This is a genomic window from Ensifer sp. CCNWLY38 (assembly GCF_037120565.1).
Lineage (GTDB): Bacteria > Pseudomonadota > Alphaproteobacteria > Rhizobiales > Rhizobiaceae > Ensifer > Ensifer adhaerens_H.
Genome location: NZ_JBBBBO010000005.1, coordinates 1 through 115,343 on the forward strand (window position 1 = coordinate 1; position 115,343 = coordinate 115,343).

At 62.3% G+C, this 115,343-nt stretch carries 99 protein-coding genes (1 of these 99 running past the window's edge); 50 read left to right on the forward strand and 49 right to left on the reverse strand.

The annotated features are described in order from the left end of the window. The 4 genes from V7S54_RS12140 to V7S54_RS12155 form a co-directional block, all read left to right on the forward strand. Positions 1 to 193, forward strand: a 193-nt coding sequence (locus V7S54_RS12140) for a hypothetical protein (RefSeq protein ID WP_336408460.1), incomplete at its 5' end; no start/stop codon positions are given. A 260-nt stretch (positions 194 to 453) separates the two neighbouring features. Then, positions 454 to 2,904, forward strand: a complete 2,451-nt coding sequence (hrpB, locus tag V7S54_RS12145) for an ATP-dependent helicase HrpB (protein WP_065376319.1) — start codon at positions 454 to 456, stop codon at positions 2,902 to 2,904. Between the two features lie 34 nt (positions 2,905 to 2,938). After that, positions 2,939 to 4,246: an ActS/PrrB/RegB family redox-sensitive histidine kinase gene (locus V7S54_RS12150; protein ID WP_065376320.1), complete on the forward strand. Its 1,308-nt coding sequence runs from the start codon at positions 2,939 to 2,941 to the stop codon at positions 4,244 to 4,246. Positions 4,247 to 4,326: 80 nt separating this feature from the next. Next, positions 4,327 to 4,911 carry an ActR/PrrA/RegA family redox response regulator transcription factor gene (locus tag V7S54_RS12155; RefSeq protein WP_057252080.1) on the forward strand — a complete coding sequence of 195 codons (585 nt, stop codon included), beginning with the start codon at positions 4,327 to 4,329 and terminating at the stop codon, positions 4,909 to 4,911. A gap of 74 nt (positions 4,912 to 4,985) precedes the next feature. On the opposite strand, the gene V7S54_RS12160 is transcribed toward V7S54_RS12155, so the two are convergent. Further along, on the reverse strand, positions 4,986 to 5,516 hold the full coding sequence (locus V7S54_RS12160; protein WP_065376321.1) for an MmcB family DNA repair protein: 531 nt from the start codon (positions 5,514 to 5,516) through the stop codon (positions 4,986 to 4,988). Between the two features lie 183 nt (positions 5,517 to 5,699). Here V7S54_RS12160 and V7S54_RS12165 point away from each other — a divergent pair, with 183 nt between their 5' ends. Further along, positions 5,700 to 6,389: a L,D-transpeptidase gene (locus V7S54_RS12165; RefSeq protein ID WP_065376322.1), complete on the forward strand. Its 690-nt coding sequence runs from the start codon at positions 5,700 to 5,702 to the stop codon at positions 6,387 to 6,389. 274 nt (positions 6,390 to 6,663) lie between these two features. Next, positions 6,664 to 8,598, forward strand: coding sequence for a HAMP domain-containing methyl-accepting chemotaxis protein (locus V7S54_RS12170; RefSeq protein ID WP_065376323.1), 1,935 nt, complete (start codon positions 6,664 to 6,666; stop codon positions 8,596 to 8,598). Between the two features lie 112 nt (positions 8,599 to 8,710). Here V7S54_RS12170 and V7S54_RS12175 read toward each other — a convergent pair whose 3' ends face one another. Continuing rightward, the gene (locus V7S54_RS12175; RefSeq protein WP_065376324.1) at positions 8,711 to 10,876 is read right to left on the reverse strand and encodes a malate synthase G; all 2,166 of its coding nucleotides are present in this window, start codon (positions 10,874 to 10,876) and stop codon (positions 8,711 to 8,713) included. Positions 10,877 to 11,081: 205 nt separating this feature from the next. Further along, positions 11,082 to 13,085 (reverse strand): hydantoinase/oxoprolinase N-terminal domain-containing protein, encoded by a 2,004-nt coding sequence (locus tag V7S54_RS12180; RefSeq protein WP_065376325.1) that lies wholly within the window; start codon positions 13,083 to 13,085, stop codon positions 11,082 to 11,084. 151 nt (positions 13,086 to 13,236) lie between these two features. Between V7S54_RS12180 and V7S54_RS12185 the strand changes: the two genes are divergently transcribed. After that, positions 13,237 to 13,866, forward strand: a complete 630-nt coding sequence (locus V7S54_RS12185) for a hypothetical protein (protein WP_065376326.1) — start codon at positions 13,237 to 13,239, stop codon at positions 13,864 to 13,866. Here the strand turns inward: V7S54_RS12185 and V7S54_RS12190 are convergent. The 5 genes from V7S54_RS12190 to hslV all read right to left on the reverse strand — a co-directional run bounded on the left by V7S54_RS12190 (position 13,820) and on the right by hslV (position 18,801). After that, positions 13,820 to 15,214 (reverse strand): cytochrome P450, encoded by a 1,395-nt coding sequence (locus tag V7S54_RS12190; RefSeq protein ID WP_065376327.1) that lies wholly within the window; start codon positions 15,212 to 15,214, stop codon positions 13,820 to 13,822. The two genes, V7S54_RS12185 and V7S54_RS12190, sit on opposite strands and share 47 nt — an antisense overlap. A 74-nt stretch (positions 15,215 to 15,288) precedes the next feature. Continuing rightward, on the reverse strand, positions 15,289 to 16,233 hold the full coding sequence (locus tag V7S54_RS12195; RefSeq protein ID WP_141679525.1) for a DUF1402 family protein: 945 nt from the start codon (positions 16,231 to 16,233) through the stop codon (positions 15,289 to 15,291). Positions 16,234 to 16,428: 195 nt separating this feature from the next. Beyond that, positions 16,429 to 17,733 carry an ATP-dependent protease ATPase subunit HslU gene (hslU, locus tag V7S54_RS12200; RefSeq protein ID WP_065376329.1) on the reverse strand — a complete coding sequence of 435 codons (1,305 nt, stop codon included), beginning with the start codon at positions 17,731 to 17,733 and terminating at the stop codon, positions 16,429 to 16,431. After that, a complete protein-coding gene (locus V7S54_RS12205) occupies positions 17,730 to 18,254 on the reverse strand; it encodes a GNAT family N-acetyltransferase (RefSeq protein WP_058321588.1) in 525 nt (174 codons plus the stop codon). Before V7S54_RS12205 ends, hslU begins: the two co-directional genes overlap by 4 nt. Then, positions 18,244 to 18,801, reverse strand: a complete 558-nt coding sequence (gene hslV / locus V7S54_RS12210; protein ID WP_057252069.1) for an ATP-dependent protease subunit HslV — start codon at positions 18,799 to 18,801, stop codon at positions 18,244 to 18,246. Before hslV ends, V7S54_RS12205 begins: the two co-directional genes overlap by 11 nt. Before the next feature lie 296 nt (positions 18,802 to 19,097). Between hslV and hisB the strand changes: the two genes are divergently transcribed. The 7 genes from hisB (at position 19,098) to coaA (ending at position 23,836) form a co-directional block, all read left to right on the forward strand. Then, positions 19,098 to 19,706, forward strand: coding sequence for an imidazoleglycerol-phosphate dehydratase HisB (gene hisB, locus V7S54_RS12215; RefSeq protein WP_065376330.1), 609 nt, complete (start codon positions 19,098 to 19,100; stop codon positions 19,704 to 19,706). 136 nt (positions 19,707 to 19,842) lie between these two features. Further along, positions 19,843 to 20,313, forward strand: coding sequence for a DUF2628 domain-containing protein (locus V7S54_RS12220; protein WP_065376331.1), 471 nt, complete (start codon positions 19,843 to 19,845; stop codon positions 20,311 to 20,313). Next, positions 20,313 to 20,963: an imidazole glycerol phosphate synthase subunit HisH gene (hisH, locus tag V7S54_RS12225; RefSeq protein ID WP_065376332.1), complete on the forward strand. Its 651-nt coding sequence runs from the start codon at positions 20,313 to 20,315 to the stop codon at positions 20,961 to 20,963. Before V7S54_RS12220 ends, hisH begins: the two co-directional genes overlap by 1 nt. A gap of 28 nt (positions 20,964 to 20,991) precedes the next feature. Next, complete coding sequence (gene hisA, locus V7S54_RS12230; protein ID WP_065376333.1) at positions 20,992 to 21,729, forward strand: 1-(5-phosphoribosyl)-5-[(5-phosphoribosylamino)methylideneamino]imidazole-4-carboxamide isomerase; 738 nt, start codon at positions 20,992 to 20,994, stop codon at positions 21,727 to 21,729. A 2-nt stretch (positions 21,730 to 21,731) separates the two neighbouring features. After that, complete coding sequence (hisF, locus tag V7S54_RS12235; protein WP_065376334.1) at positions 21,732 to 22,508, forward strand: imidazole glycerol phosphate synthase subunit HisF; 777 nt, start codon at positions 21,732 to 21,734, stop codon at positions 22,506 to 22,508. Positions 22,509 to 22,523: 15 nt separating this feature from the next. Beyond that, entirely contained in the window at positions 22,524 to 22,847 is a 324-nt protein-coding gene (locus V7S54_RS12240; RefSeq protein ID WP_057252063.1) for a phosphoribosyl-ATP diphosphatase, read from the forward strand. Further along, the gene (coaA, locus tag V7S54_RS12245; protein WP_065376335.1) at positions 22,844 to 23,836 is read left to right on the forward strand and encodes a type I pantothenate kinase; all 993 of its coding nucleotides are present in this window, start codon (positions 22,844 to 22,846) and stop codon (positions 23,834 to 23,836) included. Before V7S54_RS12240 ends, coaA begins: the two co-directional genes overlap by 4 nt. A 78-nt stretch (positions 23,837 to 23,914) precedes the next feature. Here the strand turns inward: coaA and V7S54_RS12250 are convergent, their stop codons facing one another. From V7S54_RS12250 to V7S54_RS12270, 5 genes are all read right to left on the reverse strand, one after another. After that, positions 23,915 to 24,526, reverse strand: a complete 612-nt coding sequence (locus V7S54_RS12250) for an alpha-ketoglutarate-dependent dioxygenase AlkB (protein ID WP_065376336.1) — start codon at positions 24,524 to 24,526, stop codon at positions 23,915 to 23,917. Between the two features lie 10 nt (positions 24,527 to 24,536). Further along, a complete protein-coding gene (locus V7S54_RS12255; protein ID WP_336408459.1) occupies positions 24,537 to 24,977 on the reverse strand; it encodes a hypothetical protein in 441 nt (146 codons plus the stop codon). After that, positions 24,978 to 25,451, reverse strand: a complete 474-nt coding sequence (gene lysM / locus V7S54_RS12260) for a peptidoglycan-binding protein LysM (protein ID WP_065376338.1) — start codon at positions 25,449 to 25,451, stop codon at positions 24,978 to 24,980. 78 nt (positions 25,452 to 25,529) lie between these two features. Beyond that, positions 25,530 to 25,964 (reverse strand): alternative ribosome rescue aminoacyl-tRNA hydrolase ArfB, encoded by a 435-nt coding sequence (gene arfB, locus V7S54_RS12265; protein ID WP_065376339.1) that lies wholly within the window; start codon positions 25,962 to 25,964, stop codon positions 25,530 to 25,532. 115 nt (positions 25,965 to 26,079) lie between these two features. After that, positions 26,080 to 27,690, reverse strand: coding sequence for a phosphoenolpyruvate carboxykinase (locus V7S54_RS12270; RefSeq protein WP_058321784.1), 1,611 nt, complete (start codon positions 27,688 to 27,690; stop codon positions 26,080 to 26,082). Positions 27,691 to 28,014: 324 nt separating this feature from the next. On the opposite strand from V7S54_RS12270, the gene chvI reads away from it, so the two are divergent. The 12 genes from chvI (at position 28,015) to trxA (ending at position 45,792) form a co-directional block, all read left to right on the forward strand. Further along, a complete protein-coding gene (chvI, locus tag V7S54_RS12275) occupies positions 28,015 to 28,740 on the forward strand; it encodes a two-component system response regulator ChvI (protein WP_057252058.1) in 726 nt (241 codons plus the stop codon). Between the two features lie 265 nt (positions 28,741 to 29,005). Continuing rightward, positions 29,006 to 30,736: a sensor histidine kinase gene (locus tag V7S54_RS12280; RefSeq protein WP_234793171.1), complete on the forward strand. Its 1,731-nt coding sequence runs from the start codon at positions 29,006 to 29,008 to the stop codon at positions 30,734 to 30,736. Beyond that, positions 30,733 to 31,188: an HPr kinase/phosphorylase gene (locus V7S54_RS12285; RefSeq protein ID WP_065376341.1), complete on the forward strand. Its 456-nt coding sequence runs from the start codon at positions 30,733 to 30,735 to the stop codon at positions 31,186 to 31,188. The genes V7S54_RS12280 and V7S54_RS12285 overlap by 4 nt, the downstream gene beginning before the upstream one ends. Positions 31,189 to 31,344: 156 nt before the next feature. Next, the gene (locus V7S54_RS12290; protein WP_065376342.1) at positions 31,345 to 31,746 is read left to right on the forward strand and encodes a PTS sugar transporter subunit IIA; all 402 of its coding nucleotides are present in this window, start codon (positions 31,345 to 31,347) and stop codon (positions 31,744 to 31,746) included. Continuing rightward, on the forward strand, positions 31,746 to 32,036 hold the full coding sequence (locus tag V7S54_RS12295; protein ID WP_057252054.1) for an HPr family phosphocarrier protein: 291 nt from the start codon (positions 31,746 to 31,748) through the stop codon (positions 32,034 to 32,036). Before V7S54_RS12290 ends, V7S54_RS12295 begins: the two co-directional genes overlap by 1 nt. Before the next feature lie 165 nt (positions 32,037 to 32,201). Beyond that, positions 32,202 to 33,602, forward strand: coding sequence for an adenosylhomocysteinase (gene ahcY / locus V7S54_RS12300; RefSeq protein WP_065376396.1), 1,401 nt, complete (start codon positions 32,202 to 32,204; stop codon positions 33,600 to 33,602). Between the two features lie 305 nt (positions 33,603 to 33,907). Further along, the gene (locus V7S54_RS12305; protein ID WP_065376343.1) at positions 33,908 to 36,388 is read left to right on the forward strand and encodes a PAS domain-containing sensor histidine kinase; all 2,481 of its coding nucleotides are present in this window, start codon (positions 33,908 to 33,910) and stop codon (positions 36,386 to 36,388) included. Continuing rightward, positions 36,388 to 37,899: a tRNA (adenosine(37)-N6)-threonylcarbamoyltransferase complex ATPase subunit type 1 TsaE gene (tsaE, locus tag V7S54_RS12310; RefSeq protein ID WP_065376397.1), complete on the forward strand. Its 1,512-nt coding sequence runs from the start codon at positions 36,388 to 36,390 to the stop codon at positions 37,897 to 37,899. Before V7S54_RS12305 ends, tsaE begins: the two co-directional genes overlap by 1 nt. Before the next feature lie 10 nt (positions 37,900 to 37,909). Continuing rightward, entirely contained in the window at positions 37,910 to 38,641 is a 732-nt protein-coding gene (locus tag V7S54_RS12315) for a nucleotidyltransferase family protein (protein ID WP_065376344.1), read from the forward strand. Beyond that, positions 38,638 to 41,826 (forward strand): double-strand break repair protein AddB, encoded by a 3,189-nt coding sequence (gene addB / locus V7S54_RS12320; protein WP_065376345.1) that lies wholly within the window; start codon positions 38,638 to 38,640, stop codon positions 41,824 to 41,826. Before V7S54_RS12315 ends, addB begins: the two co-directional genes overlap by 4 nt. Then, positions 41,816 to 45,382 (forward strand): double-strand break repair helicase AddA, encoded by a 3,567-nt coding sequence (gene addA / locus V7S54_RS12325; RefSeq protein ID WP_065376346.1) that lies wholly within the window; start codon positions 41,816 to 41,818, stop codon positions 45,380 to 45,382. The genes addB and addA overlap by 11 nt, the downstream gene beginning before the upstream one ends. Positions 45,383 to 45,468: 86 nt before the next feature. Further along, entirely contained in the window at positions 45,469 to 45,792 is a 324-nt protein-coding gene (gene trxA, locus V7S54_RS12330; protein ID WP_057252049.1) for a thioredoxin, read from the forward strand. A 99-nt stretch (positions 45,793 to 45,891) separates the two neighbouring features. Here the strand turns inward: trxA and V7S54_RS12335 are convergent, their stop codons facing one another. The 5 genes from V7S54_RS12335 to V7S54_RS12355 form a co-directional block, all read right to left on the reverse strand. Next, a complete protein-coding gene (locus V7S54_RS12335; RefSeq protein ID WP_065376347.1) occupies positions 45,892 to 47,235 on the reverse strand; it encodes a bifunctional folylpolyglutamate synthase/dihydrofolate synthase in 1,344 nt (447 codons plus the stop codon). A gap of 115 nt (positions 47,236 to 47,350) precedes the next feature. Continuing rightward, positions 47,351 to 48,265, reverse strand: a complete 915-nt coding sequence (gene accD, locus V7S54_RS12340) for an acetyl-CoA carboxylase, carboxyltransferase subunit beta (protein WP_065376348.1) — start codon at positions 48,263 to 48,265, stop codon at positions 47,351 to 47,353. Positions 48,266 to 48,315: 50 nt separating this feature from the next. Then, complete coding sequence (gene trpA, locus V7S54_RS12345; protein WP_058327475.1) at positions 48,316 to 49,155, reverse strand: tryptophan synthase subunit alpha; 840 nt, start codon at positions 49,153 to 49,155, stop codon at positions 48,316 to 48,318. Between the two features lie 4 nt (positions 49,156 to 49,159). Beyond that, positions 49,160 to 50,380, reverse strand: a complete 1,221-nt coding sequence (gene trpB, locus V7S54_RS12350) for a tryptophan synthase subunit beta (RefSeq protein ID WP_065376349.1) — start codon at positions 50,378 to 50,380, stop codon at positions 49,160 to 49,162. Beyond that, positions 50,377 to 51,051, reverse strand: coding sequence for a phosphoribosylanthranilate isomerase (locus V7S54_RS12355; protein ID WP_065376350.1), 675 nt, complete (start codon positions 51,049 to 51,051; stop codon positions 50,377 to 50,379). The genes trpB and V7S54_RS12355 overlap by 4 nt, the downstream gene beginning before the upstream one ends. 157 nt (positions 51,052 to 51,208) lie before the next feature. Here V7S54_RS12355 and V7S54_RS12360 point away from each other — a divergent pair, with 157 nt between their 5' ends. After that, complete coding sequence (locus tag V7S54_RS12360) at positions 51,209 to 51,403, forward strand: YqaE/Pmp3 family membrane protein (protein WP_065376351.1); 195 nt, start codon at positions 51,209 to 51,211, stop codon at positions 51,401 to 51,403. Positions 51,404 to 51,431: 28 nt separating this feature from the next. On the opposite strand, the gene V7S54_RS12365 is transcribed toward V7S54_RS12360, so the two are convergent. The 9 genes from V7S54_RS12365 to V7S54_RS12405 form a co-directional block, all read right to left on the reverse strand. After that, the gene (locus V7S54_RS12365; protein WP_065376352.1) at positions 51,432 to 52,184 is read right to left on the reverse strand and encodes a M48 family metallopeptidase; all 753 of its coding nucleotides are present in this window, start codon (positions 52,182 to 52,184) and stop codon (positions 51,432 to 51,434) included. A gap of 103 nt (positions 52,185 to 52,287) precedes the next feature. Further along, on the reverse strand, positions 52,288 to 52,707 hold the full coding sequence (locus V7S54_RS12370) for a DUF2852 domain-containing protein (RefSeq protein ID WP_057252042.1): 420 nt from the start codon (positions 52,705 to 52,707) through the stop codon (positions 52,288 to 52,290). Between the two features lie 146 nt (positions 52,708 to 52,853). Beyond that, the gene (phaZ, locus tag V7S54_RS12375) at positions 52,854 to 54,128 is read right to left on the reverse strand and encodes a polyhydroxyalkanoate depolymerase (RefSeq protein ID WP_065376353.1); all 1,275 of its coding nucleotides are present in this window, start codon (positions 54,126 to 54,128) and stop codon (positions 52,854 to 52,856) included. 333 nt (positions 54,129 to 54,461) lie between these two features. Beyond that, positions 54,462 to 55,484 (reverse strand): zinc-binding alcohol dehydrogenase family protein, encoded by a 1,023-nt coding sequence (locus V7S54_RS12380; protein WP_065376354.1) that lies wholly within the window; start codon positions 55,482 to 55,484, stop codon positions 54,462 to 54,464. A 32-nt stretch (positions 55,485 to 55,516) separates the two neighbouring features. Continuing rightward, complete coding sequence (locus V7S54_RS12385; RefSeq protein ID WP_065376355.1) at positions 55,517 to 56,494, reverse strand: ABC transporter permease; 978 nt, start codon at positions 56,492 to 56,494, stop codon at positions 55,517 to 55,519. Positions 56,495 to 56,534: 40 nt separating this feature from the next. Continuing rightward, positions 56,535 to 58,088, reverse strand: a complete 1,554-nt coding sequence (locus V7S54_RS12390; RefSeq protein WP_065376356.1) for a sugar ABC transporter ATP-binding protein — start codon at positions 58,086 to 58,088, stop codon at positions 56,535 to 56,537. A 94-nt stretch (positions 58,089 to 58,182) separates the two neighbouring features. Then, complete coding sequence (locus V7S54_RS12395) at positions 58,183 to 59,172, reverse strand: ABC transporter substrate-binding protein (protein ID WP_065376357.1); 990 nt, start codon at positions 59,170 to 59,172, stop codon at positions 58,183 to 58,185. Between the two features lie 167 nt (positions 59,173 to 59,339). Continuing rightward, positions 59,340 to 60,359: an aldo/keto reductase gene (locus V7S54_RS12400; protein ID WP_065376358.1), complete on the reverse strand. Its 1,020-nt coding sequence runs from the start codon at positions 60,357 to 60,359 to the stop codon at positions 59,340 to 59,342. Positions 60,360 to 60,399: 40 nt separating this feature from the next. Then, positions 60,400 to 61,905 (reverse strand): UxaA family hydrolase, encoded by a 1,506-nt coding sequence (locus tag V7S54_RS12405; protein WP_065376398.1) that lies wholly within the window; start codon positions 61,903 to 61,905, stop codon positions 60,400 to 60,402. Between the two features lie 224 nt (positions 61,906 to 62,129). Between V7S54_RS12405 and V7S54_RS12410 the strand changes: the two genes are divergently transcribed. Both V7S54_RS12410 and V7S54_RS12415 read left to right on the forward strand, forming a co-directional pair. Continuing rightward, the gene (locus V7S54_RS12410; protein ID WP_057252035.1) at positions 62,130 to 63,008 is read left to right on the forward strand and encodes a GntR family transcriptional regulator; all 879 of its coding nucleotides are present in this window, start codon (positions 62,130 to 62,132) and stop codon (positions 63,006 to 63,008) included. A gap of 19 nt (positions 63,009 to 63,027) precedes the next feature. After that, on the forward strand, positions 63,028 to 64,116 hold the full coding sequence (locus tag V7S54_RS12415) for a D-mannonate oxidoreductase (protein ID WP_065376359.1): 1,089 nt from the start codon (positions 63,028 to 63,030) through the stop codon (positions 64,114 to 64,116). Here V7S54_RS12415 and hpaI read toward each other — a convergent pair. Next, on the reverse strand, positions 64,110 to 64,916 hold the full coding sequence (hpaI, locus tag V7S54_RS12420; protein ID WP_065376360.1) for a 4-hydroxy-2-oxoheptanedioate aldolase: 807 nt from the start codon (positions 64,914 to 64,916) through the stop codon (positions 64,110 to 64,112). The genes V7S54_RS12415 and hpaI overlap by 7 nt on opposite strands. Before the next feature lie 357 nt (positions 64,917 to 65,273). After that, positions 65,274 to 66,728: an NADP-dependent succinate-semialdehyde dehydrogenase gene (gene gabD / locus V7S54_RS12425; RefSeq protein ID WP_065376361.1), complete on the reverse strand. Its 1,455-nt coding sequence runs from the start codon at positions 66,726 to 66,728 to the stop codon at positions 65,274 to 65,276. 256 nt (positions 66,729 to 66,984) lie between these two features. Between gabD and V7S54_RS12430 the strand changes: the two genes are divergently transcribed. After that, entirely contained in the window at positions 66,985 to 67,581 is a 597-nt protein-coding gene (locus V7S54_RS12430; protein WP_065376399.1) for a nitroreductase family protein, read from the forward strand. 59 nt (positions 67,582 to 67,640) lie between these two features. On the opposite strand, the gene gyrB is transcribed toward V7S54_RS12430, so the two are convergent. The 5 genes from gyrB to V7S54_RS12455 form a co-directional block, all read right to left on the reverse strand. Continuing rightward, a complete protein-coding gene (gene gyrB, locus V7S54_RS12435) occupies positions 67,641 to 70,076 on the reverse strand; it encodes a DNA topoisomerase (ATP-hydrolyzing) subunit B (RefSeq protein ID WP_065376362.1) in 2,436 nt (811 codons plus the stop codon). A gap of 135 nt (positions 70,077 to 70,211) precedes the next feature. Further along, positions 70,212 to 70,589, reverse strand: a complete 378-nt coding sequence (locus V7S54_RS12440) for a helix-turn-helix domain-containing protein (RefSeq protein WP_058327486.1) — start codon at positions 70,587 to 70,589, stop codon at positions 70,212 to 70,214. Further along, entirely contained in the window at positions 70,586 to 71,149 is a 564-nt protein-coding gene (locus tag V7S54_RS12445) for a Smr/MutS family protein (protein WP_065376363.1), read from the reverse strand. The genes V7S54_RS12440 and V7S54_RS12445 overlap by 4 nt, the downstream gene beginning before the upstream one ends. Then, entirely contained in the window at positions 71,142 to 72,242 is a 1,101-nt protein-coding gene (gene mltA / locus V7S54_RS12450; RefSeq protein ID WP_065376364.1) for a murein transglycosylase A, read from the reverse strand. Before mltA ends, V7S54_RS12445 begins: the two co-directional genes overlap by 8 nt. A 15-nt stretch (positions 72,243 to 72,257) precedes the next feature. After that, a complete protein-coding gene (locus tag V7S54_RS12455; protein ID WP_057252027.1) occupies positions 72,258 to 72,962 on the reverse strand; it encodes a Tim44/TimA family putative adaptor protein in 705 nt (234 codons plus the stop codon). A 212-nt stretch (positions 72,963 to 73,174) separates the two neighbouring features. Here V7S54_RS12455 and V7S54_RS12460 point away from each other — a divergent pair, with 212 nt between their 5' ends. Then, complete coding sequence (locus V7S54_RS12460; protein ID WP_065376365.1) at positions 73,175 to 73,681, forward strand: FxsA family protein; 507 nt, start codon at positions 73,175 to 73,177, stop codon at positions 73,679 to 73,681. Positions 73,682 to 73,864: 183 nt separating this feature from the next. Beyond that, the gene (gene secB, locus V7S54_RS12465) at positions 73,865 to 74,359 is read left to right on the forward strand and encodes a protein-export chaperone SecB (RefSeq protein ID WP_065376366.1); all 495 of its coding nucleotides are present in this window, start codon (positions 73,865 to 73,867) and stop codon (positions 74,357 to 74,359) included. A 61-nt stretch (positions 74,360 to 74,420) separates the two neighbouring features. On the opposite strand, the gene dnaQ is transcribed toward secB, so the two are convergent. From dnaQ to V7S54_RS12490, 5 genes are read right to left on the reverse strand one after another with little or no spacing between them, the layout of a single operon-like run. After that, positions 74,421 to 75,125 carry a DNA polymerase III subunit epsilon gene (gene dnaQ / locus V7S54_RS12470; protein ID WP_065376367.1) on the reverse strand — a complete coding sequence of 235 codons (705 nt, stop codon included), beginning with the start codon at positions 75,123 to 75,125 and terminating at the stop codon, positions 74,421 to 74,423. Then, the gene (gene coaE / locus V7S54_RS12475) at positions 75,118 to 75,720 is read right to left on the reverse strand and encodes a dephospho-CoA kinase (protein ID WP_065376368.1); all 603 of its coding nucleotides are present in this window, start codon (positions 75,718 to 75,720) and stop codon (positions 75,118 to 75,120) included. Before coaE ends, dnaQ begins: the two co-directional genes overlap by 8 nt. Further along, a complete protein-coding gene (locus V7S54_RS12480) occupies positions 75,720 to 76,577 on the reverse strand; it encodes a shikimate dehydrogenase (protein WP_065376369.1) in 858 nt (285 codons plus the stop codon). The genes coaE and V7S54_RS12480 overlap by 1 nt, the downstream gene beginning before the upstream one ends. Beyond that, on the reverse strand, positions 76,570 to 77,169 hold the full coding sequence (locus V7S54_RS12485; protein ID WP_065376400.1) for a Maf-like protein: 600 nt from the start codon (positions 77,167 to 77,169) through the stop codon (positions 76,570 to 76,572). Before V7S54_RS12485 ends, V7S54_RS12480 begins: the two co-directional genes overlap by 8 nt. 31 nt (positions 77,170 to 77,200) lie before the next feature. After that, positions 77,201 to 78,022, reverse strand: coding sequence for a pyruvate, water dikinase regulatory protein (locus V7S54_RS12490; RefSeq protein WP_058327490.1), 822 nt, complete (start codon positions 78,020 to 78,022; stop codon positions 77,201 to 77,203). A gap of 407 nt (positions 78,023 to 78,429) precedes the next feature. Here V7S54_RS12490 and hemE point away from each other — a divergent pair, with 407 nt between their 5' ends. From hemE to V7S54_RS12530, 8 genes are all read left to right on the forward strand, one after another. Beyond that, positions 78,430 to 79,461, forward strand: a complete 1,032-nt coding sequence (gene hemE / locus V7S54_RS12495; protein ID WP_065376370.1) for a uroporphyrinogen decarboxylase — start codon at positions 78,430 to 78,432, stop codon at positions 79,459 to 79,461. Then, on the forward strand, positions 79,458 to 80,000 hold the full coding sequence (gene hemJ / locus V7S54_RS12500) for a protoporphyrinogen oxidase HemJ (protein WP_065376371.1): 543 nt from the start codon (positions 79,458 to 79,460) through the stop codon (positions 79,998 to 80,000). The genes hemE and hemJ overlap by 4 nt, the downstream gene beginning before the upstream one ends. Positions 80,001 to 80,193: 193 nt before the next feature. Continuing rightward, complete coding sequence (gene rho / locus V7S54_RS12505) at positions 80,194 to 81,459, forward strand: transcription termination factor Rho (protein WP_093233478.1); 1,266 nt, start codon at positions 80,194 to 80,196, stop codon at positions 81,457 to 81,459. A 374-nt stretch (positions 81,460 to 81,833) separates the two neighbouring features. Further along, entirely contained in the window at positions 81,834 to 83,162 is a 1,329-nt protein-coding gene (mnmE, locus tag V7S54_RS12510; RefSeq protein WP_065376372.1) for a tRNA uridine-5-carboxymethylaminomethyl(34) synthesis GTPase MnmE, read from the forward strand. Positions 83,163 to 83,262: 100 nt separating this feature from the next. Further along, positions 83,263 to 85,146 (forward strand): tRNA uridine-5-carboxymethylaminomethyl(34) synthesis enzyme MnmG, encoded by a 1,884-nt coding sequence (gene mnmG / locus V7S54_RS12515; protein WP_065376373.1) that lies wholly within the window; start codon positions 83,263 to 83,265, stop codon positions 85,144 to 85,146. Continuing rightward, entirely contained in the window at positions 85,143 to 85,784 is a 642-nt protein-coding gene (rsmG, locus tag V7S54_RS12520) for a 16S rRNA (guanine(527)-N(7))-methyltransferase RsmG (RefSeq protein WP_065376374.1), read from the forward strand. Before mnmG ends, rsmG begins: the two co-directional genes overlap by 4 nt. A gap of 15 nt (positions 85,785 to 85,799) precedes the next feature. After that, positions 85,800 to 86,594: a ParA family protein gene (locus V7S54_RS12525; RefSeq protein WP_065376375.1), complete on the forward strand. Its 795-nt coding sequence runs from the start codon at positions 85,800 to 85,802 to the stop codon at positions 86,592 to 86,594. A 35-nt stretch (positions 86,595 to 86,629) separates the two neighbouring features. Continuing rightward, positions 86,630 to 87,520, forward strand: coding sequence for a ParB/RepB/Spo0J family partition protein (locus V7S54_RS12530; RefSeq protein ID WP_065376376.1), 891 nt, complete (start codon positions 86,630 to 86,632; stop codon positions 87,518 to 87,520). Between the two features lie 212 nt (positions 87,521 to 87,732). Here the strand turns inward: V7S54_RS12530 and holA are convergent, their stop codons facing one another. The 3 genes from holA to leuS are packed head-to-tail and all read right to left on the reverse strand — an operon-like array spanning position 87,733 to position 91,927. Next, on the reverse strand, positions 87,733 to 88,767 hold the full coding sequence (gene holA / locus V7S54_RS12535; protein WP_065376377.1) for a DNA polymerase III subunit delta: 1,035 nt from the start codon (positions 88,765 to 88,767) through the stop codon (positions 87,733 to 87,735). Between the two features lie 12 nt (positions 88,768 to 88,779). After that, complete coding sequence (lptE, locus tag V7S54_RS12540; protein WP_057252012.1) at positions 88,780 to 89,313, reverse strand: LPS assembly lipoprotein LptE; 534 nt, start codon at positions 89,311 to 89,313, stop codon at positions 88,780 to 88,782. Further along, positions 89,300 to 91,927, reverse strand: a complete 2,628-nt coding sequence (leuS, locus tag V7S54_RS12545) for a leucine--tRNA ligase (protein ID WP_065376378.1) — start codon at positions 91,925 to 91,927, stop codon at positions 89,300 to 89,302. Before leuS ends, lptE begins: the two co-directional genes overlap by 14 nt. A 223-nt stretch (positions 91,928 to 92,150) precedes the next feature. Between leuS and V7S54_RS12550 the strand changes: the two genes are divergently transcribed. Further along, complete coding sequence (locus V7S54_RS12550; protein ID WP_065376379.1) at positions 92,151 to 92,810, forward strand: YggS family pyridoxal phosphate-dependent enzyme; 660 nt, start codon at positions 92,151 to 92,153, stop codon at positions 92,808 to 92,810. Positions 92,811 to 92,921: 111 nt separating this feature from the next. Then, the gene (locus V7S54_RS12555; protein WP_065376380.1) at positions 92,922 to 94,829 is read left to right on the forward strand and encodes an AMP-binding protein; all 1,908 of its coding nucleotides are present in this window, start codon (positions 92,922 to 92,924) and stop codon (positions 94,827 to 94,829) included. Between the two features lie 17 nt (positions 94,830 to 94,846). Here V7S54_RS12555 and V7S54_RS12560 read toward each other — a convergent pair whose 3' ends face one another. After that, entirely contained in the window at positions 94,847 to 95,740 is an 894-nt protein-coding gene (locus V7S54_RS12560) for a LysR substrate-binding domain-containing protein (protein WP_083203785.1), read from the reverse strand. 141 nt (positions 95,741 to 95,881) lie between these two features. On the opposite strand from V7S54_RS12560, the gene V7S54_RS12565 reads away from it, so the two are divergent. After that, positions 95,882 to 96,268 carry an ectoine synthase gene (locus V7S54_RS12565; RefSeq protein WP_065376382.1) on the forward strand — a complete coding sequence of 129 codons (387 nt, stop codon included), beginning with the start codon at positions 95,882 to 95,884 and terminating at the stop codon, positions 96,266 to 96,268. 73 nt (positions 96,269 to 96,341) lie between these two features. Here the strand turns inward: V7S54_RS12565 and V7S54_RS12570 are convergent, their stop codons facing one another. Then, positions 96,342 to 97,043, reverse strand: coding sequence for a DUF1013 domain-containing protein (locus tag V7S54_RS12570; protein ID WP_043624204.1), 702 nt, complete (start codon positions 97,041 to 97,043; stop codon positions 96,342 to 96,344). Between the two features lie 227 nt (positions 97,044 to 97,270). On the opposite strand from V7S54_RS12570, the gene acs reads away from it, so the two are divergent. Next, positions 97,271 to 99,220 carry an acetate--CoA ligase gene (gene acs, locus V7S54_RS12575; RefSeq protein WP_065376383.1) on the forward strand — a complete coding sequence of 650 codons (1,950 nt, stop codon included), beginning with the start codon at positions 97,271 to 97,273 and terminating at the stop codon, positions 99,218 to 99,220. Between the two features lie 165 nt (positions 99,221 to 99,385). On the opposite strand, the gene V7S54_RS12580 is transcribed toward acs, so the two are convergent. Then, positions 99,386 to 99,586, reverse strand: coding sequence for a DUF1674 domain-containing protein (locus tag V7S54_RS12580; RefSeq protein ID WP_065376384.1), 201 nt, complete (start codon positions 99,584 to 99,586; stop codon positions 99,386 to 99,388). Positions 99,587 to 99,710: 124 nt separating this feature from the next. Here V7S54_RS12580 and htpX point away from each other — a divergent pair, with 124 nt between their 5' ends. The 4 genes from htpX to purH all read left to right on the forward strand — a co-directional run bounded on the left by htpX (position 99,711) and on the right by purH (position 105,715). Next, a complete protein-coding gene (htpX, locus tag V7S54_RS12585) occupies positions 99,711 to 100,670 on the forward strand; it encodes a zinc metalloprotease HtpX (RefSeq protein ID WP_336408457.1) in 960 nt (319 codons plus the stop codon). Beyond that, entirely contained in the window at positions 100,670 to 102,082 is a 1,413-nt protein-coding gene (locus V7S54_RS12590) for an RsmB/NOP family class I SAM-dependent RNA methyltransferase (protein ID WP_065376386.1), read from the forward strand. The genes htpX and V7S54_RS12590 overlap by 1 nt, the downstream gene beginning before the upstream one ends. A 212-nt stretch (positions 102,083 to 102,294) precedes the next feature. Next, positions 102,295 to 103,980: a heparinase II/III family protein gene (locus V7S54_RS12595; RefSeq protein ID WP_065376387.1), complete on the forward strand. Its 1,686-nt coding sequence runs from the start codon at positions 102,295 to 102,297 to the stop codon at positions 103,978 to 103,980. Positions 103,981 to 104,104: 124 nt separating this feature from the next. Next, positions 104,105 to 105,715 carry a bifunctional phosphoribosylaminoimidazolecarboxamide formyltransferase/IMP cyclohydrolase gene (purH, locus tag V7S54_RS12600; RefSeq protein WP_065376388.1) on the forward strand — a complete coding sequence of 537 codons (1,611 nt, stop codon included), beginning with the start codon at positions 104,105 to 104,107 and terminating at the stop codon, positions 105,713 to 105,715. Between the two features lie 60 nt (positions 105,716 to 105,775). Here the strand turns inward: purH and V7S54_RS12605 are convergent, their stop codons facing one another. Then, complete coding sequence (locus tag V7S54_RS12605) at positions 105,776 to 107,203, reverse strand: MFS transporter (protein WP_065376389.1); 1,428 nt, start codon at positions 107,201 to 107,203, stop codon at positions 105,776 to 105,778. A gap of 186 nt (positions 107,204 to 107,389) precedes the next feature. Continuing rightward, positions 107,390 to 112,183, reverse strand: coding sequence for an NAD-glutamate dehydrogenase (locus V7S54_RS12610; RefSeq protein ID WP_065376390.1), 4,794 nt, complete (start codon positions 112,181 to 112,183; stop codon positions 107,390 to 107,392). Positions 112,184 to 112,468: 285 nt separating this feature from the next. Here V7S54_RS12610 and pdxY point away from each other — a divergent pair, with 285 nt between their 5' ends. Both pdxY and V7S54_RS12620 read left to right on the forward strand, forming a co-directional pair. Further along, entirely contained in the window at positions 112,469 to 113,350 is an 882-nt protein-coding gene (gene pdxY, locus V7S54_RS12615; protein ID WP_065376391.1) for a pyridoxal kinase PdxY, read from the forward strand. A gap of 130 nt (positions 113,351 to 113,480) precedes the next feature. After that, the gene (locus tag V7S54_RS12620) at positions 113,481 to 114,134 is read left to right on the forward strand and encodes a carbonic anhydrase (RefSeq protein WP_065376392.1); all 654 of its coding nucleotides are present in this window, start codon (positions 113,481 to 113,483) and stop codon (positions 114,132 to 114,134) included. Positions 114,135 to 114,222: 88 nt separating this feature from the next. Here the strand turns inward: V7S54_RS12620 and V7S54_RS12625 are convergent, their stop codons facing one another. Together V7S54_RS12625 and V7S54_RS12630 are read right to left on the reverse strand one after the other, a co-directional pair. Then, the gene (locus V7S54_RS12625; protein ID WP_057252121.1) at positions 114,223 to 115,044 is read right to left on the reverse strand and encodes a lytic murein transglycosylase; all 822 of its coding nucleotides are present in this window, start codon (positions 115,042 to 115,044) and stop codon (positions 114,223 to 114,225) included. A 194-nt stretch (positions 115,045 to 115,238) separates the two neighbouring features. Next, positions 115,239 to 115,343: the 3' portion of an aspartate-semialdehyde dehydrogenase gene (locus V7S54_RS12630; RefSeq protein ID WP_057251996.1), read on the reverse strand. The gene runs 930 nt beyond the window's last position; 105 of the gene's 1,035 nt are visible here — the last part of the coding sequence; its start codon lies beyond the right edge, outside the window — the gene reads right to left on this strand; it ends in the stop codon at positions 115,239 to 115,241.

A 115,343-nucleotide genomic window follows, 5' to 3' on the forward strand; every position in this document is an offset into this window, starting at 1 on the left:
AAACTTCAAAAAAGAACAAGCTATTGATTTCAATCACAATTTTCGACTGTTGATAAACCCTGTCGATTCTGAGGAGCGAAAACGCCCGGAATCGCACCGCGAATCTTTGATCAAACGGTCAAATTCCTTCCGGATCGCTACACGACATCAAACACCGCCGTTTTGTCTCGGAACGATGCGAGCGCTGCCTTAGCCGAAGGACGTCTCGTTCCCCTATATAGGGAGCACTCAACGAGCCCAGTATCCACCCCGGATCTGTGCGAACTTGCTCTCCGCAGAGACCACAAATGTGCGGTGCCTTGCCCTCCCATGGACTCTTACCGTACTTGCGAGATGTTCGCCGTGCCCGACACAACGACCATATGGCCGGCATATCGATCATTCTCGTGCGCTCCGAACGATACGGACGGTAGCGCGTGACACCATCATCGAAACCGGGGCGGAGGCCCAGACGTGACGACACATCTTCCGGTTCGCGAGGTCCTGCCTCAATTGGCGCACGCACTCGCCGCAGGGCCGTCGGCGGTGCTCTCGGCACCGCCCGGCGCCGGCAAGACGACGCTTGTCCCTCTCTTCCTGCTCGACCAGGACTGGGCAAAGGGCGGCAAGATCATTCTCTTGGAACCGCGGCGGCTGGCAGCGCGGGCAGCGGCCGGGCGCATGGCGGAGCTCCTCCATGAGAAGGTCGGCGAAACCGTCGGCTATCGCATGCGTCTCGACAACCGCATCTCTGCCAGGACGCGCATCGAGGTCGTGACCGAAGGCGTGTTCGCCCGCATGATCCTCGACGACCCGGAACTCAAGGGCGTCGCGGCCGTGCTATTCGACGAATTCCACGAACGTTCGCTCGACGCGGACTTCGGCCTCGCGCTGGCACTCGACGTACAGGCGGCGCTGCGCGACGACCTCAAGATCATCGTCATGTCGGCGACACTCGATGTCGGGCGGGTCTCAAGTCTGCTTGGCGGCGCCCCCGTCATTGAAAGCCAGGGCCGCAGCTATCCGATCGACATCCGCTACCAGGATCGCGGCGGCGAGAGCGTCGAAGATGCCATGGTGCGCGCCATTGCTGAAGCGCACCGCACGGAAGAGGGATCCATCCTCGCCTTCCTGCCCGGCCAGGCCGAGATCGCCCGTGTCGCCGCGCGGCTCCAGGATCGCTTCGAGGCAAACACGGCCATTGTGCCGCTCTACGGCAACCTGACCCAGAAGGAGCAGGATGCGGCGATCCGCCCGGCGCCCAAGGGCACGCGTAAGATCGTGCTTGCCACCTCGATCGCCGAGACCTCGATCACCATCGACGGCGTGCGCATCATCGTCGACAGCGGCCTGCAGCGGCTGCCGGTCTTTGAAGCGGCGACCGGGATCACCCGGCTGGAGACGGTGCGGGTCTCGCGCGCCTCTGCAGATCAGCGCGCCGGCCGTGCCGGACGAACCGAGCCCGGCATCGCAATCCGCCTCTGGCACAGCGGCCAGACCGCAGCACTTGCCGCCTTCACGCCACCGCAGATCCTTGCGAGCGACCTTTCCGCCCTGCTGCTCGATTGCGCCCATTGGGGCGTCAGCGATCCGACCACCCTCGCCTTCATCGACTCACCGCCCGAAACGACGCTGACCGAGGCCAGGAAATTGCTGGCATCGCTCGGCGCGCTCGACCAAGCCGGTGCGTTGACGTCGAAAGGTCGCAAGATCCGCGACCTGGCTTTACCGCCGCGTCTCGCAGCAATGGCCGTTGCCGCCGCCGAAGAGGGCCAGGCCGAGGCCGCGTGTCTGCTCGCAGTCATGCTCACCGAACAGGGGCTCGGCGGTACCAGCATCGATCTCGAAGATCGGCTTCGCCGCTTCCGCCAGGAGCGTGGCGACCGCGCCGAGGCCGCGCGCCATCTGGCGCGCCGCATGGCGACGGAGCTGAAAGGCGCGCCGAAATCGAACGAACCGGTCCAGCCGGGCGCGCTGCTGATGCATGCCTTCCCCGATCGCATCGCGCTTCAGCGTGGTGGCCGCGGACGATTCGTGATGGCGAACGGACGCGGCGCGGAGATCCCGGAGACGGAGCGGCTTGCGGCCGCCTCGATGCTTGTCATCGCTGACCTCACGGGACGGGCCGGCGGTCAGCGGGTGCTCGCTGCCGCCGAACTCTCGCGCGCCGAGGTCGAAGAGCATATGCCCGAAGCGATTACCCGCGAAGACCAGAGCTTCTTCGACAGGCAAAGCCGGCAGGTGCGCGCGCGCCGCGTGACCAGGCTCGGCGCGATCAACTTCGAGGAGGCGCCGCTTGCCAGGCCAACCGGCGAAGCCGCTGCGCGCGCACTTGCCGATGGCGTGCGCCAGCTCGGCCTCGCTGTCCTGCCGTTCTCGAAGGAGGCAATGCAGATGCGCGACCGCATCGGCTTCCTCAACCGCTCGATCGGCGAGCCCTGGCCGGATGTCTCCGATCAGGCGCTGCTCGACCATCTCGACGACTGGTTCGTGCCGTTCCAGCATGGTGTGACCGCCATCACAGACGTCAAGGCGGCCAACCTTTCGGACGGGCTGCTCTCCCTCATTCCGCACGAGCGGCAGCGGGAACTCGGCAGGCTCGCCCCGACGCATTTCGAGGCGCCGACCGGGCAAAGACACCCAATTCACTACGACGGCGACGAGCCGCTACTGTCGATCCGCGTGCAGGAGCTCTTCGGCCTCAAGACCCATCCGGCGATCGGCGACGGACGCCTGCCGCTGCTGCTTGAACTGATCTCGCCCGGCCATCGCCCGATCCAGACCACGCGGGACCTGCCCGGCTTCTGGGCGGGCTCCTGGCGGGACGTGCGCGCCGACATGCGCGGGCGCTATCCGAAACACCCCTGGCCCGAGGATCCGGCCAATGCGGCGCCGACGACACGAGCGAAGCCGCGTGGTACATGAGACGAAAGCCCCGATGACTGGAATGCAGATACGAATGACCACAGTTGCGCTCGAACACAACAACGACCAGACCAGCAACCGCAGCCTGCGCCTGCAGACGCTCGTGCGACTGCGCTGGCTGGCGGTCGGCGGCCAGTCGATCGCCGTTCTCACCACCGCCTTCTGGCTGCAGTTTCCGCTGCCGCTGATTTCCTGCCTGGTGCTGATTGCCAGCCTGGCGCTGGTCAACGCCTATGTGACGCTGCGCTATCCGCCGACCCACCGGCTGCAGCCGCCTGCCGCTTTCGCGCTTCTCGGTCTCGATCTCGCGCAGATCACCGGCCTCTTGTTCATCACCGGCGGGCTTACCAATCCCTTCGCGCCGCTTCTCTGCGTTCCCGTCATCATCTCGTCGGCGTCGCAGCCGAAGTCGCACAGCGTCATCCTTGCCGGCCTGGCGGTGATCGCCATCACCGCGCTTGCCTTTTCTCCCTTTCCACTGCCCTGGTATCCGGGCACGGTTCTCCTGATGCCGCGGGTTTTGACCGCCGGCATCTGGTTTGCGATCGTCTCGATGACCGCATTTGCCGCCTTCTACACCTACCGCGTTTCGCTGGAAGCGAGCGAGCTGTCGGAGGCGCTGACGGCGACCGAACTCGTGCTGCAGCGGGAAAAGCACCTGTCGCAGCTCGATGGACTGGCGGCCGCGGCCGCTCACGAACTCGGCACGCCGCTCGCGACGATCAGTGTCGTCGCCAAGGAAATGGAGCGCGAACTCGGCAACGATCCGCGCTTCGGCGAGGACGTGCATCTCTTACGCAGCCAGAGCGAACGCTGCCGCGATATCCTCAAGCGGCTGACGACGCTCTCCTCGGAGAGCGAGGAGCACATGCGGCTCTTGCCGCTGTCGTCGCTCATTGAAGAGGTGATGGCGCCGCACCGCGAGTTCGGCATCCACATCAACCTCGTCGAGAAAGGCGACCGCGCCACCGAGCCGGTCGGCAACCGCAATGCCGGCATTCTTTATGGGCTCGGCAACCTGCTCGAAAATGCGGTCGACTATGCGAAGAAGGAAGTGGCCGTGACGGTCGAGCACACCGCGGACCGCGTGAAAGTGACGATCGAGGACGATGGCGACGGCTTCGCCCCGGATATCCTGCAGCGCATCGGCGAACCCTATGTGACGCGGCGGCAGAAGGACGACAGCGCCGGTGGCCTCGGGCTCGGCCTCTTCATCGCAAAAACCCTGCTCGAACGTTCGGGCGCGCGCCTGCGCTTCGAAAACGGCGGACCGGACAGGCCAGGCGCCCGGGTCAGCGTCGAATGGCCGCGCGCCCTGATGGATACGAAACTGGCGAAATGACATTTCGCAGTTTATTGAACGAGACCAGAAGAAACCTATAATCTCGGCGAAAGCGCAGGTTTTCGCTCAAGGATTCCAGAATGACCGACAAATCGACAGCTTCGCCCAGCACGCCCGCACAGGACGCCGAACTGATCGGACCGGACCGCACCTTGCTGCTCGTCGACGACGACGCACCCTTCCTCAGGCGCCTTGCCCGCGCCATGGAAGCCCGCGGCTTTTCAGTCGACATTGCCGAATCGGTCGCTGAAGGCATTGCCAAGGCCAAGGGCAATCCGCCGAAATATGCCGTCATCGACCTTCGGCTCGGCGATGGCAGCGGTCTCGACGTGATCGAGGCGATCCGAGGGCGACGCGACGATACCCGTATGATCATGCTGACCGGCTACGGCAATATTGCCACCGCCGTGAACGCGGTGAAGCTCGGCGCGGTCGACTATCTCGCCAAACCGGCCGATGCCGACGATATCTTCGCAGCGCTCGTTCAGCGCCAGGGCGAACGGGTCGAGCCGCCGGAAAACCCGATGTCGGCCGATCGCGTCCGCTGGGAGCATATCCAACGCGTCTATGAGATGTGCGAGCGCAATGTTTCGGAAACGGCGCGGCGACTCAACATGCATCGCCGCACCTTGCAACGTATTCTCGCGAAGCGCGCGCCGAAATAAGCGAACCGTTTTTCATAACCAGAGCAATTCCGGCTGGAAAACGGCTTTAGACCTTTCCTGAATTGTTTTTGGGTTTAGCCGCTGTCGCGCCCACCGGAGAGGATATCCCCGATCGAATCGCCGAGTTCGCCGTTGCGTTCGGCTGCCCACTCGGCGAGCATCAGGCGCTGCGCCGCCGTGCGGGCAAAAAGCTGCAGCACCGCCTTGCGCGTCGCCGGCGGCAGTTTGTGTTCGGGCGCCTCGCGAACGATGTGTCCCTCATAACCATCGGAAAGCAGCAGGCCGCACTCCTCCGGAAAGATGTCCAGCGGCACGCCGGCATGGGTTGCGAAGAACAGCCGGTCGCAATGCTGCCGGTAATCCGGCCATTTGCGGTCGACGCGAAAGTCCTCGATCGAGGTCTTGATCTCGACAATCCAGATCTCGCCCTTGACCGACAGCGATATGAGATCGGCCCGCCTCCCGCTCGAAAGCGTCAGTTCCGGCAACACAGAATGGCGCAGTTCGGCGAAAAGCCGCTGCACGCCACGGCGCACCATCATCGCGCGATTCGACTGGCGGCCGTCGATCAGCGGGTTGTCGCCATGGATGGAGAGGATGGTCATGCGTCCGGACTCCCTTTGGGCCGGTCATTTTGTTGCAAAAAAACAAGGGTCATGGAATTTGCACTTTCCAGCCAAATTGTGGCCGCGCAATCTCTTGCATAGCACAAACTAATCGAAAATAACCGTAGTCACTGACGGTCGCGGCGACCCAGTTTTTACTTCGCTTCTTTTTAAGAGAATCCCATGCGCTTCCGCAATGCCTTCCTCTTGTGCGGCCTCGCGGCGACACTCGCTGTTGCCGGCTGCTCGACGACATCGTCCAAGCCCGAAACGGCTGCGAACGAACCCGCTCCCGTGGCGCAAACGGTCGCTACGAATCAGATTTTCAACGGCGATTATGGCGCAGTTGAGGATCACGGTTACGCGTTGCCCGCCATTCCGATCAACAAGGTCGATACCCGGTTCCATCGCCAGATCGTCGACTACACCACCAGCGAGCGCCCGGGCACGATCGTCGTCAACACGCCGAATCGTTTCCTCTATTACGTGCTGCCCGGCGGTAAGGCCGTGCGTTACGGCATCGGCGTCGGCAAGGCCGGCTTTGCATGGGAAGGTGAAGCCTACGTCGCCTGGAAGCAGGAATGGCCGATGTGGCACCCGCCGAAGGAAATGGCCGAGCGCAAGCCGGAAGTCGCCAAGTATGTCGAGGAAGGCATGGGCCCCGGCCTCAAGAACCCGCTCGGCGCCCGCGCACTCTATCTCTTCAACGACGAAGGCAAGGACACGCTGTTCCGTCTGCATGGCACGCCGGAATGGTCGTCGATCGGCACCGCCGCTTCGTCCGGCTGCATCCGCCTGATCAACCAGGACATCATCGATCTCTATTCGCGCGTTCGCCCCGGCAAGAACGCCCGCGTCGTCGTCCAGCAGTAACCGGACTGCATCAACGCATCCGAAGCCGCCGACACCAGTCGGCGGTTTTTTTGCGTCGATACTCAACCACCATTTGCCGGCGATGCGATGCTGCAACGAAGCGCTTCAACCACGCACAGTTGCCGTTGGAAAACACCCTCAAATCAGGGTCGCGAAAACCGGCTGCGTGACGCGGAAAAGTTCAATTTCGACTTAAATTCAGTCGCTTATTAAGTAAGCGTTATCTAAATAAAAGAAACAGTGTGCCCAGAAATTCCGCTCGGGAGGGACTGGCATGCTGATCAAGACCAAGCTCATCGGCGCGATTGCGCTTCTGTCATCCATAACCATCGGCATCGCCATTCACAGCCAAAGCACGCTGTCGGAAACCAGCGACATGATGGACACGGTCTATGCCGATCGCATCGTACCGCTGAAGAACCTCAAGGCGACTTCCGATGCCTTTGCAGTCTCGATCGTCGATGCGGCACACAAGGTCCGCAACGGCAACGAATCGATGGAAAGCGGGCTTGCCTCGGTCAATGCCGCGCGGGAAGCCATCACGACCAACTGGGATGCCTATGCGGCAACCTCGATGATCGATGAGGAACGGCGGCTCGTCGACAATGCGCGGAGCCAGATGATCGTTGCGATGGATTCGATCACGGCGCTGACGCAAATCCTCTCAGCCAAGGACCAGAAGGCACTCGATGCTTTCGTGCGCGACAAGCTCTACGCGACGATCGATCCGCTGACGGCGACGATTTCCGAGATCTCGGACCTGCAAGTCGAACTTTCCGGCACGGCCTTTGAAGCCAAGCATCGCGAGTTCGAAACGGAGCAGACGCTCAGCATTGCCATCATCGTTCTCGTCATGGCGCTTGCCGGCGGCACCTTCCTTGTCGTGCTGCGCGGCGTCGTCGGACCGCTCGGCCGCCAGATCGCCGCCATGCGCCGGCTGATCGACGGCCACGTCGAAGATGCCGACGAGCCGGTGAACGGCAAGGACGAGATCGCCGACATGGCCCGTGCCATCCAGTCCTTCCGGGAGGCCGCGCGATCGAATCTGCGGCTGCAGGCGGAGGCCGAGGAGACTCGCCGCACCGGCGAAGCCGAGCGCGTTCGCGTGCAGAGACAGGCGGAACAGGACGCACAGCAGCGGCTGACGCAAGCGACCGCCGGACTTGCCGGCGGGCTGCAGCGGCTTGCCAATGGCGATCTCGCCGTTCGGCTGCACGAGCCCTTCGCCGCCGAGTTCGAACAGCTGCGGCATGACCTCAACAAGGCCGCAGGACAGTTGAACGACGCGCTGCTGGCCGTCGCCGACAGCGCCGGCAACATCGGCATGGGCACGCGCGAGATCAGCCAGAGCGCCGACGATCTCTCCAAGCGGACGGAACAGCAGGCTGCGGCGCTCGAGGAGACAGCCGCCGCGCTCGACCAGATCACCGCCAATGTCAGCAATTCTTCGAGACGGACGGAGGAGGCGCGCGACGTCGCCGGCGAGGCGAAGACCAGTGCGGCCCAGTCGGCCGTCGTCGTCGCCAATGCCGTCGAGGCGATGCGGCGGATCGAAGAATCCTCCAGCCAGATTTCCAGCATCATCGGCGTCATTGACGAGATCGCCTTCCAGACGAACCTGCTGGCGCTGAACGCAGGCGTCGAAGCGGCGCGGGCCGGCGAAGCGGGCAAGGGCTTTGCCGTGGTCGCCCAGGAAGTGCGCGAACTTGCCCAACGCTCGGCCAAGGCCGCGAAAGAAATCAAGGATCTCATCCGCACGTCTAGCCAGGAGGTCGAAAACGGCGTGCGCCTGGTGCGCGACACCGGCGAGGCGCTCCAGACGATCGAGGCGCATGTGATCACCATCAACGAACATATGGCCGCGATCGCCACGTCCGCCCGCGAACAGTCCGTGGGTCTCAGCGAGGTCAACACGGCCGTCAACCAGATGGATCAGGTGACGCAGAGGAACGCGGCGATGGTCGAGGAAGCCAACGCCGCCTCCGCCACCCTGGCGCAGGAGGGCACCAATCTGCGTGACCTGATTGGACGCTTCATCCTCGCCGGCGAGACGCAGGCAAAGGGCGGATCGAGGCCTCCTGCCCCGGCAGCCGTTGCGACTGCAACCCGCGACCAGGGGCGGACTGTTGCCCAGGCAACCCGGAGACCAGCGGTCTATGCGACACAGGGCAACGCCGCACTCGCCACAGACGGCTGGGCCGAATTTTAGATCGCTCGGAATGCCAGGCGACCATGTGACTGCATGAAGAGCCTGAAACGACAGAGCCGTGCGTTCAGACGAACACACGGCTCTGCACCAATATTTGGGCGTCAGCGATGAATCAGGCGGCGTTCAGCGCCTTCAGCTCCAGCCGGCGGCGGTGAAGGACCGGCTCGGTGTAGCCGTTCGGCTGCTCGCGGCCCTTGAGAACCAGATCAAGCGCTGCCTGGAAGGCGATCGAGCCGTCGAAATTGCCGGCCATCGCGACATAGAGCGGATCGTCGGCATTCTGGCCGTCGACGACGGCCGCCATGCGCTTCATGGTCTCGACGACCTGAGCTTCTGTGACGACGCCGTGGTGCAGCCAGTTGGCCATGTGCTGGGCTGAGATGCGCAGCGTTGCGCGGTCTTCCATCAGGCCGATATTGTTGATGTCCGGAACCTTCGAGCAACCGACGCCCTGATCGACCCAGCGCACGACGTAGCCGAGAATGCCTTGAGCGTTGTTGTCGAGTTCGCGCTGGATTTCCTCCGGCGTCCAGTTCGGACGGACCGCAACCGGCACCGACAGAATGTCGGAGAGCTTGGCGCGGGTGCGGCTCTTCAGGCTTGCCTGGACCTCGGCGACATTGACGCGGTGGTAATGCGTCGCATGCAACGTCGCGGCCGTCGGCGACGGAACCCAGGCGGTGTTGGCGCCGGCCTTCGGATGGGCGATCTTCTGTTCGAGCATCGCCGCCATGAGGTCGGGCATGGCCCACATGCCCTTGCCGATCTGGGCATGGCCGGAAAGACCGCATTCGAGGCCGATATCGACGTTCCAGTTTTCATAAGCCGCGATCCAGGCGGCCTGCTTCATGTCGCCCTTGCGGATCATCGGTCCGGCTTCCATCGAGGTATGGATCTCGTCGCCGGTGCGATCGAGGAAGCCGGTGTTAATGAAGACGACGCGCTCACGGGCAGCGCGGATGCATTCCTTGAGGTTGACCGTGGTGAGGCGCTCCTCGTCCATGATGCCCATCTTCATGGTGTTGGCGGGCATGCCGAGTGCCTTTTCTACGCGCGCGAAGATCTCGCAGGCGAAGGCGACTTCCTCGGGTCCGTGCATCTTCGGCTTGACGACATACATCGACCCCTCGCGGGAGTTCATGCGGCGGCCACCCTCGCCAATGTCGTGCAGGGCGATCAGCGCCGTCACCATGGCATCCATGATACCCTCAGGCACTTCCTTACCGTCGCGATCAAGGATAGCCGGATTCGTCATGAGGTGGCCGACATTGCGCACCAGCATCAGCGACCGGCCGGGAAGAGATAGCGAGCCACCGGCCGCAGCCGTGTAGACGCGGTCGGCATTCAAACGACGGGTGAAATTCTTGCCGCCCTTGGCGACTTCCTCCTCGAGGTCGCCCTTCATCAGGCCGAGCCAGTTGCTGTAGACAACGACCTTATCCTCAGCGTCGACAGCGGCCACCGAATCTTCGCAATCCATGATCGTGGTGATCGCCGATTCGAGGATAACGTCGGAAATGCCTGCCGGATCTTCCTCGCCAATCGGCGTGGAGGCGTCGAGAACGACGATCGCGTGCAGATTGTTGTGCCGGAGAACGATTTCCGCGCGCGCACCTTCCGAATGCCCCGCAAACTGGCCGGCGTTGCGCAGCGTCGTGCTCGAGCCATCCTTGAGGCCGATCTCGAGCGCGCCACCCGCAACCTTGAGCGAGGTAACGTCGGCCCAGTTACCCTTCGCCAGCGGCGCGCTGGTATCGAGGAAGTCGCGGGCCCAGGCGATGACCTTGGCGCCGCGCTTTGGATTGTAGCCACGGCCCTTCTCGGCGCCATCGGCGTCCGAAATCGCGTCCGTGCCATAGAGCGCATCATAGAGCGAACCCCAGCGCGCATTGGCAGCGTTTAACGCATAGCGCGCATTCATGACCGGGACGACGAGCTGCGGACCGGCGATCGTCGCGATTTCCGGATCGACATTGGCGGTCGAAACGCTGAAGTCGCCGCCTTCCGGCAGCAGGTAGCCGATATCGCGGAGAAAGGCCTGATAGGTCTCGATGTCGCTGGGGGCGCCATTCTGCTTGTACCAGGCGTCGAGCTTGGCCTGGAGATCGTCGCGCTTGGAAAGCAGCGCCCGGTTCTTCGGCGCCAGGTCGTGCACGAGGGCCGAAAACTGCTCGAAGAAATGTTCCGCATCGATGCCGGTACCCGGCATCGCCTCTTCCACCAGGAAGCGATGGAGACCCGCATCTATCTTCAACCCAAACTTCTCAATGCGGTCCATCTGCCAACTCCTTGAAATAGACGTAAGGAGCGTCACCGATCCGGACGGATGCGATGAAAACGCCCCAACATGTTGATCTTGCGCCTGAAGCCGATCTCGGACCAGCCCATGCGCAACGCGCGCGTGAAACGGCCGCAGTTTCTCACCAATTCATTCCCTGTCAATTCTGCAAGGATGCGAAGAATTGTTTCCGAAATGGAAAAGATCAGTCGTGGGCAATGCGCGGTCGACCGCTGGCGGACGCGATGAACCGGGCCTCGATCAGCTTGCGGCTGCCTTCGACTTCCGGCGCATCGATTTCCTCGCGCAGCATCGAAGCGGGATCGTCCGCTCCATTGGTGCGTGCCGTTTCCAGCGCAACGGCTTCGGCCCGCCGGCGGGCGGCGCTGAAAGCCTGTTCCTGGTCGAAAAACCGTTCGCTGGCCCCGGCGCCGTTGACGACGAAGATGCCTTCCTCCGGCATCGTCACGAAAACCGTGACCGTAGCGCTGACCTGGCCGACCACGGCGCCAACGGCATTGGCGACGCCGGCCTCTTCGGGAATGGCGGCTTCCGTTCCCAGCATCTCGGCGATATCAGGGTAATAAACCGGCGCCGAAGCGCCGAGACCGACGAGCGGACGGTCGAGGCCAAGCGAGAAGCGGACGATGCCCTGCGTGCGGGTAAGCGCACGGTCGACGGCCTGCGAAACGGCTGGATCGATGGCGCCGGCGCCATCTTCACCGAGACAGGCCTGCAGGATGACTTCCGAGGATTGCCGCGTCAGCCGGTCGACGATCATCTGCGCCATGGCTTCCGGCGAGGACGCGATCGGCTGTCCGGAGCCGTCGCGGGTGCGGGCAGCGAGCTGAATGCCAAGCTGCGCCGCCTCAAAGTTCCATTGCGATTGCCGGCCGAGCACATGCATGGCGTCCGACGGCGTCAGGCCACAGATATGCACGAGCCCGCGCCCCACCAGACGATCGAGCGTCGCCTTCTGCGGGGTCGAGACCAACAGGGTCTCCAACGCCAGCGGAACCGCACCGATGCGCTCATAGAGCGCCTGCTCCTGCGGCTGCAGACCGCTGGCGAGGTGATCCGGCAGACCGGTGCGGACGGCGAAGCGTCCATTGTTGCGCCCGGTATGCTGGGCGCGCATCTGCTTTTCCAACACAGAAATGACGGCGTCGCCATAGAGGGCGGCCGCGAGGCTGAGCGGCATCAGCCGGCGCGGCCCGAGATCGATCTTCGCTTTCAGACCGCGATCGTTGATGCGCACTTCCGAATCGCCACCGAGGCCGTAGGTCCGCATCGCCACCGCCTCGACCATGGTGCGGAAGCCGCCGACGACGGCGCCTTCGGCATCGAGCCGCGGACGCCCGCCCTCGAGTACCGCGACGTCGGTCGTGGTGCCGCCGATGTCGGAGACCACCGCATTGTCGAGGCCGGTCAGATGCCGCGCGCCGACAAGGCTTGCGGCCGGACCGGAGAGGATCGTCTCGATCGGACGCAGCCGCGCCTCCTCCGCCGAGATCAGGGCGCCGTCACCGCGCACCACCATCATCGGTACGTCGATGCCGCGAGCCTTCAGGAAGCCTTCACAGGAGCCGATCAGCCGGTCGATCATCGACACCAGCCGGGCATTGAGCAGGGTCGTCAAGGCACGGCGCGGGCCGCCGAGCTTCGAGGACAGTTCATGGCTGCAGGTCACCGGCAAATGCGAGACTTCGCGAATACGGTCGCGGACGCGCTTTTCATGATCCGGATTGCGGACGGCGAAATAGCCGGCAATGGCAAAGGAGGAAACCTGTCCGGCAAGCACCGGCAGCGCGGCGTCGAGTTCGCTCATGTCGAGCGGAGTTTCGCCGCCATGCACATTATGGCCACCGGGCAGGAAGATCACCGGATCGGATCCGAGCGCCTCCAGCAGGCCGTCACGCTTCAGATCGTCAGGGCCGAAGCCGATCATGAGAAGGCCGGCGCGGCCGCCCTGCCCTTCGACGAGCGCATTGGTGGCAAGCGTCGTCGACAGGGAGACCATGCTGATCGCAGAAACCGGCACTTTCGCCTGATCGAGCACCGCTTCGACCGCGCCGGAAATACCGACCGCGAGGTCGTGGCGGGTCGTCAGCGCCTTGGCCTTGGCGACGACCCCTTGCGTTTCCGAGAAGAGAGCGGCGTCGGTATAGGTGCCGCCGGTGTCGATGCCGAGAAGAAAATGAGAGATCAATTCGCGCAGTCCGGAATTCGCGCGGGGCGCTAGGCCCCGGGTTCAAAGGGGATCGATGCGGTGATATGACATATTTCAAGAGAAAACCATCGTGCAGCAGACATCGATGATCAACTGGGCGACACGGATCAAAAGATGGAGACATCTGCGCATGCTCGAAGGCCGCCGTCCGTCTATTTTCGTCTGGCTCCTGTCGGCCGCAGTCCTCTGGCTTCCGCTGAACCTGGCCCAAGCACAGGACGCGGAAGAAGAAGAGTACAAGCCGCAACTGCCCGATGTGGCGATCTACAAGGCGATGCTCGACGCCAACAAGCAGACCGGCTGGGTGCAGTTTCGCGACTATGACGACCGGCAGCTGATCTATTTCACCGCATTGCAGACGATGCATTGCCGGCTATCGGAAATCCGCTATTCGATCAATTCGGACGCGCTCGACCAGCGTTTCCCGCTGGCGAAGTGCAATCCGCAGATCCCGTTCAACCTGCCGGCCGACGAGACGGCCGAGTATGTCTATATCTCATTGCCGGCCGACACGGCGAAGACGCTGACAATCCAGGCGGTGTGGGACGATGGTGCCGGAAGCGAGATCGTTGTCTACAAACCGTGCGATAATGTCGGCGACGCCACCTGTGCCCAGATCAAGACGATCAAGAAACCGTCGAAGATACTGCAGCAGCCGAAGCCGGCCGACTCGCCGGTGCGCTCGGTGCAGTCGCCGATCCCCGGCAAGACCTTCAGCGAACCGACACCCTCATCGGCAACCCGCCCCGCGGTTGAGTAGTGAGCCGCTGCACCGGCCAGGGATTGGTATCCTCGGTCAGGTCGAAGCGGTAGCGATGCATCAGCACGGCGAGCGCGATCACAGCTTCCTGCAGCGCGAAAGTGGCACCGATGCAGACGCGCGGGCCGGCGCCGAAGGGCAGATACTGGTAACGATGCAGCTTCTCGCGGTTTTCCGGGAGAAAACGCTCGGGCATGAACGCGCGGGGCTTATCCCAGTAGAGCACATGCCTGTGCAGCGTCCAGGGCATGATCAGCACCGCAATGCCCTTGGGGATGCGCACCCGCTTTCCGGTGGGCGAAGTCCACTCGTCTTCCTCGATCGCGGCCCGGTTGATCGACGGCGCCGGCGGATAGAGCCGCATCGCCTCCTCGAAGGCGGCAAGGACATGCGGCATCAAGCCGAGCCATTCGACCGGATCGGCACCGCTTTCAATCGCGGCATCGATCTCGGCCTCCATCGTCTCGCGATAGGCCGGCGTATTGGCGATGCAATAGAGCGTCCAGGCGAGCGCGCGGGCGGTTGTCTCGTGCCCGGCGCCGATGAAGGTCAGGATGTTATCCTCGATCTCCGCAGTCGAAAGGCCCTGACTGCCCTCGATCTCCAGCAACAACGTGAGGAAATCCTTGGGCGTACCCTCCGGATCCGCCGCCATCTTGTGACGCCGGAGCGCCATCGTCTCGGAAACGATCGACCGGAAGCGGTTCATCACTTTTCTGCCGCCGATCCGCGTCAGGCGTGGTACCCATTCCGGTGCCAGCAGAATATCCATCGGATCGACACGCCCCATGCGGTGCAGGAGCTCCTCAACGCTCTGCACGAACCCGTCTCTCTCGACGGCAACTTCACCGGAAAACAACGTCTCGGCCAGGATGTCGAAGGTCAGCTCTGTCATGTCGTTGGCGATGTTGGTCGTGTACGGAGCAGTCTTGGCGCCGGCATAGCGCTCGACGAATGCTTCCGAGCTTCGCAACATCTGGCCGGCGAAACCCTTGGCGTGGCGCGGTGTGAACACCGGCGCCATGGCTTTCCGCGAGCGCTTCCAGACCTCGCCTTCGGCCGTCAGCAGACCGTCGCGCAGGATCGGCCTGAGGATCAGCCGGCGAACCTTCGACATTTCGTAGTTGCCGACATTGTCGACGAGGATGTGACGGATGAGCCCGGGGTCGTTGACGATCAGGGTGCGCTGGGTGGCGAACTTCGTCTCGATCCAGGGCAAGGTGTAGGACGGCTCGCCCCACAGTTCGAGCGGATTGCGCAGCACGGTCCTGATGATCTTCAGGTAGGAAGGGATACCCACGCGAGGAACGGGAGCCGGCGGTTCGAAGGGCTCCGGACGCACGTCCATGGTGATTGCCTTTCTCGATTGCGCCAATGATTTCAGGTTTTTACGGCGCAATCAAGGAAAGTGCTTCACGTGAATCACAACAGGCTTTCAAGCTCCGAAAGCTTGTCGTTGACGAGCCACCCGTAATAATTTTCCTCCGGCCATTGCGCCTGTCCGCTCTGGATCTTGGCGGCAAGGGCAGCTGCGCGGCTGTCGGGATTGCCGACATTGTAGAGCGTCGCTGTGATGCCGGGATTGTCGGAAATGTCGAGGCCGGCGATCGACTTGTAGGCGTCGATCGAATGGCGGATCGAGGCCGCCATATAGGCGAGCGACACATCCGGATCCATGATCGCCTCATAGACTCCGGCGGCATTGTTCTCGTCGAGACGGTCATAACCGGACGTCTTTGCGACCATGTCGGTCAGCATCAGCGCCGTCAGCGGGTTGATCTGGCCGAGGCCGAAGGTCTGGCCGGCAAAGAAGGGCTGGAAAAAAACGGCGCTGAAGCGGTTGTTCGGGAACGACTTGCCGCCCACCGACTTGCCGCGGAAGTCGTTGTCCCAGATGCGTTCGCGGCAGCTCCAAAGCGCATATGAGCCCTTCTTGGCGCCGCATTCGGAAAATTGCGGCCGGGCAACGAATTCCGCGACCGTTTCGCCATCATAGCCGAACTGGAAGCTGTTGCCGGCGTAAGCGGCCGCCTTGACGTAATAGGACTGCAGCCGGTCATAGGCGTCGACATTGTAGGTGTGCTCACCGACGATGGCGCCGACCATGTGGATCGGCGCGATGCCATAGGCGCGCGACACGGACTTGATCTTGCTGATCAGCTGCTTGTCGGTCGCCAGCAGATCCCGGACTTTCTCGAACTTGGCATCGAAGGAGGTGCGGCCGGCCTTGGTGCGGCGCACGGAAGCGCCGGGGATACCGGGCTGCTCGACGTTGCGGTTGCCCGGCGGAACGGCGGTCGCCGCGATTGTCTGGCTTGCGGTCAGGCAAAACGTGGCGATAGCGAGCATGCAGGCGGTAAAACGCACGATCTCTTCTTCCTGTGACTGGTGGAGGCTGCCTCGGTCGGCGGGGCGGCTCCTACGCCAAGATCATGTCGGAAAGATGCCCGGGCCACGATCAATTTCCGCGTCCGTGTTAGAAAAAATGCGGGCGCCTGTCGAGAGACAGGCGCCCGGTCTATTCTGGGTTGCGGGCGTTTGCACGCCTCGACGACCGAAATGTCACAGGATGTAGCGCGACAGATCGGTGTTGGCAGCGAGATCGCCGACGTGCTTGCGCACATATTCGGCATCGATCGTCACCGCCTGGCCGGCGCGGTCGGGCGCATTGAACGAGATCTCGTCCAGTACGCGCTCCATGACCGTCTGCAGGCGGCGGGCGCCGATGTTCTCGACACTGGAATTCAGCTGCACCGCGACATCGGCGAGCGCATCGATCGCATCATCGGTGAAATCGAGCTTCACCTCTTCCGTGTCCAAGAGCGCCTTGTACTGGCGGATGAGGCTCGCTTCGGTTTCCGTCAGGATGCGGCGGAAGTCTTCCTTGGTCAGCGCGCGAAGCTCGACGCGGATCGGCAGACGACCCTGCAATTCCGGCAAGAGGTCTGACGGCTTGGACACGTGGAACGCACCGGACGCAATGAAGAGGATGTGGTCGGTCTTGACCGGTCCATACTTCGTCGCAACCGTCGTGCCTTCGACGAGCGGCAACAGGTCGCGCTGCACGCCTTCGCGCGACACGCCGGCGCCCATGCCACCCTCACGCGAGGCGATCTTGTCGATCTCGTCGAGAAAGACGATGCCGTCGTCCTCGGCCGCGCGCATTGCCTCGCGCTGGATCTGCTCGTTGTCGAGCAGTTTGTCCGACTCGTCGTTGATGAGCAGCTCATAGGAGGCCTTGACCGTCGTCTTGACCTTCTTGGTGCGGGCACCCATCGCCTTGCCGAACATTTCCGAGAGGTTCAGCACACCGATATTGGCGCCCGGCATGCCCGGAATTTCGAAACCACCCGGCGCACCGGTCTCGGCGAGGTCGACCTCAATCTCCTTGTCGTCGAGTTCGTTGGCGCGCAGCTTCTTACGGAACGAATCGCGCGTCGCCGGCGAGGCCGTGGCGCCGACCAGTGCATCGAGCACGCGTTCCTCGGCATTCTGGTGCGCCTTTGCCTTGACTTCGACGCGGCGTTTTTCGCGCACGAGGCCGATCCCGACCTCGACGAGGTCACGGATGATCTGTTCGACGTCGCGGCCGACATAGCCGACCTCGGTGAACTTGGTCGCCTCAACCTTGACGAAGGGCGCGCCGGCGAGCTTGGCCAGACGCCTGGAAATCTCGGTCTTGCCGACACCGGTCGGGCCGATCATCAGGATGTTCTTCGGCATGACCTCATCGCGCAGCTCGTCGCCGAGCTGCTGGCGGCGCCAACGGTTGCGTAGCGCAATGGCGACGGCGCGTTTAGCGTCGTTCTGGCCGATGATGAAACGGTCGAGTTCCGACACGATCTCTCTGGGTGAAAACGTACTCATGTAGTCCTCTCAAATTCGGTCCGCGTCAGTTCCATCAGGAGCGTGCGACCGGATACATCTATCCATTCTGCGTAGGGCACGAAGCCGGCCTTGGTGTAGGCGCTGACCGCCCGGCGGTTGCCCGCATCGGGGTCGATCACGATACGGGACGCGCCGGCGGCAAAGAGCCGTTCTGCAAAAGCTCGGAGCGCCAGCGAGGCGACACCCCTGCCCGTCAATTCCGCGGGGCCGACGAAGATATCGATGCCGGGCACATCGGCCGGCAGATCCTTCGCCCAGGGCTCCTCGTCCGGGTACTGAAAAGGCATCCAGGACTGGATGTAGCCAGCCGGCTCGCCGGCCACGTGGAAGATGAAGCCCTCCACCTCTCCGGTCGCGCAGCCTTCGCGGATCAGTTCCACTTCCTTGTCCGGATCGCCCCACCATTGCCGCACATGCGGTTCACTCAGCCAGGCATGCAGCAGCGGCAGATGGTCATCGACCACCGGCGCGAAGCTGACATGCTTGGGCTCATTCGGCATCCAACGTCTCCACCACGATATTGTGGTTGGTATAGACGCAGATGTCACCGGCGATCTGCAGCGCCCGCCGGGCGATATCCTCGGCCGACTTGTCGCTGTCCATCAGGGCGCGCGCTGCGGCAAAGGCGTAGTTGCCGCCCGACCCGATGGCGATCGTGCCATGCTCGGGCTCAAGAACGTCGCCATTGCCGGTGATCGCAAGTGTGATCGACTTGTCGGCAACCAGCATCATCGCTTCGAGATTGCGCAGATACTTGTTGGTGCGCCAGTCCTTGGCAAGTTCGACTGCTGCGCGCATCAGCTGGTCGGGGTACTGTTCGAGCTTGGCCTCGAGCCTTTCGAGCAGCGTGAAGGCGTCGGCGGTCGCGCCGGCAAAACCGGCAATCACGTCGCCCTTCGCGAGGCGGCGTACCTTGCGCGCATTGCTCTTCATCACGGTCTGGCCGAGGCTCACCTGGCCGTCACCGGCCATCACTACCTTGCCATCCTTGCGTACCGTGATGATGGTCGTCGCATGCATCGTTCCGTAGGGATTGTGTTCACTCATGAAGATACCTGTCGGCCCCTGATGCTTGGGGGCGTTTACTTGGGGGCTTTGCGGCTCGTGACACGAGCCTGGTTGCTTGAGGCCTATGTAAGTACGGCAGACACATTTGCAAATGGCAACCGTCCGAGGGCGCAATCTTCGTTCAGGGCCCGGTGTCGGATGATTCGAATCGACGCTCAAGTTCTGGATATTTCAGCATTTGCCTGATAAGGAGCGGCCGAGATCGCAAGCGAGCGCGAGATGAGGAAACCGCACAGACTTTCCTCCCCCCGCACTGGCGCATACAGGAGAGCCCGATGGCAGAAGCCACGTCCAGCCGCACCGCACAGGTTTCGCGTAAAACCAACGAGACCGCGGTGGCCGTATCGGTCAACATCGACGGCACCGGCGTTTCGAAGATTTCGACCGGCGTCGGCTTCTTCGACCATATGCTGGACCAGCTCGCCCGCCATTCGCTCATCGACATGGAGATCAAGACCGACGGCGACCTGCATGTCGACGACCACCATACGGTCGAGGATACCGGGATTGCCATCGGCCAGGCCATCGCCAAGGCGCTCGGCGACCGGCGCGGCATCACCCGTTACGCCTCGCTCGACCTTGCCATGGACGAGACGATGACGCGCGCAGCGGTCGACGTTTCCGGCCGGCCTTTCCTCGTCTGGAACGTTGCCTTCAGCGCACCGAAGATCGGTACCTTCGACACGGAACTCGTGCGCGAATTCTTCCAGGCGCTCGCCCAGCACGCCGGGATCACGCTGCATATCCAGAACATCTACGGCGCCAACAACCATCATATCGCCGAGACCTGCTTCAAGTCCGTCGCCCGCGTGCTCCGCACCGCAACCGAAATCGACCCGCGCCAGGCCGGCCGCGTTCCCTCGACCAAGGGGACCCTTGCCTGAGCGGCTAGAGCGGGATGAGGAAAAGTGTATACGGTTTTCCGCCCGCATCCCGCTCTAACCTATTAGAATCGATCACGTTTATGATTTTGGGTCGAGTCGACCCAAAATCATCGTGATCTAGTCACTGGCTGAACCCATGGCTTCTTACCTGATCCTCACCCCGCCGGGTGCGCGCGCTGACGACGAGCGGACACGCTTCGTTGCTGACGGCTTCTCCTGGGGCGCCTTTCTCTTCCCGGCGCTCTGGCTTCTCTTCAAGCGGCAATGGGCAATCGGAATCGCAGTTGCTGTTCTGCAGATTTCGTTAATCTCCCTGTCGAGTCTCGCAGGCGGTTTCCTGGCGTCGGTGCTGGTGCAGCTCGCGCTGCGGCTGCTCGTCGCCCTGGAAGGGCCGGTTCTGGTGGCACGCAGCCTGACGGCTCGTGACTGGACGCTTCGTTCCATCGTGCCGGCACCGAATCTGGAGACGGCCGAAGAGATCTATTTTACGAGCGTGGCCTCGGGCGAGATAAAGCCCGCCACCCCTTCCCCGGCCGATTGGACCGCGCGCAAGCCCTCAAACGGCGGACCCGGCCTCGGCCTTTTTGATTCCTACGGAGAACGCTGATGCGCGTCGCCATCATCGACTACGGCTCGGGCAACCTGCGCTCAGCCACCAAGGCCTTCGAACGGGCCGCTCGCGAAGCCGGCATTTCAGCCGAGATCGACCTCACCGACAAGCCGGAGCGGGTGGCGAGCGCCGACCGCATCGTGCTTCCGGGTGTAGGTGCCTATGCCGACTGCCGCCGTGGCCTTGCCGCCGTCGACGGTATGGAGCAGGCGCTGACCGAAGCGGTGGAACAGGCCGGACGCCCCTTTCTTGGCATCTGCGTCGGCATGCAGCTGATGTCGTCGCGCGGACTCGAAAAGACCATCACCCACGGCTTCGGCTGGATCCCCGGCGATGTCGTCGAGATGACGCCCACTGATACCGCACTGAAGATCCCGCAGATCGGCTGGAACACGCTCACGCTCAAGCGCGAACATCCGCTGTTTGACGGCATCCGGGTTGGCGACAGTGGCCTGCATGCCTATTTCGTGCATTCGTACCACCTGGCGGCCGAGAACGCAGGCGACGTTGTCGCCGAGGCTGATTACGGCGGTCCGGTCACCGCCTTCGTCGCCAACGGCAACAAGGCCGGCTCGCAGTTCCACCCGGAAAAGAGCCAGGCCCTCGGCCTCGCCCTCATCTCGAATTTCCTGCGCTGGAAGCCCTGAGCTTTCGCATGACTGATTGGACAGACCCATGATCCTTTTTCCCGCGATCGACCTGAAAGACGGGCAATGCGTACGCCTGAAGCTCGGCGACATGGACCAGGCGACGGTTTACAACCCCGACCCGGCAGCCCAGGCCCGCGCCTTTGAGGAACAGGGCTTCGAATGGCTGCACGTGGTGGACCTCAACGGCGCCTTTGCCGGCGAGACGGTCAACGGTGCCGCCGTCGACACCATCCTCAAGGCGACCAGCAATCCGGTGCAGCTCGGCGGCGGCATCCGCACGCTTGACCATATCGAAAACTGGCTGTCGCGCGGCCTTGCCCGCGTCATCCTCGGCACCGTCGCCGTGCGCGATCCGGCACTCGTCATCGAGGCCTGCGCCAAGTTCCCGGGCAAGGTCGCCGTCGGCATTGATGCCAAGGGCGGCAAGGTTGCCGTCGAGGGCTGGGCCGAGGCCTCCGAGCTCGGCGTGATCGAGCTTGCCAAGAAGTTCGAGGGCGCCGGCGTTTCGGCGATCATCTATACCGACATCGACCGCGACGGCATCCTGACCGGCATCAACTGGACCTCGACGCTGGAGCTGGCGGATGCGGTTTCCATTCCGGTCATCGCCTCGGGCGGTCTCGCCTCAATGGACGACATTCGCCGCATGGTCGCGCCGGATGCACGCAAACTCGAAGGCGCCATCTCCGGCCGCGCGCTCTATGACGGCCGAATCGACCCGCAGGAGGCGCTGGACCTGATCCGCGCCGCGAGAAAGGCCTGACCATGACCCTCAAAGCCCGCGTTATCCCCTGCCTCGACGTCAAGGACGGCCGTGTGGTCAAGGGTGTCAACTTCGTCGACCTGATCGACGCCGGCGATCCGGTGGAGGCGGCGCGCGCCTATGATGCTGCCGGCGCCGACGAGCTCTGCTTCCTCGACATCACCGCGTCCTCCGACAATCGCGAGACGATCTTCGACGTCATCGCCCGCACCGCCGAACAGTGCTTCATGCCGCTGACGGTCGGCGGTGGCGTGCGCCAGGTTTCGGATATCCGCAAGCTGCTGCTTGCCGGCGCCGACAAGGTGTCGATCAATACCGCTGCCGTGAAGAACCCTGAATTCGTTGCGGAAGCCGCCGACAAATTCGGCAACCAGTGCATCGTCGTTGCTATCGATGCCAAGAAGGTGTCGAAGGACGGCGAAGCGGACCGCTGGGAGATCTTCACCCATGGCGGACGCCAGCCGACCGGCATCGACGCGATCGAGTTTGCCCGCCGCGTCGTCGATCTCGGCGCCGGCGAGATCCTTTTGACCTCGATGGACCGCGACGGCACGAAGAGCGGCTACGACATCGCGCTCACCCGCGCGGTCGCCGATGCGGTGCGTGCCCCGGTTATTGCTTCGGGTGGCGTCGGAAACCTCGACCACATGGTTGCCGGTATCCGCGACGGTCATGCGACCGCGGTGCTCGCCGCCTCCATCTTCCACTTCGGCACCTATAGCATTGGCGAAACCAAGCGCTATATGGCGGAGCATGGCATCGCCATGCGCCTCGACTGAGCTTCAGGATCTTCCATGGCTGACTTCACACTTTCCGATCTCGAGGCCATCGTCGCGACGCGCGCGAAGGCGGCGCCGGACGAATCCTGGACGGCAAAGCTGGTCGCGAGCGGCCAGCCGAAGGCGGCCAAGAAACTCGGGGAAGAGGCGGTCGAGACGGTGATCGCGGCCGTCAGCAACGACCGCGCGAATCTCGTCGCCGAAAGCGCCGATCTCATCTATCATCTGATGGTCGTATTGAAGATCGCCGACGTTCCGTTGCAGGATGTGCTGAACGAGCTCGCGCGGCGAACCAACCAATCTGGCCTGCAGGAAAAGGCAAATCGGCAGACCCCATGACGATAGCGGCGAAAGACATCGAAGCGGCCGACCTGCCGGACAATCTGCAGCAGCGGGACTATTCGCCCTATCATTTCTTCACCGCCGAGGAATGGTCGCGCTTTCGCGCCGATACGCCGATGACGCTGACGGCCGACGAAGTTCAGCGACTGCGCTCGCTGAACGACCCTGTCGATCTCCGCGAAGTCCGGCAGATCTACCTGTCGCTGTCGCGCCTTTTGTCGACCCACGTGGAATCGTCGCAGATGCTCTTCGAGCAGCGCAAGCGCTTCCTCAGCATGTCCGAAACGAAGACGCCCTTCGTCATCGGCATTGCCGGATCGGTCGCCGTCGGCAAATCGACCACGGCCCGTATCCTTGCACAACTCCTGTCGCGCTGGCCATCGAGCCCGAAGGTCGATCTGGTGACGACCGACGGCTTTCTCTACCCGAACGCCGTGCTCCAGCGCGACAACATGATGGATCGCAAGGGCTTTCCGGAAAGCTACGACGTGGGCGCGCTGCTGCGCTTTCTGTCAGCGATCAAGGCGGGCCAACCGAACGTCAAGGCGCCGAGCTACTCGCACCTGACCTATGACGTGCTGCCGGACCAGTTCACCGTCATCGACCGCCCGGATATCCTGATCTTCGAAGGCATCAACGTGCTGCAGTCGCGCAACCTGCCGGCCGACGGCAAGATCGTGCCGATGGTTTCGGATTTCTTCGACTTCTCGATCTACATTGATGCCGAGGAAAGCCTGATCCATAGCTGGTACGTCAACCGCTTCATGCGGCTGCGCGAAACCGCCTTCAAGAACCCGGAATCCTACTTCCATCGTTATGCCACGATCAGCGAGGATGCGGCCCGCGCCATTGCCGAGGGCCTGTGGCACAACATCAACCTGAAGAACCTGCACCAGAACATCCTGCCGACGCGCCCGCGCGCCGACCTGATCCTGCAAAAGGGCCCGAATCACCTGACGGAAAAGGTGGCACTCAGAAAACTCTGAGCTTTCGGGCCCAGCGCAATTTCAGGAAAAGTGTGAAACGGTTTTCCGTCCGGAATTGCGCCCTTTCAAATAGTTGAATCAGGGATTGACGCGGCGCAGCGTCAGGTTGACCCGACCGCCATTCTTCAGCAGCGTAGACGTATTCGGGTAGATGCGGTCGACGCCATGGAAGGCGAGCCGCCCTTCCCCGCCGAGCACGACGACATCGCCGCTTTCGAGCCGGAAGGACATGGTCTGCCCCCCGCGCTGATTGCTGCCGACGCGGAAAAGGCAGCTGTCGCCGAGCGAGATCGAGACGACAGCCGTTTCCAGGTCACGCTCGTCGCGATCCTGGTGCAGACCCATGCGGGCCTCCTCGGAATAGAAGTTCACAAGGCAGGCTTCCGGCGTCTTTTGGCTGGCGGAAACTGCTTGCCAGATCTCGAGCACTATGTCCGGAATCGGCGGCCAAGGCCGGCCGGTCACCGGATGCTGAGCCTGGTAACGATAGCCGCGATCGCGATCCGTGACCCAGCCGAGCGAGCCGCAATTGGTCATTCGAACCGACATCGGTTTGCCGGTCTTCGGCATTTCCGGCACAAAGAGCGGCGCTTCGGCGACGACAAGACGAATGGCCTCGACGAGTTGCTCCTGTCGGGCGCGATCAAGATAGCCCGGAATATGTCTGATCCCTTTCGGGAGCACCTGCATTGGAAAGCCCCTATTGCTCCAGGCCGAGAAGTGCCGGCGGCACGCCATAGCGAAGCGGCCAGCCGGCGTAGGCGACATCCGTCGGCCCGACGACATGATCGACCAGGTTCCAGCGGCCGCTCTGGAAGCTGACAAGCGCGAACACCGTCAGACCATCCATCATGTCGGCCTCGTCGCGCAAACCGGTTTGCCCCGGGTCGATCGTCCCGCCACCCGGACGCTGCGGCTCGACCTGCATGAATGCCCAGTTGGGCGCCGCACGCATGGTCGTCACGACGAATTCGACAGGATCGCGCATCTCAGCCTCCACCGCCGGACGAATCGCATCGAGGATGGCGGCGCGCTCTGCATTGCCCTTGACGGGTTCACGGAATGGCTGCGCCAGACAAGCGCCGGCAAGCCAAAGGCTCGCCAGCGCCGCGATCGCAAGAAGACGCGTGAATGGACACACTCAGGCGGCGTCCAGATCCGGAATGCGCAGAACCTGGCCGGGGTAGATCTTGTCCGGATGCGTCAGCATCGGCTTGTTGGCTTCGAAGATGACGGTGTGCTTGGCGCCCTTGCCCTTGCCGTACTGCGCTTCGGCGATCTTCCAAAGGTTGTCGCCCTTTTTGACCGTGTAGAAGACCGGCTCCTTGGCGGGTGCCGGTACGGCGCCAGCATCGGCAACCCTAAGCTCGGAGGCCTCAACCGCCGAGACGCCTAGCGTGTTGCCGACGGCGACCACGGCCTTTTCGAAGACGCTCTGGTCCTTCACGACACCCTTCAGCACGACCTTGTCACCGGCCACTTCGACCTGCACGTCCTTTGTGCCGAGATCGTGGGATGCAAGTTCCTTCTGAACGCTTTCGGCATCCGGGGCGTCATCGTCACCGCCGATGCCGAGCTTCTTGCCGGCGTTCTTGATAAAGCTGAAAAGACCCATGAATATCTCCTTTTGCGAAAACACTGCTCGATAAGAGAGGGCGCCGCCTGCCAAAGGCAAGGAGCGGCAAAAAAGAAATCAGTCGCCGGCCGGGCGGCCCCGAAGCTTCTTGATCTCGCCGCGCCCGGACTTCTCCTTGAGACGGCGCTCGACGGAGCCGCGGGTCGGTTTCGTCTTCTTGCGTGGCGGTGGCGGCGGCTCCGCGGCCTTGAGAATCAGTTCCTTCAGTCGCTCGCGCGCGTCTTCGCGATTGCGCTCCTGGCTGCGAAAGCGGCTGGCTTCGATCATCAGTACGCCCTCTTTCGAGGCGCGGCGCCCAGCAATCTTCAGGGCATTGGTCTTTATGCGATCGGAGAGAGCCGGAGAGGCCAGCACGTTGAAGAACAGCTGGACGGCGGTCGACACCTTGTTGACGTTTTGCCCACCCGGCCCGCCGGCCAGCACGAATTGCTCCGTCAGCTCCCAGCCGGCAATCATTATGTTGTCGTTTATGTAGAGCGGATCGCTAGCCATGGTTCACCTCGCCCCGATCTATTGCACAGAGCGAACCTCTTGAAAACATTCGCCATGAAAACGAAAAACCCGGCCGTGGGAGGCCGGGTTTCACGTGAATCATAGCTGACGATGTTTATTCGGCGGCGAGCTTGGTGCCGGGAGCCGCATCGCGGACACTGCCGTCGACGTGTTCTTCGAACTTGGCGAAGTTGGCGATGAACATATCGACGAGGCGGCGCGCCTGCGCGTCATAGGCCGCACCATCGGCCCAGGTCGAGCGCGGATCGAGGATGCCGTCGTCGACGCCGGGGACCGAGACCGGAACGGCAAAGCCGAAGTTGGCGTCGGTGCGCAGTTCAGCGGCGTTCAGCGAGCCGTCGAGTGCTGCGGCGAGCAGAGCGCGGGTCACCTTGATCGGCATGCGGCTGCCGGTGCCGTAGGCGCCGCCGGTCCAGCCGGTGTTGACCAGCCAGCAGGTGACGCCGTTCTTGGCGATCAGGTCCTTCAGCAGGTTGCCGTATTCCGACGGATGACGCGGCATGAACGGTGCGCCGAAGCAGGTCGAGAAGGTGGCTTCCGGCTCGGTGACGCCCTTTTCCGTGCCGGCAACCTTGGCGGTGTAGCCGGAGAGGAAGTGGTACATCGCCTGTTCCGGCGTCAGCTTGGCGATCGGCGGCATCACGCCGAAGGCATCGGCCGTCAGCATGATGATCGTGCGCGGCTGCGGCGCGGTGCCGGTGGCGCTGGCGTTCGGGATGAAGTCGAGCGGATAGGCGCAGCGGGTGTTTTCCGTCAGCGAACCATCGTCGAAATCCGGAACGCGGCGCTCATCGAGAACGACGTTTTCCATGACCGTGCCGAAGCGGCGGGTCGTCGCGTAGATTTCCGGCTCGGCAGCTTCCGACAGGCGGATCGCCTTGGCATAGCAGCCGCCTTCGAAGTTGAAGACGCCGTGCTCGCCCCAGCCGTGCTCGTCGTCGCCGATCAGCGTGCGGGTCGGGTCGGCCGAAAGCGTCGTCTTGCCGGTGCCGGAGAGACCGAAGAAGATCGCCGTGTCACCTGCCGGGCCGACATTGGCCGAGCAATGCATCGGCATGACGCCCTTCTTGGGTAGCAGGTAGTTGAGAACCGTGAAGACCGACTTCTTCATTTCGCCGGCATAGGACGTGCCGCCGATGAGGATCAGACCGTTGGTGAAGTCGCAGGCAATCACCGTCTCCGTGCGGCAGCCGTAGCGCTCCGGATCAGCCTTGAAGCTCGGCAGATCGATGATCGTCAGCTTCGGCAGGAAGGAGCCGAGTGCCTCGCGGGCCGGACGGATCAGGAGATTGCGGATGAACAGCGAGTGCCAGGCATATTCGGTGACAACGCGGGTCGGAAGAGCGTTGTCGGCATCGGCGCCGCCAACTAGATCCTGCACATAAAGCGACATGCCCTTGGCGTGATCGAGCATGTCCTTTCGCAGCAGGGCGAAATGCTCCGGAGACATCGGCTTGTTGTTGTCCCACCAAATCTGGTCGTCGGTGTTCGCATCGCGAACCACGAACTTGTCCTTCGGCGAACGACCGGTGTGCTGACCGGTACGGGCGACGAGGGCGCCGTGTGCCGTCAGTTCAGCCTCGCCGCGGCGAAGAGCTTCCTCATAAAGCTCCGCGGCTTCGAGGTTGTACCGGACCGTTTCCAGGTCGGTAAAGCCGAGTTTTTCCAAGCCGTTCGCGAGATTGCGAGTGCCGAGTTGCTCCATGGTCAAGCTTCCTTCGTGTTTGGCCATTGGCGTTGAATTTCGCCGGACCATACTTGCATGCTCGCTCAAAAACAAGGCGGCGTCAAAAAAAGAATAATGATTTCAGTATATTAATCGATTTAAAGAAAATTATAGTTTTTTTAATCGGTTGAATTCGGCCTGCCGGACACCGATCTGACAGGACCTATCCTATCGTCACGACAGGTGCTTTTTGGGCTTCGCCACAATTTGTTCCACCTTTATACTCACTAACGCACCCGTGACTCGCGAATGCCGGAGTTTTCGGGGACGAGACCGGCACCTCAAAAGACGGAGTTGAACACGATGCAGACCATCGCGCTTGTCGATGATGACCGGAATATTCTGACGTCCGTATCCATCGCCCTGGAGGCGGAGGGCTACAAGGTCGAGACCTACACCGACGGTGCTTCCGCACTTGAGGGCCTGCTCGCCCGGCCGCCGCAGCTTGCGATCTTCGACATCAAGATGCCGCGCATGGACGGCATGGAACTGCTGCGCCGCCTGCGACAGAAGTCCGACCTGCCGGTGATCTTCCTCACCTCCAAGGATGAAGAGATCGACGAACTCTTCGGCCTGAAGATGGGTGCCGACGACTTCATCACCAAGCCCTTCTCGCAGCGCCTGCTGGTCGAACGCGTCAAGGCGATCCTGCGTCGCGCCGCAAACCGCGAAGCGGCCGCCGCCAACCCGACGAATCCCGCCAAGGCCTCCGACACGCCGTCGCGCTCGCTTGAGCGTGGGCAGCTGGTGATGGACCAGGAGCGCCATACCTGCACTTGGAAGAGCGAGCCGGTCACGCTGACGGTGACGGAATTCCTCATCCTCCATTCGCTTGCCCAGCGCCCGGGCGTGGTGAAGAGCCGCGACGCGCTGATGGACGCCGCCTATGACGAGCAGGTCTATGTCGACGACCGCACCATCGACAGCCACATTAAGCGGCTGCGCAAGAAGTTCAAGATGGTCGACAACGACTTCGACATGATCGAGACGCTTTACGGTGTCGGCTATCGTTTCCGCGAGACAGCCTGAGCCGCGGGACTTGCCATCGCGCCGATTGTGGCGCATTCAGAAACGGCGCGACGGGAGCACGGCCAAGGCTGCCTTTTAACCCCGCCGCGCCATCGGACCTCTGGGCCGGAACCACACAAAGTGAACGACGGCGCCGCGCCCGGCACTCGGGCCGTGTCACCGTTGCAATCGAGAGAACGTGACGAAAGTCCGCGCGGGAGCGGGACATTTGGTAGAAGTCTTGCAGGGCGACATCGAAGACAGTGACGGACGTGCGCAGGCACATATGGGCCAGCGCCGCTGGGCACATCCCTTCACGCTGATTCGCCGCCTGTTCGGCAATGCCGTCTTCTCGAGCCTCACCCGCCGCATCGTCTTCTTCAACCTGGTGGCACTCGTCGTCCTCGTCGGCGGCATCATGTATCTCAACCAGTTCCGCGAGGGACTGATCGACGCCCGCGTCGAAAGCCTGCTGACCCAGGGCGAAATCATCGCCGGCGCCATCTCAGCTTCCGCCTCGGTCGATACCAACTCGATCACCATCGATCCCGAAAAGCTGCTCGAACTGCAGGCCGGCCAGAGCATTACGCCGCTGCCCAGCGACGAGGATCTCGATTTCCCGATCATCCAGGAACGTGTTGCGCCGGTTCTCAGGCGGCTGATTTCGCCGACGCGCACCCGCGCCCGCCTCTTCGATGCCGATGCCGACCTGCTGCTCGATTCCCGACACCTTTATAGCGGCGGCCAGGTGCTGCGCTTCGACCTGCCGCCGATCGAGCCGGAATCGACGGGCATCGGCGGAAAGCTCAACAGCTGGCTGAACAAGCTGCTGCAGCCCGGCAATCTACCACTCTACAAGGAACCGCCCGGTGGCAACGGCTCGATCTATCCTGAGGTCACCAACGCGCTGACCGGCGTGCGCGGCTATGTCGAGCGCGTCACCGAGAAGGGCGAGCTCATCGTTTCGGTGGCCGTCCCGGTGCAGCGGTTCCGCGCCGTGCTCGGCGTTCTCTTGCTTTCGACGCAAGCCGGCGACATCGACAAGATCGTCCAGGCGGAGCGCCTTGCCATCATCCGCGTCTTCGGCGTGGCTGCCCTCGTCAACATCATCCTGTCGCTGCTTCTCTCCTCGACGATCGCCAATCCGCTTCGAAGGCTCGCAGCGGCGGCAGTCCGCGTGCGGCGCGGCGGTGCCAAGGAGCGCGAGGAGATCCCGGATTTCTCCTCTCGCCAGGACGAGATCGGCAACCTGTCCGTCGCGCTCCGGGAAATGACGACCGCGCTCTACGATCGGATCGCGGCGATCGAGAATTTCGCGGCCGACGTCAGTCACGAGCTGAAAAACCCCCTCACCTCGCTGCGCAGCGCCGTCGAGACCCTGCCGCTTGCGCGGACCGACGAATCGAAGAAGCGCTTGATGGACGTCATCCAGCATGACGTCCGCCGCCTCGACCGTCTGATCAGCGATATTTCGGACGCCTCGCGCCTCGACGCCGAGCTTGCCCGCAGCGATGCCAAGATCATCGACCTCGAAAGGCTTCTGGGCGACCTCGTCGATATTTCGCGCCAGATCCGCAGCAAGAAGAAGGCGGTGCTGCTCGACTTCGTCATCGACCGCAAGGACAGTCCCAAGGCCCGCTTCGCCGTCAACGGCCACGACCTGCGCATCGGCCAGATTATCACCAACCTGATCGAGAACGCCCGGTCCTTCGTTCCCGAAGACAGCGGGCGGATCGTCGTGCGCCTCACACGGTCGCGATCGCGCTGCCTCGTCTATGTCGAGGACAACGGCCCCGGCATCCAGGCGGAAGACATCGACCGCATTTTCGAACGCTTCTACACCGATCGGCCGGAAGGAGAGGATTTCGGCCAGAACTCCGGCCTCGGCCTGTCGATTTCCAGGCAGATCGCCGAAGCCCATGGCGGCACGCTGAAGGCGGAAAACATCGTCGCGCAGGACGGCCACGTCAGCGGCGCGCGCTTCATCCTGTCGCTACCCGCCGAGCCGCACGCGTGACGACGGGCGCCAATGTCCACGGCACTGCCATCGTGCTCGGGACGCGCGGCTTCCTGATCACGGGCCCTTCCGGCATCGGCAAATCCAGGCTGGCGCTTGCATGCATCACGGCCGCACGACAGGCCGGGCACTTCGCGGCACTCGTCGCCGACGATCGGGTGGATCTGAGCCTGGAACACGACAGGATCGTCGCCCGCTGTCCGCCCTCCATTCACGGCCTGATTGAAATACGCGGCGCCGGAATCGGCAAGATCGAAACCGTGCCTGCCGCGGTGATGGACTGGGCCATGCTGCCCGTGAGTGCGCCTTTCGACCCGCGGTTACCGCTGGAAGACGAGACGTTGCCCCTACCACTCGGGCGAGTACTCCCGATTGTTCGCGTTCCCGTTGAAGAGGGGGCGTATGTTCTCAATATTTTGCATGCGCTCATCGCCGAAAAAATAGGATCCTAGCCCGATTTACCGTCAGCGAGGCTGGTTTTTCAGCATTTTTGGCTTGCACTTCCCCTTTTCCTTGCCAAGATGGCCGCCCCAACAGGTGGACGAAATTGCTGCATTGCGATATCTGGCCATCAGTGAATTGCGCGTGCAGTTGGAGCGAAGATACCCATGATCGGACTTGTGCTTGTCACCCATGGCAAGCTGGCTGAGGAATTTCGACTTGCACTCGAGCATGTCGTCGGTCCGCAAAAAGCTATAGAGACCGTCTGCATCGGTCCCGAGGACGACATGGACCAGCGTCGGCAGGATATCCTCGACGCGGTCATCAAGGTCGACGAGGGCCACGGCGTCATCATCCTGACCGACATGTTCGGCGGAACGCCCTCCAACCTTGCCATCTCGGTCATGCGCAGCGGCTCGGTCGAAGTGATCGCCGGCGTCAACCTGCCGATGCTGATCAAGCTTGCCGGCGTGCGCGGCGAGAGCGACATGGACAAGGCGCTGGTCGAGGCCTCGGAAGCCGGACGGAAATACATCAACGTCGCCAGCCGCGTCCTGAGTGGTAAGTAATGGATCATCGCCCCGACATGTCGCTGACGCGCGAACTGCTGATCATCAACAAGCGAGGCTTGCACGCGCGGGCATCTGCGAAGTTCGTACAGACGGTCGAGGCCTATGAAGCCGAGATTACCGTGTCGAAGGACGGCATGACGGTCGGCGGAACGTCCATTATGGGATTGATGATGCTGGCTGCCAGCACCGGCTGCAGCGTATGCGTGACCGCGAGCGGCGCGCAGGCCGAAGAGGCGCTGAACGCGCTTGATGCGCTGGTCGCCGACAAGTTCGGCGAAGAAATGTGACGGACAATATAAAGATATAAAGACTTCTTTATATCGATATTGCCCTCTCCCCTGATTCCTGATAGATCGGTCGCACTCTCACCGTGTCGGTAGGCGCGGGAGGCATAATCGCGCCGCAATTCGGTTGAAGCCATGCGGCTTGAAGAGATCAGCCCGGAGAATTCCATGACCACCACTCAGGACTATATCGTCGCCGACATCGGTCTCGCCGATTTCGGGCGCAAGGAAATTGCGATCGCCGAAACGGAAATGCCGGGCCTGATGGCCTGCCGCGAAGAGTTCGGCACTGCAAAGCCGCTGAAGGGCGCGCGCATCACCGGCTCGCTGCACATGACCATCCAGACCGCCGTCCTGATCGAGACGCTGGTTGCCCTCGGCGCCGACGTGCGCTGGGCGTCCTGCAACATCTTCTCGACCCAGGATCACGCCGCCGCTGCCATCGCGGCAAGCGGCGTTCCGGTCTTCGCCGTCAAGGGTGAAACGCTCGAAGAATACTGGACCTACACGGACAAGATCTTCCAGTGGGCCGATGGCGGCGTCTCGAACATGATCCTCGACGACGGTGGCGACGCCACCATGTACATCCTGCTCGGCGCCCGCGCCGAAGCCGGTGAAGACGTGCTCTCCAACCCGGGCTCCGAAGAAGAAGAGATCCTCGTCGCGCAGATCAAGAAGCGCCTCCAGGCTTCGCCGGGCTGGTTCACCAAACAGCGCGACGCCATCAAGGGCGTGACCGAAGAAACCACCACCGGCGTCAACCGCCTGTACCAGCTCCAGGCCAAGGGCCTGCTGCCCTTCCCGGCGATCAACGTCAACGATTCGGTCACCAAGTCGAAGTTCGACAACAAGTACGGCTGCAAGGAATCGCTCGTTGACGGCATTCGCCGCGGCACCGACGTGATGATGGCCGGCAAGGTCGCCGTCGTCTGCGGTTACGGCGATGTCGGCAAGGGCTCGGCAGCTTCGCTTTCCGGCGCCGGCGCCCGCGTCAAGGTCACTGAAATCGACCCGATCTGCGCGCTCCAGGCAGCCATGGACGGTTTCGAAGTCGTTCAACTCGAAGACGTCGTCTCGTCGGCCGACATCTTCATCACGACGACCGGCAACAAGGACGTCATCCGCATGGACCACATGCGCGAGATGAAGGACATGGCGATCGTCGGCAACATCGGCCACTTCGACAACGAGATTCAGGTCTCCGCACTGCGTAACCTGAAGTGGACGAACATCAAGCCGCAGGTCGACATGATCGAGTTCCCGAAGGGCAACCGCATGATCCTGCTCTCGGAAGGCCGCCTGCTGAACCTCGGCAACGCCACCGGCCACCCGTCCTTCGTGATGTCGGCCTCGTTCTCCAACCAGGTGCTGGCGCAGATCGAGCTCTTCACCAAGGGCGAGAAGTACAAGAACGAGGTCTACGTCCTGCCGAAGGCGCTCGACGAGAAGGTCGCTCGCCTGCACCTGAAGAAGCTCGGCGCCAAGCTCTCCGAACTTTCCGAAGAGCAGGCCGACTACATCGGCGTTAAGCCGCAGGGCCCGTTCAAGGCTGAGCACTACCGGTACTAATCCTTACCCGGGCAATCCACAACATCTTGTGGCCGCGTTCTTGACAAGAGAGCGCGGCCGCTTTTTTGGGCCTCTCCCTTCCCGACGATTCGACTAGGAAGTATGCTCTAACCCATTGATTCGTGATGTCGGTGCGGACCTTGGACATCGCGGATGGGATGTCTTGTCGATAAGCGGCAAACAGACGGAGACAGACCGGGGATGCAATCGGAACTGACGCAGGCCCTTGACCAGGGCCTCGATGGAACTGTGCAAGGCGCAACAAGGCCGGCAGCACCCTTCGGACAGACGGGGATGGCAGCGCCATGAACAGAGACCAAACAGCTATTCCGGGCACCCGCCGCAAGGGCCCGAAGTTCCTGCGCCACCTTCTGGCCGGTACCACGCTCTTTGCAGCAACAGATGCGCTCGCCCAGGTCGCGCCGCAGAAGGCCAACATCTTCGGCTCGTCGGAGGTGGTTACCTTCTCCGTGCTCATCGGCGTCGTTTCCGCGGCGATGATTTCGGCGATCTGGCTGATTCGCCAGCGTGGCAATATCGAAGCCGAGAACCGCGAATTGCGCTCCGATCTGTCGGACGCCAACCAGCGCCTCTCGCGCTATCAGGCACTGGTGGCGGACAAGAACCGCCGGATCGTCGTCTGGGACGGGCTGCTCGAGCGGGCTGAGCTGCTCGGCCAGCTGCCGCCCGAAACCGGCGCGCCGGCAGACGACCGCGAGTTCCTGGCCTTCGGCCGCTGGATCAAGGCGCATTCCGCCGGGGAACTGGAAAATGCGATCGACGCGCTGCGCACCCAGGCGCGCAGCTTCGACCTGGTGCTCGAAACGCAGCGCAACGAAGTCCTGGAGGCCCAGGGACGGGTCTCGGGCGGGCGCGCTTTCGTACGCTTCATCGCTCTCAACAATATGCGCGCGGAACTCGCTGAGCTGAAGCTCGAGCACGACCGCCTCAATACTGCGCTCGTCTCCTTCCGCACCCTTCTCGACGCCATCGATCTGCCGGTGTGGCAGCGCGGCACGGATGGCGCACTCACCTGGGTCAACGAGGCCTATGCGGATGCCGTCGAGGCTCCTGATGTCGCGGTCGCCGTCGCCGAAGGGCGCGAGTTGCTCGCGACCGTCGCGCGCGAAAAGATCCGCGCCGTCTCCACCTTCGACACGCCGTTCCGTGACAAGGTTTCGACCGTCGTCAGGGGTAACCGCACCTTCTTCGACGTCGTCGATGCGCGCAGCCTCGCCGGTTCGGCCGGCGTCGCCGTCGACGTATCCGGCATCGAGGCCGTGCGCGAGGAACTCAACCGGACGCTCAAGAGCCATGCCGAAACGCTCGATCATCTGGCGACCCCCGTCGCGATCTTCGACGGCAACCAGCGCCTGCAGTTCTACAACCAGGCCTTCCAGCGTCTGTGGAACCTCGACATCGGCTTCCTCGAACGCAAGCCCGACAACGGCGAGGTGCTTGACCGGCTGCGCGCCGGCGGCCAGCTGCCGGAGCAGCTCAACTGGAAACAGTGGAAGGCCACCGCGCTTTCCGTCTATCAGGCGCTCGACACGCAGAGCGACCTCTGGCACCTGCCGAACGGCCAGACGCTGCGCGTCTTCGCGACCGCCCGCCCACAGGGCGGGGTCACCTGGGTGTTCGAGAACCTGACCGAGAAGGTCGATCTCGAAACGCGCTACAATACGCTCGTTCAGGTTCAAGGCGAGACGATCGACCATCTCGCCGAAGGCGTCGCCGTGTTCGGGCCCGACGGCCGCATTCGCCTGTCGAACCCGGCGTTCCGGGCGATCTGGGGCATCAGCGAGGCGGAAGCCAAGCCGGGCACCCATATCCGGGCGATCGAGCAGGCCTGCCTCATCTCCTACGACCAGCCTGACGGGTGGAAGCGTTTCACCCACATCATCACCAGCTTCGACGACGAACGGCCCTCAAGCCGCGGCATCCTTGAGCTTCGGACCGGACTGATCCTCGACTACGCTGTCATCCCGCTGCCGAATGCGCAGACGATGCTGACCTTCGTCAACATCACCGACAGCGTCCGGGTCGAGCGCGCGCTCACCGAAAAGAACGAGGCGCTGCGCAAGGCGGATGCGCTGAAGAACGACTTCGTGCACCACGTTTCCTATGAACTGCGTTCGCCGCTCACCAACATCATCGGCTTCGCCGACCTGCTGAAGACGCCGGCTTTCGGCGATCTCAACGAGCGGCAGGCGGAATATGTCGACCACATCGCCACATCCTCGTCGCTGCTGCTGACGATCGTCAACGACATCCTGGATCTCGCGACCGTCGATGCCGGCATCGTCCAACTCGACATGTCCGACATCAGTCTCACCGACTTCCTCGATGATATTGCCCACCAGATGGCCGACCGGCTGCTCGAGAGCGGCGTGACCCTCAGGATCGCCGCCCCCGACAATCTCGGCCGCATGGTCGCCGACCAGCAGCGGCTGAAGCAGATCTTCGTCAAGCTGCTCACCAATGCCGCAAACTTTGCGCCCGATGGCAGCGCCATCGACCTGAAGTGCCGCCGCGAAGGCAGCGACTTCATCTTCTCGGTCTCGGACAGCGGCCCCGGCATACCGCAGGACGTGCTCGATACAGTGTTCAACCGCTTCGAAAGCTACGGCCAGCGCGGCGGCGCAGGCCTCGGCCTTTCGATCGTCGAGAGCTTCGTCAGCCTGCACCACGGCACCGTCTCCATCCGCAGCAAGGAAGGCGAAGGCACGGAAGTGACCTGCCGCATTCCCTCGGCCGAAGTGCCGGCGATCGTCGCGGCCGAATGATGCCGGCGATCGAGCGCTTCCTGGCGGACGAGGCGGCAACGATCGAGCTCGGCGAAGATCTGGCGCTGGCCCTGAAGCCCGGCGACTGCGTCGCGCTCTCGGGTGATCTCGGGGCCGGCAAGTCGACCTTGGCGCGCGCCTTCCTTCGAGCGCTTGCCGATGACGACGGGCTGGAAGTCCCCAGCCCGACCTTTACGCTGGTCCAATCCTACGAACTGCGCATTCCGGTCGCGCATTTCGATCTCTATCGACTCGCTGATTCCAGCGAACTGGACGAACTCGGCTTCGACGAGGCGCTATCGCAAGGCGTCTGTCTCGTCGAATGGCCGGAACGGGCTGACGACGCTCTTCCCGCCAGCCGCATCACGCTGAGCATCACCCATGAAGGCGATGGTCGCCGCGTCGAAATTTCCGGTCCGGACGAAAAGCTGCAGCGCATCGCCCGCACGCTGGCGATCCGCGACTTCCTCGATCAGAACGATCAGCCAAACGCACGGCGCCGGCACCTGAGCGGCGACGCGTCGATCCGGGCCTATGAGCGCATTTACCCGGCAGACGGTTCCGTTAGCCGGATTCTGATGGATTCGCCACGACACAAGCCCGGCCCTGTCCTTCAGGACGGCAAGTACTACCAGCAGCTCGCGCATATCGCCGAAGACGTCGTCCCCTTCGTCGCGATCGACCAGCTGCTCATTGCACGCGGCTTTGCAGCGCCGACGATCTACGCCCGCGATCTCGACCAGGGCATCCTGCTGATCGAGGACCTTGGGTCGGATGGCGTTCTCGACGCGGCCGGACAGCCGATCGACGAGCGCTACATCGAGAGCGCGCGACTGCTCGCCCGTCTCCATGCCAAGCAGACCGACAGGGAGATCAGCGTCGACCAAGCGGTCATCCACCGCATTCCGGATTTCGACCGGACGGCGATGAAGATCGAGACCCGGCTCTTGACCGACTGGTACCTGCCATGGAAACGCGGTGCGCCGGTAAGCGACGACGAAAAGCGTGAATATGGGGAGATCTGGGACGGGCTGATCGATCTTCTCCAGACCTCCGAGACGAACCTGCTGCTGCGGGACTTCCATTCGCCCAACATCATCTGGCGCGAAGAGCGTCAGGGTCTCGCCCGAATCGGCCTCATCGATTTCCAGGACGCGATGATCGGCCCGACGGCCTATGACGTGGCATCGCTGGTGCAGGACGCGCGCGTCACCGTCGCGCCTCCGCTCGCCAACCGGATGATGGAAACCTATCTCGCCGAACGGAACGCAAGCGGCAGCTTCGACGAGGCGACGTTCTTGCGCGACTGGCATCTGATGTCGGCGCAGCGCAACTGCAAGCTCGTCGGCATCTGGGTGCGGCTGATGCAGCGGGACGGCAAACCCGGCTACATGAAACATATGCCCCGCACTTTCGCCTATCTTCAGGCGGCGCTCACACATGATACGCTGAAACCCTTGCACGACTGGTGTATGAAGACCGGAATCCTCGATTCCGAATCAGCGAACTGACAGAGAAGCAATGTCGATCAGCAATGCGATGGTGCTCGCCGCGGGCCTCGGCACCCGGCTCCGCCCGATCACCAACACCATGCCGAAGCCGCTCGTTGAGATCGCGGGTAAGCCGATGATCGACTACGTACTGGATCTTCTGGCAGAGGCCGGCGTCACCACGGCCGCGGTCAACGTGCACCATTTCGCCGACCAGATGGAAGGGCATCTCAGCCAGAGAAGAAGGCCGGAGATCCTGATTTCCGACGAGCGCGATGCGCTGATGAATTCCGGCGGCGGCCTGGCCAAGGGCCTGAAACTGCTGCCGGAAGGCCCCGTACTGGTGATGAATGCCGACCTTTTCTGGGTCGGGGAACCGGTCGGCGTGCCCAGCAATTTGACGCGCCTGGCCGCAGCCTTCGATGCGGACCGCATGGACATGCTGCTCTTGTGCGTGCGCGATGAGGACACGACCGGTCACAACGGCAAGAAGGACTTTTCGCTCGGTGCCGACGGCAAGCTGACGCGATACACCGAAGGTCTGCCGAACCCGGTGGTCTATGCCGGCGCGATCGCGCTTCACTCCCGGCTCTTTGCCGACGCGCCGGACGACGCCTTCAATCTCAACATCTACTTCGACCGCGCGGCCGAAAAGGGACGCCTCCACGGCCTCCTGCTCGATGGCCACTGGATGACGGTTGGCACGCCCGACGCGATCGGCGAAGCGGAGGCGGCGATCCGCCGCCACCAGCCGGGAGGATGAGCGTGCGCGGCCGCCTGTCCAACGTCTTCACGATCCCGCCTGGCCTCCCCTTCCTGAAGACGCTCGCCGACAAGCTTTGCGACGGTAGCCTGACCCCGGACTTCCGCTACGATGCGGCCGATCCCCTGCCGCTTTCCGGCGTCACGATCTTCGTGCCGACGCGGCGTTCGGCCCGTGTGCTCAGATCCGAATTCGTCGACCTGCTCGGCGGCCGCTCCACCATCCTGCCCACCATCAAGGCGCTCGGCGAGACCGATGATGACAGTGGCTTCTTCGACGCCGAAGTACCGGCGATCCTCGATCTCGCGCCGCCGCTGCCGGGCACGGCACGGCTGATCGAGCTTGGCCGGCTTATCCTGGCCTGGCGCAACCGCCTGCCGAAGGTGGTGCTCGACATCCATGCGGAAAGCCCGCTGATCGCGCCGGCAAGCCCGGCCGATGCGATCTGGCTCGCACGCAATCTTGCCGATCTCATCGATGCAATGGAAACGGAAGAGCTGGACTGGGATCAACTCGACCGTCTCGATGCCGGCGAGCATGCGCTCTGGTGGCAGCTGACGCTCGAATTCCTCAAGATTGCCCGAACCTACTGGCCGGAGCGGCTGGAGGAACTCAAGCAATCCTCGCCCGCACGCCACCGCAACGCCATCCTTCAGGCCGAAACGCAGCGTATCGCCGACGGCAAGATCGAAGGGCCGATCATCATCGCCGGTTCGACCGGTTCCATTCCCGCGACGGCCGCGCTGATTGCCGCGGTGCAGAAGCTTCGGAACGGCACGATCGTGCTGCCTGGTCTCGACCAGACGATGAGCGATGCCGAATGGGACATGATCGTAGCTGACGCCGCACTTGACGGCAGGCCGGACCCGGCAAGCCGCAGCCACCCGCAATACGGCTTCTACAGGCTGCTGAAGCGCATGGGCGTCATCCGCTCGGATGTGGGCACGCTAGCCGGCGCCGAAACCGACCTCGATTTCCGCGCAACGATCCTCTCTCACGCCCTTTTGCCGGCAAAGGCCACCAATGCCTGGACCGAAATGCGCAGCGAACTCGACGGCGAATTGCTGCGCGCTGCCTTCGGGGATGCAGCTCTCATCGAAACCGCCAACGAGCGCGAGGAGGCGGCAGCGATTGCCGTTGCGCTACGGCTTGCGCTGGAAGGTAGTGAGGATAGCCAGGCGGCGCTGATCACGCCCGACCGAAATCTCGCGCGACGGGTCGGCGCCGAGCTCGCCCGTTTCGGCATCGAAGCCGACGATTCCGCCGGCACGCCGCTGTCTTCTACGCCTCAGGGCAGCTTCATGCGCTTGCTTCTGGAGGCAAGCCTGCGCCCCGGCGATCCCGTGCCCCTTGTCGCACTGCTCAAGCACCCGCTGGCGCGCTTCGGGCTTGCGCGTGATGAGATGCGCCAGGGCGCCGACGCGCTCGAACGCATGGCGCTGCGCGGCAGCACCGCAGCCGTCGATATCCTCGCCCTGGAACCGTTGCTCGATGCGGCCATTGCCGGCCACAAGATCGATCGCCACCCGCCAGAATGGCGTGCCGGCATCGGCGCCGAAGAACTTCACGCAGCACGCGATCTGGCGATCAAGATCGGTCTCGCGGTGGCGCCGCTCGCTTCCGCGCTCACGCGCAGCAAAGACGGCAGCCGCGTGTTCTCGGAGGAATTCACCTTTGCCGACTGGGCAACACGCACCGGCCAGGCGCTGGAAGCGGCCTCGGCCGACGAGCGCGGCGATCTCGGTGGGCTCTGGTCCGGCGAGGCGGCCGATACGCTGGCGACCCTGCTTCGCGGCATCATCGAAACCGATGGCCAGATGACGGCGGATGGGCCGCAATGGTGCGACGTCATGGAGGCGCTTGCTGCAGGTGCCGCAGTCAAGCCGCGGTCCATGCGCCATCCGCGGGTCTTCATCTTCGGCGCGCTGGAATCACGCCTGCAGAGCATGGATCTTGTGGTGCTCGGCGCCATGAACGAGGGCAATTGGCCGGGCCAGACCGCCAACGACCCGTTCCTGTCGCGCACGATGAAGACGGGCATCGGTCTCGAGCCCCCCGAGCGGCGCATCGGCCAGCTCGCGCATGACTTCCAGATGGCCTGCGGCACACGGCGACTGATCTTCACCCGCTCGATGCGCCAGGGCGCAGCACCCACCGTTGCCTCGCGCTGGCTACAGCGACTGCTCGCGCTTGGCGGCGAACGGCTGACTGCGGCCTTGCAGGTCAATGGCGCCGACTATCTGGCCTGGGCCCGGATGCTCGACGACGGAGGGCGGCAACCGCTTGCCGAACGCCCTGCGCCCAAGCCGCCGGCGGACCTGCAGCCGCGCAAATATTCCTTCAGCGAAGTCTCGCGGCTGAGGCGCGACCCCTACGCGATCTACGCCCGGCGCATTCTTCGCCTGCATCCGCTGCTGCCGTTCAACAGCGATCCCGGTCCGGCCGAGCGCGGCACGCTCTATCACCAGATCGTCGAGCGCTTTGTTCGCGGCGGCTTCGACCTCATGTCGCCCGCGGCCGAAGAGGCCATGCATCGGCTGCTGAACGAGGCTTTCGACGAGGCGCGGCTGCCCACACATATCGACACGATCTGGCGGCCGCGCTTCGCCGCCGTCGGCTTGGCTTTCATCAAGTGGGAGCGGGACCGCGCACGCTTTATCCGCCGCTCGCGCACGGAAGCTCCGGCATCGATGGAGCTCGGCGTCGCCGACATGCGGCTGACGGGCATTGCCGACCGGCTCGATACACTGACCGACGGCAGCGTGGAGATCATCGACTACAAGACCGGTTCCAGCCCATCGGTCAAGGAAGCCCGTGTGCTGCTCGACCCGCAGCTTGCCCTTGAAGCGGCCGCCCTCAAGGCCGGCGCCTTCAAGGATGTGCCTCCGAGCCATCCCCAATCGCTGCTCTATGTCCGGCTGAAGCCCGGATCGCGTTTCAAGCAGGAGACCGTGAACAACGAGGGCAGCAAGGCGAAGGAAACCAAATCTGCCGACCAGCTTGCGGATGAATCCCTCACCGAGCTCAGAAAGCTCCTGAGTGCGCTGCTTTCGGGCAAGCATGGTTTTGCATCCCGCGTGATTGTTCAAAAAGAGCGCGAATACGGGGGCGAATACGACCATTTGGCGCGCGTTGCCGAATGGTCGACGGCCGATAGCGAGGAGGAGGACGGCGATGAGGGATGACAGCCTCGGCCCCGAACAGGCGACGCCGCAAGCCTGGCTCGACTGGACCTCGCGTCGGCAATCGCTTGCCTCCGATCCCGAACGCTCCGCCTGGGTTTCGGCCAATGCCGGATCCGGCAAGACACATGTGCTGACCCAACGGGTGATCCGGCTGCTGCTCGCCGGCTGCCGGCCGTCGGCGATCCTCTGCCTGACCTATACCAAGGCGGCGGCATCCGAAATGTCGAACCGCGTCTTCGAACGACTGGCCGAATGGGTAACGCTCGACGACGCGACGCTCGAAGAACGGATCGAGGCGATCGAGGGTGCGCGACCTGGTCTGTTGAAGCTGCAGGAGGCGCGGCGCCTGTTCGCCCGGGCGCTCGAGACGCCCGGCGGCCTCAAGATCCAGACGATCCACGCCTTCTGCGAGGCGCTGCTGCATCAGTTTCCACTGGAAGCCAACGTCGCCGGACATTTCTCTGTTCTCGACGACCGCGCTGCCGCCGTACTGCTTGCCGATGCGCGCCGCATGCTGCTGACGGCAACGGCGGCCAAGGACGATCCGGAACTGGCGCGCGCCTTCGCCACGGTGCTCGACCTCGCCGATGATACCGGCCTTGAAAAACTGCTGGCAGCGATCGTCGAGAACCGCACCGCGATCCAGACCTTTCTCGAACATGCCGACGCGCTCGGCCGCACCGAGGCCGAGTTGCGCCGGGCCCTGAAGCTGGCGCCGGATGAAAGCGTCGACAGCGCAATGGCTGCGATCTGGCCGTTGGCGGGCCTGAACGGTGCATCCCTGGAACGTTACTTCTCTCTCGCCACAAGCGTCGGTGGAACGAAGGTTCTGGAGTTTGCCGAGGGACTTCGGACCGTCTCCAAGCTCACGGACTTGGGCGCACGTTATGACGGTCTCAGGCATTTGTTCTTCACCGGCACCGGCAAACCCCGGGCACAATCCGCCTTCCTCAACAGGGCGATGCAGCAGGCGGCACCCGATCTCATAGACCTGGTGGACGAAGCCTACCGCCATGTCGTCGCCTGTATCGATCACATCAGCATTCTCAGGATGTTCGAGGCGACGCTGGCAGCTCTGACCCTCGCCGAACGGCTCAACGTCGACTACGAGGAACTCAAACGGCGACGCAGCCAGCTCGATTTCGAGGATCTGATCAACCGCACGGCGGCGCTCTTTGCCCGCGGCGATGTCAGCGCCTGGGTCCACTACAAGCTCGACCAGGGCATCGACCATATCCTCGTCGACGAGGCCCAGGATACCAGCCCGGCGCAATGGACCATCATCCAGGCGCTGGCGGCTGACTTCTTCTCCGGCGAAAGCGCCCGTGGCGCCAACCGCACCATGTTCGCCGTCGGCGACGAGAAACAGTCGATCTACTCCTTCCAGGGCGCGCGACCGGAACGGTTCTCGCGTGAGAGCCAGGAAACGGAACGGCGGGTGCGCGACGGCGGCAAGGCCTTCGAGCCCATCCGTCTGCAGCTCTCCTTCCGCTCGACCGTCGACGTGCTTTCGGCCGTCGATACGGTCTTCGCCAATCCGGCGCATGCACGGGGCCTCAGCGCCCGCAACGAGCCCGTCGTTCATGCCTCGAACCGTATCGGCCACCCCGGCGCCGTCGATATCTGGGACGTAATTGCCGCCGAACCGATGGACACGGACGAAGAATGGACGGCAGCCTTCGACGCGACGCCGGAGAGCGCGCCCGTCAACATCCTCGCTCGCCGGATCGCCGGCGTCCTGGAGAGCTGGATCGGCAAGGAAACGATCGTCGAGAAGGGTATTCGCCGGCCGATGCGTCCCGGCGACGTGATCGTGCTGGTCCGCAAGCGTGACGCCTTCGTCAATGCGCTGACCCGGGCGCTCAAGCGCCGCAACAACATTCCGGTCGCCGGCGCCGACCGCCTGGTGCTCACCAAGCATATTGCCGTTCAGGACCTGCTCGCACTCGGGCGCTTCGTCCTCTTGCCGCAGGACGACCTGTCACTCGCCGCGCTCTTGAAAAGCCCGCTGTTCAATCTCGGCGAAGACGCGCTGTTCGAGCTCGCGGCGCGGCGCAAAGAAGGCGAGAGCCTCTGGCAGAGGCTCCAGGCCGAGGCGGCCGAGGGCATCCTGTTCCACCAGGCAGCAAGGGCGCTGAAAAGCTATGTGGCGCTCGCGAACGCGCTTGCTCCGCATGATTTCTACGCCCGCATTCTTGGCGTTCATGGCGGCCGGGCGGCCTTCCTGGCGCGGCTCGGCACCGAGGTCAGCGACATTCTTGACGAGTTCCTCACCTTCGCCCTCGATCAGGAAAGAAGCGGCCTCCCGGGGCTGCAGGCCTTCGTTTCGACGCTGGAAATGGAAGCGCCGACGGTCAAGCGCGAGCAAGACAAGGAACGCGACGAAGTCCGGATCATGACGGTGCACGCCGCCAAGGGTCTCGAAGCGCCGGTCGTCTTCCTCGTCGACGGCGGCGGTGCGCCGTTCAGCAACCAGCATGTCCCTTCCCTCCGCTTCCTCGAACTCGCTCAACGGGATGGCACCGTCCTGCCGTTGCCGGTGTGGCGCGCGCCGGGCTCGGAATCGAACACGCTCGTGACCGCCGACAGCGATCGTCTGAAGATGCTCGCCGAGGAAGAGTATCGACGCCTGCTCTATGTCGGCATGACCCGCGCCGCCGACCGCCTGATCGTCTGTGGCTATCGCGGACAGCGGGCCGTCGCCGAAACATGGCATGCTATGGTTCAGGCGAGCCTTGCCGGGGACGAAAATGGTCGCGGCCACCCGAAGACCTTTCACGCCGGCGGCGAGGAGTGGTCCGGCCATGCCTGGCGCGAGAAGCAGCTCGAGCGCGACCTTCCCTCCAAGGAAGCGCCCTCGGCGGACGCAAGCCGCCCGGCCTCCGGCCTGCCGAAGGCCCTTTCGACACCGCTGCCGCCGCAAAAGCGGCTGCCGCGGCCGCTCAGCCCCTCCGGCGTCGGTATCGCCATCGACGAGGACGACGGCGACGGGCTCGTCGGATCCGCGCTGTTTTCAGAGAAGGCACCGGCAAATCTCTCGATGTTGCGCGGTGCCATCCTGCACCGCCTGCTGCAGGTCCTGCCCTCCATTGCGGGCAATGATCGCCGCGCCGCGGCCGAGCGCTATCTCGTGCGTTCGGTGCCTCGCTGGTCGCCGGAGCAGCGCGCCGCGCTGATTGACGCTGTCGAGAATGTCCTCGACCATCCCGATCTGAAGGCGCTCTTCTCGGTCGGCAGCCGCGCCGAAGTCTCGGTCATGGGCACGCTGACCCTCGGCACGCGCGACCACGCGGTTTCCGGCCGCATCGACCGGCTCGCCGTCAGCGACGGGATCGTGACCATTGCCGATTTCAAGACGAACCGGCAGGTGCCGGCTTCGCAGGGTGACATACCCTTCGCCTACAGGGCACAGCTTGCGATCTATCGCGAGCTGTTGCGGCCGCTCTATCCCGGGCACGCATTCCGATGCGTGCTGATCTTCACCGAAGGACCGGCAATCCACGTGGTTACGGATCAGGCGCTCGACAGGAGCCTTGAAGACCTCGCGACAAAGTGAGATACCCGATATTGAAAATCCAGCGGTGCCATCTCACATGAGACACAACATCTGGATACTGCCATTCCGAACGCAAGGAGCAGCCTATGGCTACTGTAAAGGTCGATACGTCCAATTTTCAGCAGGAAGTGCTGAACTCCGCCGAGCCGGTGGTTGTCGATTTCTGGGCTGAATGGTGCGGCCCGTGCAAGATGATCGCGCCGAGCCTCGAGGAAATCTCGAACGAGCTCGCCGGCAAGGTCAAGGTCGTCAAGCTCAACATCGACGAAAACCCGGAACTGGCTGCCCAGTACGGCGTTCGCTCGATCCCGACGCTCGCCATGTTCAAGGCCGGCGAAGTCGCCGACATCAAGGTTGGCGCTGCACCGAAGACGGCCCTTTCCTCGTGGATCTCCACGGCGGTCGCCTAAGACCTTCGCTAACTACCGCAGCAGAAAGCCCGGCATGCCGGGCTTTTTTCTTGTCTTGAACTTGGCTGTTGTCGGAATGGCGGCGTCGCCACCTCCGGATCACTTCGGCGGCGTACCGTTGTCGGCGAGAACGTCGCCCACCAGATAGAGCGAGCCGCCGATCAGGATGCGCGGCGGCGCCGGATCCTCATCGACCAGATTGGCAACGATCGTCAGCGCTTCGGCGACGGAAGAGACAGCCGAAGCCTCAAATCCGATAGCAGCCGCGTCGCTTGCAAGCGCCACCGGATCAAGACCTGCATCGGAACCACGGATCGGAACGGTGAAGACCTGTTCGGCAAGATCCACAAACGCCCGGAAATAGCCGACCGGATCCTTGGTGTTGATCATGCCGATGATCAGGAACAAGGGTCGCGATTCGCGTTCTTCGAAGGTCGCCATCGCTTCGGCGATCACCTGGCCGGCACCCGGATTATGGCCGCCGTCGACCCAGATTTCCGCATCGGCGGGGCCGTAACGCGTAAGCTTGCCGCTGGTCAGGCGCTGCAGGCGCCCGGGCCACTCGACGCCGGCAAGCCCCTTCTCGATCGCCGCCTCCGAAACGTCGAAGCCCGCAGCCCGCACCGCGCGAATGGCCGCGGCGGCATTGGCGTATTGGTGCCGTCCCGGCAGCTTCGGAAGCGGCAGATCGGCGAGACCGCTTTCGTCCTGATAGACAAGGCGGCCGAATTCCTCATGCGCCATGAAGTCCTGGCCATAGACGAACATCGGGCAACCGAGCCGCTCGGCCGTCGAGATCAGCACATCGCGCGCAGCCTCTTCTTCCTGCTGACCGATCACGACGGAGCAGCCGCGCTTCATGATACCGGCTTTTTCCGCAGCGATCAGTTCCACCCGATCGCCGAGATAGGCCTGGTGATCGAGCGAGATCGGCATGATGACGGATACGGCCGGTCGAGCAATGACATTGGTCGCGTCGAAGCGGCCGCCGAGGCCAACCTCGATGATCGCGACATCGGCCGGGTGCTCGGCAAAGAGAAGGAAGGTGACGGCGGTCAGGATTTCGAAGACGGTGATCTTCTCGCCGCCATTGGCTTCGGCGACGCGACGCACGGCATCGGCCAGAACGGGGTCGCTGACGAGCCGTCCCTTGCCGCCCTTGACGCCGAGTCGATAGCGCTCGTGCCAATTGACGAGATGCGGCGACGTGTGGACGTGAACGCTGAGACCGGCCGCTTCCAGGATCGCCCGCGAAAACGCGGTTGCCGAACCCTTGCCATTGGTGCCGGCGACATGGATCACCGGTGGCAGGCGGTCCTGCGGGTTGCCGAGCGCGGCGAGCAGCCGGGTGATCCTGTCCAGCGACAGGTCGAACCCCTTGGGGTGGAGGGCAAGGAGTTTTTCGATCTCATAGCCCGCTTCGCTGGCTTCCACCGCTGTCATCTCTCACCCCGACCCGACAAGCTTGACTGCCAAACATCTCCGGTCTGGCGGAGATGTTCATTCTTGTTCTGCGCAACTGCGGGAAAATCGGCTCACGCTTTTCCCGGAATTGCCTTTAAGCGCTTGCCGCGACCGGCAAGGCAGCCGGCTGCGTGCCGCCGTTGAGCTTCGAGGCTTCCGCCGGCTTCTTCATCAGTATCTTCAGGACCCGGGCAAGCGTCGACGGCAGATCATGGCGTTTGACCACCATGTCGACCATGCCGTGCTCCAGCAAGTATTCAGACGTCTGAAAACCTTCCGGCAGCTTCTCGCGCAGAGTCTGCTCGATCACGCGCTTGCCGGCAAAGCCGATTTCGGCGCCAGGCTCGGCCATATGGATATCGCCAAGCATCGCATAGGATGCGGTGACGCCACCGGTCGTCGGGTTGGTGAGCACGACGATATAGGGAAGACCGGCTTCCTTCAGCATGTTGACGGCAACCGTGGTACGCGGCAGCTGCATCAGCGACAGGATGCCTTCCTGCATGCGGGCGCCGCCCGATGCCGGGAAGATGACCAGCGGGCACTTCTCCGCGATCGCCCTTTCGAAGGCCTTGATGATCGCCTCGCCGGCAGCCATGCCGAGCGAACCGCCAATGAAGTTGAACTCGTGCACGACGGCGACGAGCTTGACGCCCTGAACGCGGCCGAGACCGGCGACGATCGTGTCTTCGAGCTCGGTCTTCGCGCGGCTGTCGCGCAGACGGTCGGAGTACTTCTTGGAATCGCGGAACTTCAGCGGGTCCTGAGCAACCTTCGGCTGCGGAAACGCTTCATAGATGCCGCCGTCAAACAGGTCCTTCAGCCGGGCCTTGGCCGGCATCTTCATGTGGAAGCCGGACTGCGGGATGACCCATTTGTTTTCTTCGAGATCGCGGTGGAACACCATCTCGCCGGTTTCCGGGCACTTGATCCAGAGATTTTCCGGAACCTCCCGGCGGCCCAGCATCGAGTTGATCTTCGGCCGAACGTAGTTTGTGATCCAGTTCACTTAGTAACTCCTGAAGATTTCCTTCGGGTTGTGCGCGCTAATATAGGCAATTATTCGGCTGCTGCGAGGCGTGCGGACCGCACGCCTGCCGAGAGCCCTCTGACCAGCGCTTCAACACCCGGAACCGTCGCGTCCGTCGCCTTGCCCTCTTCGGTCAGGCTCGACGCGATCTGGTTGACGATCGCCGTACCGACGACCACGCCATCGGCGGATGCTCCGATGGCCCTTGCATGCTCCGCCGTCTTGACGCCGAAACCGACGCAAACCGGCAGGTTGGTGTGCGCCTTGATACGGCCGACAGCGCCGGCAATCAACGACGGATCGGGCAGAGCCGAACCGGTGATGCCGTTCATCGATACGTAATAGACGAAACCGGAGGTGTTTTCGAGCACCTTCGGCAGGCGACGGTCGTCCGTGGTCGGCGTCGCCAGGCGAATGAAGTTGATGCCCTTCGCAAGCGCCGGGATGCAGAGCTCGTCGTCCATCTCCGGCGGCAGGTCGACGACGATCAGGCCGTCGATGCCGGCGGCAAGCGCATCTGTTAGGAAGCGGTCGACGCCGTAGATATAGATCGGATTATAGTAGCCCATCAGCACGATCGGCGTGCGCTGGTCGTCCTCGCGGAAGCGGCGTGCGATCTCGAGCGTCTTGGCAAGCGTCTGGCCGCCCTTCAGCGCGCGTTGACCGGCAAGCTGGATGGCCGGGCCATCGGCCATCGGGTCAGAGAAGGGCATGCCGAGTTCGATGACGTCGGCGCCGGCCTTCGGCAACGCCTTCATGATCGAGAGCGACGTCTCGAAATCCGGATCACCGGCCATGAAATAGGTGACGAGGACCGGCCGTCCCTCGGCCGCCACATCGGCAAATCTCTTGTCCATGCGTGCGGTCATGATCTTACAGCCCCATTCCCAGTAACTTGCCGACGGTGAAGATGTCCTTGTCGCCGCGGCCGGAGAGGTTCATCAGGATGATCTCGTCCTTGCCCATCTTCGGTGCGCGCTTGATGACCTCGGCAAGCGCATGCGACGGCTCGAGCGCCGGAATGATGCCCTCGAGGCGGGTCAGCGTCTGGAACGCCTCGAGCGCTTCGTGGTCCATGATCGGCACGTATTCGACGCGGCCGACATCGTTCAGCCAGGCATGTTCCGGGCCGATGCCGGGATAGTCGAGGCCGGCAGAAATCGAATGGCCTTCCTTGATCTGGCCGTCGCCATCCTGCAGCAGATAGGTGCGGTTGCCATGCAGCACGCCCGGCGAACCGGCGGTGATCGACGCGCAATGCTCGTCGCCCTCGATGCCTTTGCCGCCGGCTTCGACGCCGACGATCTTGACGCTTTCATCATCAAGGAACGGATGGAAGATGCCGATCGCGTTGGAGCCACCGCCAACGGCAGCAACGACGAGATCCGGCAGCCGACCTTCGGTGGCGAGCATCTGTTCCTTGGCTTCCTGGCCGATGACCGCCTGGAAATCGCGGACCATTTCCGGATAGGGATGCGGGCCGGCGGCCGTACCGATCAGATAGTAAGTGTTGTCGACATTGGTGACCCAGTCACGCAGTGCCTCGTTCATCGCATCCTTGAGCGTGCCGCTGCCGGCGGTTACCGGCTTCACCTCGGCACCGAGCAGCTTCATGCGGAAAACGTTCGGCGCCTGGCGCTCGACGTCGGTCGCGCCCATGTAGACGACGCAAGGCAGGCCGAAGCGTGCGGCGACGGTCGCCGAGGCGACGCCGTGCTGGCCGGCACCGGTTTCGGCGATAATGCGCGTCTTGCCCATGCGCTTGGCCAGCAGGATCTGGCCGATGCAGTTGTTGATCTTGTGCGAGCCGGTGTGGTTCAGCTCTTCACGCTTGAAATAGATCTTGGCGCCGCCGAGCTCGGCCGTCAGCCGCTCGGCAAAATAGAGCGGGCTCGGCCGGCCGATATAATGGGCGCCGAGATGCGCCAGTTCCGCCTTGAAAGCCGGGTCGTCCTTTGCCTTGTTCCACTCGTCCTGCAGGTCGAGGATCAGGGGCATCAATGTCTCGGCCACGAAGCGGCCGCCAAAAATGCCGAAACGGCCGTCCTCGTCGGGACCGCCCCGGAAAGAATTCAACTTTGGCGCCTGGTTCACGTCCTGCTCCCTGACCGTGGCATGCCCGCCTCCGCCTGGCGAACGGCATTGAAAAACGATTCCATGAGCTTCAGATCCTTGACGCCCGGCGCGCTCTCGACGCCGGAGGAGATATCGATGGCGCGGGCGCGGGTCTGCGCCATGGCCTCGCCAATGTTACTGGCGTTGAGACCACCGGAAAGCATGTAATCGACGCTTCCGTCAAGCGCGTCGAGCAGCTTCCAGTCAAAGGAGACGCCGTTGCCACCGGGCAAATCGGAACCTTGAGGCGGCTTGGCATCAAAGAGGAAGCGATCGGCGATGCCGACATAGGCGTCGATCTTTTCGAGGTCCGATGCATCGCGCACCGAAAGGGCCTTCATGACAGGAAGCCCATACATCGCCTTGACCGTCAGCAGCCGTTCGGGATCTTCGCTGCCGTGAAGCTGCAGGATATCCGGGTTGAGTGCCGAAACGATCTCGTCAAGCTCGTCATTGTCGGCATCGACCGTGACCGCGACGATCTTTGCCTGACCGCGAATGCGGTCTGCCAGACGGCCGGCATCGTCAGGCTCGATGTTCCTGGGGCTCTTTGGAAAAAAGATGAAGCCGGTATGGGATGCACCGAGCGCGACAGCGCGCTCAACCGCTTCCGCGGTCTTCAGCCCGCATATCTTCACTTCGGTTTTCATGAGAAGCGACCTTGCATGAAATGTCGCGCGAGTCGAGCCAAAAACCGACGCGCGAAGCGCCAGCCAGCGCCCCCGCAACGATGTCCCGACGGCTGTTGCGCCCCTTGCGCCACAGGCGATCTTTCACCATATGCATTTTACCACAATGGAGAGACTGATGCGCCTGTTGCTCGCGCTAATCCTGCCCTGGCTGCAGTTTTTCACGATCGGCCGTCCCTTTGCCGGCCTCATCTGCCTGATCCTGCAGCTCACCCTGATCGGTTGGGTTCCGGCAGCGATCTGGTCGGTCTATGCGCTCAGCCAATACAAGACCGACGAGAAGATCCGCGACGCTCTGCGCTACCGCGCATGACACGCAGGTAAGGTCGTCTCCGCCTGGTTCAGTCGAAGTCGATCGCGTGAAGCATCGTGCCGTTGCGGCGAAGCCAGCGCCTGGCATCCTCCGTATCCGGGCACAGCCTCCCGCACAGCGCCCAAAAATCAGGCCCGTGGTTCATCTCCTGCAAATGTGCCACCTCGTGTGCTGCGAGATAGGCGATGACCTTCGGCGGTGCCATGACGATGCGCCAGGAAAAGCTTAGCGCCCCATCGGCCGAACAGGATCCCCAGCGGCTGCGGGTATCTTTCAACGACAGCGACTTTGCGCGCCGACCGATGCGACCGGTATAGATCGCCACCAGCCGATCGAGATCCTGACGGGCTTCCTTCTTGAGGAAATCGACGATACGCCGTTTCAGGTGCTCCTCGCCGCCGCTGACGCGCAGCACCGGTTCGTCATCGAACAAAACCGCTTCCGTCAGACCGCGGATATTGCCGGTACGCTCGATCCGGTGGGAGATGCCTCGGATCAAGATGGAGCCGCCCTCCTCGATCTGGCTTTCGCCGGAGAAACGCGCGAGCTTCGTCATCAGCCAGCCCTGATGGCGGTTGAGAAAGGCGTTGACCTCACGCTCCGGCAAGCCTTGGGGGATCGTCATCTTCAGCGCCCGACCGCCGGGCTCGATGCGCAGCGTCATGCGGGTCGCGCGCGCGTTCTGCTTGATCGTCAGCGGCAGGGACTTGCCGGCAACGTCGATCTGCCGCGTCATGGCGGGTGGAGCAGGTCGAATGCGCCGCTTGAATGAAGGGAACATGCAGGCTTTCTAACCGATTCGCTGGGGCTTCGCCTACAGCGTCGAAGGCGCGCAATGGATAATCCGGCGTTTCATGTGAAACGCCGGAAGCGTTGTCTTCGGATTAGTGAGCTTCGACCACCGGGCCGGAGCCGCCGTTCTTGCGGTCGCGCATGAAGCGGTCGAACTCTTCCTGGTCCTTGGCGCGGCGAAGCTCGCGCACATAGGTGTCGAACTCTTCGCGCATCGCGTCGAGCTTGCGGCGTTCCTCGTCGAGGCGGGCAAGTTCGGCTTCACGCCAGTCGTCGAAGGCGACGTTGCCGGTGCGATGCGTCCAGTTGGAACGGCGTCCATTGCGCTTGAATGCAGAGCACATGCCATCCACCGTATCGTTGGCGTCTTTCTTGAAAGTCTTCAGCTTTTCGCCGAACAGGATGTAGGCGAGCATGGCCAGACCCAGTGGCCAGAAGACCACGAAGCCGAGCACCATCAGGGCGATGGTCGCGGGCGTCCAATCCGGACGGATCATTGCAGATTGGTTCATCTTCAGGATTCCTCGCAATCATCCGGGCCGCCCATGCGGCCCGATGAAAACGATGTGGGAAGGCGCCCTTGGCTGTGCAAGACGCCCTCCCCCGGATTCGAACAAACCCTTGACTCTACGCGGTCAAAACGGCCCCAATCGCGAGGTCAGGCCGACTTTCCGCCCTTGATGAGCTGCTTCACCGGCTTCATGTGCCGCGAATGCTCGCGGTGGAAAGCGACGATGCGCGGCGCGATTTCGCGGCGGAAGCGCGATCCGTTGAAGACGCCGTAGTGGCCGACATCCGGCTGCATGTAGTGCATGCGCATATGATCAGGGATGTTGGTGCAGATCGTCTGCGCCGCCTTCGTCTGGCCAACGCCGGAGATATCGTCGTTCTCGCCTTCGACGGTCAGCAGCGCGACCTTCCTGATCGCCGTCGTATCGACGCGCTTGCCGCGATGCATCATCTCGCCTTTGGGCAGCGCGTGCTGCATGAAGACCACCTGCACGGTCTGCAGGTAGAATTCGGCGGTCAGGTCCATGACGGCCAGATACTCGTCATAGAAGTCGCGATGCTTCTCGGCAGCGTCACCGTCGTTCTTCACCAGATGCGCGAAGAACTCCTTGTGGGCGATCAGGTGGCGGTCGAGGTTCATCGACATGAAGCCGGAAAGCTGCAGGAAGCCCGGATAGACCATGCGCATGAAGCCCGGCTGCGGCCACGGCACCGGCATGATGACGTTGTCGCGGAACCATTCGATCGGCCGTTGTTCGGCAAGCTGATTGACGCCCGTCGGATTGATGCGGGTGTCGATCGGTCCGCCCATCAGCGTCATCGTCGCCGGCGACAGCGGATCGTCCGCCGCTTCCATCAGGGCGACGGCAGCAAGCACCGGCACTGCCGGCTGACAGACGCCGATCACATGGGTGTTCGGGCCCAGGAAGTGCAGCATCTGGATGACGTAGTCGATGTAATCATCGAGATCGAAAGTGCCTTCGCTGAGCGGCACCATCCGGGCGTCGATCCAGTCCGTGATGTAGATGTCGGAATGCGGCAAAAGGGCTTCCACGGTGCCGCGCAGCAGCGTCGCGTAGTGGCCGGACATCGGCGCCACGACCAGAACCTTCGGATCGGCGGCACGCCCCTTGGGCAAGGCGCGCTCGAAATGGATGAGGTTGCAGAAGGGTGAGCGCCAGACGATGCGCTCGTAGACGGAGACGGACGTGCCGTCGACCTCTGTCGCGGGAAGTCCGAACTCCGGTTTGCCATAGCGGCGGGTGGAGCGCTCGAACACTTCGAGCCCGGCGGCAGCGGCACGGCCGAAATAGGTGTGCGAGATGGGGTTCATCGGATTGCTGAAGGCAAGCCGCATGGCATCGGCGGCTGTACGCCACGGCGCCATCATTGCATGGTTCAATTCATAGAGCTGGTAGAACATGGGAAGCGTACCCCTTGGTTCAATCGACGACAACGCCGCTCCCGGTCGGACGCAAGCTTGCGATTGTTTGTCTTGGTGTCCGCAATCTCTGCCAGACTACCACTTTTCTTGTGCAGTGCAACAAATACACCCGTCTCACCTCGATACAAGGCCTCGGGCCAGAATGAATCTGGATTCCTGACGATTTGCAAACGAGCTTGTCCGAAACCGGCGGTTTTCCGCAATTTTCGTGCGTTGAGGACCGATGCCGGGCATTTTCAGGGAAAAAATGGCGACTCCGAAGCGCGAACGTTCGGTGCGGCCTCTGCGGCGATGCAGCAAAGCCGCCATCGCTCATGCTGCTGCCACCTTGACGATTGCCTTGACCAGACCCGACTTTTCTTCCGCCCATCGCGGCAGATCGGCGACCGCGCCATCCAGCGTCGTGCGGTGGGTGATCAACGCCTCGACCGGCACGAGGCCGGAAGCAATCGATGCGACGACATGATCAAAATCCTGGCGGGTCGCATTGCGGCTGCCGACCAAGGTCATCTCCCGCTTGTGAAACTCCGGATCGGAGAAGCGTATCTCGTCCTTGACGACGCTGACAAAGACCAGCGTGCCGCCATGGGCGACATAGGCGAAGGCGGCCTGCATCGAGCCACTATACCCGGTGGCATCGAAGACCACGTCGAAACCATCCCCTCCCGTCGCTTCGGCTATGCGTGACGCCATATCGGTGCCCGCGACGATGCCATTGGCAAAGCCGAGCTTCTCGGCAGCAAAATCCAGCCGTTCGTCGCTGGTATCGACAAGCGTCACTTGATGGCCGGCAATGCGCGAGAAGATCGCGGTGCCGAGGCCAATCGGCCCTGCGCCGATGACCAGCGCCCGTGAACCCGCATCCGTGGATGCTCGGCGCACTGCATGGGCACCGATCGCCAGGAATTCGACCGTTGCCGCAGCTTCGGCAGACAGACCATGCGCCGGATAAAGATTACCCTCGGGCACGATGATCTCTTCGCAGAAGGCGCCATCCGTATGTACGCCGAGAACCTTGATGGCGGTGCAGCAGTTCGGTTTGCCCTGGCGACAGGCAACGCAGTTGCCGCAGCTGAGATAGGGGTTGACCACGACAGGCGTACCAAGCGCGATCTCTGTGCCGCGGCCACCGGAAATGACCGTTGCCGAGATCTCGTGACCCATGACCCTCGGGTATTCGAGGAACGGATGTTTGCCGGCGAAGATATGGTAGTCGGTGCCGCAGATGCCGACATGGCTGACGGATAGACGCACCCAACCGTCAGGCACGTCTTCAGCCGGTGGGCGGTCGACGACCTCCAGGCGGCCGGGTTCGAGGCAGAGCACGGCTTTCATGGCAGTTCTCACGGAATGTTCGGTGGCAGCGCCTAGCGGGCGCTGCGGCGCCGGAGTTGGTCGAAATAGACGATGACGATGATCAGCGCGCCGGTGATGATACGCTGCCAGAACGAGTTGACGTTCAGGAGATTGGCACCGTTGTTGATCGTCGCAAGGATGAAAGCGCCGAGCAGCGGCCCATGGACCGAGCCGACGGCCCCGAACAGACTGGTGCCGCCGATGACCGACGAGGCGATCGCCTGCAGTTCCCATCCCTCGGCTTGCGTCGCGTTACCGATGCCGATGCGCGAGGCGAGCAGCAGGCCGACGAAGGCAGCGCAGGTCGATGACAGGATATAGGCGAGATAGATGGTGCGGTGCACGTTGACGCCGGAGAGGCGCGCCGCCTCGCTGTTGGAGCCGACCGCGAAGAGATAACGGCCGAAGCGGCTCAAGTGCAGGAAGACATAGGCCGGGATCGCCACCACGATCACCATCCAGAACAGGCTCGGCACACCGAGGAAATCCGCGCGAGAGAAGTTGGTGAAGGCTTCATTGGTGATCGAGATCGTCGAACCGTTGGTGATCAGCAGGCCGATCCCGCGCAGCGATGTCAGGGTCGCAAGCGTTATGATGAAGGGCGGCAGACCCATGCGCACGATGCCGAAGGCATGGAAGGCGCCGATCAGCACCCCGAAGGCGAGCGTGAGGATGATGGCGGCCCAGAGCGGCATGCCAGCCGCAAGCAGCCAGGCGACGATGACGCTGGTGAAGCCGACCACCGCCCCCACCGAAAGATCGATGCCGGCGGTGATGATGACGAAGGTTTGGCCGACCGCGAGGATGGCCGTCATCGCCCCCTGGCGCAACAGGTTGCTGATGTTGTTTGGCGTCCAAAAACTGTTGGTGGCGAGGCCCAGCAGCAGCCACAGGAACAGAAGCAGCCCCAGGAGGGTGAGGCCGAACAGAATGCTCACGCCCTTGCGTGGCGCCGCGCTGGCGCCGCTTTCCACCGTTTCCGCACTCATCGTCTTCCTCCCTGCGTCCCTCAGATTTCTTTTTATGTGTTCAAACACCGATCGCCTGCGTCAGCACTTCCTCGTGGCTCGCAGCACGATAATCGTGGCTAGCAACCAGCCGGCCGCGCCGGAACACGTGCAACCTGTCCGCAAGCTCGTAGACTTCAGGCAGATAGGACGAGATCAGGATGATGCCTGCCCCGTTCTCCAGAAGCCGCGCGAACAGGCGGTAGATCTCGGCCTTGGTGCCCACATCGACGCCGACGGTCGGCTCGTCGAAGATGAAGAGCTTGGCGCCATGGCTCAGCCACTTGCCGATAACGATCTTCTGCTGGTTGCCGCCGGACATGGCCGACGCCAGGACTCGTCGTGACGGCGTCTTGATCTTCAGGTCGCGGATCTGCCGGTCGGCATTCTCCCGCTCCTGCTGGCCGTTGATCGTCAGGCCACGCGTCAGCCGGTTGAACACCGGCAGATTGATGTTGAGGCCGATCGGCAGATTGAGGCACAGGCCCTGATCGCGGCGGCTTTCCGGCGCGAGCGCGATGCCGAGATTCATGGCGACACGCTCGCTGGCGATCTCGACCTTGCGCCCCTTCCAATAGACCTCGCCGGCGCTTGGACGATGCCGACCATAGAGGCCGAGCGCAAACTCGCTGCGCCCCGCTCCTATCAGCCCATAAAGGCCGACGATCTCGCCGGCGCGAACGGTCAGCGATACATCCTGAAAACCGGGGCCACTCAAGTTCCGCGTTTCGACGATGACCTCGCCGGGCGGAAAATGCTCCTTGTGATAGATCTGCTCGATGGTGCGGTTAATCATCAACGCGATCAGCTCCGCCTCGTTCGTCTCCCCGATCTTGCGGGTGCCGACATGGGTGCCGTCGCGCAGCACCGAGACGCGGTCGGCAATCTCGAAGACCTCCTCCATGCGGTGGCTGATATAGACGATGGTCACGCCTTCGGCTTGAAGCCTCTGGATCAGCCGGAAGAGCTGCGCCGATTCCTGTCGGGTGAGATAGGCGGTCGGCTCATCGAAGATCAGGAACTGCGTGCCTCGCATGGCGGCGCGCGCCGTGGCGACGAGCTGCTGCTGGCCAATGGTGAGACTGCCGAGCACCGCGCCGGCCGGCAGATTGAAGCCGAGATCGTCGAGCACGCGCTGCGCCGCATCGGTCATGGCGCGCTTGCGCATCAGGCCGTTACGATTGATCTCGTCGCCGAGGAACATGTTGGCCGCCACAGACAGCTGCGCACAGAGTACGACCTCCTGGTGCACGGCGTTGATGCCGCGTTCGATCGCCTCATGTGGCGTGCCTAGTTGAACGGGTTTGCCGCACCAGAAGATTTCACCGGACGTACGCTTGATAACGCCGGTCAGAAGCTTGATCAGCGTCGACTTGCCGGCACCGTTCTCGCCCACGATGGCGTGGATCTCGCCGGATAAGAACGTCAGCGAGGCAGGCTTCAGCGCTTCGACGGCGCCATATTTCTTCTGCAAAGCGCGCAGTTCCAGAATCGGCTCCCCTTTGGGAACCGGATGGCGCGTCGCCACCTGCAGGCCCTGGGTCCTGGTGTCGCGCGCCTCTTGCAACTCGGTCATCTGCGCATTCCTCCCATCGCAGAGATCGCTTGCGACCGGTCCTCGTTCCGGTCGCAAGCGGGTGCAGCGGGCAATGGGCCTGCTGCGGCCGTCGTCACTTAACCTTCGGGTTCAAGAGAGCGTCGATCTTCGATTCGGCCATATTGGCCTTGGTCACCAGGTTGGCGCCGGTGTCGACATTCGCCTCGACCTTTTCGCCCTTGGAGACGGCCAGTGCCGTCTTCACGCCATCATAGCCCATCCGGTAAGGATCCTGAACGACGAGACCCGCCAGAACGCCTTCCTTGAGGAAGCCGACGGTCTTGTCGTCGCTGTCGAAGCCGATCACCTTGATCTTGTCGCCGAGCTTGTTTTCGGCGATCGCCTGGCCAACGCCCTGCGCCATGATCAGGTTGGACGCAAAGACGCCAACGAGATTGGGGTTGGCGGTAATCAGGTCGGTCATGATGTTGAGGCCGGTGGTCGCCTGGCCGTCGGCGTACTTGTCGACGACAACCTTGAAACCCGGATACTTGGTCCTGACCTGATCGAGGAAGCCTTCACGGCGCTGGTCAAGCGAGCCGACACCCGGAAGGCTGGTGATGATGGCAATCTCACCCTCTTCCTTGCCGCTCATTTCCTTGACAGCCGCAGCAAGACCATCCGCAGCGATGCGACCACCCTGGACGTTGTCTGTGGTCAGGAACGAGGAGAAGGCCTTCGAGTCGGCGCCGGAGTCGATGCCGATGATCGGAACGGCCTTGGCCGCCTCATCGATCGGCTTGCCGAGCGCCTTGAACTCCGTTGGCGAGATGACGACGGCAGCCGGGGCGCCGGCAACCGCGTTCTCAAGAATGCTGATCTGGCCGTTGATATCGGACTCGGATTGAGCGCCGAGTTCCGGTACATTGACGCCCAGGTCCTTGCCAGCGGCGCGCGCGCCGGCCAGCACGATCTGCCAGTAGAAGGACGTGGTGTCCTTGACGATGATCGGGATAGTCACGTCCTGCGCGAAGGATGCGACCGGCGTCATGCCGGCGATCATCGCAGCGCTCGCCAAAGCGGTGAAGGCACGACGGGTAAGGCTGCTTTTCAGAATGCTCATCCCAGGTTTCTCCTCTCAGTGCACCGTGTTCCATTTCTTGGAGATCGATCGCAGGTGCTAGCTATCGACCTTTTATCGATAAAAAACATATTGGAATGCTAATACGACAGTTCCGGCTTGGCAAGCTGCCGGAACAGCATTTCAGAGCGAAACGCGGCCCCCGCCCGCTATACGCGAACCGCCTCGTCGCCGAGCTCCGGCGCGACCAGCGTGAACGGTTCAAAAGCCGTGAAATCGGCCGCGGAAAACCGGTGTTCGGTGAGCGCCATGTTGCGCCTCAGACTCTCCGGCTTGGCGGTGCCGAGCAGCACGGAGGCGACCTTGGGATGGCTCAGCGGAAACTGCATGGCTGGCGCGGCAAGCGGCGCGTTCATACCGCGCGCGACCACCTCCATGGCACCGACCCTTTGCCGGATATCTTCCGTTGCCGGCATGTAATCGAAATGCGCACCCTCGACCGGGCCCGTTGCCAGAATGCCCGAGTTGAAGACCCCGCCGACGACAAGCGAGGTCTGCTTCTTTTCACAGAGCGGCAGCAGTTCGGCGACGGCCGAGCGATCGAGCAACGTGTAACGGCCGGCCAGCAGGATGCAGTCGATATCGGCCCGGCGCATGACCTCAAGACAAACCGGTACCTCGTTCACGCCGAGACCATAGGCGGCGATCGTTCCTGAAGATTTCAGCTCCTCAAGCGCCTTCAGGCCGCCATCCAGCAATTGTCTGAGATAGACGGCATTGCGGGCGGCGCCATGGGTATAGACGCCGATATCATGGACATAGAGGATGTCGATGCGATTGAGCCCCAGCCGAGCGTAGCTGAACTCGACGGACCGCATGATCCCATCATAGCTGTAGTCGTAGGTGACGTCGAAATTGAGCGGCTTCACGTAGGAATAGTCGGGCACCTTGCCTTCCGGCACAGGATGGAGGAGCCGCCCGACCTTGGTCGAGAGCACGAATTCGCCGCGTGGCTTGTCACGCAGGAAGTCGCCGACGCGGCGCTCGGCAAGCCCGAGGCCGTAATAGGGTGCCACATCGAAATAGCGCATACCCGACTGCCAGGCCGCGTCCAGTGTCGCGATGGCCGCGTCACGGGTGCACTCCCGGTAGAGCCCGCCGAGGCCGGCGGCACCGAAGCTAAATTCGGTCACCGCTAGTCCGGTTCGACCGATCCGTCTCGTCTGCATTCCCCGTTCTCCTCCTCCAAGGATGCCAGTCGTCACATGTCTAGAGCGTCGCCCCCAGATGCCAGGGCACGAACTCGTTGTCGCCATAGCCGAAGAGCTCGCTCTTGGTCTTGCGGCCAGAGGCGGTGTCGACGATCAGGTCGAAGATCTCCCGGCCAAGCCCGGCAATGCTCGCCTCCCCCGAAGCGATCACGCCGCAATCGATATCCATGTCCTCTTCCATTGCCCGAAATAGCGCCGTGTTGCTGGTGAGCTTGATCGACGGCGCGGGCCGACAGCCGAAACAGCTGCCGCGACCGGTGGTAAAGGCAATGACATTGGCACCGCCGGCGACCTGGCCGGTGGCCGATACCGGATCGTAGCCAGGCGTATCCATGAAGACGAGCCCGTGCTCGGTGACCCGTTCGGCATACCGATAGACCGCGTTCAGCGGCGACCGGCCACCCTTGGCGACAGCGCCGAGTGATTTTTCAAGAATGGTCGTCAACCCGCCGCGTTTGTTGCCCGGCGAGGGATTGTTGTCGAGCGATGCGCCATGCATCGCCACATAGTTCTCCCACCAGGCAATCAGGCCGTCGAGTTTCACCGCCACGGCCTCATTCACCGCCCGGCTGCGCAGCAGATGCTCGGCGCCGTAGATTTCCGAGGTCTCGGAGAGGATCGCGGTGCCGCCGGCCGCGGCGAGGATATCGACGGCGGCGCCAAGCGCCGGATTCGCGGTAATGCCCGAAAGACCGTCCGATCCGCCGCATTGCAGGCCGACGATGATTTCATTGACCGGAATGGGAACGCGGCGCTCCTTGCCGACTTCGGCGGCGATCTCCTCGAGAATGCCGAGCGCCCTTTCCACCGAGCGACGCGAACCACCGGCTTCCTGGATGTTGAAATGCCGTTTTTCAGCGCCCGCGCCACTCTGGCCATAGAGCGTCAGCTGATTGACCTCGCAGCCGAGGCCCACCATCAGCACGCCGCCGAAATTGGCATGGCGGGCGTAGCCGGCAAGCGTGCGGTGCAGATTGGCCATTCCGTCGCCGGTCGACGACATGCCGCAGCCCTGATCGTGCACGATCGGCACGAAGCCGTCGATGCCTTCGTATTTCGGCAGGATGCGGCGGTTCGCCTCCTCGGCGATGGCACGGCAGACCGTGGTGGAACAGTTAACGCTGGCGACGACACCGATATAGTTTCGCGTCGCAGCCCGGCCATCTGCGCGGCGATAGCCCTTGAAGGTGCGTGCCTTGTCGGCATCGCTTGCCGCCTCCGGCGTCCCCTGTGGCCCGATCGCCAGACGATCCCGGTCGAAGGCAAGATTGTGGGAATGCACATGGTCGCCCGGCGCGATGTCGGCGGTCGCCCGTCCGATCGCCTGGGCGTATTTGACGACCGGTTCGCCGGCGCGAATGGGACGGATCGCAATCTTGTGGCCGGCATCGACCTTTACTGCTGCGCGAGCGCCGTTCGGCAAGGCATCACCGGCGGCAATCGCCAATGTCGCCACGACGACGTTGTCCTCCGGTGCGAGCAGGATGGTGGACGGCGCAGACACCGATTTCTCCATGATTGTTATCGTCTGTTCTTCTGTCTTTTATCTACAATAGACAGATCGTCGTCAATGGGTATTATAGCGAAAACATCGGCGACGACGCCGTGCCAACGACCGGGTGAACGGGAGGAACAGATGTTGACGACAGACGGAGACAAAACCGGCTCGCCGCGATAGAGGAGCGTCCCTGACAAGCGCAGACAATTTCGAACCGGCCGGATCTCGCCATGGCAAAACAGAACACCGTCTTCAAGGATGCCTATAACCGCTGCCTGAAGCTTCTGGCGGAAACATCCTCGCTGCCCTCCGAGCCGGAACTTGGGCAGGTGCTTGGCGTCAGCCGGACGACGGTGCGCGCGATCCTCAGCCGCTTCGAGGAAGCGCAGCTCATCGCCTGGGACAAGCGCAAGAAGAACGTGCTGCGGCAGCCCCGCCCCGATGACTACTTCCCAACGGAAGAGACCGATTCGCTCGCCGAAATCATCGAGCGCAGTTTCATGCGCCGGATTCTCGCCGGCGGCGCCGAGCCCGGCATGCAGATCAACGAGCTTGAACTGGCGCGCGAGATCGGCACCGGAACGACCAGTGTGCGCGAGTTCCTGATCCGCTTCAGCCGCTTCGGCCTGATCGAAAAACGGCCAAACAGCCACTGGATCCTGAAAGGCTTCACCCGTGAATTCGCGCTGGAGCTGACGGAAGTGCGCGAGATGTTCGAGCTGCGCTCAGCCGCACGTTTCGTCTCGCTTCCGGATGATCACCCGGCCTGGGAGGAGCTCAGGGAAATCGAGACCCTGCACCGGGAAATGCTTGCCGATATCGACAACCGCTACCGGGAGTTTTCCGAGTTAGACGAGCAGTTCCACCTGCTAGTGCACAAGGCATCCAGCAACCGCTTCATCGTCGATTTCTACGATATCATCGCGATCGTCTTCCACTATCACTACCAGTGGAACAAGACGAATGCCCGCCAGCGCAACGCCCGCGCGCTTGAAGAACATCTCGCCTATATCGAAGCGTTGCGCTCGCATGACCCCGCAAAGGCCGAACAGGCCTGCCGGCGGCATCTCCAGTCCGCGCGCGAAACTCTCCTTCAATCCATTCCATAGCCAGCTACCGGAGCCACAGATGCCGACGCCGATCGTGCAATTCGGAACCAGCCGCTTTCTTCAAGCGCATGCCGATCTCTTCGTCAGCGAGGCGCTGAAGGCGGAAAAGGCACCAGGCCCGATCACGATCGTGCAGACAACCGGATCCAGCGAACGTTCCGGACGTCTTGCGGCGCTCGCGCGCCCCGAAGGCTTTCCCGTCATCATCCGCGGCATCCAAGGCGGGGAGCGGATCGACGCGACGCAGCGGGTGACGAGCGTGACGCGAGCGCTTTCAACCGCTGAAAATTGGAGCGAGGTCCGAGAGATTGTTGCCCAGGAAGCGGAAATCCTGATCTCCAATACCGGCGATACGGGTTACCGGATCACCGACGACGACCTGGTCACGGACATTCCCCGCTCCTTTCCCGGCAAGCTGCTCCTGCTCCTGAAGGCCCGCTTTGAAGCGGGTGGGCGCGCCCTGACGATCCTTCCTTGCGAGCTCGTGTCACGCAACGGCGATGTGCTGAAGGCGCTGATGCTGGGGCTCGCGGCGGAGCGGGCCAAAGACACCGCTTTCACGAACTGGCTGAACACAGGTGTCGTGTGGGCAAACACGTTGGTCGACCGCATCGTCTCCGAGCCTCTGGAGCCCGCCGGTGCGATTGCCGAACCCTATGCGCTCTGGGCGATCGAAAACCAGCCCGGCTTGCACCTTCCGTGCATTCATCCGTCCGTGAAGCTCGTTGAAGACCTGACGCCTTACGAGAAGCTGAAGCTTCACATCCTCAATCTCGGCCACACCGTGCTGGCCGATCTCTGGCTGAGGGAGGGCCGTAACCCGCATGAGACCGTCCGGGAGATCCTCGCCGACGCCCGCGTAGCAGCATATCTCGACCGCATCTATCGATCCGAAGTCATTCCCGCTTTCGCCGCGAAGGACCTGCAAAGCGAAGCGACGGATTATGTCGCCGCGACCCTGGAGCGCTTCAGAAACCCGTTCCTCAATCATCGCCTAAGCGATATCGCCAACCATCACCGCGAAAAGATCGCGCGCCGGATCGGCGACCTCCGGCTCTGGAGCCCGGGCGTAGCAATGCCCGAGCTCACGGCAATCTCGGATCAGTAGCCGGATTCCTGCTTCTTTGGTGCCAGCGTCGCCTCGCCGAGAAACTCCTGGCGCAGCGCCGTCGTCGCGCGCACGAGCGACGTGACATCCGTGCCGATCGCCATGAAATCGGCGCCCATCTCGCGGTAGTCGCGCGCCTGATCGAGATCGAGCGTCATGATGCCCCTCGCCTTGCCGGCCTTCTTGATACGCTCGAACGCGTCGGCGATTGCCGCGCGGACCTCCGGATGACCCGGCTTGCCGAGATAACCCATGTCGGCCGCCAGGTCGGAAGGGCCGATGAAGAGGCCATCAACGCCATCTAGCGCGGCAATCTCATCGATCGCGGCAAGACCCGCGCGGCTCTCGATCTGCAGGATCAGGCAGATTTCATCACCGGCGGTCTGGAGATAGTCGCCGATGCGGCCGAATTGCGAGGCCCGACCGAGGGCGGCGCCGACGCCGCGAACGCCATGCGGCGGATAACGGGTGGCGCGCACCAGCTGCTGTGCCTGCGCCAGGCTCTCGACCATCGGGATCAGCAGGGTCTGCACACCGGTGTCGAGAATCTGCTTGATCAGCACGGTATCGCCGACCGGCAGACGAACCATCGGGTGGCTTGCCGACGCCGAGACCGCGCGAAACTGCGCCGACAGCAAGGGAATGTCATTCGGCGCATGCTCGCCGTCGATCAGCAGCCAGTCGTAACCGCTGCCGGAAACCACTTCTGCCGCGTACGGGCTGGCAAGCGCCACCCACAGCCCGAGCTGGAAGCGGTTTTCGCGGAGTGCCGCTTTAAAGGGGTTCTTCGGTGCCGGCATGCTTACTCTCCTTAAACTTAGCGTGGGGATCGAGCTTCGCCCCTCATCCGCCTGCCGGCACCTTCGTCCCGGAAAGGGAAGAAGGACGATGCCGCACCGACTCAAGTCTCCTCTCCCCGCTTGTGGGGAGAGGCCAGGGTGAGGGGCAACCTCACGCCATCGATAGATTCGACTGCGAAGACTAACGCCTTGCTGGCAAAAGAAAACCGGCCAAAACGTTGGCCGGTTTGTTGCTACTGCATGTTTCCTTTAATCGTAGCCGGTTAAAGGACAAAAACATGCAGCACATTTAAGTGCTACAGCGACCTTTGCGCGTCTGATAAGACGCGCGGCGCTGTAGTCGGATTTTCGCCGGTTTCAGGCAACGCCGCCGAGGCAGACGTATTTGATCTCGGTGAATTCCTCGATGCCGTAGCGCGAGCCTTCGCGGCCGAGGCCGGACAGCTTGACGCCGCCGAACGGCGCTTCCGCCGTCGAGATCAGGCCGGTGTTGACGCCGACCATGCCGTATTCCAGCGCTTCGGCCACCCTGAAGACCCGGGCCAGATCCTTGGCATAGAAATAGGACGCAAGGCCGAACTCGGTGTCGTTTGCCTGTTCGACCACATCCGCTTCATCGGCGAAGCGGAAGAGCGGCGCGACCGGGCCGAACGTCTCTTCGCGCGCCACCGCCATCGCCGGGGTGACATCGGCCAGAACCGTCGCCTCGTAGAAGGTGCCACCGAGCGTGTGGCGCTTGCCGCCCTGGATCACCCGCGCGCCTTTTGACGTCGCGTCGGCGATGTGCTCTTCCACCTTCTCCAATGCCGCCTTGTCGATCAGCGGACCGAGGATGACGCCCTCGTCGACGCCGTTGCCGATCTTCAGCTTGGCGACCGCCTTGGCGAGTTTGTCCGCAAAGGCGTCATAGACCTTGTCCTGCACATAAATCCGGTTGGCGCAGACGCAGGTCTGGCCGTTGTTGCGGAACTTGGCGATCAGCGCGCCTTCCACGGCCGCATCGAGATCGGCATCGTCAAAGACGATGAACGGTGCATTGCCGCCAAGCTCAAGTCCGAGTTTCTTGATCGTGCCAGCACTCTGGCGATAAAGCTCGGCACCCACTTCTGTCGAGCCGGTAAAGGTCAGCTTACGCACCACGGGGTTCGAGGTCATTTCCGCACCGATCTCGCGGGCGGAGCCGGTGATGACGCTGAAGAGGCCCTTCGGCAGGCCGGCGCGTTCGGCGAGGATCGCGATCGCGATCGCCGAGAACGGCGTCTGAGCCGCCGGCTTCAAGACCATTGCGCAACCGGCGGCAAAGGCCGGTCCGGCCTTGCGGGTGATCATCGCGTTGGGGAAGTTCCAGGGGGTGATCGCCGCGACGACACCGATCGGCTGTTTCATGACCAGGATGCGCTTGTCGGGCTGGTGACCGGGGATCAGGTCGCCATAGAGACGACGCGCCTCTTCGGCAAACCATTCGACAAAGCTTGCACCATAGACGATTTCGCCGGTCGCTTCGGCGAGCGGCTTGCCCTGCTCGAGCGTCAGGATGCGGCCAAGATCTTCCTTGTTCTCGATCATCAGATCGAACCACTTGCGAAGCACGCCCGCACGGTCCTTGGCGGTGCGCGCCGCCCAGGCCTTCTGGGCCAGGCGTGCTGCCCCGATCGCTGCCTTGGTTTCCTTTGCGCCAAGCTTCGGCACCAAGCCGATAATTTCGCCTGTCGCGGGGTTGTTCACCTCGATCGCGTTCGCCGCGTCCGCCTCGATCCACTCGCCGCCGACGAGCGCTGCCTGGCGAAACAATGATGGGTCTTTAAACGACATGATCCGTCCTCTCTCAAAGTCTACAGAACTTATACAACTTTTTTCTTGGAAACGGCAATGACCCACGCGACCGTTTCTGCACTTTCCTTGCGCGCCTCGCGTACCGGCCGCGCTCGCGCACCCGTGCGTCCAACCCGGTTTCATCCGTACCCGTCCTCATGTAGCGTCCGAAACGAATCGAGCCATAGGCGCAGGTGACAGATCAGGCACCGAAGATCGGCCGAGGATTTAGAGAACATATAGAAGAGGCATGTCCATGACGGCGACCGACAACAGAAAAGCCGATTATCCCATCGATGCCATGTTCCTCGAGCGCTGGTCGCCCCGCGCCTTCACCAACGAGGAGATCGAGGAACGCGAACTGCTTTCCTTCTTCGAAGCGGCCCGATGGGCGCCCTCCGCGAGCAACCGACAGCCCTGGCGCTTCGTCTATGCCCGTCGCGGGACGGAGTACTTTCCGGTGCTGCTCGACACTCTCGATGAAGGCAACCAGCGCTGGGCGAAGAACGCTGCCGCGCTTCTGATCGTCATTTCTAGAACCCACAACCAGGCACAGAACGGCGAGATGCGGCCGGCCTATACCCACGCCTTCGACACGGGCTCGGCCTGGTACAGCCTCGCTCTGCAGGCTTCCCTTGCCGGCTGGCATACCCACGGCATGGCCGGCGTCGACCGCGACAAGGCGATGCGCGTTCTGAACGTTCCCGAGCATCACCGGGTCGAGGCGGCCGTTGCGATCGGACGGCTGTCTGACCCCTCGACGCTCCCGGATGACCTGCGCGCACGCGAAATCCCGAGCCAGCGCAAGCCGGTCAGCGAATTTGCTTTCGAAGGCCAGTTCAAGGGCGAATAACGAAAAATCCCGGCGCCGCAAGGCACCGGGATCCCAAGTCGTCACGATATCCGAAAAGATCAGATGTCGAGGTTGGCAACGCTCAGTGCGTTTTCCTGGATGAAGTCGCGGCGCGGCTCGACCTCGTCGCCCATCAGGCGCGAGAACAGGCCGTCCGCATCGGTGGCGTCGGTGACACGGACCTGCAGCAGCGAGCGGACGTTCGGATCGAGCGTCGTTTCCCAGAGCTGCTCGGCATTCATTTCACCCAGACCCTTGTAGCGCTGCATCGAGAGACCCTTGCGACCGGCCGCGAAGATCGCATCGAGAAGCGCACGCGGTCCGCTGATCTCCAGGGTACCGTCGCGACGCCGCAGGACTGGCGGGGCAGCATAGACTTCCTTGAGCTTCGCGGTGAGCTGGTCGATGTAGCGGGCATCGGACGAGCCGATCAGCGCCATGTCGAGCACCGCGACTTCCTTGACGCCGCGGACCATGCGCTCGAGGCGAAGACCGCCTTCTGCCGTGACCGCACCGCTCCAGCCGCGTTCGGTTTCCTCGGCGATGACGTCGAGGCGACGCGCAACCTCCGCAGCGACCGCCTCATAAGCGTCACGCTGGCCGTTGAGCTCGACATTCAGCGCGCCGGCAATCGCTGCCTGCTCGACGATCGAGCGGTTGTAGCGCGAGTGCAGCCCGTTCATCAGATTGCGCAGGCGGAGTGCATCGTTGATGACTTCGCGCAGATCCTGGCCGGCGCGCACTTCGCCTGATTCCAGCTCCAGCGTGGCTTCTTCCAGACCCATCGTGATCAGGTAGTCTTCCAGTGCCTGCTCGTTCTTGAGGTACTGAGCCGACTTGCCGCGCGTCACCTTATAGAGCGGCGGCTGGGCGATATAGAGATGGCCGCGCTCGATCAATTCCGGCATCTGGCGGAAGAAGAAGGTGAGCAGCAGGGTGCGGATATGGGCGCCGTCGACGTCGGCGTCCGTCATGATGATGATCTTGTGATAGCGCAGCTTGTCGGCGTTGAACTCGTCCTTGCCGATCGAGGTGCCGAGCGCGGTGATCAGCGTGCCGATTTCCTGACTCGACAACATCTTGTCGAAGCGCGCGCGTTCGACGTTGAGGATCTTGCCGCGCAGCGGCAGGATCGCTTGGTTTTCGCGCGAGCGGCCCTGCTTGGCCGAGCCACCTGCCGAGTCACCTTCCACCAGGAAGACTTCGGACTTGGCCGGGTCACGCTCGGAGCAATCGGCGAGCTTGCCGGGCAGCGACGAGATGTCGAGCGCACCCTTGCGGCGCGTCAGTTCGCGGGCCTTGCGGGCGGCTTCGCGGGCAGCAGCCGCTTCCACTACCTTGCCGACCAGGATCTTGGCTTCGCTCGGATGCTCTTCGAACCAGGTGTTGAGCGCTTCGTTGACGAGGCTTTCCACCACTGGGCGCACTTCCGAGGAAACGAGCTTGTCCTTGGTCTGCGACGAAAACTTCGGGTCCGGAACCTTCACCGAAAGCACGGCCGTCAGGCCTTCGCGGCAGTCTTCGCCCTGGAGCGTGACCTTTTCCCTCTTAGTGATGCCCGAGGAATCCGCGTAGGAGGTGACCTGCCGCGTCAGCGCGCCGCGGAAGCCCGCCATATGGGTTCCGCCGTCGCGCTGCGGAATGTTGTTGGTAAAGCAGAGCACGTTTTCGTGGTAGCTGTCGTTCCACCACATCGCCACTTCGACGGTGATGCCGTCCTTCTCGCCGCGGATCGACACGGGCTTGTGCACCAGCGGCTTCTTCGCCCGGTCGAGATAGGCGACATAGGCCTCGAGACCGCCCTCATACATCATCTCGTCCTGGCGAATGTCCGAATGGCGCTTGTCGGTCAGAATGATATGAACGCCTGAATTGAGGAAGGCGAGTTCGCGAAGGCGGTGTTCCAGCGTGTTGTAATCGAACTCGGTCTTGGTGAAGGTTTCGCTGCTCGGCAGGAACGTCACCTCGGTTCCGGTCGCGTCGCCTGCGTCACCGGTCACGGCCAGAGAGCCATCGGCGACGCCGTGGGTGAAGCTCATCTCGTGGATCTTGCCAGAGCGGCGGATCTTCAGCTTCAGGGAAACGGAAAGCGCGTTGACCACGGACACGCCGACGCCGTGCAGACCGCCCGAAACCTTGTAGGAGTTCTGGTCGAATTTTCCGCCGGCGTGCAGCTGGGTCATGATGACCTCGGCCGCCGAGACGCCTTCCTCCTTGTGGATGTCGGTCGGGATGCCGCGACCGTTATCCGTGACCGTTACCGATCCATCAGAATTGAGCGTCACCGTTACGATATCCGCATGACCGGCAAGCGCTTCGTCGATCGCGTTGTCGACGACCTCATACACCATGTGGTGCAGACCGGAGCCGTCATCCGTGTCGCCGATATACATGCCCGGCCGCTTGCGCACGGCATCCAGGCCCTTCAGCACCTTGATGGAATCGGCACCATATTCGGCGCTGGCGCCGGTTTCGGTCTCAGGATTGTCGGTCATTCAGCTACGGGTCTTTCCAGGTTGTTCGGACAGGGTGATTCGTTGCGAATCACGTCTCGGACGCCTCGTGGACTATAGAAAATTTGTCCACGGTTCCAAATCCCGGACCGCCGGGCAGCGGCCGGAAACAGGCATTCATCCCCTGTCATTATCAGGAAATGTGGCTTTTTCCAAAACATCTTCCAGGGCGCGGATCGTCTCAGGCGACAAAGCGCGGATTTGTTCGCTGAGCCGGTTGGCAAATGCCGTGTGCTCCGGCGTCAGGCCCGACGTGTCCAGCACGACTTTCGGTGCGGAGACGTTGGCGACACGGAACAATTCCTCCGCCTCATCCCAGATCACATTGAAATAGCCGGCCACCCGCTGGAGAAAATCGAAGCTCGGCGCGCCGCGCTTTCCATGTTCGAGGGCTGAGAGATAGGCGGCCGAAACGTTGATCGCCGCCGCCATCTGTTTCTGGGACACGCCCTTCCTGCGCCTGAGTTCGCGCAGCGCCTCGCCGAAGGGCGTCATATCGCACTTCCCCTCACGCGCGCCAGGCGGACATAGAGAGCACCCTCGCCGCCATGGTTGCGGGCGGCCTGCTCGTAGGATGATATCAGTGGCCGGAACTCGGGCAAGGAGAACCAGAGCGGTACCGCCCGCTTCAAAGCACCGTCGCTGCCGAACGAGGTGCCCTTGCCGGTTATGACGAGCACATGGCGCAGCCCGCGCTCGTGCGCCCTCAAGAGGAACTGCAACAGCAGGCCATGCGCTTCGCTCTGGATCATGCCATGCAGGTCGATCCGCGCTTCGAGTGTCAGGCGCCCCTTGGCGAGTTTGCGCTTGACCGGCTTTTCAAGCGGATGATGCAGTTTCTCACCAGCCTTTTTCGTCAGCGCGATACCCGGCTGTTCGACGGCGCCAGCCGATTTCTGCTGCTTGGCTTTCGGCTCTTCCTGCGCCTTTGGCTGCTCGTCCTCGGCCAACATGCCCATCAGGTCGTCGAGCCGACCTGGCATCGGTCTCGTCGAGCGGGCAACCTTGCCCCAGAGAATGCGATCCTCGGACGAAAGCTCTTTTTTCTTAGGCATGGCCGTATCGTGCCGCGGCCGCCTTGGGAACGAAAACATAGAAGTCGGCCGGATTGCGAACCGCCCCAGCCCGTTCGCCCGCCTCGAATCCGGAACCGGTGAAGATGTCACCGCGCGCAGGTCCGACGATCGCCGAACCCGTGTCGAGCGCCAGCATGAGGCGCTGGAAGGGCTTGCCTTCGTCCAGGCGTGTCAGGCTCTCGCTCGCGATATAGAAGGGCACACCGAAGGTATGGATCAGCCGGTCCACCGCCAAAGAACGTCCCGGCTCGAGCGAGACCTTGGCAGCAGCGATCGGACCCAGATGTTCGTCCTCGACCGCAGCCTCGCGGAAGAAGATAAACGACCGGTTGTGCCAGAGGACCTCATCGACGTCGTCCGGATGCGCCTCCAGCCAGTCGCGAATGCTCATCATCGAGACGGTCGCGGCATCGATCTTGCCGCGTTCGATCAGCAGCTTGCCGACGGCTGAGAAATAGTGGCCGGTCTTGGCGGCATAGGTGACGCGGCGGCGCGAACCATCCGGGAATAGGAGCCGCGCCGCGCCCTGGACATGAACGAAGAATACTTCGACCTTGGACTTCGCATAGGCGATCTCCAGGCCGCGGCCGGCAAGGTAGCCTTGCTCGATTGCCCGCCTGTCCGGGTACTCGCTGATCCGGCCACCCGCGGAAAGACCAAAGGCGAAATAGGGATCCATCCCGTCGGGCCGGTTGGTATCGTCGACATCGACCAGATCCGCAGGCCGTCGGTAGAGCGGATAGCGATAGATCTCGTCCGCTTCGTCGCGAACCTCGATTTCCGGTTCATAGAAGGCTGTGACAAAGCCGGAACCGGCTTCCGGTTCGATCCGGAACGGTGCGAAGTGCTTCTCGAAGAAAGCCCGCGCGCCGTCAGCGGTGTCGACGTCGGCTGACGAAGCCGAAAAGGCCGGCATGAGATCATCGACGGAGATCCCCATCGACCCGGTGCGATAGGGTTTGGTCGAGACATGCTTCTGACAGCGGCGCATCGCCTCTATCACCTTGGTCGGGTCGTCATCCCGCCAGCCCGGAAGATCGTCGAAACTGACGGGTTCAAGTCGAAAGGACATCGTCGCCACGGCCGCTTAATTTTCGGATTCGGTGGCGATCAGCTTCCAGTTCGGATCCCGCGAGCGGATGTCGCGCGCAAAGGTCCAGAGATCATTGACCTCGGCAACCGACTCGGCGTCGCCGTCGATCAGGCCACCCTGCTTGTCATAGGTCGCCGAAATCAGCTGGCTGACGATACGGACCGTGATGTTCTCTTCGCTGTCCTTCACTTCGGCGTGAATGATGTCGGCCTTGTCGATGCCGACGAAGGTGGACTTGACGACTTCGCCCTTGCGCTCCCGGTCGGTGATCGCCGCGTCGAAGCCTTCATAGACCTCGCGGGACAACAGGTTCTTCAGCGTCTTGCGGTCACCGTCAGCAAAGGCCATGACGATCATCTCGTAGGCCATCTTGGCGCCGTTGACGAATTCCTTGGGATCGAAGCTCGGATCAGCGTCGCTCAGCGCCCGAAGCTGGGTGTTCAGTGTTGTGCCAGCCTTGGCGAAGGCATCGATCGATTCGTAACGCCCCGCTTCTTCTTCCGCGCTCTCGCGTCGCGGCAATTGCACGACCTTGCCCTTGTCGCCGTTTTCCGGCCCTTGGCTCATGTCACGCGGCGAATAGGGATCGAATGGCGGCCGTTCGCTTCCTGTCCGGCGGCCCAAAACGCTGCGCAGTTGCAGGAAGATGACCACCGCGGCGATCAGGAAAAAAAACGTGATAAAGTCAAAAGAGCCCATTTCCACCCGGAACCGCTGTTAGAATTTCTCGTGGCTATTTCCATATAGTCCGCAAGAATAGATCATTCAAATGGCGATGTCGCACCCTTACAGCGCCGAACGTCTTTTAAGACGCACAAAGGTCGCCGTGGCGCTTTAGAGTTGCTGCATGTTTTTGCCCTTAATTCGGAGAGGCTTTAAGGGAATACCAGGTTTCATTTTCGGGCAGGCTGATGCGTTCATTTCTTATTCTCCTTGTCGTCTTCGGGCTCCCGCTCGCCGAGATCGCCGGTTTCGTCGTCGTCGGCCGAGAGATCGGACTTTTGATGACGCTGCTTCTGGTGCTTGCAAGCGCATTTGTGGGTGTGATCCTGCTCCGAGTCCAGGGATTTACCGTCATCCGCAGGATGCAGGATGCCACCCGCACCGGCAGTGACCCGGGCCGGGAGGTGATCGGCGGCGCCTTGCTGTTCGTCGCGGCGATCCTGCTCGTCGTACCGGGCTTCGTCAGCGACGTGATCGGTCTCCTGCTGTTTCTGCCCTTTGTCCGCAATGCCGTTGCCGCCTATCTGCGCAAGAGGATGACGATCGTGACTGCGGCATCCGGAGCGAACTGGTACCCACAAGAAGACCAGCGGCAGCCACGACCCTCGACCCGCGTCATCGACCTTAACGAAGGCGAGTTCTCGCGGACCGACGACGAGGATCCGCCGCAAGGCGGGGATCGCGATCGCCCCTAGACGAAGAGCGTTTGGCGGAATGCGCAAACGGCACTGTGTCGCCCACATTCCGGAGCATAATCCTGGCTTGGCGATTTGGAGCAAAGGATGCGCGCATCCGGCCGAAAGCGCCGGGTCCGCAGGGTTGTAAGCCCTAGGCCGAAATGCTAGATGGCCTCACCGAATTGATGTCGAGGAACCCTTATGACGACTGATACCGCATCCAATGGCAACGGCAGCGCGCAGAGCCCGTCGCTGAACATCCTCGCCCAGTATATCAAGGACCTTTCCTTCGAAAACCCGGGCGCTCCGCGTTCGCTGCAGGCTCGTGACAAGGCGCCGTCGATCAATATCAACGTCAATGTCAACGCCAACCCGCTCGCAGAGAACGATTTCGACGTCGTTCTGTCGCTGAACGCTGAAGCCAAGGACGGCGACCGCGTTCTCTTCAACGTCGAGCTCGCCTATGGCGGTGTCTTCCGCGTTGCAGGCTTCCCGCAGGAGCACATGCTGCCGCTGCTCTTCATCGAGTGCCCGCGCCTGCTGTTCCCGTTCGCGCGCCAGATCGTTGCCGACGCGACCCGCAACGGTGGCTTCCCGCCGCTGATGATCGACCCGATCGACTTCGCGCAGATGTTCGCGCAGCGCATGGCTGAAGAAAAGGTCCGTGCTCAGGTTTCGAACGAAACCGCGAACTGATCGAAATTCAGAACGCTGAAACAATGAAGCCCGGCTCGCGCCGGGCTTTTTTGATGCCTGATTATTCCTGGGGTTCGTATTTTGTCCAGATCGCCTTGGCGCCGATCTTGGCAATCAGCGCAGCGTGAGCCGCAAGATCGTCCTCCGACAGCCGGCTTGGTAGCGGACGTGGACGCTGGCCGATGACGATCGGCATATCATCGAGCTCGATCGACTGCCCCGCCGATTTCGTCGAGACAAGGCCGAGCGCTGCCTGACGACCACCGATCATCTCGATATAGACTTCGGCAAGCAGTTCGGAGTCGAGAAGAGCGCCGTGCTTCGCGCGGTGCGAATTGTCGATGCCGTAGCGACGGCAAAGCGCATCGAGCGAGTTCGGCCCCATCGGGTGCTTGCGGCGAGCAAGCGCCAATGTGTCCGTCACCCGATCCATGGCGATCGGCGGCAGTCCCAGACGCGCGAACTCGGCGTTGACGAAGCCCATGTCAAAGGTGGCGTTATGGGCGACCCAACGCGCATCACCGAAGAAATCGAGGATCTCATCGACGACATCGGCGAAGGGCGGCTTGTCCTTCAGGAAGTCGTCGCTGATCCCGTGGATGGCGAGCGCATCCGGATGAACCTTGCGGCTGCCGGGATTGATGAAGATATGCAGCGTGCGGCCGGTCGGAAACTGGTTTTCGAGTTCGACACCGCCGATTTCGATCACCCGGTCCTCGCGATTGTCGAGGCCCGTCGTTTCCGTATCGAAGATGATCTCACGCATCCGCGTCTCCGTTGCTGGCTGCGAGTTCGTCGACGACGGCCTTCACTTGGGCCCGGGTGACGTCGAAACTGTCGCTGGTATCGATGATGTAGTCGGCGCGCTTACGCTTTTCGCTGTCCGGCACCTGCCGCGCAAGGATCATCGCGAGTTTTTCCTCTGTCATTCCCGGGCGCTTCAGCGCCCTTTCGCGCTGGAGCTCGGCAGAGCAGCTCACCACAACGACGCGGTCGAGCCGCTTTTCCGCTCCCGTTTCAAACAACAGCGGGATATCCAGGACCACAAAAGGCGCACCCGCGGCCGCGTACTTTGCAAGGAACTCCTGTTCCTTCTTGCGCACGAGCGGATGAACGATCGCCTCGAGTTCGGACAGCCGTCCCGGCGTCTCCATGAGCTGGCGCGACAGTTCGGACCGGTCAACCTCGCCGTCTTTCGTCGTTCCAGGAAAAGCCGCCTCGACCGGCGCAACCGCCTCGCCGCGATAAAGTTGGTGCACCACCTCATCGGCATCGTTCACCGGAACGCCGAAGTCACGGAACATCTGGGCCGTCGTCGACTTGCCCATGGCGATCGATCCTGTGAGCCCAAGGATAATCATCAGTGCCTGTCCATGTCATCGATGATGAGTTGTCGAAGCGTGGCATCGACCGTCGGCCGACAGCCGAACCAGAGCTCGAAGCCGGGGATGGCCTGGTGCAGGAGCATGCCCAAACCGTCGACGATCGCAAAACCTTGCGCCTCTGCCTGCGCAAGGATCGGCGTCTTCAGGGGAACATAGACGATGTCCGTGACAACGGCGCTCGAAGCCATGACGCCGAAATCGAGCGCCGGCGCTTCGCTGCCATCCATGCCAAGTGACGTGGTGTTGATGAACAGACCGGCACCCGCCATCACGTCTTTGAGCGCGCCCATCGGATGCGCTTCGACCGGCGGGCCGAAACGATCGGCGAGTTCCTTCGCCCGCTCGACCGTCCGATTGACGACATGGATCGTCTTGATGCCGCGATCACGGACGGCCTGAATGATCGCCCGGCTGGCGCCGCCGGCGCCGAGGATGACTGCGGTCGACGTCTTGTCCCAGCCAGCCGCCCGCTCATCGAGATTGGCAACGAAGCCGCGGCCATCGGTGTTGGTGGCGTGCACCTCTCCATCCCTGAGCCACAGCGTGTTGGCGGCGCCGAGTTCCTGGCTCAGCTCATCCGGCCGATCCGCCAGGCGACAGGCGAGCTCCTTGTGCGGGATGGTGACGTTGCCGCCGCAGAAGCCGGATGTTCCGTCCTTGAGACTTTCGATGAAAGCGACGAAATCTTCCGGCCCTACCTCATGCGCGCGGTAGCTTCCGGCCAGACCGAGCTGTTTCAGCCAATAACCGTGGATCAGAGGCGACCGGGAGTGCTTGATCGGATAGCCGGTGACGAAGGCGTGGTTAACAAATGTTTCACGTGAATCACGCATCGATCGTTCCCAGTTCACGAAGTTTGGCGAGCAGCGGCAGCATCGGAAGACCGAGGATGGTGAAGTAGTCGCCCTCGATCTTTTCGAAGAGCTGGATCCCCTCGCCCTCCAATTGATAGGCGCCGACGCTCGAAAGCGCCTTTTCGCCAACACGCTGCAAGTGGCGATCGACGAAAGCTGCCGTCAGCGGCCGCACGGTCATGTGGGCGGAAGAAACGTGCCGCCAGACAACCTCTTCACCGCGCAAAAGCACGATCGCGCTGTTCAGGCGATGGGTCTTGCCGGACAGCGACAGCAAATGCCGAGCCGCTTCCGCCATATCCTTCGGCTTATGATAGACCCGTGCTTCCAGAGACATGGTCTGGTCGGAGCCGATCACCAGCGCGTCGCCAAAATGTCGGGCGACGTCGCGCGCCTTTGCCTCCGCCAGTGCGAGCGCTACCGTTTCGGGTGCAGCACCGGCTTCTTCGAGCGGTTTTTCCAGCGTACGTTCATCAATCTTAGCTGCCTTCGCCTCGAAAACGAGGCCGGCATTTTCCAGGAGCGCACGTCGAAACGGGCTTGCCGAGGCCAGGACGAGCGAAGGATTCATCATGCAGGTTCCCGTATTGTTCGATTCGGGTCTAGCGCAGACGCGGACGCAGGGCAACGATTGCCGCCGCGGTTTCCTCGATCGAACGGCGGGTGACGTCGATGACCGGCCAATTGTTGCGGGCGCAAAGCGACCTCGCATATTTCAGTTCCTCGGTAATCGAGGCCTTGTCCGTATATTGATCGCCGTGAAAACCCTGAGTCGTTCCGAGCACCCGGTGCTGGCGCACCTGCGAGATACGGTCGGCCGTGGCGATCAGGCCAACGACGAGCGGCCTCGTCGCCTCCATCAATCTTTCGGGTAGCGGCACGCCCGGGACGATCGGGATGTTGACCGTCTTGATGCCGCGGTTGGCGAGATAGATGCTGGTCGGCGTCTTAGACGTCCGGCTGATGCCGACCAGAACGACATCCGCCTCGTCGAAATCGGCGGGCAACTGACCGTCGTCATGGTCCATCGTGAAATTGAGGGCGTCGATGCGGGCGAAGTACTCCGCATCCATCACGTGCTGGGCGCCCGAGCGGCGGCGCGACGGCGATCCCAGATAGGACTGGAAGAGGTCGATGATCGGATCGAGCACCGAGACGCAAGGGACACCCATCTCGCGGCAACGGCGATCGATGATATCGGCGAGTTCGCGGTCGACGATCGTATAGAGCACAATGCCAGGCGCACCATCGATGGCGTCGAGGACCTGCAGCAACTGCTTGCGGTTGCGGATCAGCGGATAGACATGTTCCAGCGCATGCGAGCTCTGAAATTGAGCGGCCGCAGCGCGTCCGGCAGCGATCAGAGTCTCGCCCGTCGAGTCCGAAATCAGGTGAAGGTGGAAGTAGTTTTTCTTGTTCTCCACGCAATTCTCCTGGTGCTGTTGATAAGCCGGGATGAAAGACAGCTAACGACGGCGCGCCGACCCAGGCAAGTGGAAAACTGCCGACTTATTCACAATTGGCGCTGTCGCGGAAACCGTTTCGGGGCAAATGTGGAAAAGACTCGCGACGATGACAAAGTGTCACGCGTATCAACCGCTTGTCCACAAGCGCGAGTAAAACCGTGGTTCCGCTAATCGACTGAATCCAAAGGCCTTTATTCGCCTCTCTACACTGTTTTTCCAGATTGCCCAGACGCTCTCCCGTCGCGCGTTGTCCGGAGCGACAGCCGTGGACAAGTCAGTGGGTTGTTTTAATCCTTGATACTCACCGACTCTAAGAAATAGAAACCTTCTAAATATCTTTGATTTTATATTGGGAGAGATGATCCGTGACCGAAACGCGCAGAAAGGTTCTGGAGGTTTTGGCCGGGAAGACGGTGTCTCCTCCTCCGATCTGGCTGATGCGCCAGGCAGGCCGTTACCTGCCGGAGTACAGGGCAACACGGGCTACGGCCGGAAGCTTCCTCGATCTCTGTTACACCCCTGATCTCGCAGTCGAGGTGACGTTGCAGCCGATCCGTCGATATGCTTTCGACGCTGCCATTCTTTTCTCCGATATCCTGGTCATTCCCGATGCTCTGAAACGCAATGTGCGCTTCGAGGAAGGCCATGGGCCACGGATGGATCCGATCGATGTCGACGGTATCCGGCGCCTGAAGCCGGAGGGCATCGCTGAGCACCTCCAGCCTGTCTTTGAGACGGTATCGCGGCTGCGTGCTGAACTTCCCGCCGAAACGACCCTGCTCGGCTTCTGTGGCGCTCCCTGGACGGTTGCGACCTATATGATCGCCGGACACGGGACCCCGGACCAGGCCCCGGCCCGGCTCTTCGCCTACCGCAACCCGGAAGCGTTCGACCATCTGCTGTCTTTCCTGGCGGATGTCTCTGCCGATTATCTCGTGCGACAGATCGATGCCGGCGCCGATGCGGTGCAGATCTTCGATTCCTGGGCCGGCGTTCTTGGCGAGGAGGAGTTTGCGCGTTACGCGGTCAAGCCGGTGCAGCGCATAATTGCTTCGGTCAGGGCGCAGCGGCCGAACGTGAAGATCATCGCCTTTGCAAAAGGCGCCGGTCAGCTGTTGAAGGCCTATCGCCAGGCGACGGGCGCCGATGCCATTGGTCTCGACTGGACCGTGCCGCTTTCCTTCGCGAAGGATTTGCAGAAGGAAGGGCCGGTCCAGGGCAATCTCGATCCGATGCGGGTCGTGGCAGGCGGCGTGGCACTCGAGGAAGGCACCGATCGTATTCTCGATGCGCTTGGCCACGGACCGCTGATCTTCAATCTCGGCCATGGCATCACGCCGCAGGCCGATCCGGATCACGTGTCGGCGCTGGTTGCCCGCGTTCGCGGAGCGCAATGATGGCCGAGAAGCAGACCGATCTGGCGCCCGGCAACAGGGCGCGGCTCAGGGCAGCGATCGCGATTGGCGCTTTCGTGGCGCTTCTTGTCGGTCTCTTCGTCTGGCGGCCGGATGATTTCTATCTCTGGATCAAGGCGCTGCATGTCATCGCGGTGATGTCGTGGATGGCTGCCCTGCTCTACATGCCGCGCCTTTTCATCTACCACACCGATGCCGAGCCGGGTTCCGCGCAGTCGGAAACCTTCAAGATGATGGAGATGCGGCTGCTGAAGGTCATCATGAACCCGGCGATGATGATCTCCTGGGTGCTCGGCCTCTACCTCGCCTGGAGCGTCTATGGCTTCCAGGGCGGCTGGCTGCACGCCAAGCTGCTGTTCGTAGTGCTTTTGACGGCAGTCCACATGCGCTTCAGCCGTGCCGTTCGCGAATTCCAGCGGGACGAAAACAAGCACGATGCGCGTTATTGGCGGCTGATGAACGAGGCCCCGACGCTGCTGATGATCCTCATCGTGATCATGGTCGTGGTGAAGCCGTTCTGAATTTAATCGATTCGTGATTTGCAATAGTCGTTTCTAATTTGCGACAGCCCCTTGCAGGGTTTCACGTGAATCGCTATTTTCTGCCATCTCCTCTTCATGGCTTGTGACAAAGACAAGAGCCTGCCTCTCCAGCCGCAGCTCCCCAACGAATACTCGCCATCTCTCCATTACCCATACCAAACATGGATCCTTCATGGCTGAAATGAAGCTACAAGAACTCAAGAACAAGACGCCGACCGATCTGCTCGCCTTTGCCGAGGAGCTCGAGGTGGAGAACGCCAGCACGATGCGCAAGCAGGAGCTGATGTTCGCGATCCTCAAGATGCTCGCGGCTCAGGATATCGAAATCATCGGCGAAGGCGTTGTTGAAGTGCTGCAGGATGGGTTCGGCTTTCTCCGGTCCGCGAATGCAAACTACCTTCCCGGCCCTGATGATATCTACATCTCGCCTTCCCAGATCCGCCGCTTCTCTCTGAAGACCGGCGACACGGTCGAGGGCCCGATCCGCGGACCGAAAGAAGGCGAGCGCTACTTCGCTCTCCTCAAAGTCAACACCATCAATTTCGACGATCCGGAAAAGATCCGTCACAAGGTTCACTTCGACAATCTGACGCCGCTCTATCCGAATGAGCGCTTCAAGATGGAACTCGAGGTTCCGACGTCGAAAGATCTCTCTGCCCGCGTCATCGACCTGGTGGCGCCGCTCGGCAAAGGCCAGCGCGGTCTGATCGTCGCACCGCCGCGCACCGGTAAGACGGTTCTGTTGCAGAACATCGCGCATTCGATCACCGCCAATCATCCGGAATGTTACCTGATCGTTCTCCTGATCGACGAGCGCCCGGAAGAAGTGACGGACATGCAGCGCTCGGTGAAGGGCGAAGTCGTTTCATCGACCTTCGACGAGCCGGCGACGCGCCACGTCCAGGTCGCCGAAATGGTCATCGAAAAGGCGAAGCGTCTTGTCGAACACGGCCGCGACGTCGTCATCCTGCTCGACTCGATCACCCGCCTCGGCCGCGCCTACAACACGGTCGTTCCGTCATCGGGCAAGGTCCTGACCGGCGGTGTCGATGCCAATGCGCTGCAGCGCCCGAAGCGCTTCTTCGGCGCCGCCCGCAACATCGAAGAAGGCGGCTCGCTGACGATCATCGCGACCGCGCTGATCGATACCGGCAGCCGCATGGACGAAGTCATCTTCGAAGAATTCAAGGGCACCGGTAACTCGGAAATCGTGCTCGACCGCAAGGTTGCTGACAAGCGCATCTTCCCGGCGATGGACATCCTCAAGTCCGGTACGCGTAAGGAAGACCTGCTGGTGCCGCGCCAGGATCTGCAGAAGATCTTCGTGCTCCGCCGCATCCTGGCGCCCATGGGCACGACCGACGCGATCGAGTTCCTCATCGACAAGCTCAAGCAGACGAAGAACAACGGCGATTTCTTCGACTCGATGAACACGTAAGACCCGTTCGATATCTGATTTCAAAGACCGGTCGACTTTTGTCGGCCGGTCTTTTACTTTGCGAAAACCTTAGCCGGATTCATTTTTCGACATCGATTCGGCCTCGCAACAATCTCAATTCCCAAGGTCTGGAGCCTTGATCGTTGCGGCTGATTCACGTGAAACACACCGACGCCATGAAACATGAGCGTGGCAGGACCTTGATATTTCGGTGCCGTTTCGGCATAAGCTCCCCGACCCTTTTGAGATGCCGTTTCCATTCTGCGTGAGCACGCTCCGCGAAGAAAAAACGATCCGGTCTGGAACTTCGACGATCCCCATTGTTTCGACCAGCGAGGCGCCCTGCCGTCTCGGCGGTCTTTCCAGGTGAGCCAATGACAGCGATGCACACGATATATGCGCTTTCCAGCGGAGCCCTTCCCGCTGGTGTCGCGGTTGTGCGTGTCAGCGGCCAGCACACCGCAGCGGTGCTTGAGGCATTGTGTGGCGAGGCCCCATCACCGCGGATAGCGACGCTCAAATCGATTCGCTCTCGCAACGGTTTCGTGATCGATAGCGGCCTCGTTCTCTATTTCCCTGGTCCTGCCTCTTTCACGGGCGAGGACTGCGCCGAGTTTCAAATCCACGGCGGCCGCGCTGCGGTGAACGCCCTGCTCGAGGAGCTTTCGAAGTTCGAAGGGCTGCGCCACGCCGAAGCGGGTGAGTTTTCACGGCGCGCCTTCCAGAACGGCAAGTTGGATCTGGTGGAAGTCGAGGGTCTCGCTGACCTGATCGTTGCCGAGACCGAAATGCAGCGCCGCCTGGCGATCGAACACTCCGGCGGCGGGCAATCAAAAGTCTACGCGGCCTGGGCGAAGCGCCTGACGCATGCGCGGGCGATGATCGAAGCTGAACTCGACTTTGCTGACGAGGACGATGTGCCGGGCTCGGTGAGCGAACGCATCTGGCAGGACATGTCCGTGCTTGCACAGGAGATCGCCGCACACATCGCCGATGCGCCGATTGCCGAGATCATCCGGGATGGGCTGAAGATTGTCATCGCCGGTGAGCCGAATGCTGGCAAGTCGAGCTTGCTGAATGCACTGGCGCAGAGAGATATCGCCATCGTTACGGAAATCGCAGGAACGACGCGTGACGTGCTCTCAGTGGACCTTTCGTTAGCCGGATTCTCCGTCAAACTCTACGATACAGCCGGCCTGCGTGAAACCGAGGAACGTGTCGAGCAAGAGGGTATACGTCGCGCGCGAGAAGTTATCGAGCGAGCAGATTTGATCCTCCTCCTCTCGGAGACGGCGAGCGGCTTTGATTCTCTGTCCGATATCACATCGGACGGCACCGCCGTCTTGCGTGTAGCAACGAAGATAGATCGAGACGATTGGCGGTGGTCTCCTGATGAAGCCGATGTTTTGATCTCGACTCGGACGGGTGAAGGCATGGATCGCCTGTTGGATGCGATCGCCGCGCATCTCCCCGACCTCAGCGGCCGAACGTCCCTTGCCTTGCCTTCACGTAGCCGTCACGTCGATAGTCTGCGGCAGGCTCTTCGGGCAATCGAGGAGAGTTTGGCGGGGCAGCATAACGGCCTGGACATCCGAGCAGAGCAGCTTCGCCTCGCCGGAGATGCGATTGGACGGATTACCGGGCGGGTGGATGTCGAGAACCTTTTGGATGTGATATTTTCCGAATTCTGTATCGGAAAATAGTCTGTGGAAACAACGACACAACGTTTGCGAGTCCTTCGTTGTGTTTCACGTGAAACGATTCGTGCCGGCGCAAAGGTGTGCTGGCCTGGAGATATGAACAATGATCCAGTTTGACGTTATCGTCATTGGCGGCGGCCATGCCGGCTGCGAGGCGGCAGCCGCGTCCGCGCGTCTCGGCGCCAACACAGCACTGATCACGCATAAGGCGTCGACCATTGGCGTGATGTCCTGCAATCCCGCCATTGGTGGATTGGGCAAGGGCCATCTCGTGCGCGAGATCGACGCGATGGACGGTCTGATGGGTCGCGTCGCGGATGCCGGCGGAATTCAGTTCCGCCTGCTCAACCGTCGCAAGGGCCCGGCTGTCCGCGGTCCGCGCACCCAGGCTGATCGGCGCCTCTATCGCGAAGCCATGCAGCGCGAAATCAGAGGCATTGCCAACCTGACGGTGGTCGAGGGCGATGCCTTCGATTTGATCGAAGCGGATGGCAAGGTCAGCGGTGTCGTCATGAAGGACGGCCGGACCTTTGCATCGACGTCCGTGGTTTTGACGACCGGCACCTTTCTGAAGGGGCTGATCCATATTGGTGATCAGAAGATTCCGGCTGGCCGCGTTGGTGAAGAACCCTCTGTTGGGCTTTCGGCGACACTTCTGCGTTACGGTCTGAAGCTCGGTCGTTTGAAGACCGGCACGCCGGCACGCCTGGATGGGCGCACGATCGATTGGGACAGCGTCGGCCGACAGGGCCCCGACGAGGATCCCGTACCGTTCTCCTTCATGACCGATCGCATTCTGAACCGTCAGATCGATTGTGGTGTGACCCGCACGACCGAGGCCACACACAAGATCATCGCCGACAATATCGGCAAGTCAGCGATGTATTCGGGTCAGATCGAAGGAGTCGGTCCGCGCTATTGTCCGTCGATCGAAGACAAGATCGTGCGCTTTGGCGAGCGCGACGGTCATCAGATCTTCCTGGAGCCGGAGGGCCTCGACGATGACACCATCTATCCGAATGGGATCTCGACCTCATTGCCGGCCGATATCCAGGAGGCGTTCATTCGAACGATTCCGGGATTGGAGAATGTGACGATCCTGCAGCCCGGCTATGCCATCGAGTATGACCATGTGGATCCGCGCGAATTGAACGCGACGCTGGCGGTGCGCAAGATGCCCGGTCTGTTCCTGGCGGGCCAGATCAACGGGACGACGGGTTACGAGGAAGCCGGCGCGCAAGGGCTGGTCGCGGGTTTGAATGCGGCGTTGCTGGCGGCCGGCCGGCCGGAGGTGACCTTCAGCCGCACCAATTCCTATATCGGCGTCATGATCGACGACCTGACGTCGCGCGGCATCACCGAGCCTTACCGGATGTTCACCTCTCGAGCGGAGTATCGTTTGTCGCTCCGCGCTGACAATGCCGATGCGCGACTGACGCCATTGGCGATGGAGCTCGGCTGTATTTCAGATGTGCGCCGTGACCGCTTTATCGACTGGCGCGCGCAGTTCGACGATGGCCGTCAATTGTTGAAGAGCCTCTCGGTGACGCCGGCCGAAGGCAATCGCCATGGTCTGAAACTGAACCAGGATGGCCAGCGGCGGACCGCCTTTGAGATCCTCTCCTATCCGGATCAATCGATCTCCGCCTTGGCGCCGATCTGGCCGGAGCTGTCGTCGATTGGTCCACGGGTCATCGAGGCACTGGAGATTGACGCTGCCTATGCGGTCTATATGGACAGACAGGCGGCGGATATTGCCGGCATACGCCGCGAGGAAAATCTGGTGATTCCTGACGGTTTTGACTTTGAAAGGCTGTCGGGATTGTCCAATGAGTTGAAGCAGAAGCTGAAGCAGCAGGCACCGCGCAATCTGTCGCAGGTGATGAAGGTGGATGGCATGACGCCCGCCGCCGCATCGCTGATCCTTGCCTGGTTGAAGCGTCAAAACGGAAGCGTAGAACGCGAAGAAAAGGCAAGTGCACAATGAAAACGAGTCCAATCGATGTGTTGAACGGACTGCGTGTTTCACGTGAAACGAATGAACGCCTGGAGCATTTTGCTCGGCTTTTTCAGAAGTGGGCGAAGTCGATCAATCTGGTAGCGCCTTCCACCATTGAGGATCTATGGCGCCGCCATATCGTCGATAGCTTGCAGCTTGTACAGTTGTCGCCTGAGCCAAAGACCTGGGTCGATCTGGGAAGCGGCGGCGGCTTCCCGGGCATCATTACGGCGATCTATCTCTCGGAGTTTGCTGACGGCTGGGTGCATCTCGTTGAAAGCAACAACAAGAAAGCCGCATTCTTGCGCGTTGCTTTGGCCGAAACAGGCGCGCGCGGATCCGTTCATCCGATTCGAATCGAAGAAGCCGGCGAGGTGATTCCCCACGCAGACGCGGTTTCGGCGCGTGCCTTGGCCGATTTGACGCTCTTGCTCGACTACTCGGCGCCGTGGTTGCTGGCAGATGAGCGCAAAACGATCGCCTATTTCCACAAAGGGCGGGATTACCAGCGCGAAATCGACAAAGCCATTGGCCGCTATCAATTCGATCTGGTAAAACATCCAAGCGTCGTCGAGCCGGACTCCGTTGTGCTCGAGATCGCAAATCTATCACGCAAGGTTCAGTGATCGGCGAGCGGAAACATGTTTGGCGCAAGAAATCGGATCATCACAATCGCAAATCAGAAAGGTGGAGTCGGTAAAACGACGACCGCCATCAATCTGGCGACCGCTCTCGCGGCAATCGGCGAGCGAGTCCTCATCGTCGATCTCGATCCGCAAGGCAATGCCAGCACCGGTCTGGGTATTCAGCGGCGCGATCGGAACCTCTCATCCTACGAGCTGATGATGGGTTCGCACGGGATCGGCGAGATTGCGCAGCAAACCGCTGTGCCGAACCTTTCGATCGTGCCTTCGACCATGGATCTGCTCGGCGTCGAGATGGAGATTTCTCAGGAACCGGACCGGGTCTTCCGCCTGCGCAAAGCTTTGGTGAGCCCGGCGGCGATGGAGTACTCCTATGTGCTCGTCGATTGCCCGCCGTCGTTCAATCTCCTGACGATGAATGCCATGGCGGCAGCGCATTCGGTGCTGGTGCCGCTGCAGTGCGAGTTCTTCGCGCTGGAAGGTCTCAGCCAGCTGCTGGAAACCGTAGACCAGGTTCGCCGATCGGTGAATCCGTCGCTGGATATACAGGGTATCGTGCTGACGATGTTCGACTCGCGCAACAACCTCGCTCAGCAGGTCGTCAGCGACGTCCGAACGCATCTTGGCGATAAGGTCTATCACACGCTCATTCCGCGCAATGTTCGCGTTTCCGAGGCACCGTCCTACGGCAAGCCTGCGATCCTCTATGATCTGAAATGTGCGGGAAGCCAGGCCTATCTGCAGTTGGCATCGGAAGTGATTCAACGTGAACGCCAGCGCAAGGCGGCGTAATCATTTCGGTAGCGTAATTTAACTCGGGTGACGATATGAACGACGATAGCTCGAAGAGACGGCTTGGTCGCGGACTGGCCGCGTTGATCGGCGAGATGGATCAACCGCTGCAGGCAGGCGCTTCCGCCCCTGCCCCGTTCAATCCGGACCGGCGCGTGCCGATTGAGTTCGTGTCGCGCAACCCGCGCAACCCGCGCCGGCAGTTCGACGAAGCCGAGCTTCAGGATCTCGCCAATTCGATTCGTCAGCATGGCATCGTTCAGCCCGTTGTCGCTCGCACGATCGGCGCTGACCGCTACGAGATCATCGCCGGCGAACGTCGTTGGCGGGCCGCACAGTTAGCCGGATTCACCGAGATTCCGGTCATTATCCGTGACGTCGACGACCGCACGGCGCTCGAGATCGCGATCGTCGAAAACGTTCAGCGCTCGGATCTCAACCCGCTCGACGAGGCGCTCGGCTACGAGCAGTTGATTGCCGAACACGGATATACGCAGAACGACCTCGGCGAAATCATCGGCAAGAGCCGCAGCCACGTCGCAAACAGCCTGAGACTGCTGAAATTGCCGGAACCGGTGCGCGACATGCTGTCGGAAGGCGTGCTGTCTGCCGGTCATGCGCGAGCGCTGATTCCCACGTCGGATCCGGCGGCGCTGGCTCGCACGATCGTCTCCAAGGGGCTTTCGGTGCGTGATGCCGAGCGCATTGCCCAGAACGATATCCGCGCCCAGAACGACCCGAATTTCGGCAAGACGACACGCCGCGACGAAAAGGATGCGGACACGCTGGCGCTGGAACGCACCCTGTCGGACAGCCTTGGCCTCGAGGTCACCGTCAATCACAAGGCTTCCGGCGGCCATCTCCGCATCGCCTACAAGACACTCGATCAGCTCGAGGAAATCTGCCGGCTGCTCGAGCGCCGCTGAGCGCTTGCAAACGCCATTGTGAGAACAATCGAGAGGCGCGCCCCGCAAACAAGGGCGCGCCTTAATTTATTGATTTCTCTAGTTTTTCTGCGCGAATGGACCCGGTCATTGCCTGCAAGGGCGCGGATCCATCCGCGTAAAGAGGCCATTCCAGCTAAGAAATGAAGGAAGCAGCGGCTTCAGCCGGCTGAATTCCCCCTGGGCCAAACGCATCAACGCCGTGCGGATTGCACCGCGATCGCCATGAGGTTCTGCAAGACAAGGCTTTCCTCGAGGCTGGCGCGGCTGCGGCTTTGAAAGATTGTCGTCTGCAGGCGATTGAGTTCACGGCGTATCGCCGGCGCTGTCCATTGCTTCAACGCGGCCTCGACAATCGGTTTGCGTCGGAAATGCAGACCCCGCCCGAGCGTCGCAATCACCTGCCCTGCCTGTTGACGACTGGCGTCCATCTCGGCGCGCATCACGTCGAGCTGCTGGAACTGTCGCAGACAGGCCTGTAGTACCAGAAACGCCGGGGTTTTCGAGGTCGTGATCTTTTGCATCGCGTGCAGCAGGCCATCGAGATCGCCCTTGAGCACGGCATCGACCGCGTCGTCGACGGAAATGGCGCTGGCATCGCCGACGATGTCGAGCACGTCCTCCTCGTCCACGACCGTCTTCCCACGGCAATAAAGGGCGAGCTTGCGCAGCTCGTTGCGTGACGCCAGACGGTCGCCGCCGAGAGCTTCCACCAGGCGCGCACGGGCGGCCGGCGTGATTCCCAGCTTCTCGTCGCCAAGTTCCTTGTCAATCAAGGCCTGCAGGCCGCGAACGTCATCACTGTAGCAGGCGATACAGGCAACAGAGCGGGCCGTCTCGCCGATCTTGCGAAGGGCGGCACCCTTCTTCAGGTCACCGGCCTCGACGATCACGTAGCTGCCCGAGGGCGGCTCGGCCGAGAGAAGCTGCATCGCGTCGACGAGCGACTTCTCGTTGGCCGCTCCCCGCACCCAGATGAGCTTTTCACCACCAAACAGGCCAATGGAATTGACCTCATCGAGCAGCCGGCCGGGCGATTGCGCCAGTTCGCTGACATCGAGCTTCAGCACGGAAAAGGGATCATCCAGCGGCACGCCGCAGCGCGCGGCGAGTGCGGACGCACGTTCGGATACGAGCCCGCGATCGGGCCCGTAGAGAATGAACAGCCGGTAGACCCCGGCGGACTTCTGGAGGAAGGAGTCGAATTCGTGCGACTTGACTTCGCTCATCCCGACACCGGACTAGCGACTGAGGGCCGCGGCAACATCAGCCCGGATCAGCTCGGCCAATTCCTTTGCGGCGCGGTTTTCGCCATCGCGCACGGCGCGCACCTTGGCAAATTCCTGGACGGAGAAGTCGACAAGCGCGACCGCCGTGCGGTTGCCGGACTTGATCGTCTCGCCCGTTCCGATCTTCGTCAGGTTGTAGTCCGCCTTGACGACGATGCGTCCGGCGCTTGCCCGATCCACGCGGTCCTTGTTCTGATCATAGAGCACGCCCATGGCGCGGCTCGTGACGTCCAGCGACAGGTGATATTGCGGGTTTACCGGTTCGCCCTGCCCGCCCGCCACAAGGAAGATCAGCGCGTTGCGGACTTCCTGTTCGACGCGCTCGTCGGCATCGGAGATCTCGATCGCCGCCAGCGCCGTCGACGTACCGACAGGATCGGAGTAGAGCGGCCTGACCTGGCAGCCGGCGAGCGCGGTCAGCAAAAGAACACCTGCCAGCACCGGAAACGACCGGATACGGGAGCCAGCTCTATCAGACAACGACATTGACGATCCTCTGGGGCACGACGATGATTTTCTTGGGGCTGCTGCCGTTGAGCGCAGACTTGACGGCATCGAGCGCCAGGACGGCGCTTTCGATCGCACTCTGATCCGCATCGCGGGCGATTGTCAAATCGGCGCGCTTCTTGCCGTTGATCTGCACCGGAAGGGTGATTTCGTTCTCGACGACCAGTGCAGGATTGAACGTCGGCCAGCCGCGCTCCGCGATCAGCCCCTCGCCGCCGATTTCGCGCCAGCATTCCTCGGCGAGGTGCGGCGTCATCGGTGCAATCAGGCTGACCAGGATCGCCGTGGCGTCCTTTACAGCGCTCGCGAGCGCTGCGCCCGCCTTGCTGGCGGCAACCTGTGTCAGCGGTGCGGCAAGCGTGTTCACGAGCTCATAGATGCGTGCCACGGCCTTGTTGAAGGCGAGCTTGTCATAATCCGCCTCGACCGCGCGCAGCGTCTTGTGCGCGGCCTGAGAAACGGCAAGGGCCTCGCCTTCAAGCGCCGGTGCGGCTTCTATCCCGCGCAGCTTTTCGGCCGCCTCGCTGATCAAGCGCCATACGCGCTGGACGAAGCGATGTGATCCTTCGACACCGGCTTCGGACCAGATGACGTCACGATCCGGCGGCGAATCGGAGAGAACGAAGAAGCGGGCGGTGTCGGCGCCATAGGAAGCGATGATGTCATCGGGATCCACGACGTTCTTCTTCGACTTCGACATCTTCTCGATCGAGCCGATGGCGATTTCCTCGCCGGTCTCGAGCAGCACGGCGCGGCGGCGTCCGTCGATTTCCTCAATGCGGATTTCGGCTGGCGTCACCCATTCGCGCTGGGCACCCTCGCCGCGGCTATAGGTTTCGTGCACGACCATGCCCTGGGTGAAGAGACCCTTGAACGGCTCGTCGAGCGCGACATGGCCGGTCGCCTTCATCGCGCGGGTGAAGAAGCGTGAGTAGAGCAGGTGCAGGATCGCGTGCTCGATGCCGCCGATATATTGATCCACCGGCAGCCAGTGGTTGGCGACCTTGGGATCCGTCGGATTGTCTTCCCACGGTGCGGTGAAGCGCGTGAAATACCAGGACGAATCGACGAAGGTGTCCATCGTGTCCGTCTCGCGGCGGGCATCCTTGCCGCAGTGCGGGCAGGCAACGTGGCGCCAGGTCGGGTGACGGTCGAGCGGATTGCCCGGCTTGTCGAAGGTGACGTCCGGCGGCAGAATGACCGGCAGGTCGGCCTTCGGAACCGGCACGACGCCGCAGTCATCGCAATGGATGACCGGAATCGGGCAGCCCCAATAGCGTTGACGCGAAATGCCCCAGTCGCGCAGGCGGAAGTTCACCTTGCGCTCGGCGCGCGGCGTGCCGTCGAGCGTTTCCTGCTCGAGCTTCGAGGCGACCGTCTCGAAGGCTTCTTCCGTCGACAGGCCGTCGAGGAAGCGCGAGTTGATCATCACGCCGTCGCCGATATAGGCCTCGTCGCCGATGGCGAAGGTTGCGGCATCGCCGTCCTTCGGCATGACGACCGGGACGAACGGCAGGTCGTATTTGCGGGCGAAGTCGAGGTCGCGCTGGTCACCGGAGGGGCAGCCGAAGATGGCGCCCGTGCCGTAGTCCATCAGCACGAAATTGGCGACATAAACCGGCAGTTCCCAGCTCGGATCGAGCGGGTGCTTGGCGCGAAGTCCGGTATCGATGCCCTTCTTTTCTGCCGTTTCCAGCGCGGCGAGCGAGGTGCCGGCGCGGCGGCACTCCTCGCAGAAGGCATCGACTTCTGGATTGGTCGCCGCCGCCTGCCTAGCCAGCGGATGGTCGGCAGCGATCGCCAGGAAGGAAGCGCCGAAGAGCGTGTCCGGACGGGTCGTGTAGACGGTGAGCTCGGTTGCGTCACCGGCGGTGCCTTCGACCAGCTCCCAACGCAGCGACAGACCTTCCGAACGGCCGATCCAGTTCTTCTGCATCAGGCGCACCTTCTCGGGCCACTGATCCAGCGTGTCCAGCGCGTCGAGCAGTTCCTGGCTGAAGTCGGTGATGCGGAAGAACCACTGCGTCAGTTCGCGCTGTTCGACCAGCGCGCCCGAGCGCCAGCCGCGCCCGTCGATCACCTGCTCGTTGGCGAGCACGGTGTTGTCGACCGGGTCCCAGTTGACCTTGGACTGCTTGCGGTAGACGAGGCCCTTCTCCAGGAAGTCCAGGAACAGGTGCTGCTGGCGCTGGTAGTAGGCGGGGTCGCAGGTCGCGAATTCGCGGTTCCAGTCGAGCGACAGGCCCATGACCTTGAGCTGCGCTTTCATCGAGGCGATGTTTTGGTAGGTCCAGCTCGCCGGGTGAACGCCGCGTTCCATGGCAGCGTTTTCGGCCGGCATGCCGAACGCGTCCCAGCCCATCGGGTGCAGTACGTTGAAGCCGCGGGCGCGCTTGTAGCGCGCCACCACGTCACCCATGGTGTAGTTGCGCACGTGGCCCATATGGATGCGGCCCGAGGGATAGGGGAACATTTCGAGCACGTAGTACTTTTCGCGCGGATCGTCGTTCTCGGTCTGGAAGACCTCGTTCTTTTCCCATTCCTGCTGCCAACGGGGCTCGGCATCACGCGGATTGTATCGTTCGCTAGACATGTCTTTTCGATGTTCCGGAAGTTCTGCGGCGCATAGGGGCGCCTCATGATAGTTGGGGTGACCTTCACCACGAAACCGCCTGACGGTCAAGTTTTTGAAGGGTTTGCCGCGACACTTTGGCGGATTTGCGCCCGTCATGAGGGTGGCGGTCTTGGCAAGACGATCAACTTTGCCTAATCCGCTCGGTGAGTGGTTTGAGAAATCCGTTTCGGAGAAAAGGTCCATGGAAGTCCAAGAGCGATTGCAGGATGTCGTGAGCCGGATTCAGGCGGCAGAGAAGTCTGCTCATCGCTCCAAGGGTGCCGCCACGCTGGTCGCCGTGTCCAAAACCTTCGACGCCGACGCAATCCGGCCGGTGATTTCCGCAGGCCAGCGGGTCTTCGGCGAAAACCGCGTGCAGGAAGCGCAAGGCAAGTGGCCGGAACTGAAGGCGGAGACATCCGGTCTCGAACTCCACCTGATCGGCCCGTTGCAATCGAATAAGGCGCCCGAGGCGGTTGCTCTGTTCGACGTCATCGAGACCGTCGATCGTGAGAAGATTGCCCGCGCGCTCGCCGCAGAGATGCAGAAGCAGGGCCGGAACCTCAGGCTCTACGTTCAGGTCAACACCGGGCTGGAGCCGCAGAAGGCCGGCATCCCACCGGAGGAAACGGTCGCTTTTGTCGATTTCTGCCGCCAGGAGCTGGGTCTGCAGATCGAGGGGCTGATGTGCATTCCGCCGGTCGAGGAAAATCCCGGCCCGCATTTCGCCCTGCTCGCCAAGCTGGCCGCAGCCTGCAAGCTCGAGAAGCTGTCGATGGGCATGTCCGGCGATTTCGAGACGGCCGTGCAGTTCGGCGCCACCAGCGTCCGCGTCGGTTCGGCCATTTTCGGCGCGCGATAACGCCAATTCGCCGCATTACGCTTTCGTCGGGGTTCCCCTGCCCACCCATTAGCCTATCCTTGTGCACGAGGAGGCCGGACATGTCCGGCAAATGCATAGGGAGGAACGGAAATGGCGAGTCGCTATTCCGAAGTGTACGCCGCCTGGAAGGCGGATCCGCAAGGCTTCTGGTCCGGTGCTGCCGACGCCATCGACTGGTTCGACCGTCCGCAACGCGCTTTCGATGCCGCGGGCGGTACCTACGGGCACTGGTATGCCGGTGGCTCGACGAACACCTGCTACAATTGTCTCGATCGCCATGTCGAGGCCGGGCGCGGCGAGCAGATCGCTTTCATCTATGACAGTCCGGTCACTGGGCGGGTCGAGCGCATCTCCTATGCGGCATTGCTCGCCGACGTGGCGGCATTGGCCGCCGTCTATCGAAAGCTCGGTGTTGGCAAGGGTGATCGCATCATCATCTACATGCCGATGATCCCGCAGGCAGCGGTTGCCATGCTGGCCGCCGCCCGCATCGGCGCCGTGCATTCCGTGGTCTTCGGCGGTTTTGCCGCCAACGAACTGGCGGTGCGCATCGATGATTGCCAGGCGAAGCTCGTGGTGTCCGCGAGCTGCGGCATCGAACCCGGCCGAACCGTCGCCTATAAGCCGCTGCTCGATGCAGCGCTGGAGATCGCGACCCACAAGCCGGCGCATTGCCTCGTCTTCCAACGGGAAATGGCGGAAGCGGACATGATGGAGGGACGCGACATCGATTTCGCTGTGGCGCTGGCGGCGGCGAAGCAGGAGGGTGAAGAGGTCGGATGCACGCCCGTTGCCTCAACCGATCCGCTTTACGTGCTCTATACGTCGGGCACCACCGGCCAGCCCAAGGGCGTGGTGCGCGACAATGGCGGCCACATGGTCGCGCTCAAATGGTCGATGGAAAATTTCTTCGGCGTTCAGCCGGGCGAAGTGTTCTGGGCGGCCTCGGATATCGGCTGGGTCGTCGGCCATTCCTACATCGTCTATGGACCGCTCCTCAACGGCAGCACCTCGATCCTCTTCGAGGGCAAGCCGGTCGGCACGCCCGATCCCGGAACCTATTGGCGGATCATTGCCGAGCACGGGGTCGTGGTGATGTTCACGGCGCCGACGGCCTTGCGCGCGATCCGCAAGGACGACCCCGACGCGTCCTATGTCGGCCGCTATGACCTGTCGCGCTTCCGCGCGCTGTTCCTTGCCGGCGAGCGGGCGGATCCGGATACGATCCGCTGGGCGGAGAAGGCGCTTGGCGTCCCGGTGATCGATCACTGGTGGCAGACGGAGACCGGGTGGCCGGTGGCCGGCAATCCCATGGGTCTCGGTCTGTTGCCGGTCAAGTACGGTTCTCCGGCGGTCCCACTGCCCGGGTATGATGTCCAGATTCTCGACGATGCCGGACATCCGGTCGGCCCGGGCACGCTTGGCAATGTCGTCGTAAAACTGCCGCTGCCGCCCGGCTGCCTGCCGACGCTTTGGAACGCAGACCATCGGTTCCGCGCGGCCTATCTCGAAGAGTTTCCCGGCTATTACAAGACCGCCGATGCCGGCTATCTCGACGAGGATGGCTATATCTTCATCATGGCGCGCACCGACGACATCATCAACGTCGCCGGTCACCGGCTCTCGACCGGGGCGATGGAGGAGGTCTGCGCCAGCCATCCTGATGTTGCCGAATGCGCGGTCATCGGCATCGCCGACGACTTGAAGGGTCAGGTGCCCGCCGGCTTCCTCGTCATCAATTCCAATGTTTCCCGTGAAACGTCGGAGATCGAACGCGAAGTGATCAGCCTCGTGCGCGAGCGCATCGGGCCGGTGGCGGCCTTCCGCATGGCGATTTGCGTCAAGCGACTGCCGAAGACGCGGTCGGGCAAGATCCTGCGGGCGACGATCCAGAAGATTGCCGATCGCCAACCCTGGAAAATGCCGGCGACGATCGACGATCCGGTTATCCTGGACGAGATCACGTTGGCGCTGCATGGCCGGGGAATCGGCATCTAGCGACTTCCTGAGCCGGCTTATGATGTGAGCGCCACGGCGCTCGCATCAAGACTGACGACGGTCGCGAACCAGTCGCTGAAGACTGACACTGCCTTTGAGCGCGCGGTCTTGGTGATGAGAAAGTAGCTTTCGTCTTCGAGGGTGGCGATATCGGACAGGATCACGAGGTCGCCACTCTCTATTTCGCGCCGGAAGACCTCGACCGGGCAAAGCGCCACGCCATGGCCGGCAATGACCGCCGTGGCGAGTAGGTTGAAGTCCTGGAAGATGGGGCCTCGCAGGCTTTGTCCCGCCACCACCCCTGCCCTGGCGAACCAATCGCGCCAGCGCGAGGTTGTCTCGTCGTGCAGCAGATCGGTGGAAGCGATCGCCTGCGCTGTCTTCAACGCACCTTTCCGTTCGATGTAGCGAGGGCTCGCGACCGGCCGATTGATGCGTGAAAACAGCCGGTCTGACCGCGTCCCTTCGCTCGTATCGGCGCCGAGGGTGATGAGGATATCGCAACCGGTTTCGCGCAATTGCTGTTCGGCCATGGCGTAGACGACCTTGACGTCGACTTCCGGGTAATTGCGGAGAAACTCTCCGAGTGCCGGTATCAGCCAGCGGGTGGCGATCGAGGGAATACAGGCGACACTCACTTGTGCCTTGGCATTCAATCGCAGCAACTCCGTTTCCGCGCCGATGCGCTCGAACGCCGATGTCAGCGCCGTTGCCAGTCCCTCAGCCTCCGCTGCCAGCCGCACACCACGCTTCTCCCGCACGAAGAGCGGTCGGCCAAACCACTCTTCCAGCAAGCGGATCTGGTGGCTGACGGCCGCATGCGTCACGTGCAACTCGTCGCCGGCGCGGGAGAAACTTGCCAAACGCGCCGCGGCTTCGAAGGCGCGCAGCATGCCGAGCGGTGGCAGCATCATCTGTAAATTTTCCTCATCAATTCCGTGAGGAATCGTCGTTTGATTGGCTTCCTATGTCAACCGATACTGAGCTCATCGTGGAAGGGGCGGAAGAATCCCGTCCTAAAACATTAGAAATCCTTACAGATGGAGAGACCCATGTTCGTGCGCAGCCTGCAGCAGATCGAAGCAACCGATCATTTCGTCGAATGGGGCAGCGGCACCAGTCATCGGCTGCTTACCGAGAAGGATGGTATGGGCTTCACCGTCTGCCACACCGTGGTGCGCGCCGGCACGGTATCGTTGCTCGAGTACCGCAATCATCTGGAGGCGTGCTACTGCATTGCCGGCCACGGTGAGGTCGAGGACATGCAGGGCAAGATCTTCCCGATCAACAAGGGCGACATCTACGTGCTGGACCAGCACGACAAACACTATCTGCGCGGCGGCAAGGACGAGGATCTGATCCTCGTCAGCATCTTCAATCCGCCGCTTAAAGGTACCGAGCGCCACAACCTCAACGATCCATCCGGCTCGGCTTACTGAAGACGTTCCTGAACACTGGCTAACAAAAAAAGCCCGGATCGATCCGGGCTTTTTTCATCGAGCTGGACGGCGATCAATAGTGATCGTCTTCGTCCTCGTCCTTGCGGTCCGACTTCAGCGACTTGAGCTTGGCGAAGACGGCATCGGCGTCGATCTCCTTCTCTTCCTCGCGCTCGTAGCTGAAGCCCAGCTTTTCGGTCTCCTGAGCCGATTCCAGCGTCTGGCCGAGTTCGGCAGCCGTCGGCAGCGGACGGCCCTTGGAGGCGCGTTCGACTTCGAGGTCGAGATCGATCTGCGAGCAGAGGCCGAGGGTCACCGGATCCATCGGCGTCAGGTTGGCCGAGTTCCAGTGGGTACGCTCGCGGATCTGCTCGATCGTCGACTTGGTGGTGCCGACGAGGCGCGAAATCTGCGCGTCCTTCAACTCGGGATGGTTGCGCACGAGCCAGAGAATAGCGTTGGGGCGATCTTGGCGCTTGGAGACCGGCGTGTAGCGCGGACCCTTGCGCTTGCTGTCGGGAACGCGGACCTTCGGCTCGGAAAGCTTCAGCTTGTGGTTGGGGTTTCCTTCGGCGCGAGCGATTTCGTCACGCGAAAGCTGGCCCGTGGCGATCGGGTCGAGGCCCTTGATGCCCTGCGCGGATTCACCGTCGGCGATCGCCTTTACTTCAAGCGGGTGCAGCTTGCAAAACTGCGCGATCTGGTCGAAGGACAGCGCGGTATTGTCAACGAGCCAGACGGCTGTTGCCTTGGGCATAAGCAGTTGCTGAGCCATGGATATAGTCCTTTTGTCCGCCGCGTCGGTGTCGCGGGCCGTGGAGTCTACCACTGATTTCCGGGAAATGTGGGCCTCTATACCGTCCTTGTCTCAAAATTGCAATTCTTCAGTTCCAAATGTCCTTTTGTCTAATTGCGGCGGGCATTTGACCTGCTATGTATGTCCGCGAAACGGGCTGGCCCTGGGAGTGGCGAGCCGCACTAGGAATGCGTAGGGAGGAAAATATGTCCGCCAAAATCTATCCGGTGTTGAAGTCTGCGAAGAGCCGGACGTTGCTCGACAATGCCACTTACCTGAAGTGGTATGAGGAGAGTGTTTCGGACCCGGCAAAGTTCTGGAGCAAACACGGCAAACGGATCGATTGGTTCAAGCCCTACACCAAGGTCAAGAACACTTCCTTCAAGGGCAAGGTTTCGATCAAGTGGTATGAAGATGGCCTCACCAACGTCTCTTACAACTGTATCGACCGCCACCTGAAGACGCATGGCGAGAAGACGGCGATCATCTGGGAAGGTGACAACCCCTATATCGATAAGAAGATCACCTACAACCAGCTCTACGAGCAGGTTTGTCGCCTCGCCAACGTGCTGAAGAAGCATGGCGTCAAGAAGGGCGACCGCGTCACCATCTACATGCCGATGATCCCGGAAGCGGCCTATGCGATGCTCGCCTGCGCCCGCATCGGTGCGATCCATTCGGTCGTTTTTGGCGGCTTCTCGCCGGACGCGCTTGCCGGACGTATCGTCGACTGCGAATCTACCTTCGTCATCACCTGCGATGAGGGCGTGCGCGGCGGCAAGCCGGTACCGCTCAAGGAAAACACCGACACGGCGATCGATATCGCGGCCAAGCAGCATGTCATCGTCAACAAGGTGCTGGTGGTCCGCCGCACCGGCGGCAAGACCGCCTGGGCGCCGGGCCGCGACCTCTGGTATCACCAGGAAATCGCCACCGTGAAGCCGCATTGCGATCCGGCGAAGATGAAGGCGGAAGATCCGCTGTTCATCCTCTATACCTCGGGCTCGACCGGCAAGCCAAAGGGCGTGCTGCACACGACCGGCGGTTACCTCGTCTACGCGTCGATGACGCATGAATATGTCTTCGATTACCGCGACGGCGAAGTCTACTGGTGCACGGCCGACGTCGGCTGGGTCACCGGCCACTCCTATATCGTGTACGGCCCGCTGGCGAATGCGGCGACGACCGTTATGTTCGAAGGCGTCCCGAATTTCCCGGATGCTGGGCGCTTCTGGGAAGTGGTCGAAAAGCACAAGGTCAACGTCTTCTACACGGCGCCGACGGCGATCCGCTCGTTGATGGGTGCCGGTGACGACTTCGTCAAGCGCTCGTCGCGCTCGTCGCTCCGCCTGCTCGGCTCGGTTGGTGAGCCGATCAACCCGGAAGCCTGGGAATGGTACTACAACGTCGTCGGCGAGCAGAAGTCGCCGATCGTCGATACCTGGTGGCAGACGGAGACCGGTGGCATTCTGATCACGCCGCTGCCGGGCGCGACCGATCTCAAGCCCGGTTCCGCCACCCGGCCGTTCTTCGGCGTGCAGCCGCAGCTGGTCGACAATGAAGGAAACGTGCTTGAGGGCGCTGCTGACGGCAACCTCTGCATCACCGACAGCTGGCCCGGCCAGATGCGCACGATCTACGGCGATCACGCGCGCTTCGGCCAGACCTACTTCGCCACCTACAAGGGCAAGTATTTCACCGGTGACGGCTGCCGTCGCGATGAGGACGGCTATTACTGGATCACCGGTCGCGTCGACGACGTTCTCAATGTTTCCGGCCACCGTCTCGGAACGGCAGAAGTCGAATCGGCGCTGGTATCGCATCACCTCGTCTCGGAAGCGGCAGTTGTCGGCTATCCGCATCCGATCAAGGGCCAGGGCATCTACTGCTATGTTTCGCTGATGGCCGGCGAAATCGGCAATGACGATCTCCGCGCTGCTTTGGTGAAACACGTCCGTTCGGAAATCGGACCGATCGCCACGCCCGACAAGATCCAGTTTGCGCCCGGCCTGCCGAAGACACGCTCTGGCAAGATCATGCGCCGCATCCTGCGCAAGATCGCCGAAGACGATTTCGGTGCACTTGGCGATACCTCGACGCTCGCCGATCCGGCCGTCGTCGACGATCTGATCGCCAACCGTCAGAACAAGGCCTGATCCTTGCGGCCGCTGCGCGCCCACTGGGTGTGTAGCGGCCGTTTTGACTGAAATAGACTTCGCTGTGATCTAAGATGTCTCGATGCGCATCTCTTTGCGCTCGCTTCGACTTAGTGAGCCGGATTCAGATCGTGGCTAAAGGGCTGGCAGACGGCAGCCCCTGACTCAGAAATCGATCGCCCGACCCTTGATCTCCCAGTCGCCGTAGCGGGCAGGATCTTCACCGCCGCGCCCGCCGATTTCCGTTGGCAGCTCCTTCTTGATTTCCTGCTGACGCCGCTCTTCGGCTTCCTTCAGCGCGCGTAGGGCCGCGGGCGGCAGCGGCCGTTTCGGACGATCGGGAGCGTTGTCATTGTCGTTCTGCATCTGAACGGTATCCGGATTCGAGCATCAATATTGAAGAACGGGGCATTTGCACCCATCATATAGGATGCCGTTCCCACAACGGGAACCCTGATTCACGTGAAACATCGACGATCCGGAGACTTAGATGAACCTTGTCCGCACCGCCATGCTGCTTGCAGTCATGACCGCCCTGTTCATGGCGGTGGGCTTCGTCATCGGCGGACGCAGCGGCATGATGATCGCCTTCGTCATGGCCGCGGGCATGAACTTCTTCTCCTACTGGAACTCCGACAAGATGGTGCTGCGTATGTATCGCGCCCAGGAAGTCGATGAGCGCAGTGCGCCGGAATATTACGGCATCGTGCGTGACCTTGCCCGGAATGCTGGTCTGCCGATGCCGCGCGTCTATGTGATCGATAGCCCGCAGCCGAATGCTTTTGCCACCGGTCGCAACCCGGAAAATGCCGCGGTTGCCGCCTCCACCGGCCTGCTGCATGCGCTCAACTATGATGAAGTGGCGGGCGTCATGGCGCACGAACTGGCGCACGTACAGAACCGTGACACCCTCACGATGACGCTAACGGCGACGCTTGCCGGTGCGATCTCGATGCTCGGCAACTTCGCCTTCTTCTTCGGCGGCAACCGTGAAAACAACAACCCGCTCGGTTTCATCGGCACGCTGGTCGCCATGATTGTGGCGCCGCTGGCGGCGATGCTGGTGCAGATGGCGATCAGCCGCACCCGTGAATATTCGGCTGATCGGCGCGGTGCCGAAATCTGTGGCAAGCCCATGGCACTGGCCTCCGCCCTGCAGAAAATCGCCGGCGCTGCCCATCAGATTCACAATGACGACGCCGAGCGCAATCCGGCGACGGCGCATATGTTCATCATCAATCCGCTCTCCGGCGAGCGTATGGACAATCTGTTCTCGACCCACCCGAACACCGAAAACCGGATTGCGGCCCTTCAGCAGATGGCCCAGGAAATGTCTTCGGTCTCGACGCCGCCGGTTCGGGCTGATAATCCGGTGCGCAAATCGCGCTCTGTACCCTCTACCGGTTGGGGTCGCGGTGGTTCCGAACCACCCAAAGGTCCCTGGTCCTGATGTCCGCAGATAACAAGAACGATTCACCCCCGAAACGATCGCACCGAAACGGCGCCGCAGCGAAATCGAAAAAAACCGCGGACGCTCCTCGCGGCCCGGAAAAACCGGGGCTAAGAGCACGGCAGGCCGCCGCAAAAATTCTCGGCGCGGTGATCGACCGCAAGACGTCGCTCGACGGCATGCTCGACAGCGAGCACGGTAATCCGGCCTATCGCGAACTCAATGAGGCCGACCGCGCTCTGGTTCGGGCGATCCTGAACTCAGGGCTTCGCCATCTCCCGCGCATCCAGGCCGCCATCAATTCGCTGCTGCAGACGCCTTTACCGGAGGGCGCGCGCGCGCTTGATCATGTGCTTGCCGTGGCGGCGGCGCAGATCCTTTATCTCGATGTGCCTGATCATTCCGCCGTCGACCTCGCCGTCGAGCAGGCGCAGGCGGATCCGCGCAATCGTCGTTTTGCCAATCTCGTGAATGCGGTTCTTCGGCGCCTGTCACGTGAAAAGGATGCCATTCTCGAAGGTATGCGTGATGTCCCGGCGATGCCCGATTGGTTCTTCGAGCGCCTGGTCGCCCGCTATGGCGCTGGACCAGCCCAACAGATCGCCGAAGCGCAGCTGACGCCGGCGGCCATCGATTTGTCGGTCAAGTCTGAACCCGCAGCTTGGGCCGAGCGTCTTGGTGGCATCGTCTTGCCGACAGGTTCGGTCCGTCTCGGCGCATTCTCCGGCTCCATCCCTTCCTTAGCCGGATTCGATGATGGCGCCTGGTGGGTTCAGGATGCTGCAGCGTCGATACCGGCGCGGCTGTTCGGTGACATCAGCGGCAAGCGGGTCGTCGATCTCTGTGCCGCACCGGGCGGCAAGACCGCGCAGCTCATCCTTGCCGGCGCCGAAGTGACGGCGCTCGATCAGTCCGGCAGCCGTCTGCGTCGGCTGAAGGGCAATCTGAAGCGGCTTGGCCTGGAGGCGGAGACGAAGGAAGTCAACATGGCCGACTTCCAGCCGGAAACGCTGTTCGATGCGGCCCTGCTCGATGCACCCTGCTCTTCCACCGGCACGACGCGTCGTCACCCCGACGTGCTGTGGACCAAGGGGCCGGAGGATATCGCAAAGCTCGCCGCCTTGCAGGAGCGGCTGCTCCGCCATGCGCTCACAGTCGTCAAGCCCGGTGGTATTGTCGTCTTTTCCAATTGCTCTCTCGATCCGCTCGAAGGCGAAGAGGTCGTCGATCGAGTGGTCGGTTCCGGCGCTCAATATGAGCGGATTCCGATTTCTGCTGAGAATTGGCCGGGACTGGAGGACGCAATCACGCCGCTCGGCGAAATGCGCACCACGCCGGCGATGTTCCCGCTCGACGCGCCCTTTGCCAGTGGGCTCGACGGCTTCTACGCGGCGGTGATTCGCCGCAAATAGCACCGCCAACCGAAGTTGGGCCCATCAAAATGGGGCTCAAGGCCCTGTTTTGCCGCGTCATTTGACGCTATCGCGCCAGAGGCCTATCAAAGACGACAATATTGATAAAAGTTTAACGGTCTCTCTGACACCATGCGGCGGCTGGCGCGAGACCATCGCCCGTTCAGATGTCTTGAGCGGTGATGCCAGAAATGAGGAAACCGGCGGCCTTGATGTTGTTTTCCGGCAGGCGGAGGCTTTCTTACCTGTATATGCGTGAAGGCTGGCGCCGCGTGTCGCGTCGGCTATCGATTGGCCGCGTCTCCACTTTGCGTTTTACCGGGTCGACGCCCAACCGCCTGATTGTCGCGCCGACCGATCTTAGAGCCGTCGATCCCTTTGTTGCCGAAGAAATTCTTGCCGGCCGTTTCCCGCTTGCCGGCCGCGTTGTCGATACGGAAGGCGAGTCGCCGTTCGAGATCGATCTTCCGTCGCGCGAGTTCGCGGCGCGTCTGCACTCCTTCGGCTGGCTGAGGCACCTGCGTGCGATCCGCGAGGACGCTGGTTACGTTCGATTGCGCCAGATCGTCGACGACTGGATCGCCACGCACGGCCGCGATCTCGGCGGCATTGCCTGGGATCCGGATATCATCGCCCAGCGCATCATTGCCTGGCTTTCCCACTCGCCCGTTGTTTTGCGCAATGCCGAGCATGGTTTCTATCGCCGTTTCCTGAAGAGCCTGGCGCTGCAGGTGCGCTACTTGCGCCATATCGCCGAGACGGTGCGTGACGGCGAGGCCAGGCTTCGCGTGAGGCTCGCGCTTGCCATGGCGTCGGTCGCCATGCCGGCGTCGCCGAGCGCCATTCGCAAAGCCTCGCGCCATCTCGACCTCGAACTCGATCGCCAGATCCTGCCGGATGGCAGCCATTGCTCGCGTAGCCCCCGCGCAGGGCTCGAATTGCTGCTCGATCTGCTGCCGCTCCGGCAGACCTACGTCAATCTCGGCCATGACGTGCCGTCGCGGCTGATCCCCTGCATCGACCGCATGTATCCGGCTCTGCGCTTTTTCCGCCATCAGGGCGGCGAACTGGCGCTGTTCAATGGTGCGACTTCGGTTCTGGCCCATGAACTGGCCTCGGTGCTGCGTTATGACGAGACGGCGGGCGAACCGTTCCGTTCGCTGCCCCATGCGCATTACGAGCGTCTGGCGATCGAGAACACGGTCGTCATCATGGATACCGGCCGGCCGCTTTCCGTCGATCTTTCGCGCAGCGCCCACGCCGGCTGCCTGTCCTTCGAAATGTCCTCGGGCAAGACGCGCTTCGTCGTCAATTCCGGTGCCCCGAAGTTTGCCGGCGACCGTTTCCGGCAGATGTCGCGCACGACAGCAGCGCATTCAACGGTCACCGTCAACGACACGTCCTCGTCGCGTTTCTCGCAGTCCCGTTTCCTGGGGCCGATCATGACGACGGGTGTTTCCAAGGTAACGGTGGAACGCAAGGACGAGCCTGGCGGGCTGGAGTCGGTGACGGCAAGTCATGATGGTTATCTTGCCGCCTTCGACCTGGTCCACGAACGTGATATCGGCGTTCTGAACGGCGGCCGCATGATCCGCGGTCGCGACCGGCTGTCACGTGCCGATGGCAGTGATCCGGACGAGGCCAATACGGCGACGGCGGTGGCGCGCTTCCACATTCATCCGGCCGTGGGCATCCGCCAGAATAATGCGCGCGAGATCTTTCTGACCGCGCCGGACGGCGAGATCTGGCTCTTTGCCTGCCAAGACGGGGAGCTTGCGGTGGAAGAGGATATCTTCTTTGCCGATCCCTCGGGCATCCGCGCGTCGTCGCAATTGACCGTAACCTTCGCCGTCGCTCGCCAGCCGGAGATCCAGTGGACCTTCTCGCGCGCGAACTGAGGTGCTTATTTTAGCGCTGCCGTCTTGTGGAGGTTCCTTCGGCAGACAAGCTATGCTAACGGGCAGCCATCCCAACCGCCGGAGCTTCCTCCCGGGCGTCCGGCGCCGCCAAAGGAGCATGGTGATGGCTGTCGCCTCCAAGAAAATCCCCGCCCCGAACGAGGTTACGGTCCGCACCGCCCTCCTCTCCGTGTCCGACAAAGCGGGCGTCGTCGATCTCGCGCGCGCTCTGCACGAAAAGGGCATCCGGCTCGTATCGACCGGCGGCACGCACAAGGCGCTCTCGGAGGCCGGCTTGCCGGTGAGCGACGTTTCCGAACTGACCGGCTTCCCTGAAGTCATGGATGGCCGCGTGAAGACGCTGCATCCGGGCGTGCATGGTGGCTTGCTCGCGATCCGTGACGATGCCGATCATGTTGCCGCCATGTCGACGCACGGCATCACCGCGATCGACCTTGCGATCATCAACCTCTATCCCTTCGAAGAAGTCCGGGCCAAGGGCGGCGACTACCCGACGACGGTCGAAAACATCGACATCGGCGGCCCGGCAATGATCCGCGCCTCGGCCAAGAACCATGCCTACGTGACGATCGTCACCGATCCGGCCGACTATCCGGTTCTTTTGGAAGAGCTTGCTGCCGGCAAGACGACCTATGCCTTCCGACAGAAGATGGCGGCCAAGGCCTATGCCCGAACCGCGGCTTACGATGCAGCCATCTCCAACTGGTTCGCTGAGGCGCTCGATACGCCGATGCCGCGCCACCGGGTGATTGGCGGCGTGCTCAAGGAAGAGATGCGCTACGGCGAAAACCCGCACCAAAAGGCGGGCTTCTACCTGACTGGCGAGAACCGCCCGGGTGTTGCGACCGCTGCCCTGCTGCAGGGCAAGCAGCTCTCCTATAACAATATCAACGACACGGATGCCGCTTTCGAGCTCGTTGCCGAGTTCCTGCCCGAAAAGGCGCCGGCCTGCGCCATCATCAAGCACGCAAACCCCTGTGGCGCCGCGACCGCGCCGACGCTTGTCGAGGCCTATCGCCGGGCGCTCGCCTGCGATTCCACTTCGGCTTTCGGCGGCATCATCGCGCTCAACCAGGAACTCGATGCGGAAACGGCCGAAGAAATTGTCAAGCTCTTCACCGAGGTGATCATTGCGCCTTCGGTCAGCGACGCGGCCAAGGCTGTCATTGCCCGCAAGCCAAACCTGCGGCTGCTTGCGACCGGCGGCCTGCCGGACCCGCGCATCCCGGGCCTTGCCGCCAAAACCGTTTCCGGCGGCCTGCTGGTCCAGACGCGCGATAACGGCATGGTCGAAGACCTCGAGCTCAAGGTCGTGACCAAGCGCGCGCCGACGGCCCAGGAACTCGAGGACATGAAGTTCGCCTTCAAGGTGGCCAAGCACGTGAAGTCGAACGCGATCGTCTATGCCAAGGATGGCCAGACCGCCGGCATCGGCGCCGGCCAGATGAGCCGCGTCGATTCCGCCCGTATCGCCGCGATCAAGGCCGAGGAAGCGGCCAAGGCACTGGGCCTGGCAACGCCGCTCACCAAGGGCTCCGCCGTCGCGTCCGAAGCCTTCCTGCCGTTTGCGGATGGTCTGCTTTCGGCGATCGCAGCCGGTGCCACGGCCGTCATCCAGCCGGGTGGCTCGATGCGTGACGAAGAGGTGATTGCCGCTGCGAACGAGCATGGCGTTGCCATGGTCTTCACCGGCATGCGCCACTTCCGCCACTAGGCAGAACCCGGGGCCAGCACTTCACGCTTCGCCCGGAACTTCTCTGCTAGCGAGAGACAATCAGAAGCCGTCGCGTCCCCAGGATGCGGCGGCTTTCTTGCGTCCGTCGTCGGCCGGATAGGGCGTGCGCAGGAGAACCAGCAAGCCGACCACCAGGAAGGCAATGAGCGCCATCATGCCGATGCGCGCCGAGTCGGTGGCAAGCGTGATCGTGGCGACAGATGCGGGGGCGAGGAACGACGTGGCACGGCCGGAAAGCGCATAGAGCCCGAAGTAGCGCCCGGCCTCGTCCAGGCTGACGCTGCGGGCGAGGTAGGAACGCGATGAGGCCTGCACCGGGCCGAAGGCGATGCCGACCAGCAGGCCGTAGAGAATGTAGGTCTTTTCCGCCGCTGTGCCGAAAAGGCTGCCGGAATCCTCCGTCGGCAACGGTACGAGGCCGAACAGAGTGAAGCCTGGGCCTGTCGAGACGATGCCGATCGTTGCAAATGTCAGGCAGATCAGGCTGGCGGTGACGATCACCTTGGAGCCGAGGCGTGTATCGAGCCTGCTGGCATAGAGGCAGCCGCCGATGGCGACGATGTTCAATATGATGCCGTAGATGCCGAGTTCCAGCGTCCGCCAGCCAAACATTGCGGCGGCGAAGGTGCCGCCAAGCGCCAGAAGGCCGTTGACACCATCCTGGAAGATCATGCGTGCGATGAGGAAGCGGAGAATCCCCGTTCTTTCCTTGAGTTCGCCGAGTGTGCCTTTCAATTCCCTGAGGCCAGTGACGGTCGCCTTGCCAAGAAACATGGTCGCCTTGGTTGCGTCGGGCGTGAACAGGAACATCGGCAGGATGAAAACGAGGTACCAAAGCGCCGAGATCGGTCCGGTGATGCGTGCATCCTCTCCCTTGGCAGGATCGAGACCAAACAACGGATCGATGCCGGCTGCCGTCTTGCCGTCTTCAGGGCTGCCGGCAAGCAGTGCCACGACGGCGATCAGCACGATCATGCCGCCGAGGTAGCCGAGCCCCCAGGCGATGTTGGAGATACGGCCGACGTCCTTCTCCGGGACGAGGCGGGGCATCATCGAATCGTTGAAGACGATCGAGAACTCGGCCGCGATGCTTGCGAGGATCATCAAGATCGCCGGGTAGAGGATGGGCGAGCCGGGTGCCGCGAACCAGAGCATGGAGAGTGATGCGATCTTGATGACCGCGAAGAAGGCGATCCAGGGTTTGCGCGGGCCGGTGGCGTCGGCGATGGCGCCGAGCACCGGCGAAAGTACCGCGATGATGATGCCGGAAACGGTGAGTGTGTAGCCCCACATCGCCTGGCCGACGGCGTGATCCTCCGTCAGTCGCGAGACGAAATAGGGGCCGAAGATGAAGGTGGTGATGACCGTGAAGAAGGGTTGCGCCGCCCAGTCGAACAGCATCCAGCCAGCGATGCCCGCGCGCGACGCCCGCGGTTGTTCCTCAGTCCTCTCGGCCGAAATCTGCAAGGTCCCCTCCCGAAACGACTGCGCCGCGCGTCCTCTCGAACGCGCGGCGCAGCCTATCTTCAATCCCACCGATTCCAAAAGGTCCAGAGCGGGATGCGGACGAAAAAACTGCCCGCATCTGCGTTTGTCCCGTTCAGGCGGGCCGGTTCCATCCAACCCGCGCCGATCGGTACGGGATAAAATGCCTTACTTCGCCCTACCGCGTGCGAGGTCATTGAGCAGACCTGCAGCAACGGTGATCTTGGCGAGCGTCGTTTCGCCCTTCTCGGTCAGGAGCCGCAGCTGGCCGGTCGCCTGGGCGACACGCACGCGTTCGCTCTCTTCCCAGGCGGCTACCGGATTGCGGTCCTTCTTCTGCTCGCGCAGCGCTGCCGCGGTGATATCCCGCCGCGCGGCGGCGATATCCGATACGGCTCGCGACAGAGCCATTGCCTCGAACTGCTCCGTTGCCGGAACACGATCGGACGCCGCAAGCAGGCGGTTGATCCGAAGCGTATCGGTGACGGCGAAGTAGCCCTGGGCCGTGCGGCTCAGCGTTTCACCGGTTTCAGCGGCAATCTGCATGATCTCGGGCACGAGCGTCATCAACGCCAGTTCCGAAATCTCCTCGGCGAGCTTGACGGGTACCCCGCCCTCGACGAAGGCAGCCGTCTTCAACCGGGCCTCTTCAGCACTCTCGCCGGAGACGGCGGTCCGCATGGTAGCGCGCAGCTTCTGCAGGCCGTCGCCGAGGCGCGATACGGCTTCGGAGACCGAGCCGGTCGCTGCATGGGTCCGCAGCGCCCGCTCGGTAACGAGCGTGAAGATGCGGCCGACTTCCTGGTAGAGGATGTTCTGCAGGCCGCCGCCGATCTTGTTGTCGAGTGCGTCGATCTCGTCATAGATGCGCGGCAGGTCGAAGCCGTCGAGCGCCAGCACAGCGGCCTTGACGACGTCGGCCGACAGGAAGCCCGTCGCATCCGTCAGGGTCGAGACAAAGGCTGGACCACCGCGGTTGATGACCTCGTTGGCGAGGATCGTCGCGATGATTTCGCGGCGCAGGCGATGGCCGCGGATGTCGCCGGCATAGGTCTTGCGCATCTTCGCCGGGAAATAGCCCTCCAGCGTTGCCGTGAAGTACGGATCGTCGGGCAGTTCGCTCGCAATCAGTTCATCGAAGAGAACGAGCTTGGAGTAGGAAAGCAACACGCCGATTTCCGCGCGGGTCAACGGCTTGCCTGCCTGGTAGCGCTCGGTCATCGCCTGGTCGGTCGGCAGCGTCTCGACCTTGCGGTTGAGATGGCCGTCGGCCTCGAGGCGCGTCATGAGCCGGCCAAGCGTCGTGCGGTTGCCGAGCCCTTGCATCGCAGTCAGCGAGATCGCCAGCGATTGCTCGTAGTTGTTGCGCAGCACCAGATGGCCCACTTCCTCGGTCATCGAGGCGAGCAGCGTATTGCGCTTCGGACGGGTCAGGCGACCATCGCGCATGGCCGAAGCAAGAGCGATCTTGATGTTGACCTCGACGTCGGAGGAGTTGACGCCGGCCGAGTTGTCGATGGCGTCCGAGTTGCAGCGGCCGCCATTGAGGCCGAAGCCGATGCGGCCCTTCTGGGTAACGCCGAGGTTTGCGCCCTCGCCGATGACGCGGGCGCGGACCTCTTCTGCCGTCACACGGATGGCATCGTTGGCGCGGTCGCCGACTTCCGCATCCGTTTCGTTGCTGCCGCGGATGTAGGTGCCGATGCCGCCGAACCACAGCAGGTCGACCTGGTTCTTCAGGATCGCATTCATGATCTCGAAGGGCGTTGCCTTCTGCTTGTCGAGGCCGATGGCGGCCATCGCCTGAGGCGTGAGCGTCACCGACTTTTCGGCACGCGAGATGATCATCGCGCCCTCGGAGAGCGTCTTGCGGTCATAGTCCTGCCAGCTCGAACGCGGCAGAGCGAACATGCGCGTGCGCTCGGCGAACGAGGCATCGATATCCGGCGACGGATCGATGAAGATGTCGCGGTGGTCGAAGGCCGCGATCAGGCGGATCTTCTCCGAGAGCAGCATGCCGTTGCCGAAGACGTCACCGGACATGTCGCCGACGCCGGCAACGGTGAACGGCGTCGTCTGGATGTCGATGTCCATCTCGCGGAAGTGCCGCTTGACGGTTTCCCAGGCGCCGCGGGCGGTGATGCCCATCTTCTTGTGGTCGTAACCGGCCGACCCGCCCGAAGCGAACGCGTCGTCGAGCCAGAAGCCCGCTTCCTGCGCCAGGCCGTTGGCCGTGTCGGAGAAGGTCGCGGTGCCCTTGTCGGCGGCAACGACGAAGTAGGGGTCATCGCCATCGCGGCGCAGCGTATCGGCCGGCGGCACGATATCCTGGCCGACGATGTTGTCGGTCACCGAAAGCAGGGTGCGAATGTAGGTCTTGTAGGCTTCCGTACCGGCCTTGAAGACCTCGTCACGGGTGCCGCCGACCGGGAGTTGCTTCGGATAGAAGCCGCCCTTGGCGCCAACCGGCACGATGACGGCGTTCTTGACCTGCTGCGCCTTGACGAGGCCAAGCACTTCCGTGCGGTAGTCCTGGGCGCGGTCCGACCAGCGCAGGCCGCCACGGGCGACCTTGCCGAAGCGCAGGTGCACGCCCTCGACCTCGGTGCCGTAGACGAAGATTTCGCGGAACGGACGCGGTTCCGGCAGGCCGTCGAGCTGCTTCGGGTCAAGCTTGAAGGCGAGAACCGCGCGCGGCTTGCCGTCGGCGCCATGCTGGAAGTAGTTGGTCCGCAGCGTCGCTTCGATCGCGTTGACGTAGCGGCGCAGGATGCGGTCCTCGTCGAGGCTCGGAACGGCAGACAGCGCGTCCTCGATCGCGGAAAGCAGGGCGCTGCACTTCTTGGCACGCGGCTTTTCATCGAGCTTCGGATCCATCCGGGTCACGAACAGCTTGAAGATATCGGCGGCGATCGCCGGATACTTGTTCAGCGTGTCGGCGATATAGCCCTGCGAATAGGTGATGCCGGCCTGGCGCAGGTAGCGGGAATAGGCGCGCAGCACCGTGACTTCGCGGGCATTGAGGCCCGCAAGCAGGATCAGCCGGTTGAAGTTGTCGTCCTCGATCGTGCCGTTCCAGGCGGCGAGGAAGGCTTCCTCCAGCGCCGCACCCGACTTTTCGAGATTGAGCGCAAGGCCGTCGCGATGGATCAGCTCCATGTCGTGCAGCACGACGCGGTGCTTGTCCTCGCCGTGCCTGCCGACATTGAGGTCGTAGGTCTGTTCGCTGATGACCCGGAAGCCGAGGTTTTCCAGCAGCGGCACGCGGCGCGACAGCGACACGGGCTCGCCGGCATGGAAGATCTTCAGCTCGGCCGTGTCAGGACGGTTGACCGGGCGGTTATAGTTGTAGAACGAGATCCGGATCGGATCTTCCGCCTTGCAGGCGGCAATGTCTGCAAGGTCGGCATAGGCTTCCGCCGGCGTGAAGAACGACTGGTAGGCGCCGTCGACATCAAGCTCGATGCCGTCCTTACGGGCGAGAAGGTCGAACCGATCGATCCAGCGCGTGACGATGCCGCGAACGGCCTCTTCAAGCTTGGCCTGCGGAATGCGCGGGGTCTTGCCGCTGGTGCGGCCTATGATGAAGTGCACGCGCGCCAGACCGCCTTCGGGGAAGGCCGGGTAATAGGCCGAAACGCGGCCGTCATAGGCGGTCTTCAGGTAGTCGCCGATCTTTTCGCGTACGTCGGAATCATATTGTTCGCGCGGCACGAAGACGATGACCGAGACAAAGCGGTCGAAATGGTCGATGCGCGGCAGGACGCGGATGCGCGGCCGGTCGCCGAGTTCGTTGATCTGTTCGCAGAAGGCGGCGAGCAGACCGACATCGATCTGGAAGAGGTCGTCGCGCGGATAGGATTCGAGCGTGTTGTCCAGCATCTTGCCGGAGTGGCTCTGCGGGTCGTAGCCGAAATGGTCGACGATCTTCTCGATCTTGTGGCGCAGCAACGGGATTTCAGCCGCCTGGCGGGTATAGGCCGAGGAAGTGAACAGGCCGACGATGCGCAACTCGCCGGCGACATTGCCGTCGGCATCGAAGCGCTTGATGCCGATATAGTCCATATAGGCGCGGCGATGGACGACCGATTTCACGTTGGCCTTGGTGACGATCAGGAAATCGGGGCCGTCGAGGAAGGCGAGGATTTCCGGCGTAGTCAGTACCGCGTCCTTGCCCTGGCGCAGAACGCGCACGTCGGGGTTGGAGAGGATGCCGAGGCCCCTGCCCTTGCCGCGCTCGACCGTCGCCTTTCCGCCCTTGCCCGAGTAGGTATACTCGCGCATGCCGATAAAGGTGAAGTTGTTGTCGCGCAGCCAGCGAAGGAAGGCGAGCGCCTCATCACGGTCGCTCTTCTTGCGCGAGGCGTTGTAGGCCTCGAGTTCCTGCATGGCCTGGTCGAGCAGCGCCGTCATCGCCGGCCAGTCGTGTACCGTCTGGTGTACCTGCTCCAGCACGTCGCGCATGCGGTTGCTGAGCTGCTCGGCTTCGACGGGCGCCAGCTTGGTCAAGTGGATCTGGATGTGGCTGACGCGGTGCGCCGGATCGCTTGCCTCTTCCGGATCGAAGAGTTTTACCGGCTTGCCCGGTTCCTTGACCAGGATGGGATGGATCGCGAGGTGGATATCGCGGTGCGTGCTGGTGATTTCCCCCATGACCGAATCATAGAGGAACGGCATGTTGTGTTCGGTGATCGCGATGATCGAAACCTCGGTGCCACCCGGCGCGACGCCGGCGACGGTTTCGACCGAAACCTGCGGCTTGCCGCCATCCCAGCGGGCGAGTTCACGATGCGCATGGGCTGCGGTCAGCGCCAGCATGTCCGCCGAATAAAGATCGAGGTCATCGTTGCTGGCCCCACCGAAGAGGCTCTCCGGCGCCAGCGCGTCGACGCCCAGTTTGATGGCGGCCGCCTTTGCTGCGTCGATGTGTCTGTCCCGCTTCGGATTGTATTTCACGCCCATGAAGTCTCTCCCACTCATGATAGGCCAAACCCTATCAGAACCATGGCTAATGGCGACCGCTTTTTACGCCGATTTCGGCAAAATCGAGCCGAAAATTGGAGAATTTCACGTGAAAACAGCTTAAATCCATTTAAATCGAAGGCGATTTCGCGAAAATTGCTCGAAATTCGATGAAAAAGCACGAAAACGCCAGCGGCTTCCACCGGACCTATCTGCCATCGCCTGTTGACAGGGCGGTGACAGTCGGGTGATCAGAGTTTCTAGACCGAAGGATTGGACTCGTCGATGCCCGAAATGCCCTCCCTGCCCGGCGCCGTCATCGTCATCTCGAGCCATGTCGTGCGTGGCAAGGTTGGCAACCGGGCCGCGGTGTTCGCGTTGGAGACGCTGGGGCATCCGGTCTGGGCACTGCCGACGGTCATTCTTCCCTGGCATCCCGGACACGGGCGCTCGACCCGCGTCACCATTTCAGACGCGGATTTCCAGTCGATGATCGACGACCTCATTGCCGCGCCTTGGGTCGGCGAGGTGCGCGCCGTGCTTTCGGGCTATCTCGGATCGCCGGGCCAGGCCGAAGGCGTTGTGCGGCTGGTGACGGCTCTCAGGGAACGTAATCCCAAGCTGATCTACGCCTGCGATCCCGTCATTGGCGATGCCGGCGGGCTCTATGTTCCGGAAGCGACCGCGACGGCCATTCGCGACCAACTGTTGCCGCTTGCCAACCTGGCGACGCCGAACCGCTTCGAGCTCGCCTGGCTCGCCGGCGCGACGCTGGAAACCAATACGGCGATCCTCGATGCCGCTCTCGGCCTCGGTCCGGCCCGCGTGCTGGTGACCTCGGCGGTGCCGATGATGAGCGGCGGTACCGGCAATCTCTTCCTTTCGGGCAATCACGCGCTGCTCGCCGAACATCGGCTCGTCGAAAACCCGCCGAATGGCACCGGCGACTTGCTGACTGCCCTGTTTCTGGCGCGGCTTCTCGAAGGACAATCGGAAGAGCGCGCATTGCAGATGGCGACTGCAAGCGTGTTCGAAATCATCGCGCGGAGCGTCAAGCGCGGTGCTGATGAGTTGACGATCGAGCAGGACGCTTCGAGCCTTTCGACGCCGATGGCGATGGTGCAGATGCGCCGCCTGGTGCATCCGAATCAGATGCGGCGCAAATAGAAGAAACTGTTCATGGGCAGCAGCCCTTGTGGCATCGTGGATTGAACTTTAGGTCATGATGATATTCATGGCGGGGCGTGATGCGGGCGGAATTCCGCTCATCCCGCTCGAAGCAGCAGCGGAGTAATCGATGGACAAGCAGCAGCAGCGTTTTCCGGACCACCTTCTGAACGGCTACCACAACTTCATGAATGGCCGCTTCAGCGAACAGCAGAAGCGCTACAAGGTGCTGGCGGAAACCGGCCAGAAGCCGAGGACGATGGTTGTTGCCTGTTGCGATTCGCGGGCGGCGCCGGAAACGATCTTCGACAGCGGGCCGGGTGAACTCTTCGTCGTGCGCAACGTCGCCAATCTCATGCCGCCCTATGAGCCGGACGGCCATTACCATTCGACGTCGGCCGCGCTTGAGTTCGCCGTGCAGTCGCTCCGCGTCAGCGACATCGTCGTGATGGGGCATGGCCGCTGCGGCGGTATCAAGGCGGCGCTCGATCCGGATGCCGAGCCCTTGTCGTCGGGCGATTTCATCGGTCGCTGGATGAACCTCCTGAAGCCGGCCGCCGAGCAGATCCAAAGCAACGACGTCATGACCCAGGCGGAGCGGCAGCGTGCGCTCGAGCGGGTCTCGATCCGCAACTCGCTTGCCAACCTGCGCACCTTCCCTTGCGTTCAGATCCTCGAAGCCAAGGGCAAGCTGCATCTGCACGGCGCGTGGTTCGACATCTCGACCGGCGAGCTTTGGGTCATGGATCCCACGACCGGCGACTTCTCGCGCCCGGGCATGTAACCAGCAAAAAAGCCCGGATCGACGATCCGGGCTTTGCAATCTTCCGAAAGGCATCGTGCATCCGGAGAGATGCGCGAATTGGGTTTAATCAGAGGCCGTCGATCTCGGCGCCGATGATGGCGATTGCCTGCTGGTAGACGGTTGCCGCGTTCCAGCCCTGGATCGCGCCGAAATTCGCCTGGCCGGGCTGATAGCCGGCGCCGGGCTGCCAGCCATGGCCGCGCAAGAAGTTGGCGGTTGAGGCCAGCGCGTCGGCCTTGGAGCGAACCATGTCGATGTGGCCGTTGCCGTCGCCATCGACGCCGTATTTCAGGACGTTGGCCGGCAGGAACTGGGTCTGCCCGATTTCGCCGTGGGCAGCACCGCGTGCATCGGGGCTCAGGTCACCGCGCTGTACGAGCTGCAGGGCGGCATAGAGCTGGTCGGTGAAATAGTCCGAGCGACGGCAGTCATAGGCGAGCGTCGAAACGGCCGAGAGGGTATGCTCCTTGCCCATGAAGCCGCCAAAGCCTGTTTCCATGCCCCAGATAGCGATCAGCGGGCCGGCGGGCACGCCGAAGCGGCGTTCAATGCTGGTGAAGAGCGCCGCATTCTGCTGCTTCATCTTCTTGCCGCGGGAAATGATCGTCTGACCGCCGCGCTTCTGCATGAACTGGTCGAGCGACAGCTTGAAGCTCTTCTGGCCGCGGTCGGCGCGGATCGTCGCCTTGTTGTAGGAGACGCTGGAAAGGGCGCGGTCGAGCACTGCCGGGCTGATGCCGCTGCCGGAAGCTTCCTGCTTGAAGTTCTGCACCCAGGCAGCAAATCCGCTTCCGTCGTTGCCGCATTGGGCGGCGGAGGCCACCGCCGGAAAAACCACAGTCGAAACCAGGGCAGCAAGCCCCACCGCTACGCACTTTGCCCTGTGCATGAAATACCCCGTCATAGCCCGAATCTCATTGCTTTCAAAAATGCCAGCCTTCGCCGGCCATGTCACCCGCCGGAAGCGGCGGTAACTTTTTCGTGGTTTCACGTGAAGCCGGGCGAAACGACCCGCACTTGTGAAACAGGAAACCCGCCAAGCCCGGATGGGCTCGGCGGGAACGAATTGCTCAATTGCCGTTTTCAGGCGGCCTGCTTGCGCGGCTTGATGAGGCCGCGGTTGACCAGGAGCTCGGCAATCTGGATCGCGTTGAGTGCCGCACCCTTGCGCAGGTTGTCGGAAACGAC

What these genes read in the sequence shown, in the direction of transcription:
- V7S54_RS12220 (WP_065376331.1), top strand. Translation starts at nt 19,843, where the DNA reads ATGGCTTCTTACCTGATCCTCACCCCGCCGGGTGCGCGCGCTGACGAC.
- V7S54_RS12370 (WP_057252042.1), bottom strand. Translation starts at nt 52,707, where the DNA reads ATGAACCAATCTGCAATGATCCGTCCGGATTGGACGCCCGCGACCATC.
- V7S54_RS12525 (WP_065376375.1), top strand. Translation starts at nt 85,800, where the DNA reads ATGTTTGGCGCAAGAAATCGGATCATCACAATCGCAAATCAGAAAGGT.
- V7S54_RS12250 (WP_065376336.1), bottom strand. Translation starts at nt 24,526, where the DNA reads ATGCAGGTGCTCCCGAAAGGGATCAGACATATTCCGGGCTATCTTGAT.
- acs (WP_065376383.1), top strand. Translation starts at nt 97,271, where the DNA reads ATGTCCGCCAAAATCTATCCGGTGTTGAAGTCTGCGAAGAGCCGGACG.
- V7S54_RS12150 (WP_065376320.1), top strand. Translation starts at nt 2,939, where the DNA reads ATGACCACAGTTGCGCTCGAACACAACAACGACCAGACCAGCAACCGC.
- V7S54_RS12580 (WP_065376384.1), bottom strand. Translation starts at nt 99,586, where the DNA reads ATGCAGAACGACAATGACAACGCTCCCGATCGTCCGAAACGGCCGCTG.
- tsaE (WP_065376397.1), top strand. Translation starts at nt 36,388, where the DNA reads ATGCCGGCGATCGAGCGCTTCCTGGCGGACGAGGCGGCAACGATCGAG.
- pdxY (WP_065376391.1), top strand. Translation starts at nt 112,469, where the DNA reads ATGCCCGAAATGCCCTCCCTGCCCGGCGCCGTCATCGTCATCTCGAGC.
- V7S54_RS12185 (WP_065376326.1), top strand. Translation starts at nt 13,237, where the DNA reads ATGCTCGAAGGCCGCCGTCCGTCTATTTTCGTCTGGCTCCTGTCGGCC.
- holA (WP_065376377.1), bottom strand. Translation starts at nt 88,767, where the DNA reads ATGAGCGAAGTCAAGTCGCACGAATTCGACTCCTTCCTCCAGAAGTCC.
- V7S54_RS12385 (WP_065376355.1), bottom strand. Translation starts at nt 56,494, where the DNA reads ATGAGTGCGGAAACGGTGGAAAGCGGCGCCAGCGCGGCGCCACGCAAG.
- V7S54_RS12335 (WP_065376347.1), bottom strand. Translation starts at nt 47,235, where the DNA reads ATGACAGCGGTGGAAGCCAGCGAAGCGGGCTATGAGATCGAAAAACTC.
- V7S54_RS12305 (WP_065376343.1), top strand. Translation starts at nt 33,908, where the DNA reads ATGAACAGAGACCAAACAGCTATTCCGGGCACCCGCCGCAAGGGCCCG.
- lysM (WP_065376338.1), bottom strand. Translation starts at nt 25,451, where the DNA reads ATGGGTCTTTTCAGCTTTATCAAGAACGCCGGCAAGAAGCTCGGCATC.
- dnaQ (WP_065376367.1), bottom strand. Translation starts at nt 75,125, where the DNA reads ATGCGTGAGATCATCTTCGATACGGAAACGACGGGCCTCGACAATCGC.
- V7S54_RS12430 (WP_065376399.1), top strand. Translation starts at nt 66,985, where the DNA reads ATGACGGCGACCGACAACAGAAAAGCCGATTATCCCATCGATGCCATG.
- V7S54_RS12410 (WP_057252035.1), top strand. Translation starts at nt 62,130, where the DNA reads ATGGCAAAACAGAACACCGTCTTCAAGGATGCCTATAACCGCTGCCTG.
- V7S54_RS12400 (WP_065376358.1), bottom strand. Translation starts at nt 60,359, where the DNA reads ATGCAGACGAGACGGATCGGTCGAACCGGACTAGCGGTGACCGAATTT.
- coaE (WP_065376368.1), bottom strand. Translation starts at nt 75,720, where the DNA reads ATGATTATCCTTGGGCTCACAGGATCGATCGCCATGGGCAAGTCGACG.
- V7S54_RS12365 (WP_065376352.1), bottom strand. Translation starts at nt 52,184, where the DNA reads ATGTTCCCTTCATTCAAGCGGCGCATTCGACCTGCTCCACCCGCCATG.
- V7S54_RS12460 (WP_065376365.1), top strand. Translation starts at nt 73,175, where the DNA reads ATGCGTTCATTTCTTATTCTCCTTGTCGTCTTCGGGCTCCCGCTCGCC.
- gabD (WP_065376361.1), bottom strand. Translation starts at nt 66,728, where the DNA reads ATGTCGTTTAAAGACCCATCATTGTTTCGCCAGGCAGCGCTCGTCGGC.
- ahcY (WP_065376396.1), top strand. Translation starts at nt 32,202, where the DNA reads ATGACCACCACTCAGGACTATATCGTCGCCGACATCGGTCTCGCCGAT.
- V7S54_RS12620 (WP_065376392.1), top strand. Translation starts at nt 113,481, where the DNA reads ATGGACAAGCAGCAGCAGCGTTTTCCGGACCACCTTCTGAACGGCTAC.
- trxA (WP_057252049.1), top strand. Translation starts at nt 45,469, where the DNA reads ATGGCTACTGTAAAGGTCGATACGTCCAATTTTCAGCAGGAAGTGCTG.
- V7S54_RS12555 (WP_065376380.1), top strand. Translation starts at nt 92,922, where the DNA reads ATGGCGAGTCGCTATTCCGAAGTGTACGCCGCCTGGAAGGCGGATCCG.
- V7S54_RS12295 (WP_057252054.1), top strand. Translation starts at nt 31,746, where the DNA reads ATGGATCATCGCCCCGACATGTCGCTGACGCGCGAACTGCTGATCATC.
- V7S54_RS12360 (WP_065376351.1), top strand. Translation starts at nt 51,209, where the DNA reads ATGCGCCTGTTGCTCGCGCTAATCCTGCCCTGGCTGCAGTTTTTCACG.
- trpA (WP_058327475.1), bottom strand. Translation starts at nt 49,155, where the DNA reads ATGACCGCACGCATGGACAAGAGATTTGCCGATGTGGCGGCCGAGGGA.
- hisB (WP_065376330.1), top strand. Translation starts at nt 19,098, where the DNA reads ATGGCAGAAGCCACGTCCAGCCGCACCGCACAGGTTTCGCGTAAAACC.
- addB (WP_065376345.1), top strand. Translation starts at nt 38,638, where the DNA reads ATGAGCGTGCGCGGCCGCCTGTCCAACGTCTTCACGATCCCGCCTGGC.
- V7S54_RS12595 (WP_065376387.1), top strand. Translation starts at nt 102,295, where the DNA reads ATGTTGTTTTCCGGCAGGCGGAGGCTTTCTTACCTGTATATGCGTGAA.
- purH (WP_065376388.1), top strand. Translation starts at nt 104,105, where the DNA reads ATGGCTGTCGCCTCCAAGAAAATCCCCGCCCCGAACGAGGTTACGGTC.
- V7S54_RS12480 (WP_065376369.1), bottom strand. Translation starts at nt 76,577, where the DNA reads ATGCGTGATTCACGTGAAACATTTGTTAACCACGCCTTCGTCACCGGC.
- V7S54_RS12560 (WP_083203785.1), bottom strand. Translation starts at nt 95,740, where the DNA reads ATGCTGCCACCGCTCGGCATGCTGCGCGCCTTCGAAGCCGCGGCGCGT.
- addA (WP_065376346.1), top strand. Translation starts at nt 41,816, where the DNA reads ATGAGGGATGACAGCCTCGGCCCCGAACAGGCGACGCCGCAAGCCTGG.
- lptE (WP_057252012.1), bottom strand. Translation starts at nt 89,313, where the DNA reads ATGTCGTTGTCTGATAGAGCTGGCTCCCGTATCCGGTCGTTTCCGGTG.
- V7S54_RS12610 (WP_065376390.1), bottom strand. Translation starts at nt 112,183, where the DNA reads ATGGGCGTGAAATACAATCCGAAGCGGGACAGACACATCGACGCAGCA.
- V7S54_RS12165 (WP_065376322.1), top strand. Translation starts at nt 5,700, where the DNA reads ATGCGCTTCCGCAATGCCTTCCTCTTGTGCGGCCTCGCGGCGACACTC.
- V7S54_RS12355 (WP_065376350.1), bottom strand. Translation starts at nt 51,051, where the DNA reads ATGAAAACCGAAGTGAAGATATGCGGGCTGAAGACCGCGGAAGCGGTT.
- hisF (WP_065376334.1), top strand. Translation starts at nt 21,732, where the DNA reads ATGACCCTCAAAGCCCGCGTTATCCCCTGCCTCGACGTCAAGGACGGC.
- mnmG (WP_065376373.1), top strand. Translation starts at nt 83,263, where the DNA reads ATGATCCAGTTTGACGTTATCGTCATTGGCGGCGGCCATGCCGGCTGC.
- V7S54_RS12415 (WP_065376359.1), top strand. Translation starts at nt 63,028, where the DNA reads ATGCCGACGCCGATCGTGCAATTCGGAACCAGCCGCTTTCTTCAAGCG.
- hslU (WP_065376329.1), bottom strand. Translation starts at nt 17,733, where the DNA reads ATGAGTACGTTTTCACCCAGAGAGATCGTGTCGGAACTCGACCGTTTC.
- hpaI (WP_065376360.1), bottom strand. Translation starts at nt 64,916, where the DNA reads ATGCCGGCACCGAAGAACCCCTTTAAAGCGGCACTCCGCGAAAACCGC.
- hisA (WP_065376333.1), top strand. Translation starts at nt 20,992, where the DNA reads ATGATCCTTTTTCCCGCGATCGACCTGAAAGACGGGCAATGCGTACGC.
- V7S54_RS12160 (WP_065376321.1), bottom strand. Translation starts at nt 5,516, where the DNA reads ATGACCATCCTCTCCATCCATGGCGACAACCCGCTGATCGACGGCCGC.
- V7S54_RS12570 (WP_043624204.1), bottom strand. Translation starts at nt 97,043, where the DNA reads ATGGCTCAGCAACTGCTTATGCCCAAGGCAACAGCCGTCTGGCTCGTT.
- V7S54_RS12290 (WP_065376342.1), top strand. Translation starts at nt 31,345, where the DNA reads ATGATCGGACTTGTGCTTGTCACCCATGGCAAGCTGGCTGAGGAATTT.
- V7S54_RS12315 (WP_065376344.1), top strand. Translation starts at nt 37,910, where the DNA reads ATGTCGATCAGCAATGCGATGGTGCTCGCCGCGGGCCTCGGCACCCGG.
- V7S54_RS12240 (WP_057252063.1), top strand. Translation starts at nt 22,524, where the DNA reads ATGGCTGACTTCACACTTTCCGATCTCGAGGCCATCGTCGCGACGCGC.
- mltA (WP_065376364.1), bottom strand. Translation starts at nt 72,242, where the DNA reads ATGTCCTTTCGACTTGAACCCGTCAGTTTCGACGATCTTCCGGGCTGG.
- V7S54_RS12625 (WP_057252121.1), bottom strand. Translation starts at nt 115,044, where the DNA reads ATGCACAGGGCAAAGTGCGTAGCGGTGGGGCTTGCTGCCCTGGTTTCG.
- hslV (WP_057252069.1), bottom strand. Translation starts at nt 18,801, where the DNA reads ATGAGTGAACACAATCCCTACGGAACGATGCATGCGACGACCATCATC.
- V7S54_RS12440 (WP_058327486.1), bottom strand. Translation starts at nt 70,589, where the DNA reads ATGACGCCCTTCGGCGAGGCGCTGCGCGAACTCAGGCGCAGGAAGGGC.
- V7S54_RS12565 (WP_065376382.1), top strand. Translation starts at nt 95,882, where the DNA reads ATGTTCGTGCGCAGCCTGCAGCAGATCGAAGCAACCGATCATTTCGTC.
- leuS (WP_065376378.1), bottom strand. Translation starts at nt 91,927, where the DNA reads ATGTCTAGCGAACGATACAATCCGCGTGATGCCGAGCCCCGTTGGCAG.
- chvI (WP_057252058.1), top strand. Translation starts at nt 28,015, where the DNA reads ATGCAGACCATCGCGCTTGTCGATGATGACCGGAATATTCTGACGTCC.
- V7S54_RS12485 (WP_065376400.1), bottom strand. Translation starts at nt 77,169, where the DNA reads ATGAATCCTTCGCTCGTCCTGGCCTCGGCAAGCCCGTTTCGACGTGCG.
- rho (WP_093233478.1), top strand. Translation starts at nt 80,194, where the DNA reads ATGGCTGAAATGAAGCTACAAGAACTCAAGAACAAGACGCCGACCGAT.
- mnmE (WP_065376372.1), top strand. Translation starts at nt 81,834, where the DNA reads ATGACAGCGATGCACACGATATATGCGCTTTCCAGCGGAGCCCTTCCC.
- V7S54_RS12380 (WP_065376354.1), bottom strand. Translation starts at nt 55,484, where the DNA reads ATGAAAGCCGTGCTCTGCCTCGAACCCGGCCGCCTGGAGGTCGTCGAC.
- V7S54_RS12155 (WP_057252080.1), top strand. Translation starts at nt 4,327, where the DNA reads ATGACCGACAAATCGACAGCTTCGCCCAGCACGCCCGCACAGGACGCC.
- htpX (WP_336408457.1), top strand. Translation starts at nt 99,711, where the DNA reads ATGAACCTTGTCCGCACCGCCATGCTGCTTGCAGTCATGACCGCCCTG.
- phaZ (WP_065376353.1), bottom strand. Translation starts at nt 54,128, where the DNA reads ATGTTCTACCAGCTCTATGAATTGAACCATGCAATGATGGCGCCGTGG.
- V7S54_RS12550 (WP_065376379.1), top strand. Translation starts at nt 92,151, where the DNA reads ATGGAAGTCCAAGAGCGATTGCAGGATGTCGTGAGCCGGATTCAGGCG.
- coaA (WP_065376335.1), top strand. Translation starts at nt 22,844, where the DNA reads ATGACGATAGCGGCGAAAGACATCGAAGCGGCCGACCTGCCGGACAAT.
- V7S54_RS12205 (WP_058321588.1), bottom strand. Translation starts at nt 18,254, where the DNA reads ATGCCGAATGAGCCCAAGCATGTCAGCTTCGCGCCGGTGGTCGATGAC.
- hisH (WP_065376332.1), top strand. Translation starts at nt 20,313, where the DNA reads ATGCGCGTCGCCATCATCGACTACGGCTCGGGCAACCTGCGCTCAGCC.
- V7S54_RS12455 (WP_057252027.1), bottom strand. Translation starts at nt 72,962, where the DNA reads ATGGGCTCTTTTGACTTTATCACGTTTTTTTTCCTGATCGCCGCGGTG.
- V7S54_RS12395 (WP_065376357.1), bottom strand. Translation starts at nt 59,172, where the DNA reads ATGAGCATTCTGAAAAGCAGCCTTACCCGTCGTGCCTTCACCGCTTTG.
- V7S54_RS12280 (WP_234793171.1), top strand. Translation starts at nt 29,006, where the DNA reads ATGGGCCAGCGCCGCTGGGCACATCCCTTCACGCTGATTCGCCGCCTG.
- arfB (WP_065376339.1), bottom strand. Translation starts at nt 25,964, where the DNA reads ATGGCTAGCGATCCGCTCTACATAAACGACAACATAATGATTGCCGGC.
- secB (WP_065376366.1), top strand. Translation starts at nt 73,865, where the DNA reads ATGACGACTGATACCGCATCCAATGGCAACGGCAGCGCGCAGAGCCCG.
- V7S54_RS12445 (WP_065376363.1), bottom strand. Translation starts at nt 71,149, where the DNA reads ATGCCTAAGAAAAAAGAGCTTTCGTCCGAGGATCGCATTCTCTGGGGC.
- V7S54_RS12590 (WP_065376386.1), top strand. Translation starts at nt 100,670, where the DNA reads ATGTCCGCAGATAACAAGAACGATTCACCCCCGAAACGATCGCACCGA.
- gyrB (WP_065376362.1), bottom strand. Translation starts at nt 70,076, where the DNA reads ATGACCGACAATCCTGAGACCGAAACCGGCGCCAGCGCCGAATATGGT.
- V7S54_RS12390 (WP_065376356.1), bottom strand. Translation starts at nt 58,088, where the DNA reads ATGACCGAGTTGCAAGAGGCGCGCGACACCAGGACCCAGGGCCTGCAG.
- V7S54_RS12190 (WP_065376327.1), bottom strand. Translation starts at nt 15,214, where the DNA reads ATGGACGTGCGTCCGGAGCCCTTCGAACCGCCGGCTCCCGTTCCTCGC.
- V7S54_RS12175 (WP_065376324.1), bottom strand. Translation starts at nt 10,876, where the DNA reads ATGGACCGCATTGAGAAGTTTGGGTTGAAGATAGATGCGGGTCTCCAT.
- V7S54_RS12170 (WP_065376323.1), top strand. Translation starts at nt 6,664, where the DNA reads ATGCTGATCAAGACCAAGCTCATCGGCGCGATTGCGCTTCTGTCATCC.
- V7S54_RS12530 (WP_065376376.1), top strand. Translation starts at nt 86,630, where the DNA reads ATGAACGACGATAGCTCGAAGAGACGGCTTGGTCGCGGACTGGCCGCG.
- hemJ (WP_065376371.1), top strand. Translation starts at nt 79,458, where the DNA reads ATGATGGCCGAGAAGCAGACCGATCTGGCGCCCGGCAACAGGGCGCGG.
- rsmG (WP_065376374.1), top strand. Translation starts at nt 85,143, where the DNA reads ATGAAAACGAGTCCAATCGATGTGTTGAACGGACTGCGTGTTTCACGT.
- V7S54_RS12270 (WP_058321784.1), bottom strand. Translation starts at nt 27,690, where the DNA reads ATGGAGCAACTCGGCACTCGCAATCTCGCGAACGGCTTGGAAAAACTC.